The 114571-nt window shown below is 65.5% G+C and carries 99 protein-coding genes, 2 pseudogenes and 1 other annotated feature (1 of these 102 cut by a window edge); of the genes and pseudogenes, 63 read left to right on the top strand and 38 right to left on the bottom strand.

Annotated features, from left to right (window positions below; genetic code table 11):
* The 17 genes from PSTAB_RS00505 to dctM form a co-directional block, all read left to right on the top strand.
* On the top strand, positions 1–923 hold the 3' portion of the coding sequence (locus PSTAB_RS00505) for a catalase family protein (protein WP_013981253.1). It extends 214 nt beyond the left edge of the window; only the last 923 of its 1137 coding nucleotides appear in the window; the start codon falls outside the window, past its left edge; it ends in the stop codon at positions 921–923.
* A 144-nt stretch (positions 924–1067) separates the two neighbouring features.
* Positions 1068–2216, top strand: a complete 1149-nt coding sequence (locus PSTAB_RS00500) for an ABC transporter permease (RefSeq protein ID WP_041771606.1) — start codon at positions 1068–1070, stop codon at positions 2214–2216.
* Complete coding sequence (locus tag PSTAB_RS00495) at positions 2213–2998, top strand: ABC transporter ATP-binding protein (protein ID WP_013981251.1); 786 nt, start codon at positions 2213–2215, stop codon at positions 2996–2998. Before PSTAB_RS00500 ends, PSTAB_RS00495 begins: the two co-directional genes overlap by 4 nt.
* A 2-nt stretch (positions 2999–3000) precedes the next feature.
* Positions 3001–3939 carry an MlaD family protein gene (locus PSTAB_RS00490; RefSeq protein ID WP_013981250.1) on the top strand — a complete coding sequence of 313 codons (939 nt, stop codon included), beginning with the start codon at positions 3001–3003 and terminating at the stop codon, positions 3937–3939.
* Positions 3936–4556 (top strand): ABC-type transport auxiliary lipoprotein family protein, encoded by a 621-nt coding sequence (locus PSTAB_RS00485; protein WP_011911338.1) that lies wholly within the window; start codon positions 3936–3938, stop codon positions 4554–4556. The genes PSTAB_RS00490 and PSTAB_RS00485 overlap by 4 nt, the downstream gene beginning before the upstream one ends.
* A 118-nt stretch (positions 4557–4674) precedes the next feature.
* On the top strand, positions 4675–5751 hold the full coding sequence (locus PSTAB_RS00480) for an HlyD family secretion protein (RefSeq protein ID WP_013981249.1): 1077 nt from the start codon (positions 4675–4677) through the stop codon (positions 5749–5751).
* Entirely contained in the window at positions 5748–8489 is a 2742-nt protein-coding gene (gene rbbA / locus PSTAB_RS00475; protein WP_013981248.1) for a ribosome-associated ATPase/putative transporter RbbA, read from the top strand. Before PSTAB_RS00480 ends, rbbA begins: the two co-directional genes overlap by 4 nt.
* A 1-nt stretch (position 8490) precedes the next feature.
* Positions 8491–9618, top strand: a complete 1128-nt coding sequence (locus PSTAB_RS00470; protein ID WP_013981247.1) for an ABC transporter permease — start codon at positions 8491–8493, stop codon at positions 9616–9618.
* A gap of 196 nt (positions 9619–9814) precedes the next feature.
* Positions 9815–10885, top strand: coding sequence for a dTDP-glucose 4,6-dehydratase (gene rfbB, locus PSTAB_RS00465; RefSeq protein WP_013981246.1), 1071 nt, complete (start codon positions 9815–9817; stop codon positions 10883–10885).
* Positions 10882–11754, top strand: coding sequence for a glucose-1-phosphate thymidylyltransferase RfbA (gene rfbA, locus PSTAB_RS00460; protein ID WP_011911333.1), 873 nt, complete (start codon positions 10882–10884; stop codon positions 11752–11754). Before rfbB ends, rfbA begins: the two co-directional genes overlap by 4 nt.
* Entirely contained in the window at positions 11751–12296 is a 546-nt protein-coding gene (gene rfbC, locus PSTAB_RS00455; protein WP_013981245.1) for a dTDP-4-dehydrorhamnose 3,5-epimerase, read from the top strand. The genes rfbA and rfbC overlap by 4 nt, the downstream gene beginning before the upstream one ends.
* The gene (gene rfbD, locus PSTAB_RS00450) at positions 12293–13207 is read left to right on the top strand and encodes a dTDP-4-dehydrorhamnose reductase (RefSeq protein ID WP_013981244.1); all 915 of its coding nucleotides are present in this window, start codon (positions 12293–12295) and stop codon (positions 13205–13207) included. The genes rfbC and rfbD overlap by 4 nt, the downstream gene beginning before the upstream one ends.
* A 105-nt stretch (positions 13208–13312) precedes the next feature.
* Positions 13313–15118: a sensor histidine kinase gene (locus PSTAB_RS00445; RefSeq protein WP_013981243.1), complete on the top strand. Its 1806-nt coding sequence runs from the start codon at positions 13313–13315 to the stop codon at positions 15116–15118.
* Positions 15115–16509: a sigma-54-dependent transcriptional regulator gene (locus tag PSTAB_RS00440; RefSeq protein ID WP_013981242.1), complete on the top strand. Its 1395-nt coding sequence runs from the start codon at positions 15115–15117 to the stop codon at positions 16507–16509. The genes PSTAB_RS00445 and PSTAB_RS00440 overlap by 4 nt, the downstream gene beginning before the upstream one ends.
* Before the next feature lie 345 nt (positions 16510–16854).
* Positions 16855–17850, top strand: coding sequence for a C4-dicarboxylate TRAP substrate-binding protein DctP (gene dctP / locus PSTAB_RS00435; protein WP_013981241.1), 996 nt, complete (start codon positions 16855–16857; stop codon positions 17848–17850).
* A 265-nt stretch (positions 17851–18115) separates the two neighbouring features.
* Entirely contained in the window at positions 18116–18745 is a 630-nt protein-coding gene (locus PSTAB_RS00430) for a TRAP transporter small permease (protein WP_013981240.1), read from the top strand.
* The gene (gene dctM, locus PSTAB_RS00425; RefSeq protein ID WP_011911326.1) at positions 18742–20022 is read left to right on the top strand and encodes a C4-dicarboxylate TRAP transporter large permease protein DctM; all 1281 of its coding nucleotides are present in this window, start codon (positions 18742–18744) and stop codon (positions 20020–20022) included. The genes PSTAB_RS00430 and dctM overlap by 4 nt, the downstream gene beginning before the upstream one ends.
* Positions 20023–20102: 80 nt before the next feature.
* On the opposite strand, the gene PSTAB_RS00420 is transcribed toward dctM, so the two are convergent.
* The gene (locus PSTAB_RS00420) at positions 20103–20711 is read right to left on the bottom strand and encodes a 2OG-Fe(II) oxygenase (protein ID WP_013981239.1); all 609 of its coding nucleotides are present in this window, start codon (positions 20709–20711) and stop codon (positions 20103–20105) included.
* Positions 20712–20866: 155 nt separating this feature from the next.
* Here PSTAB_RS00420 and PSTAB_RS00415 point away from each other — a divergent pair, with 155 nt between their 5' ends.
* On the top strand, positions 20867–21631 hold the full coding sequence (locus tag PSTAB_RS00415) for a DUF2059 domain-containing protein (RefSeq protein WP_013981238.1): 765 nt from the start codon (positions 20867–20869) through the stop codon (positions 21629–21631).
* Between the two features lie 13 nt (positions 21632–21644).
* Here the strand turns inward: PSTAB_RS00415 and bipL are convergent, their stop codons facing one another.
* Complete coding sequence (gene bipL, locus PSTAB_RS00410; protein WP_013981237.1) at positions 21645–22583, bottom strand: phospholipase BipL; 939 nt, start codon at positions 22581–22583, stop codon at positions 21645–21647.
* An 85-nt stretch (positions 22584–22668) separates the two neighbouring features.
* Here bipL and PSTAB_RS00405 point away from each other — a divergent pair, with 85 nt between their 5' ends.
* The gene (locus tag PSTAB_RS00405; RefSeq protein ID WP_013981236.1) at positions 22669–23238 is read left to right on the top strand and encodes a DUF6436 domain-containing protein; all 570 of its coding nucleotides are present in this window, start codon (positions 22669–22671) and stop codon (positions 23236–23238) included.
* An 84-nt stretch (positions 23239–23322) separates the two neighbouring features.
* Here the strand turns inward: PSTAB_RS00405 and PSTAB_RS00400 are convergent, their stop codons facing one another.
* The 4 genes from PSTAB_RS00400 to PSTAB_RS00385 form a co-directional block, all read right to left on the bottom strand.
* Positions 23323–24225, bottom strand: a complete 903-nt coding sequence (locus tag PSTAB_RS00400) for an ABC transporter permease subunit (protein WP_013981235.1) — start codon at positions 24223–24225, stop codon at positions 23323–23325.
* Positions 24222–25103: an ABC transporter permease subunit gene (locus tag PSTAB_RS00395; protein ID WP_169917855.1), complete on the bottom strand. Its 882-nt coding sequence runs from the start codon at positions 25101–25103 to the stop codon at positions 24222–24224. Before PSTAB_RS00395 ends, PSTAB_RS00400 begins: the two co-directional genes overlap by 4 nt.
* Before the next feature lie 11 nt (positions 25104–25114).
* On the bottom strand, positions 25115–26266 hold the full coding sequence (potA, locus tag PSTAB_RS00390) for a polyamine ABC transporter ATP-binding protein (protein WP_013981234.1): 1152 nt from the start codon (positions 26264–26266) through the stop codon (positions 25115–25117).
* Between the two features lie 147 nt (positions 26267–26413).
* The gene (locus PSTAB_RS00385) at positions 26414–27499 is read right to left on the bottom strand and encodes a polyamine ABC transporter substrate-binding protein (RefSeq protein ID WP_013981233.1); all 1086 of its coding nucleotides are present in this window, start codon (positions 27497–27499) and stop codon (positions 26414–26416) included.
* Between the two features lie 3 nt (positions 27500–27502).
* Between PSTAB_RS00385 and PSTAB_RS00380 the strand changes: the two genes are divergently transcribed.
* Positions 27503–27793 (top strand): hypothetical protein, encoded by a 291-nt coding sequence (locus PSTAB_RS00380; RefSeq protein WP_020308588.1) that lies wholly within the window; start codon positions 27503–27505, stop codon positions 27791–27793.
* Here the strand turns inward: PSTAB_RS00380 and PSTAB_RS00375 are convergent.
* The 4 genes from PSTAB_RS00375 to PSTAB_RS00360 all read right to left on the bottom strand — a co-directional run bounded on the left by PSTAB_RS00375 (position 27777) and on the right by PSTAB_RS00360 (position 32663).
* Positions 27777–28874 carry a polyamine ABC transporter substrate-binding protein gene (locus tag PSTAB_RS00375; RefSeq protein WP_011911317.1) on the bottom strand — a complete coding sequence of 366 codons (1098 nt, stop codon included), beginning with the start codon at positions 28872–28874 and terminating at the stop codon, positions 27777–27779. The two genes, PSTAB_RS00380 and PSTAB_RS00375, sit on opposite strands and share 17 nt — an antisense overlap.
* A gap of 216 nt (positions 28875–29090) precedes the next feature.
* Positions 29091–30449, bottom strand: coding sequence for an aspartate aminotransferase family protein (locus PSTAB_RS00370; protein ID WP_011911316.1), 1359 nt, complete (start codon positions 30447–30449; stop codon positions 29091–29093).
* A gap of 66 nt (positions 30450–30515) precedes the next feature.
* Complete coding sequence (locus tag PSTAB_RS00365) at positions 30516–31874, bottom strand: glutamine synthetase family protein (RefSeq protein ID WP_011911315.1); 1359 nt, start codon at positions 31872–31874, stop codon at positions 30516–30518.
* Positions 31875–31916: 42 nt separating this feature from the next.
* A complete protein-coding gene (locus PSTAB_RS00360; RefSeq protein ID WP_013981232.1) occupies positions 31917–32663 on the bottom strand; it encodes a gamma-glutamyl-gamma-aminobutyrate hydrolase family protein in 747 nt (248 codons plus the stop codon).
* A 240-nt stretch (positions 32664–32903) separates the two neighbouring features.
* On the opposite strand from PSTAB_RS00360, the gene PSTAB_RS00355 reads away from it, so the two are divergent.
* From PSTAB_RS00355 to PSTAB_RS00335, 5 genes are all read left to right on the top strand, one after another.
* Positions 32904–34277: a glutamine synthetase family protein gene (locus tag PSTAB_RS00355; RefSeq protein ID WP_013981231.1), complete on the top strand. Its 1374-nt coding sequence runs from the start codon at positions 32904–32906 to the stop codon at positions 34275–34277.
* Positions 34278–34351: 74 nt separating this feature from the next.
* Positions 34352–35002: a TetR/AcrR family transcriptional regulator gene (locus PSTAB_RS00350; RefSeq protein WP_013981230.1), complete on the top strand. Its 651-nt coding sequence runs from the start codon at positions 34352–34354 to the stop codon at positions 35000–35002.
* Positions 35003–35126: 124 nt separating this feature from the next.
* Positions 35127–36008, top strand: a complete 882-nt coding sequence (aguB, locus tag PSTAB_RS00345; protein WP_013981229.1) for an N-carbamoylputrescine amidase — start codon at positions 35127–35129, stop codon at positions 36006–36008.
* Positions 36009–36067: 59 nt separating this feature from the next.
* Positions 36068–37174, top strand: coding sequence for an agmatine deiminase (aguA, locus tag PSTAB_RS00340; protein WP_013981228.1), 1107 nt, complete (start codon positions 36068–36070; stop codon positions 37172–37174).
* Between the two features lie 46 nt (positions 37175–37220).
* A complete protein-coding gene (locus PSTAB_RS00335) occupies positions 37221–37625 on the top strand; it encodes a VOC family protein (protein ID WP_013981227.1) in 405 nt (134 codons plus the stop codon).
* A 21-nt stretch (positions 37626–37646) separates the two neighbouring features.
* On the opposite strand, the gene PSTAB_RS00330 is transcribed toward PSTAB_RS00335, so the two are convergent.
* Positions 37647–38645, bottom strand: a complete 999-nt coding sequence (locus PSTAB_RS00330; RefSeq protein WP_013981226.1) for a GGDEF domain-containing protein — start codon at positions 38643–38645, stop codon at positions 37647–37649.
* Between the two features lie 128 nt (positions 38646–38773).
* Positions 38774–39964: a delta-9 fatty acid desaturase DesA gene (gene desA / locus PSTAB_RS00325; RefSeq protein ID WP_013981225.1), complete on the bottom strand. Its 1191-nt coding sequence runs from the start codon at positions 39962–39964 to the stop codon at positions 38774–38776.
* A 304-nt stretch (positions 39965–40268) separates the two neighbouring features.
* On the opposite strand from desA, the gene PSTAB_RS00320 reads away from it, so the two are divergent.
* The 10 genes and pseudogenes from PSTAB_RS00320 (at position 40269) to PSTAB_RS00275 (ending at position 55226) form a co-directional block, all read left to right on the top strand.
* Entirely contained in the window at positions 40269–43247 is a 2979-nt protein-coding gene (locus PSTAB_RS00320) for a PAS domain S-box protein (RefSeq protein ID WP_013981224.1), read from the top strand.
* Between the two features lie 49 nt (positions 43248–43296).
* The gene (locus tag PSTAB_RS00315) at positions 43297–43683 is read left to right on the top strand and encodes a response regulator (protein ID WP_011911305.1); all 387 of its coding nucleotides are present in this window, start codon (positions 43297–43299) and stop codon (positions 43681–43683) included.
* Positions 43684–43759: 76 nt separating this feature from the next.
* Positions 43760–46171 (top strand): PAS domain S-box protein, encoded by a 2412-nt coding sequence (locus PSTAB_RS00310; RefSeq protein ID WP_013981223.1) that lies wholly within the window; start codon positions 43760–43762, stop codon positions 46169–46171.
* Complete coding sequence (locus PSTAB_RS00305) at positions 46168–46557, top strand: response regulator (RefSeq protein ID WP_003282388.1); 390 nt, start codon at positions 46168–46170, stop codon at positions 46555–46557. The genes PSTAB_RS00310 and PSTAB_RS00305 overlap by 4 nt, the downstream gene beginning before the upstream one ends.
* Positions 46550–48188, top strand: a pseudogene (locus PSTAB_RS00300) (diguanylate cyclase). The gene PSTAB_RS00305 and the pseudogene PSTAB_RS00300 overlap by 8 nt, the downstream one beginning before the upstream one ends.
* A gap of 127 nt (positions 48189–48315) precedes the next feature.
* Positions 48316–51193: pseudogene (locus PSTAB_RS00295) on the top strand (CHASE3 domain-containing protein).
* On the top strand, positions 51190–51579 hold the full coding sequence (locus PSTAB_RS00290) for a response regulator transcription factor (protein WP_011911301.1): 390 nt from the start codon (positions 51190–51192) through the stop codon (positions 51577–51579). The pseudogene PSTAB_RS00295 and the gene PSTAB_RS00290 overlap by 4 nt, the downstream one beginning before the upstream one ends.
* Complete coding sequence (locus PSTAB_RS00285; protein ID WP_013981220.1) at positions 51576–52712, top strand: YaiO family outer membrane beta-barrel protein; 1137 nt, start codon at positions 51576–51578, stop codon at positions 52710–52712. Before PSTAB_RS00290 ends, PSTAB_RS00285 begins: the two co-directional genes overlap by 4 nt.
* Positions 52702–53826, top strand: a complete 1125-nt coding sequence (locus PSTAB_RS00280) for a HEAT repeat domain-containing protein (RefSeq protein WP_041771605.1) — start codon at positions 52702–52704, stop codon at positions 53824–53826. Before PSTAB_RS00285 ends, PSTAB_RS00280 begins: the two co-directional genes overlap by 11 nt.
* Positions 53823–55226, top strand: coding sequence for a glycosyltransferase family 2 protein (locus tag PSTAB_RS00275; RefSeq protein ID WP_013981218.1), 1404 nt, complete (start codon positions 53823–53825; stop codon positions 55224–55226). The genes PSTAB_RS00280 and PSTAB_RS00275 overlap by 4 nt, the downstream gene beginning before the upstream one ends.
* A 101-nt stretch (positions 55227–55327) precedes the next feature.
* Here the strand turns inward: PSTAB_RS00275 and PSTAB_RS00270 are convergent, their stop codons facing one another.
* Positions 55328–56821, bottom strand: a complete 1494-nt coding sequence (locus tag PSTAB_RS00270; RefSeq protein WP_013981217.1) for an aldehyde dehydrogenase — start codon at positions 56819–56821, stop codon at positions 55328–55330.
* Between the two features lie 186 nt (positions 56822–57007).
* On the opposite strand from PSTAB_RS00270, the gene aptA reads away from it, so the two are divergent.
* Complete coding sequence (gene aptA / locus PSTAB_RS00265) at positions 57008–58327, top strand: omega-aminotransferase AptA (protein WP_013981216.1); 1320 nt, start codon at positions 57008–57010, stop codon at positions 58325–58327.
* Between the two features lie 138 nt (positions 58328–58465).
* Here the strand turns inward: aptA and znuA are convergent, their stop codons facing one another.
* Positions 58466–59479, bottom strand: coding sequence for a zinc ABC transporter substrate-binding protein ZnuA (gene znuA / locus PSTAB_RS00260; protein ID WP_013981215.1), 1014 nt, complete (start codon positions 59477–59479; stop codon positions 58466–58468).
* A gap of 64 nt (positions 59480–59543) precedes the next feature.
* On the opposite strand from znuA, the gene zur reads away from it, so the two are divergent.
* From zur to PSTAB_RS00240, 4 genes are read left to right on the top strand one after another with little or no spacing between them, the layout of a single operon-like run.
* On the top strand, positions 59544–60029 hold the full coding sequence (gene zur / locus PSTAB_RS00255) for a zinc uptake transcriptional repressor Zur (RefSeq protein ID WP_013981214.1): 486 nt from the start codon (positions 59544–59546) through the stop codon (positions 60027–60029).
* Complete coding sequence (gene znuC / locus PSTAB_RS00250; protein ID WP_013981213.1) at positions 60026–60796, top strand: zinc ABC transporter ATP-binding protein ZnuC; 771 nt, start codon at positions 60026–60028, stop codon at positions 60794–60796. The genes zur and znuC overlap by 4 nt, the downstream gene beginning before the upstream one ends.
* A gap of 12 nt (positions 60797–60808) precedes the next feature.
* Positions 60809–61594: a zinc ABC transporter permease subunit ZnuB gene (gene znuB, locus PSTAB_RS00245; RefSeq protein ID WP_013981212.1), complete on the top strand. Its 786-nt coding sequence runs from the start codon at positions 60809–60811 to the stop codon at positions 61592–61594.
* Positions 61591–62088: a YgjP-like metallopeptidase domain-containing protein gene (locus PSTAB_RS00240; protein WP_013981211.1), complete on the top strand. Its 498-nt coding sequence runs from the start codon at positions 61591–61593 to the stop codon at positions 62086–62088. The genes znuB and PSTAB_RS00240 overlap by 4 nt, the downstream gene beginning before the upstream one ends.
* A 144-nt stretch (positions 62089–62232) precedes the next feature.
* Here PSTAB_RS00240 and katE read toward each other — a convergent pair whose 3' ends face one another.
* The gene (gene katE / locus PSTAB_RS00235) at positions 62233–64431 is read right to left on the bottom strand and encodes a catalase HPII (protein WP_257719830.1); all 2199 of its coding nucleotides are present in this window, start codon (positions 64429–64431) and stop codon (positions 62233–62235) included.
* 201 nt (positions 64432–64632) lie between these two features.
* Between katE and PSTAB_RS00230 the strand changes: the two genes are divergently transcribed.
* The 3 genes from PSTAB_RS00230 to PSTAB_RS00220 are packed head-to-tail and all read left to right on the top strand — an operon-like array spanning position 64633 to position 67149.
* Positions 64633–65640 (top strand): methionine ABC transporter ATP-binding protein, encoded by a 1008-nt coding sequence (locus PSTAB_RS00230; RefSeq protein ID WP_013981209.1) that lies wholly within the window; start codon positions 64633–64635, stop codon positions 65638–65640.
* Complete coding sequence (locus PSTAB_RS00225; protein ID WP_011911288.1) at positions 65640–66317, top strand: methionine ABC transporter permease; 678 nt, start codon at positions 65640–65642, stop codon at positions 66315–66317. Before PSTAB_RS00230 ends, PSTAB_RS00225 begins: the two co-directional genes overlap by 1 nt.
* Positions 66318–66375: 58 nt before the next feature.
* Positions 66376–67149 (top strand): MetQ/NlpA family ABC transporter substrate-binding protein, encoded by a 774-nt coding sequence (locus tag PSTAB_RS00220; RefSeq protein ID WP_013981208.1) that lies wholly within the window; start codon positions 66376–66378, stop codon positions 67147–67149.
* Between the two features lie 111 nt (positions 67150–67260).
* Here the strand turns inward: PSTAB_RS00220 and PSTAB_RS00215 are convergent, their stop codons facing one another.
* Positions 67261–67866, bottom strand: a complete 606-nt coding sequence (locus tag PSTAB_RS00215; RefSeq protein WP_013981207.1) for an eCIS core domain-containing protein — start codon at positions 67864–67866, stop codon at positions 67261–67263.
* 83 nt (positions 67867–67949) lie between these two features.
* Complete coding sequence (treS, locus tag PSTAB_RS00210) at positions 67950–70019, bottom strand: maltose alpha-D-glucosyltransferase (protein WP_013981206.1); 2070 nt, start codon at positions 70017–70019, stop codon at positions 67950–67952.
* Between the two features lie 165 nt (positions 70020–70184).
* On the opposite strand from treS, the gene PSTAB_RS00205 reads away from it, so the two are divergent.
* Positions 70185–71888 carry an alpha/beta hydrolase gene (locus tag PSTAB_RS00205; RefSeq protein WP_013981205.1) on the top strand — a complete coding sequence of 568 codons (1704 nt, stop codon included), beginning with the start codon at positions 70185–70187 and terminating at the stop codon, positions 71886–71888.
* Here the strand turns inward: PSTAB_RS00205 and PSTAB_RS00200 are convergent.
* From PSTAB_RS00200 to pbpG, 4 genes are all read right to left on the bottom strand, one after another.
* Positions 71867–73384, bottom strand: coding sequence for a sodium:proline symporter (locus tag PSTAB_RS00200; RefSeq protein WP_013981204.1), 1518 nt, complete (start codon positions 73382–73384; stop codon positions 71867–71869). The genes PSTAB_RS00205 and PSTAB_RS00200 overlap by 22 nt on opposite strands.
* Before the next feature lie 5 nt (positions 73385–73389).
* The gene (locus tag PSTAB_RS00195; RefSeq protein WP_013981203.1) at positions 73390–75429 is read right to left on the bottom strand and encodes a TonB-dependent receptor; all 2040 of its coding nucleotides are present in this window, start codon (positions 75427–75429) and stop codon (positions 73390–73392) included.
* Between the two features lie 123 nt (positions 75430–75552).
* Entirely contained in the window at positions 75553–75948 is a 396-nt protein-coding gene (locus tag PSTAB_RS00190) for a DUF2946 domain-containing protein (RefSeq protein WP_013981201.1), read from the bottom strand.
* Positions 75949–76092: 144 nt separating this feature from the next.
* Positions 76093–77031 (bottom strand): D-alanyl-D-alanine endopeptidase, encoded by a 939-nt coding sequence (pbpG, locus tag PSTAB_RS00185; protein WP_013981200.1) that lies wholly within the window; start codon positions 77029–77031, stop codon positions 76093–76095.
* Positions 77032–77291: 260 nt separating this feature from the next.
* Between pbpG and PSTAB_RS00180 the strand changes: the two genes are divergently transcribed.
* Together PSTAB_RS00180 and PSTAB_RS00175 are read left to right on the top strand one after the other, a co-directional pair.
* Complete coding sequence (locus PSTAB_RS00180; RefSeq protein ID WP_011911280.1) at positions 77292–77597, top strand: ElaB/YgaM/YqjD family protein; 306 nt, start codon at positions 77292–77294, stop codon at positions 77595–77597.
* 6 nt (positions 77598–77603) lie between these two features.
* The gene (locus PSTAB_RS00175) at positions 77604–78215 is read left to right on the top strand and encodes an NAD(P)-dependent oxidoreductase (RefSeq protein WP_013981199.1); all 612 of its coding nucleotides are present in this window, start codon (positions 77604–77606) and stop codon (positions 78213–78215) included.
* A gap of 90 nt (positions 78216–78305) precedes the next feature.
* Here PSTAB_RS00175 and aroE read toward each other — a convergent pair whose 3' ends face one another.
* Together aroE and hemF are read right to left on the bottom strand one after the other, a co-directional pair.
* Positions 78306–79118, bottom strand: a complete 813-nt coding sequence (gene aroE / locus PSTAB_RS00170) for a shikimate dehydrogenase (RefSeq protein WP_013981198.1) — start codon at positions 79116–79118, stop codon at positions 78306–78308.
* Positions 79119–79208: 90 nt separating this feature from the next.
* A complete protein-coding gene (gene hemF / locus PSTAB_RS00165) occupies positions 79209–80129 on the bottom strand; it encodes an oxygen-dependent coproporphyrinogen oxidase (RefSeq protein WP_013981197.1) in 921 nt (306 codons plus the stop codon).
* Between the two features lie 152 nt (positions 80130–80281).
* Between hemF and PSTAB_RS00160 the strand changes: the two genes are divergently transcribed.
* On the top strand, positions 80282–81259 hold the full coding sequence (locus PSTAB_RS00160; RefSeq protein WP_013981196.1) for an NADPH:quinone reductase: 978 nt from the start codon (positions 80282–80284) through the stop codon (positions 81257–81259).
* A 53-nt stretch (positions 81260–81312) separates the two neighbouring features.
* On the opposite strand, the gene tsaC is transcribed toward PSTAB_RS00160, so the two are convergent.
* The 3 genes from tsaC to PSTAB_RS00145 form a co-directional block, all read right to left on the bottom strand.
* The gene (tsaC, locus tag PSTAB_RS00155) at positions 81313–81870 is read right to left on the bottom strand and encodes an L-threonylcarbamoyladenylate synthase type 1 TsaC (RefSeq protein WP_013981195.1); all 558 of its coding nucleotides are present in this window, start codon (positions 81868–81870) and stop codon (positions 81313–81315) included.
* 137 nt (positions 81871–82007) lie between these two features.
* Complete coding sequence (gene dprA, locus PSTAB_RS00150; RefSeq protein WP_013981194.1) at positions 82008–83105, bottom strand: DNA-processing protein DprA; 1098 nt, start codon at positions 83103–83105, stop codon at positions 82008–82010.
* Positions 83106–83191: 86 nt separating this feature from the next.
* Positions 83192–84217 carry a LysM peptidoglycan-binding domain-containing protein gene (locus tag PSTAB_RS00145; protein WP_013981193.1) on the bottom strand — a complete coding sequence of 342 codons (1026 nt, stop codon included), beginning with the start codon at positions 84215–84217 and terminating at the stop codon, positions 83192–83194.
* Positions 84218–84364: 147 nt separating this feature from the next.
* On the opposite strand from PSTAB_RS00145, the gene def reads away from it, so the two are divergent.
* The 9 genes from def to PSTAB_RS00100 all read left to right on the top strand — a co-directional run bounded on the left by def (position 84365) and on the right by PSTAB_RS00100 (position 92568).
* On the top strand, positions 84365–84871 hold the full coding sequence (gene def, locus PSTAB_RS00140; RefSeq protein ID WP_011911272.1) for a peptide deformylase: 507 nt from the start codon (positions 84365–84367) through the stop codon (positions 84869–84871).
* Positions 84872–84923: 52 nt separating this feature from the next.
* Positions 84924–85868 (top strand): methionyl-tRNA formyltransferase, encoded by a 945-nt coding sequence (gene fmt / locus PSTAB_RS00135; RefSeq protein ID WP_013981192.1) that lies wholly within the window; start codon positions 84924–84926, stop codon positions 85866–85868.
* Entirely contained in the window at positions 85865–87187 is a 1323-nt protein-coding gene (gene rsmB / locus PSTAB_RS00130) for a 16S rRNA (cytosine(967)-C(5))-methyltransferase RsmB (RefSeq protein ID WP_011911270.1), read from the top strand. The genes fmt and rsmB overlap by 4 nt, the downstream gene beginning before the upstream one ends.
* 74 nt (positions 87188–87261) lie before the next feature.
* Positions 87262–88635, top strand: coding sequence for a Trk system potassium transporter TrkA (gene trkA / locus PSTAB_RS00125; RefSeq protein ID WP_011911269.1), 1374 nt, complete (start codon positions 87262–87264; stop codon positions 88633–88635).
* Between the two features lie 339 nt (positions 88636–88974).
* Positions 88975–89832 carry an ectoine/hydroxyectoine ABC transporter substrate-binding protein EhuB gene (ehuB, locus tag PSTAB_RS00120; protein WP_011911268.1) on the top strand — a complete coding sequence of 286 codons (858 nt, stop codon included), beginning with the start codon at positions 88975–88977 and terminating at the stop codon, positions 89830–89832.
* Between the two features lie 119 nt (positions 89833–89951).
* Positions 89952–90611 (top strand): ectoine/hydroxyectoine ABC transporter permease subunit EhuC, encoded by a 660-nt coding sequence (gene ehuC / locus PSTAB_RS00115; protein ID WP_013981191.1) that lies wholly within the window; start codon positions 89952–89954, stop codon positions 90609–90611.
* Positions 90608–91267 carry an ectoine/hydroxyectoine ABC transporter permease subunit EhuD gene (ehuD, locus tag PSTAB_RS00110; RefSeq protein ID WP_013981190.1) on the top strand — a complete coding sequence of 220 codons (660 nt, stop codon included), beginning with the start codon at positions 90608–90610 and terminating at the stop codon, positions 91265–91267. Before ehuC ends, ehuD begins: the two co-directional genes overlap by 4 nt.
* Complete coding sequence (ehuA, locus tag PSTAB_RS00105) at positions 91264–92103, top strand: ectoine/hydroxyectoine ABC transporter ATP-binding protein EhuA (protein ID WP_013981189.1); 840 nt, start codon at positions 91264–91266, stop codon at positions 92101–92103. Before ehuD ends, ehuA begins: the two co-directional genes overlap by 4 nt.
* 147 nt (positions 92104–92250) lie before the next feature.
* Positions 92251–92568, top strand: a complete 318-nt coding sequence (locus PSTAB_RS00100; RefSeq protein WP_013981188.1) for a tetratricopeptide repeat protein — start codon at positions 92251–92253, stop codon at positions 92566–92568.
* A gap of 8 nt (positions 92569–92576) precedes the next feature.
* Here the strand turns inward: PSTAB_RS00100 and PSTAB_RS00095 are convergent, their stop codons facing one another.
* The 3 genes from PSTAB_RS00095 to PSTAB_RS00085 all read right to left on the bottom strand — a co-directional run bounded on the left by PSTAB_RS00095 (position 92577) and on the right by PSTAB_RS00085 (position 94422).
* Entirely contained in the window at positions 92577–92843 is a 267-nt protein-coding gene (locus tag PSTAB_RS00095) for a PilZ domain-containing protein (protein WP_013981187.1), read from the bottom strand.
* 34 nt (positions 92844–92877) lie between these two features.
* Entirely contained in the window at positions 92878–93765 is an 888-nt protein-coding gene (locus PSTAB_RS00090) for a lysophospholipid acyltransferase (RefSeq protein WP_013981186.1), read from the bottom strand.
* A 99-nt stretch (positions 93766–93864) separates the two neighbouring features.
* On the bottom strand, positions 93865–94422 hold the full coding sequence (locus PSTAB_RS00085) for a DNA-3-methyladenine glycosylase I (protein ID WP_011911262.1): 558 nt from the start codon (positions 94420–94422) through the stop codon (positions 93865–93867).
* Between the two features lie 107 nt (positions 94423–94529).
* On the opposite strand from PSTAB_RS00085, the gene glyQ reads away from it, so the two are divergent.
* From glyQ to PSTAB_RS00060, 5 genes are read left to right on the top strand one after another with little or no spacing between them, the layout of a single operon-like run.
* The gene (gene glyQ / locus PSTAB_RS00080) at positions 94530–95477 is read left to right on the top strand and encodes a glycine--tRNA ligase subunit alpha (RefSeq protein ID WP_003284253.1); all 948 of its coding nucleotides are present in this window, start codon (positions 94530–94532) and stop codon (positions 95475–95477) included.
* The gene (gene glyS / locus PSTAB_RS00075; protein WP_013981185.1) at positions 95474–97528 is read left to right on the top strand and encodes a glycine--tRNA ligase subunit beta; all 2055 of its coding nucleotides are present in this window, start codon (positions 95474–95476) and stop codon (positions 97526–97528) included. Before glyQ ends, glyS begins: the two co-directional genes overlap by 4 nt.
* A 4-nt stretch (positions 97529–97532) precedes the next feature.
* On the top strand, positions 97533–98075 hold the full coding sequence (gene gmhB, locus PSTAB_RS00070) for a D-glycero-beta-D-manno-heptose 1,7-bisphosphate 7-phosphatase (protein ID WP_013981184.1): 543 nt from the start codon (positions 97533–97535) through the stop codon (positions 98073–98075).
* Complete coding sequence (locus PSTAB_RS00065; protein ID WP_013981183.1) at positions 98072–98821, top strand: lysophospholipid acyltransferase family protein; 750 nt, start codon at positions 98072–98074, stop codon at positions 98819–98821. Before gmhB ends, PSTAB_RS00065 begins: the two co-directional genes overlap by 4 nt.
* Before the next feature lie 47 nt (positions 98822–98868).
* Complete coding sequence (locus tag PSTAB_RS00060; RefSeq protein WP_013981182.1) at positions 98869–100239, top strand: GGDEF domain-containing protein; 1371 nt, start codon at positions 98869–98871, stop codon at positions 100237–100239.
* 72 nt (positions 100240–100311) lie between these two features.
* Here the strand turns inward: PSTAB_RS00060 and ahpF are convergent, their stop codons facing one another.
* On the bottom strand, positions 100312–101874 hold the full coding sequence (gene ahpF / locus PSTAB_RS00055) for an alkyl hydroperoxide reductase subunit F (RefSeq protein ID WP_013981181.1): 1563 nt from the start codon (positions 101872–101874) through the stop codon (positions 100312–100314).
* Positions 101875–102155: 281 nt separating this feature from the next.
* Between ahpF and istA the strand changes: the two genes are divergently transcribed.
* Positions 102156–103655, top strand: coding sequence for an IS21-like element ISPst3 family transposase (gene istA, locus PSTAB_RS00050; protein WP_148263431.1), 1500 nt, complete (start codon positions 102156–102158; stop codon positions 103653–103655).
* Positions 103648–104451 (top strand): IS21-like element ISPst3 family helper ATPase IstB, encoded by an 804-nt coding sequence (gene istB / locus PSTAB_RS00045; RefSeq protein ID WP_011911830.1) that lies wholly within the window; start codon positions 103648–103650, stop codon positions 104449–104451. The genes istA and istB overlap by 8 nt, the downstream gene beginning before the upstream one ends.
* A gap of 154 nt (positions 104452–104605) precedes the next feature.
* On the opposite strand, the gene PSTAB_RS21015 is transcribed toward istB, so the two are convergent.
* The 8 genes from PSTAB_RS21015 to dnaA all read right to left on the bottom strand — a co-directional run bounded on the left by PSTAB_RS21015 (position 104606) and on the right by dnaA (position 114108).
* Positions 104606–104788: a hypothetical protein gene (locus PSTAB_RS21015; protein ID WP_080564956.1), complete on the bottom strand. Its 183-nt coding sequence runs from the start codon at positions 104786–104788 to the stop codon at positions 104606–104608.
* A complete protein-coding gene (locus PSTAB_RS00040) occupies positions 104785–105654 on the bottom strand; it encodes an N-6 DNA methylase (RefSeq protein ID WP_013981179.1) in 870 nt (289 codons plus the stop codon). The genes PSTAB_RS21015 and PSTAB_RS00040 overlap by 4 nt, the downstream gene beginning before the upstream one ends.
* Positions 105651–106873 (bottom strand): IS3 family transposase gene (locus tag PSTAB_RS00035; RefSeq protein ID WP_125884310.1). Its coding sequence is split into 2 segments (ribosomal slippage): positions 105651–106588 and positions 106588–106873, totalling 1224 coding nucleotides; the frame shifts between segments, so codons are not numbered across the junction. Before PSTAB_RS00035 ends, PSTAB_RS00040 begins: the two co-directional genes overlap by 4 nt.
* Positions 106479–106595, bottom strand: a sequence feature (AL1L pseudoknot). Its footprint overlaps the gene before it by 117 nt.
* Positions 106845–107711 (bottom strand): class I SAM-dependent DNA methyltransferase, encoded by an 867-nt coding sequence (locus PSTAB_RS00025; RefSeq protein ID WP_013981176.1) that lies wholly within the window; start codon positions 107709–107711, stop codon positions 106845–106847. Before PSTAB_RS00025 ends, PSTAB_RS00035 begins: the two co-directional genes overlap by 29 nt.
* Positions 107712–107977: 266 nt before the next feature.
* Positions 107978–110392 carry a DNA topoisomerase (ATP-hydrolyzing) subunit B gene (gene gyrB, locus PSTAB_RS00020; protein ID WP_013981175.1) on the bottom strand — a complete coding sequence of 805 codons (2415 nt, stop codon included), beginning with the start codon at positions 110390–110392 and terminating at the stop codon, positions 107978–107980.
* Complete coding sequence (gene recF / locus PSTAB_RS00015) at positions 110389–111501, bottom strand: DNA replication/repair protein RecF (protein WP_013981174.1); 1113 nt, start codon at positions 111499–111501, stop codon at positions 110389–110391. The genes gyrB and recF overlap by 4 nt, the downstream gene beginning before the upstream one ends.
* Before the next feature lie 9 nt (positions 111502–111510).
* Positions 111511–112614 (bottom strand): DNA polymerase III subunit beta, encoded by a 1104-nt coding sequence (gene dnaN / locus PSTAB_RS00010; RefSeq protein WP_011911253.1) that lies wholly within the window; start codon positions 112612–112614, stop codon positions 111511–111513.
* Positions 112615–112647: 33 nt separating this feature from the next.
* Positions 112648–114108 carry a chromosomal replication initiator protein DnaA gene (gene dnaA, locus PSTAB_RS00005; protein WP_013981173.1) on the bottom strand — a complete coding sequence of 487 codons (1461 nt, stop codon included), beginning with the start codon at positions 114106–114108 and terminating at the stop codon, positions 112648–112650.
* Between the last annotated feature and the right edge of the window lie 463 nt (positions 114109–114571).

Here is a 114571-nt window from a genome sequence, read left to right as displayed (position 1 = left end):
GCGAGAATACCCGCGTGCTGCGCGACGCCCATGCCAAGGCCCACGGTTGCGTGCGCGCCGAAGTCAGTGTGCGCGCCGACCTGCAACCCGCACTGCGCCAAGGCGTTTTCAGCGAGCCGGGCAAGACCTGGCAGGCCTGGGTGAGGCTATCCAACGGCAACGCCTACCCGCAGTTCGACCGCATCCGGGACGCCCGCGGCATGGCGATCAAGCTACTCGAGGTGCCAGGGGAAAAGCTCACGCGTGACCCGCGCCATGCCGGCGAACAGGACTTCGTGATGTTCAACCACCCGGTGTTCTTCGTCCGTGACGTTGCCGAATATCGCAGCAACTTCGCTGCCCAGGCGCAGGGCAAGAAGGCGCTGGCGTTCTTCCCGAGCATCGATCCGCGCAGCTGGGAGCTGCGCCACCTGTTCATCGCACTGCAGACCCTGGCGCCGGCACCGGAAAGCCCGGTCGCGACAACCTACAGTTCGGTGGCGCCATACAAGCTCGGCCCGCACAACATCAAGTACCGGGTTATCCCGACGCCGGAAAACTGCCCGACCTACCAACTGCCCGAGCAGAACCGCGACCTGCCGAACTTCCTGCGCAGCGCGCTCTACCAACAGCTGTCCCTCGACCGCATACCCGCCTGCTTCGCCCTGCAGGTGCAGCGGCAGAACGCCGAGCACTACATGCCCATCGAGGACACCAGCATCGAGTGGGACGAAGCCATCGCGCCATTCGAGACGGTCGCTGACATCCGCCTGCTGCCGCAGGACTTCGACAGCCCCGAGCAGAACCTCGCCTGCGACAACCTCAGCTTCAACCCCTGGCATGCACTGCCGGAGCATCGCCCCATCGGCGGCATCAACCGGCTGCGCAAGGCGGTGTACGAGGCGATCAGCAGCTACCGGCTCGAGCGTAACGGCGCACTTTGACGCCACCATGGTGGTCCATGGATCAGCAGCCGACGCGCGCCGCCTGTTGCCGACCACGGGCCACCCGGTCCTGTCTTGCCGGGCGGAACCCTGCTAGCATCAATCAGGACTCCATCGCCCGACATAGGCACCCGTTTGCAGAAGATGAGCGCCACCCTGTCCTCGTCTCCCGGTTCGGTGACCCTCGATCAAGGGGCTTCGCCGTTGCGGGCGCGCATCGTCGGTGACTGGACCCTCGCCCATTACGCGGCACTGCGCCGAGAGGTGCAGCGGCTCAGGGCGCGAATCGACGAGCGCAGCCAGATCGAGCTGAGCGGGCTCGGGGCGCTGGATACGGCGGGCGCCGGCCTGCTGGTGGAGCTGCTGGGCCCCGAGCGGATCGCCGCCATCGAAGCCTGGGCGCCGCAGTTGCCAGCCGAACGCCTGGCGCTGCTGCGCACAGTCGCCACCGCCCTGGACCAACCGGATGCCGCCGAGTCGCCACGCGGTTATGAATTCGGCTATGTGCTGGCGCATATCGGCCGCACGGTCGCGGCGGTGTGGAAGCAGCAGCGCGCGCTGCTCGGCTTCATCGGCCTGACCCTGCAGACGTTGCTGCTGACGCTGCCGCGGCCGCGGCGCTGGCGGCTGACCTCACTGGCCGTACATATCGAGCAGACCGGGCTGGACGCGGTGCCGATCGTCGCGCTGCTGACTTTTCTGGTCGGCGCGGTGGTGGCCTTTCTTGGCGCGACGGTGCTCGCCGACTTCGGCGCGACCATCTACACCGTCAACCTGGTGGGCTTTTCCTTCCTGCGCGAATTCGGCGTGCTGCTGGCGGCGATCCTGCTCGCCGGACGCAGCGCCAGCGCCTTCGCCGCGCAGATCGGCTCGATGAAGTCCAACGAGGAGGTCGACGCCATCCGCACCCTCGGCCTCAGCCCGATCGAGCTATTGGTGCTGCCGCGCGTGCTGGCGATGCTGATCACCCTGCCGATCCTGACCTTCGTCGGCATGCTCAGCGGCATCGCCGGCGGCCTGGTGGTCTGCGTGCTGGCGCTGGACATCTCGCCGACGATGTTCTTCAACATCATGGCGCGCGACATCGCCGTCAGCCATTTTCTGGTCGGGCTGGGCAAGGCGCCGGTATTCGCCTTCGTCATCGCGGTGATCGGCTGCCTGGAAGGCTTCAAGGTCAGCGGCAGCGCGCAGTCGGTGGGCGAGCACACCACCTCCAGCGTGGTCCAGGCGATCTTCATGGTGATCCTGCTGGATGCTATCGCCGCGCTGTTCTTCATGGAGATGGGTTGGTGACGAGCAACGACTCGCTGATTCAGGTACGCGGACTGGTCAATCGCTTTGGCAGCCAGACCGTGCACGAGAATCTCGACCTGGACATCCGCCGTGGTGAGATTCTCGGCGTGGTCGGCGGCTCTGGCACCGGCAAGTCGGTGTTGCTGCGCAGCATCGTCGGCCTGCGGCGGCCGAATGCCGGCAGTGTGACGGTATTCGGCGAGAATTTGCTGGAGCTGTCGGCCGAGCGCCGCTCGCAGGTGGAACGACGTTTCGGCGTACTGTTCCAGCGGGGCGCGCTGTTCACCTCGCTGAACCTGCAGGAGAACGTCGCGCTGCCGCTGATCGAGCACGCCGGGCTCGAGCGCCGCGACGCCGAGCACCTGGCGCGGCTGAAGCTGGCACTGGCCGGTCTCCCGGCCAATGCCGCGTGCAAGTATCCCGACGAACTGTCCGGGGGCATGGTCAAGCGCGCCGCCCTGGCCCGCGCGCTGGCGCTGGACCCGGAGGTGCTGTTCCTCGACGAACCCACCGCCGGCCTCGACCCCATCGGCGCGGCAGCCTTCGACCAGCTGATCCTGACCCTGCGCGATGCGCTGGGCCTCAGCGTATTTCTGGTGACGCACGATCTGGATACGCTCTACACCATCTGCGACCGGGTCGCGGTGCTGTCGCGCAAGCGCGTGCTGGTGGCCGATCGCCTGGAGGTGGTGGAAGCCACCGACGACGCCTGGATCCGCGACTACTTCCACGGCCCACGTGGCCGGGCGGCGCAACAGGCTGCCGACTTGCAGGAGAACTGAAAATGGAAACCCGTGCCCATCACGTGCTGATCGGTCTGTTCACCGTACTGGCGGTCGGTGGCGCCTTGCTGTTCGCCCTCTGGCTGGGCAAGTCGAGCATGGATCGCGAGTACAACTATTACGAAATCAGCTTCAATCGGGCGGTCAGCGGTCTGTCCAACGGCAGCGCGGTGGAGTACAGCGGTATCAAGGTCGGTGACGTCGAGGCGCTATGGCTCGAACCGGACGACCCGCGCAAGGTGCGTGCACGCATTCGCATCTATTCCGGCACCCCAATCAAGCAGGACACCCGCGCCCGCCTGGCTCTGGCCAACATCACCGGCAGCATGATCATCCAGCTGCACAGCGGCACTCCGCAGAGTCCGCCACTGGAAGGCAAGCGCGGCGAGCCACCGCTGATCGTCGCGGACCCGTCGCCGCTGAGCGCGCTACTGGAGAACGGCGAAGACCTGATGACCAACATCAACAATCTGCTGCGCAGCGCTAACCTGATGCTCTCAGAAGACAATGCCGGGCGCATCGGCCGCACCCTGGCCAATCTCGAGCAGGCCACCAGCGTGCTGGCCGAACAGCGTGGCGATTTGAGCGAAGCGCTGACCCAGCTCAGCCAGCTGGGCCAACAGACCAACACCGCGCTGGCGGAGATCACCCGGCTGACGCAGAACGCCAATGGCCTGATCGATGACGAAGGGCGCCAGCTGCTGAGCAGCGCCGGCGAATCCATGGCCGCGCTGGAGCGCGCCACGTCGCGCCTGGACGAGCTGCTGTCGAGCAACCAGGGCGCATTGAACAACGGCCTGCAGGGCTTCAGCGAGCTGGGCCCGGCGATCAACGAGCTGCGCGGCACCCTCGGCGCGCTGCGTCGCGTCACCCAGCGCCTCGAAGACAATCCCAGCGGCTTCCTGCTCGGCCGCGAAAAGATTCAGGAGTTCACCCCATGAGCCGCCTTGCGCTGTTCCGCCCCCTCGCCCTCGCGTGCGTGCTCGGCACGCTCGCGGCCTGCACCCTGCTGCCCGAGGCCGAGCCGATCCGCGTGTACCTGCTGCCCACCGCTGAGGCGACCGGTCAGCAAGGGGAGCGACTGCAGCAGGCACTGCGCATCCACACCCCGCATGCCAGCCGCATCCTTGCCGGGCCGCGCATCGCCGTGGTGCCCGATGGCAACCAGATCAGCAGCTATCAGGGCGCACGCTGGAGCGATGCAGCGCCGACCCTGCTGCGCGACCGGCTGATCGAACAGTTCCGCCAGAGCGGGCCGGTGGCGGTGAGCAACGAGGACAGCAATCTGTTCGCCGAGCTGGAGCTGTTCAGCGAACTGCGCGCCTTCCAGAGCGAATACATCGATGGCCAGCCGCAGGTACTGGTCCGCTTGGATGCTCAGCTGGCCTCGGCAACCGATCAGCGCATCCTCGCCAGCCGCCGCTTCGAGATCCGTCAGCCCAGCGCAGGCCCGCAGCTGGAAAGCGTGGTGGCGGCCTTCGGCCAGGCCAGCGACGAACTGAGCCGCCAGTTGCAACGCTGGACGATCGAGGTAGCAAAAAGCCAGTCTGCGCAGTGAAGTCCGGCGAAACGGTCATGTAAACGCGCTAAACAGCAGTTTTATTGATTCAGGCTAAGCGCCAGCGCCCAGCTCATCGCTTAGAATGCCAACATTGCTTCACGATAAGGGAACGCCCATGAAAGCCCCAGCCCAGAAAACCCTTCGCCGGGTGCTGTTCGCACTCGTCGCGCTCGTGGTCATCGGCCTGCTGGCCTGGTCGGAGCTGCGCACGGATGGCCTGGGCGACGGATTCGCCAGCGGCAACGGCCGAATCGAGGCCACCGAGATCGATGTGGCGACCAAGCTCGGCGGGCGCATCCGCGAGATCAGCGTCGACGAGGGCGACTTCGTCCAGCCCGGTCAGGTCATCGCGCGTATGGATACCGAAGTGCTGGAGGCCCAGCTCAATCAGGCCCGCGCCCAGGTACGCCAGGCGGAGAACGCCATCCTCACCGCCCAGGCCCTGGTTACCCAGCGCGAGAGCGAGAAGGCCACCGCCGAGGCCGTGGTCCTTCAGCGCCGCGCCGAACTGACCGCCGCGCAGAAGCGCCATCAGCGCACCGAGACGCTGGTCGGCCGTAACGCCATGCCGCGCCAGCAGCTGGATGACGACCTCGCCGCCATGCAGAGCGCCCAGGCTGCGCTGGCCGCTTCGCGCGCCCAGGTGCTGTCCGCCGATGCCGGTATCGCGGCTGCCAGGTCGCAGGTGATCGAGGCGCAGTCGGCGCTGGAGGCAGCCCAGGCCAGCGTGGTGCGTCTGCAGGCGGACATCACGGATAGCGAGCTGAAGACCGACCGCGTGGCCCGTGTGCAGTACCGCGTGGCGCAACCGGGCGAGGTGCTCGGCGCCGGCGGCAAGCTGCTCAATCTGGTCGACCTGGCCGACGTCTACATGACCTTCTTCCTGCCCGAGCGCCAGGCCGGCCGTGTCGCCATGGGTTCGGAGGCGCGCCTGGTGATCGATGCCGCACCGCAGTACGTGATTCCCGCCCGGATCACCTACGTCGCCAGCGTCGCGCAGTTCACACCGAAAACCGTGGAAACCGAGAGCGAGCGCGAGAAGCTGATGTTCCGGGTCAAGGCGCGGATCGATCCCGATTTGCTGAGAAAGCACATGGAGCAGGTCAAGACCGGCCTGCCGGGCGTCGCGTACCTCAAGCTGGACGCGGATGCCGAATGGCCAGCCCACCTGCAGATCAATGTCGGCCGATGAACCCGTCATCTGCCCCGGTCGCCGAAATCAGCGGCGTCAGCCTGCAATACGGCAAGACCCGCGCGCTGGATGACCTCAGCCTGAGCCTGCCGGCACGCTGCATGGTTGGCCTGATCGGCCCGGACGGGGTCGGCAAGTCCAGCCTGCTGGCGCTGATCGCCGGTGCGCGCAAGCTGCAGCAGGGCCATGTGCAGGTGCTCGACGGCGACATGGGCGATGCCGGCCACCGCCGCGCGGTCTGCCCGCGCATCGCCTACATGCCCCAGGGCCTGGGCAAGAACCTCTACCCGACGCTGACGGTGTTCGAGAACCTCGAGTTCTTCGGCCGACTGTTCGGCCAGGACGCCGCCGAGCGCCGCTGGCGCATCGCCGAGCTGACCCGCAGCACGGGCCTGGCGCCCTTCGTCGAGCGCCCGGCGGGCAAGCTCTCCGGTGGCATGAAGCAGAAGCTCGGCCTCTGTTGCGCGCTGATCCACGACCCCGACCTGCTGATCCTCGACGAGCCCACCACCGGCGTCGACCCGCTGTCGCGCGCGCAGTTCTGGGAGCTGATCGAGCGCATCCGTGGCGAACGCCCGCAGATGAGTGTGCTGGTGGCCACTGCCTATATGGACGAGGCGCAGCGCTTCGACCATCTGGTGGCGATGGACGCCGGCCAGGTGCTGGCCACCGGCACGCCGGCCGAACTCCTGGCGCGCACCGGCAGCGACTCCCTGGAGCAGGCCTTCATCCGCCTGCTGCCGGAAGCCAAGCGCAGCCAGCACCGCGAGCTGATCATCCCGCCGCAGCCGGCGAGCGACAGCATCGCCATCGAAGCCCACGACCTGACCATGCGCTTCGGCGACTTCGTTGCGGTGGATCGCGTGAATCTGCGCATCGAGCGCGGGGAGATCTTCGGCTTTCTCGGTTCCAACGGCTGTGGCAAGACCACCACCATGAAGATGCTCACAGGTCTGCTGCCGGCCACCGAGGGGCAGGCCCTGTTGTTCGGCAAGCCGGTGGATCCACATGACATGCAGACCCGCCAGCGGGTCGGCTACATGTCCCAGGCCTTCTCGCTGTACAGCGAATTGACGGTACGGCAGAACCTCGACCTGCATGCTCGGCTGTTCCACCTGCCGGCCGAGCGCCGTGAGCCGCGCATTCGGGAAATGCTCGAACGCTTCGAGCTCGTCGAGGAGGCCGACAGCCTGCCTGAAGCCTTGCCGCTGGGCGTGCGCCAGCGCCTGTCGCTGGCGGTGGCGGTGATCCACGCACCGGAAATGCTGATTCTCGACGAGCCCACTTCGGGTGTCGATCCGGTGGCCCGCGACGGCTTTTGGGAGCTGCTGGTGCAACTGTCGCGCGAAGACGGCGTGACCATCTTCATCTCCACCCACTTCATGAACGAAGCGCTGCGCTGCGACCGCATCTCGCTGATGCACGCCGGGCGGGTACTCGACAGCGACACGCCGCAGGCGCTGATGGCCAAGCGCGGGCTGCCGACGCTTGAACAGACCTTTATCGCCTACCTGGAGGAAGCCGCCGCCGCACATGCCGGGGAGCAGCCGGCAACGCCGCCCGCCGCACCGAGCAATCCCTCCCAAACCACAGGCAATAACGGACGCCAGGCCCGCTTCAGCCTGCGTCGTCTGCTCAGCTACACCCGCCGCGAAGCCATGGAGCTGCGCCGCGACCCGATCCGCGCGACGCTGGCAATGCTCGGCAGCGTGCTGCTGATGTTCATCATGGGTTACGGGGTCAGCTTCGACGTCGAGAACCTGACCTACGCCGTGCTCGACCGCGACCAGACCACCACCAGCCAGCACTACCTGCTGAACATGGCCGGCTCGCGCTACTTCATCGAGAAGGCGCCGCTGGCCAACCATGCCGAGCTGGACCAGCGCATGCGCAGCAACGACATCAGCCTGGCCGTGGAGATTCCGCCGAACTTCGGCCGCGACCTCAAGCGAGGCGCCGTGCCGCAAGTCGCGTTCTGGATCGATGGCGCCATGCCGATGCGCGCCGACACCATCAAGGGCTATGTGCAGGGCATCCACCTCAACTACCTGCAGCAGCTGGCCCGCGAGGCCGGTGTCGAAGGTCAGCTGGCACCGGCCGATGTCGCCATCCGCTACCGCTACAACCCTGACGTGCAGAGCCTGCCGGCCATGGCGCCGGCGATGATCCCGCTGCTGCTGATGATGATCCCGGCGATGCTCACCGCCCTCGGCGTGGTGCGCGAAAAGGAACTGGGCTCGATCACCAACTTCTACGTCACGCCAACCACCCGCCTGGAATTCCTGGTCGGCAAGCAGCTGCCCTACATCGCGCTGGGGATGTTCAACTTCGCCACCCTGGCGCTGCTGGCGGTGTTCGTCTTCGGCATTCCGATCAAGGGCAGCATCCTCACGCTCTGCCTCGGCGCGCTGCTCTACGTCACCTGCGCGACCGGCCTGGGGCTGCTGATGTCATCGATCCTCAACAGCCAGATCGCGGCGATCTTCGGCACCACCATCGTCACCCTGCTGCCGGCGATCCAGTTCTCCGGACTGATCCACCCGGTCTCGGCGATGGAGGGCGCCGGCGCCTTCATCGGCAAGCTCTACCCGACCAGCCACTTCCTGATCATCAGCCGCGGGGTATTCTCCAAGGCGCTCGGGCTGGCCGAGCTGTATCCCTATTTCATTCCCATGCTGCTGGCCATTCCGTTGCTGACCCTGCTCAGCGTCGCCGGCCTGCGCAAGCAGGAGAAATGACATGGGCGGCCTGCGACGCAAGCTCGGCAACATCTTCCAGCTCGGCCTCAAGGAGCTGCGCAGCCTCTACCGTGACCCGGCCATGCTGGTGCTGATCATCTATTCGTTCACCCTGGCGATCTACGAAGGTGCCACGGCTATTCCCGAGGCGCCGCACCGGGCCAGCATCGCAGTGGTCGACGAGGACCGCTCGCAGGCTTCGCTGCGCATCGTCAATGCCTTCCAGCTGCCCTACTTCATCGAGCCGAAAGCCATCACACACGAAGAGATGGACAGCGGCATGGACGATGGGCTCTACACCTTCACCCTGAACATCCCGCCGCGCTTCCAGGAGGACCTGCTCGCCGGCCGCCAGCCGACCATTCAGCTCAACGTCGATGCCACCCAGGTCAGCCAGGCGTTCACCGGCGCCGGGCACATCCAGCAGATCATCGCCAGCGAGACCGCCGAGTTCGTTCGCCGCTACCGCAGCGAAGACGCGCTGCCGGTCGAAGCGGTGGTGCGCACCGCATTCAACCCCAACCTCAGCCGCGCCTGGTTCGGCGCGGTGAACGAGGTGATCAACCAGATCACCATGCTTGCGATCATCCTCACCGGCGCGGCGCTGATCCGCGAGCGCGAGCACGGCACCATCGAGCACCTCCTGGTGATGCCGGTGACGCCGTTCGAGATCATGGTCGGCAAGGTCTGGGCGATGGGTCTGGTGGTGCTGGCGGCAGCGGCGTTCGCCCTGCGCTTCGTCGTCGAGGGCTGGCTCGATATCCCGATCCAGGGCTCGCTGTGGCTGTTTGCCGGCGGTGCGGCGCTGCACCTGTTCGCCGCCACCTCGATGGGCATCTTCTTCGGCACGGTGGCGCGTTCCATGCCGCAGCTGGGCCTGCTGGTGATCCTCACGCTGATCCCTCTGCAGATCCTCTCCGGCGGGGTGACGCCACGCGAGAGCATGCCGGAGCTGGTGCAGAACATCATGCTGGTGGCGCCGACCACGCATTTCGTCGAGCTGGCCCAGGCGATCCTGTTCCGCAATGCCGACGCCGCCATCGTCTGGCCGCAGCTGCTGGCGCTGGCGGTGATCGGCGCGGTGTTCTTCGTCGGTGCGCTGTCGCGGCTGCGCGTGTCGTTGCGCTAGCCGGCGACAACGCCGCGCCGTGCGGCCCCTGCAGCACGGGGGCTGGCGGCGGGCCAGCAGCCCGTGTTTACCTCTGTAACCAAGCCGTTACCCGGCCGCCGGCACCCTTCGGGAATTTTTGTATCGAAGGCCGGTCTATCGTGCCGACATGCTAAGAGCCTGATGCTCGACAGCGCGCCAAGGAAGCCCTATCACTATGCGCATTCTCGTTACTGGCGGTGCCGGATTCATCGGTTCCGCACTGATCCGTCACCTCATCCTCGATACCGAGCACAGCGTGCTCAACCTGGACAAACTGACCTACGCCGGCAACCTCGAGTCGCTGGCCAGCGTGGAAGGCAACCCGCGCTATCAGTTCCTTCAGGCCGACATCGCCGATCGTGAGCGGGTCAGCGAGGCGCTGCTGGACTTCCAGCCGGACGCCATCATGCATCTGGCCGCCGAATCCCACGTCGATCGCTCCATCGACGGCCCGGCCGAATTCATTCAGACCAATATCGTCGGCACCTACCAGCTGCTGGAGGCCGCCCGCGCCTACTGGCAGACGCTGCCGGCCGAGCATCGCGCGGCGTTCCGCTTCCACCACATCTCCACCGACGAGGTGTACGGCGACCTGCACGGCGTCGACGACCTGTTCACCGAGACCACCCCCTACGCGCCCAGCTCGCCCTACTCGGCCAGCAAGGCCTCGTCGGACCACCTGGTCCGGGCCTGGCAGCGTACCTACGGCCTGCCGGTGCTGATCACCAACTGCTCGAACAACTACGGGCCGTTCCACTTCCCCGAGAAGCTGATCCCGCTGGTGATTCTCAACGCGCTGGATGGCAAACCGCTGCCGGTCTACGGCGACGGCTCGCAGATCCGCGACTGGCTGTTCGTCGAGGACCACGCCCGCGCCCTGTTCAAGGTGGTCAGCGAAGGCAAGGTCGGCGAGACCTACAACATCGGCGGCCACAACGAGCAGAAGAACATCGATGTGGTGCGCGGCATCTGCGCGCTGCTGGAGGAGCTGGCGCCGAGCAAGCCCGCCGGCCTGGCCCGCTATGAAGACCTGATCACCTTCGTCAAGGATCGCCCGGGCCACGACCTGCGCTACGCCATCGACGCCAGCAAGATCGAGCGCGAGCTCGGCTGGGTGCCGCAGGAAACCTTCCAGAGCGGCCTGCGCAAGACCGTGCAGTGGTACCTGAACAACCTCGAATGGTGCCGTCGCGTCCAGGACGGCAGCTATCAACGCGAGCGCCTCGGCGCCCTGGAGAACGCATGAAAGGAATCATCCTCGCCGGAGGCTCCGGCACCCGTCTGCACCCCATCACCCTTGGCGTATCCAAGCAGCTCCTGCCGATCTACGACAAGCCGATGGCCTACTACCCGATCTCGGTGCTGATGCTCGCCGGCATCCGCGACATTCTGGTCATCTCGACACCGCAGGATCTGCCGCAGTACCAGAACCTGCTGGGCGACGGCAGCCAGTTCGGGGTCAACTTCAGTTACGCCGAACAACCTTCGCCGGACGGCCTGGCCCAGGCCTTCCTGATCGGTGAAGAGTTCATCGGCGACGATTCGGTATGCCTGATCCTCGGCGACAACATCTTCCACGGCCAGCACTTCACCGAGAAGCTGCAGCGCGCCGCGCGTCAGGAGAAGGGCGCCACGGTGTTCGGCTACTGGGTCAAGGATCCGGAGCGCTTCGGCGTGATCGACTTCGACGAGAACGGCAAGGCGCTGTCCATCGAAGAGAAGCCGAAGAAGCCCAAGTCCAGCTACGCAGTGACCGGCCTGTACTTCTACGACAACGACGTCATCGAGATCGCCAAGTCGATCAAGCCCTCGCCACGCGGCGAACTGGAGATCACCGACGTCAACATGGCCTACCTCCAGCGCGGCGATCTCAATGTCGAACGCTTCGGCCGTGGCTTCGCCTGGCTCGACACCGGTACCCACGACAGCCTGCTGGAAGCCTCGCAGTACGTGCAGACCATCGAGCACCGCCAGGGGCTGAAAGTGGCCTGCCTGGAGGAAATCGCCTACCAGAACAAGTGGATCGACCGCGAGCAGCTGTTGCGCCGCGCCGACGCCCTGGGCAAGACCGGCTACGGCCAGTACCTGTTCAAGCTGGCGGGTGAAGACGCATGAAGGTCGTCGAAACCAGCATTCCCGACGTACTGATCATCGAGCCCAAGGTCTTCGGCGACGAACGCGGTTTCTTCTACGAGAGCTTCAACGCGGCCGCTTTCGAAGCGGCCACGGGGCTCAAGCGTCAGTTCGTCCAGGACAACCACTCCAAGTCCCAACGCGGCGTGCTGCGCGGGCTGCACTACCAGATCCAGCAGCCGCAGGGAAAACTGGTGCGGGTAGTGGCCGGCGAGGTGTTTGATGTCGCCGTCGACCTGCGCAAGAGTTCGCCGAGCTTCGGCCGCTGGTTCGGCACCCACCTGAGCGCGCAGAACCAGCGCCAGCTGTGGATACCCGAAGGCTTCGCACACGGCTTCGTGGTGCTCAGCGGAAGCGCCGAGTTCCTCTACAAGACCACCGACTACTACGCGCCTGAGCATGAGCGCAGCCTGCTGTGGAACGACCCCGAGCTCGGCATCCAATGGCCGTTCGACGAGGCGCCACAACTGTCCGCCAAGGACCAGGCCGGCAAGCTGCTGCGCGACGCGGAGCTGTTTCCATGAAAATCCTGATCACCGGCAGCACCGGCCAGCTGGCCCGCGAGCTGCAGTCGGAGTTGGCGGGTACCGGCAAGCTGCTCGCCCTCGGGCACAATGCGCTGGACCTCGCCGTACCTGAGCAGATTCGCGAGCAGGTGCGCCTGTTGCGGCCGGACCTGATCATCAACGCGGCGGCCTATACCGCCGTCGACCCGGCGGAAACCCACCGCGAGCAGGCCTTCGCGGTCAATGCCCGCGGCCCGCAGGTGCTCGCCGAAGAAGCCGCGCGCCTCGGCGTGCCGCTGATCCATTATTCCACCGACTACGTGTTCGACGGCCGCAAGACCGAACCCTACGACGAGCACGACACGCCGAACCCGCTGGGCGTCTATGGCGCCAGCAAGCTGGCCGGCGAGCAGGCGATCCAGGCCGTCGGCGGCGAACACCTGATCCTGCGCACCAGCTGGGTCTACTCGCAACATGGCAAGAACTTCCTGCTGACCATGCAGCGCCTGCTGCAGGAGCGCGATGCGCTGTCGGTGGTCAGCGACGAGGTCGGTGCGCCGACCTGGGCCGCGACCATCGCCCGCGTCACCGCCGAACTGGTGCGCAAGCGCAACGCCGGGCAGGCCGGGCCGAGCGGGCTGTATCACCTCACCGCCAGCGGCGAGACCTCCTGGTACGGCTTTGCCTGCAGCATCGCCGAACGGTTGCGCCAGGAAGGACGCCTGCGTGCCGAGATCACCCCGATCCTGTCCAAGGACTACCCGACCGCGGCGCAGCGGCCGCTGAATTCGCGGCTCAACTGCGCACGGCTGCAGCAGGACTGGGGCGTCCAGCTGCCGGACTGGGAAACCGCCCTGCACGAGTGCTGCACCCGGGCCCGCGACCTCGAAGCCGACAACGCGCGCCAGCCGGTCGCCGTCGGCCGCTGAGCCAACTGCGCCTGCAGCTCGCTCCATCGGGTTGCCACGAGCCGCGACGCTGAACGTCGGCTCGCGCAGCGTGCATAATGCGCCCGACATCCAGGCGCCTCATGCATGACCGCACTTCTCGCTCCCCGCCGCCCCCGCTGGCGCAATCTCGCCCTGCTGGCCCTGTTGCTGGCGCCATTGCTCTGGCCGCTGCAGCAGCTCGCCGAGCGTTACTACCGCAACGAGCTGACCGAACAGAACCGTCAGACCCTGGACCTGTACGTCGCCAACCTGCTCGGCACGCTCAACCGCTACGAGGTGCTGCCGCGCATCCTCGGTGACCTGCCCGCCCTGCGCGCCGTGCTGCAGCAGGACTCGCCCCAGGTCCGCGACAACGCCAACCGGCTGCTCAAGCGCCTGCGCAACCAGACCGGCGCCGACGTGATCTACCTGATGGCGACCGACGGCAACACCCTGGCCGCTTCTAACTGGGACGAGGAAGACAGCTTCGTCGATCGCAACTTCGCCTTCCGCCCCTACTTCCGCCAGGCCATGGAAGGACGTCTTGGGCGCTTCTTCGGCCTCGGCACCACCTCCGGCAAGCGCGGCTATTACTTCGGCGCGGCGGTGCGCGACGGCGACCAGGTGCTCGGCGTGCTGGTGGTCAAGGTCGATCTCGATCACACCGAGACGCTGTGGGGCAGCACCCCGGAGCAGCTGCTGGTGACCGACAATTTCGGCGTGGTGATCCTCACCTCGCGGCCCGACTGGCGTTTCCGCGCCACCCGCGGGCTGGGCGTGGACGAGCGCGAGCAGATCGCCTTCGATCAGCCCTACCCGACGCTCTACCCGCAGGACCTGACGCTGAACATCGACGCCTGGCTGATCCAGAGCCGCGAGCTGAAGGAGACCGGCTGGACGGTGCGCATCCTCGCGCCGGTCAGCCTGGTCGAGCGCCCGGTGCGCACCGTGGTCGCGATCGGCGCCGCCACCCTGCTGGCGCTGCTGCTCTGGCTCGGCCTGCTGATGCAGCGTCGCCGACATTTCCTCGAACGGCTGGCGCTGGACAGCCAGGCACGCCAACAGCTGGAGCAGCGCGTGCTCGAGCGCACCCGCGACCTGGAGGCGCTGAACAGCCGGCTCAAGGTCGAGGTGCTCGAGCGCGAACAGGCCCAGCAGGAGCTGGTGCGCGCCCAGGACGAACTGCTGCAGGCCGGCAAGCTATCGGCGCTGGGCACGATGTCGGCGAGCATCAGTCACGAACTCAACCAGCCGCTGGCAGCGATCCGCAGCTATGCCGACAACGCCCGCGTACTGCTCGACCATGAGCGTGTCGACGAGGCGCGCGACAACCTGCGGCTGATCAGCGAGCTGACCGCGCGCATGGCCTCGATCATCGCCCACCTGCGCGCCTTCGCCCGTCGCGATCAGCACGCACCGGAACGGGTCGCGCTGCAGCCGGCGCTGGACGATGCGCTGGCACTGCTGGCCAAGCGCCGCCAGGCCATGGGCGTCGAGCTGATCCGCGACCTGCCGGAGGCGGCGCTGTGGGTGCAGGCTGGCGAAACGCGGCTGCGGCAGATCCTCGCCAATCTCCTGGCCAACGCTCTCGACGCCCTCGGAGAACGGCCCCAGCCGCGACGCATCTGGCTGCGCGCCGAGCTGGAGGGTGACGGCGTGCTGCTGACCCTGCGCGACAACGGCCCGGGCTTCTCCGCCGAGGCGCTGCAGCGCGCCCGCGAACCCTTCTTCACCACCAAGACCAGCACCCAGGGCTTGGGCCTCGGCCTGGCGATCTGCGATACCCTCACCCGCGCCCTGGGCGGCGAGCTGCGCATGAGCAATCATGCCGAAGGCGGCGCCCAGCTCGGTCTGTTCCTGCGCAGCGCCGAACCCGGCGTGGCCTTTCCCACCGAGGACCATTTCCAATGAGCAGCGACACCCCGATCAGTACCCAGGCCCAGGTGGTGCTGATCGACGACGATCCGCATCTGCGCCAGGCACTGAGCCAGACCCTCGACCTGGCCGGGCTCAAGGTGGCCAGCCTGGGCGACGCCCGCGACCTGGCCGCACGCCTGCCGGCGGACTGGCAGGGGGTGGTGGTCAGCGACATCCGCATGCCTGGCATCGACGGACTGGAGCTGCTGCAACAGTTACGGGCACGCGACAGCGAGCTGCCGGTGATCCTCATCACCGGTCACGGCGACATCCAGCTGGCGGTGCAGGCCATGCGCGCCGGTGCCTACGATTTCCTGGAAAAGCCCTTCCCCAGCGAGGCGCTGCTGGACAGCGTGCGGCGTGCCCTGGCGCTGCGCCAGCTGGTGCTGGACAACCGCTCGCTGCGCCTGGCCCTGGCCGACCGCCAGCAGCTGTCGGCACGCCTGCTCGGCCAGTCCCGGGCGATGCTGCGCCTGCGCGAGCAGATCGGCGCATTGGCCGGAACCCAGGCCGACGTGCTGATTCTTGGCGAGACCGGGGCCGGCAAGGAGGTGGTGGCGCGCGCACTGCACGACCTGTCGAACCGCCGCAACGGCCCGTTCGTGGCCATCAACGCCGGTGCCCTGGCCGAGTCGGTGGTGGAGAGCGAGCTGTTCGGCCACGAGCCCGGCGCGTTCACCGGCGCGCAGAAACGCCGGATCGGCAAGTTCGAGTTCGCCAACGGCGGCACCCTGTTCCTCGACGAGATCGAGAGCATGAGCCTGGATGTGCAGGTCAAGCTGCTGCGCCTGCTGCAGGAGCGCGTGGTCGAACGCCTCGGCGGCAACCAGTCGATCGCCCTGGATATCCGTGTCATCGCCGCAACCAAGGAAGACCTGCGTGTCGCCGCCGACCAGGGCCGCTTCCGCGCCGACCTCTATTACCGGCTAAACGTCGCACCCTTGCGCATTCCTTCGCTGCGTGAACGCAGCGAGGACATCCTTCTGCTGTTTCAGCACTTCGCCGAGGCCGCCGCCCAGCGCCACGGCCTGCCGGTTCGCGAACTGCAGCCCGAGCAGCGTGCCACGCTGCTGCAGCACACCTGGCCGGGCAACGTGCGCGAGCTGCAGAACACCGCGGAGCGCTTCGCCCTCGGGCTCGGCCTGGGCCTGGAGCGGCCAGGCAGCGAGCCGAGCGCCAGCCTGGCCGGCGGCGGCAGCCTGGGCGAGCAGGTCGAAGCCTTCGAGCGCGCGCTGATCGCCGCTGAACTGAACCGTCCCCACGGATCGCTGCGCAGCGTTGCCGAAGCCCTCGGCCTGCCGCGCAAGACACTGCATGACAAGCTGCGCAAGCATGGCCTGAGCTTTACCGATGCTGGCGGAAGCTCGCCCGACGAAAACGACTAGATGGCGGAAATCCGCCATCCTTGACCGCCGCATCGAGCCTCGACTGCCAATCCCGTCCCTCCCTGCAATGCCAACCGCGGATGGCCTGCTCACCCCGCGCAAAGGTGCGACCTAGACGCGCTTGTTGGCAATTGGCCATTCAAACCTTCATCTATTGCTGGGTAAACTCGCTGGCTTCAGGTGCCTGTGCCAGCGGTTGGCACAGGCATTGCTCCTGAAACCCGATGAACCGGATGGATCGAGTCGCGATCGTGCATCGCATCCAGGCCATTGCGCCTAGACTTGCCCAGCTGGTTACTGCCGGGATGCCCCGAGGCCTCCCACCCACAACAAGAGGAAACATCAATGTTCAAACTGACTGCCAAGGCGCTGGCATGCGCCCTGTCGCTGAGCATCGCTGGTCTGGCCCACGCGGCTGACCCGATCACCATCAAGTTCTCTCACGTGGTCGCCGAGAACACGCCGAAAGGCCAGGGCGCCCTGATGTTCAAGAAACTGGTGGAAGAGCGTCTGGCCGGCAAGGTCGAGGTACAGGTTTACCCGAACTCCTCGCTGTTCGGCGATGGCAAGGAAATGGAAGCCCTGCTGCTGGGCGACGTTCAGCTGATCGCGCCGTCGCTGGCCAAGTTCGAACACTACTCCAAGGGCGTTCAGGTCTTCGACCTGCCGTTCCTGTTCGACGACATCGCAGCGGTCGACCGCTTCCAGCAAGGTGAAGCCGGCCAGAGCCTGCTGCGCTCGATGGAAGACAAGAACATCACCGGCCTGGGCTACTGGCACAACGGCATGAAGCAGCTGTCGGCCAACAAGCCGCTGCGCGAGCCGAAGGACGCCCGTGGTCTGAAGTTCCGCGTACAGGCTTCCGCCGTGCTGGACGAGCAGTTCAAGGCCGTGCGCGCCAACCCGCGCAAGATGAGCTTCGCCGAGGTCTACCAGGGCCTGCAGACTGGCGTGGTCAACGGTGCCGAGAACCCCTACTCGAACATCTACTCGCAGAAGATGCACGAAGTGCAGAAGTACATCACCGAGTCCAACCACGGTCTGCTGGACTACATGGTGATCACCAACACCAAGTTCTGGAACGGTCTGCCGGCTGACGTACGCGGCGAGCTGGAAAAGATCCTGGACGAAGTGACCGTCGCGGTGAACAAGCAGGCTGACGAGCTGAACCAGGCCGACAAGCAGCGCATCATCGACGCCGGCACCACCGAGATCATCGACCTGACTCCGGAGCAGCGCGAAATGTGGCGTGAAGCCATGAAGCCGGTCTGGAAGAAGTTCGAAGGCGAAATCGGTGCCGACCTGATCAAGGCCGCCGAAGCCGCCAACCAGGCTAACTAAGCCTTTGCCGAGGGGCGGCCACCCCGCTCCTCGGCTGTACCACCCAGCGATACCCGACAGCTCAGTGAAAAAACAAAGCCGCTAGCGAAGACCAGGCCCGCACCAAGGGCAGGAAGGCCATGCCGAGGCGATCCCGGGCCGCGCCGCTTCGACAGTTACAACAAGAGTTTTTCATTGCTCTGTCCCCCAGCCTGCCCTGGCTGGTTCACGGCGCACCTCCGTGCTGCCTTCGATACAACAAGCAGTCCATCGGGAGATGTCATCCATGAACGCCCTCTGGCGCGTCTGGGACCACTTCGAGGAAGGTTTCATCGCCTTTCTGTTGGCCGCCATGACACTGGTGACCTTCGTTTACGTGATCCTCAACAACCTCTACACACTTTTCTACGACCTGGGCGACCGCTTCGAGGGAAGCGCCGACTTCTGGTTCGCCATCGGTGATTTCATCATCGGCCTGGCCCAGTCCATGACCTGGAGCACCGCGCTGACCAAGGCGCTGTTCGCCTGGCTGATCTTCTCCGGCCTCGCCTACGGCGTGCGCACCGCCGGCCACATCGGCGTCGATGCGCTGGTCAAACTGGCACCGCGGCATATCCAGCGTGTCATCGGCATCATCGCCTGCCTGTTCTGCCTCGGTTACGCCGGCCTGCTGACCGTGGCCAGCTTCGAGTGGATCCAGACCCTGTTCATCGCCAACATCGGCGCCGAAGACCTGGGCCATATCGGCATCAAGCAGTGGCACATCGGCATGATCGTGCCGTTCGGCTTCGCCATGGTGTTCATCCGTTTCGCCGAAATCTTCGTACGTATCCTGCGCAACGAGCAGACCGGCCTCGGCCTCGCCGATGAAGCGGCCGATGCGCTCAAGCACGGCGAAGAGGAGCCCAAGCAATGACCATCCTGTTCCTGTTCGTCGCCCTCTTCGCACTGATGTTCATCGGTGTGCCGGTGGCCGTTTCCCTGGGCCTGGCCGGCTCGCTGACCATCATGATCTTCAGCCAGGACTCGGTGCGCTCGCTGGCGATCAAGCTGTTCGAGACCTCCGAGCACTACACCCTGCTGGCCATTCCCTTCTTCCTGCTGGCCGGCGCCTTCATGACCACCGGCGGCGTGGCCCGTCGTTTGATCGACTTCGCCAATGCCTGCGTCGGCCACATCCGTGGCGGCCTGGCCATCGGTGCGGTGCTGGCGTGCATGCTGTTCGCCGCACTGTCCGGTTCGTCGCCAGCCACCGTGGCTGCGGTCGGCTCCATTGCCATCGCCGGCATGGTGCGCTCCGGTTACCCGCAGGCCTTCGGCGCCGGCATCGTCTGTAACGCCGGTACCCTGGGCATCCTGATCCCGCCATCGGTGGTCATGGTGGTCTACGCCGCCGCGACCGAGACCTCCGTGGGCAAGCTGTTCATGGCCGGTGTCGTCCCGGGCATCATGCTCGGCCTGGCGCTGATGGTGGCGATCTACATCATCGCGGTGAAGAAGAACCTGCCGGCCCTGCCGCGGGCGAGCTTCCGCGAGTGGCTGAGCGCCGCACGCAAGGCGATCTGGGGCCTGCTGCTGATGGTGATCATCCTCGGCGGTATCTACTCCGGCATGTTCACCCCGACCGAAGCGGCGGCGGTGGCGGCGGTGTATTCGGCCTTCGTCGCGCTGTTCGTCTACAAGGACATCACCCTGCGCGATTGCCCGAAAGTGCTGCTGGAGTCCGGCAAGCTGAGCATCATGCTGATGTTCATCATCGCCAACGCCATGCTCTTCGCCCACGTACTGACCACCGAGCAGATTCCGCAGGCGATCACCGCCTGGGTGATCGAAGCCGGGCTGCAGCCGTGGATGTTCCTGCTGGTGGTGAACATCGTGCTGCTGGTCGCCGGAGCCTTCATGGAGCCGTCGGCGATCATCCTGATCCTGGCACCGATCCTGTTCCCGATCGCCGTCCAGCTGGGCATCGACCCGATCCACCTGGGCATCATCATGGTGGTGAACATGGAGATCGGATTGATCACACCACCGGTGGGGCTGAACCTGTTCGTCGCCTCGGCGGTGACGGGCATGCCGGTGACCCAGGTGATCCGCGCGGTGCTGCCGTGGCTGGCACTGATGCTGAGCTTCCTGGTGATCATCACCTACGTGCCGTCGATCTCCCTGGCCCTGCCGAACTGGCTGGGCATGTAGCCCGCCAGCACATCCTTCCTGCTTTTCAGCCCGGCCTTCGCGCCGGGCTTTTTTTCGCGGGGAGAACCTCGGGCGGAGGTTCAGACCGCCAGCGGGTCGGCCGGGCGACGACGGAACCAGCCGGTCAGTGACAGGCGATCGGCCTGGGTGACCAGCACCTCGTGGGGAAACTCGCCGGAAAGGAACACCACCAGATTGCCGGCCAGCGGCGGCACGTCCAGCTGCGAACCGTCCGGCATGTGCATGCGCAGTTCGCCGGCGTGGGCGGGCTGCCAGTCCGGATTCAGGTACAGCACGGCGGTCACCGAGCGGCTGTCGTCATCGCGAAAACGGTCCAGATGGGTCTGGTAGAAGGCACCCGGCGGATAGAAGGCGAAGTGGCACTCGAACTCCTCGAGTCCGAGGAACAGCTCGCGGTTAAGCTGCCGGCGCAGACCATCCATGACTTCGAGATAGTCGTCGCAGACCGGCGACTGGCCGGGTTCCAGCCACTGGATATGGTCGCTGCGAATGCCTTCGCGCACCGCCTGGGCCTCGCCGCGGCCGACGCCGGCGGGGGCCAGCGCGCCCTCAGCCTCGCGCTTGCGGCACTCGTCGGCCAGCTTGTGGGTCACATCACTGGGAAGGAAAGAACTCTGCAGCGACCAGCCGCGCTCGGCCAGGTCGTCGATGATCGAAGAGAACTGCAAGGAAGTGACTCCGATGGGATACCGAACGAGTCTAGGGTCTGTTGAGACTCCGCCACAAGCAGCGATGCTGCGCCAAATGGCAGCAGCAACTCGCGCGCCTCGACAAGCACGCGTCGGGGCACGGAAAATGAACCGCCCGCCAGACAGGAGCTTCCATGCGCGCCCTCTTGACCTGTGTACTGCTGACCTTCAGCCTCGCCAGCTTCGCCGACACCTATGAAGAGCTCTACGAAACCGCCGGCTGGACCGAACAGCGGGCCAATTTCGCCGATGCCCTGACTGCCGCGCAGCAGCGCTACAAGGACACCCTGCCACCGGCGGTATTCCAGGCCCTGGTGACCAACAGCAATCGCCGCTTCGCCTCCCATGCCATCGACCAGCGGGCGCAGCGCGCGCTGCGCGAGCATCTGGCCGACCCGCAGCCGGCGCTGGAATTCTTCCAGTCCCCGCTGGGGCGCAAGATCGTCTCGGCCGAGGTGCTGGCCGCACGCCGGGAACAGCTGGCGCGCCATACCGACGGCCTGCCGCGGGTGACGGCCGAAAGCAACCGGCAGCTGCTGATTCGCCATCTGGCCCAGGCCATCCCGGCCAGCGAGGCGGGTGCGGAAGTCAGCCTGGCGCTGGCCGGTGTCGCCGCCGACAGTCTCAGCCAGATGATTCCCGGCCTGTTGGGCGGCAATCAGGCGCAGAACCTGCTGAGCAGCCAGCGTCAGCGAATGATCCAGCAGATCGAGGCCGATCTGGACAATACCCTGCTCTACATCTATCGCGAGCTGTCCGACCCCGAGCTGGAGGAGTACGTACAGTTCGCCCAGTCCGAGGATGGCAAGGCCTATTACCAGGCCGCGCTGCAAGCCCTGCGTGCGGGCCTGGCGGTGGGCATGAGCGGCGCCGAGCTGGAGCCGCAGCAGGGTATCTGACCGCCGCGTCGGACTATTTCAGGCGCTCGCGCAGAAAGTCGAAGTAGGCCCGGCGCAGCTCCTCGCGCTCGTTCACCAGGTGGTGCCGTGCCTCCGGCAGACGCAGCACCTCGGCACCGGCGAATTTGCGCTGCAGCACCGGCAGGTTGTACTGCCAATCCACGGTCATGTCCGCCTCGCCCTGCACGATCAGCGGAGCCTGAGCACTGTCCGCGGCCCGCTCGATGCGCGGAATCCAGCGCGACAGCGCACCGACCCAGGCGGTGGGCAGGATGTCCGGCTGCAGCGGGTCCTGGGTCTGCACGAACTCGAGAAAGCCGGGGTCGCTGGAGTTCTCGCTGAAGGTCCGCGGAATCTGCTGAACGAAACGCCGCACCAGCTCGTAGCTGATGCGCGAGCGCAGCCAGGCCCGCGGGCGAACCAGCGGCGCCAGCAGGATGGTCCGCCCGAGGTCGCCGAGCGGCTCCTGATGCAGCAGATGATCCAGCGCGATGGCGCCGCCGGTGCTCTGGCCCAGCAGATGCCAAGGCCGTGGCAGATCGAGCCGACGGGCCTGCTCGAAGAGTCCGGAAAGCACCGCCTGGTACTCATCGAATTCGTTGATGCTGGCGCGCGGCCCGCTGGACAGTCCATGGCCGGGCAGGTCGCAGGCGAGCACCGCAAAACCCATCTCCAGGCCCCAGTCGACCACGTGCCGGTACAGCCCCATGTGATCGTAATACCCATGCAGAACCAGCAGACTGGCGTGCGGCTGCTCGGGCCACCAGGCCTGGGCGACGACATCGTAGTCGTGCACGCGAAAGCGTCCGAGACGCCGCTGCACCTTGCCCCGGTGTGGCAGGTCCAGCCCGTAGTAGGCCTGATAGTGCAGCGCCTCGGCCGAAGCCTCGGTGGCCTCGCTCAGGGCGGGCAGGCTGTTGCGCAATCGATCGGGCTGGATGAGCGTGGACATCGACTTTCTTCGGCTGGCTGGTACTCCGGATATTCAGCTCTGCAGCGCGTCATGGCAAGCTTGCGCACCTAGCCAGGAACCTGCCATGAGCGCACGTCGCAAATACCTGATCGCCGCCCTGATCGCCCTGCTCTGGGGCGCCGCCATGCTCGCCGCGTTCTGGTGGTTCGAGGCGCGCTACCTGCGCACCTTCGAGGGCGAGCGCGCCGAACTCTTCTCCGGCGACGCCCTGCGCCTGCCCGCCGCGCTGCAAGGCCCGGGGCCGGTGCGCTTCGTGCATTTCTGGGACCCTGGCTGCCCGTGCAACGTCGGCAACCAGCAGCACCTGCAGGAGTTGCTGCAGCGCTTCGCCGGTCAGCCCGTGGACTTCTACGAGGTGCGCAAGCCCGGCAGCAAGGGTCGCCTGCCGCAACCGCTGGCGGCCTTGAAGCCACTCGACGGGCTCATCGGCGCCGAGCAGCTACCGGCCAGCCCGGCAGTTGGCATCTGGGACCAGAGCGGCGAACTGGTCTACATCGGCCCCTACAGCGAGGGCGCGGTGTGCACCTCGGACAACAGCTTCGTCGAGCCGATCCTCGACGCGGTCCTTGCCGGCCGCAAGGTACGCGCAACCCATTCGCTGGCGGTGGCCTGCTTCTGCGACTGGCAGCGGTGAGGCAAGGATCGCGGCCTCGCATGCTGGGCGATGAACGGAATGAGAAAGGGCGCATCAATGCGCCCTTTCTTTGTTGCTCAAACCTTAGCTATGCGCCGAAGGCGGTACCAGCACCTTGCGGCTGTCGATCACCTGGCGCCAGGTGGGATTGCCAGCGGTCTCATCCATCGCCTGCTGCATGGCGCGGATGCGACGCTTCTCGGCACGCCGGGTCAGGTACCAGGCAAGGAAGGTCGCCAGCGACACGCTGAGCAGGATCAGGCTGGCCACGGCATTGATCTCCGGCTTCACGCCCAGGCGCACGGCGGAGAAGATCTCCATCGGCAGGGTGGTCGATCCGGGACCGGAGACGAAGCTCGCCAGCACCAGGTCGTCCAGCGACAGGGCAAAGGACAGCATGCCGCCCGCGGCCAGCGACGGCGCGATCATCGGCATGGTGATCAGGAAGAACACCTTCCACGGCCGCGCGCCGAGGTCCATCGCCGCTTCTTCGATGGACAGGTCCAGCTCACGCAGACGCGCCATTACCACCACCGCGACGTAGGCCGAGCAGAAGGTGGTGTGCGCGATCCAGATGGTCACCAGGCCGCGCTGGGCCGGCCAGCCGACCAGTTGCGCCATGGCCACGAACAGCAGCAGCAGGGACAGACCGGTGATCACCTCGGGCATCACCAGCGGCGCGGTGACCAGCCCGCCGAACAGCGTGCGGCCACGGAACACCGGGATGCGCGTCAGCACGAAGGCGGCCATGGTGCCCAGCGCCACCGCGGCGACCGCGGTGTACGCGGCGACCTCCAGCGAGCGCATCACCGCGCCCATCAGCTGCGAGTTGTCGAGCAGGCCGGTGTACCACTTCAGCGACCAGCCACCCCACACCGTCACCAGCCGCGAGGCGTTGAACGAGTAGATGACCAGGATCACCATCGGCAGGTAGATGAACAGCAGGCCAAGGACCAGGATCAGGTTGGAAAAGCTCCAGCGTTTCATAGCTTGCCCTCCAGTGCCTTAGCCTGGTTCCTGTTGAACAGGATGATCGGTACCAGCAGGATCGCCAGCATCACCACCGCCAGTGCCGAGGCCACCGGCCAGTCGCGGTTGTTGAAGAACTCCTGCCACAACACCTTGCCGATCATCAGCGTCTCCGGGCCGCCGAGCAGCTCGGGAATCACGAACTCGCCTACTACCGGGATGAACACCAGCATGCAGCCGGCAATGATGCCGTTCTTCGACAGGGGCACGGTGATCTTCCAGAAGCTGGTGAGGTTTCGCGCGCCCAGGTCGGAGGCGGCCTCCAGCAGACTCGGGTCGTGCTTCACCAGGTTGGCGTAGAGCGGCAGGATCATGAACGGCAGGTACGAATAGACCACACCGATGTACACCGCCACGTCGGTGTTGAGGATCTGCAGCGGCCGGTCGATCAGGCCCATGCCCAGCAGCAGGCTGTTGAGCAGGCCATTGCTGCTGAGGATGCCCATCCAAGCGTAGACGCGGATCAGGATAGCGGTCCAGGTCGGCATCATGATCAGCAGCAGCAACACGGTCTGCAGGTCCTTACGCGCGCGAGCGATGGCATAGGCCATGGGGTAACCGATCACCAGGCAGAGCAGCGTGCTGAAGAAGGCGATCTTCAGCGAGCCCAGATAGGCGGCCAGGTACAGCTCGTCCTCGCTGAGGAAGATGTAGTTGCCCAGGTTGATCAGTACCTGCAGCTGCTGCTCGGCGTAACGGAAAATTTCCGTGTACGGCGGAATCGCCACGTCGGCCTCGGCGAAGCTGATCTTCAGCACGATGGCGAACGGCAGCAGGAAGAACAGGAACAGCCACAGGAAGGGCACGCCGATGACCAGTCGGCGTCCGGTATTCAAGGGCGAGCGGCTCATGCCTGCAGCACCACGCCGCTGTCATCCCACCAGTAGACGTACACCTCTTCCTCCCAGGTCGGCAGTTTCACATGGCGTTCGGCGTTGGCCATGAAGGCCTGCAGCACACCACCGGACGGTAGCTTGATGTAGTACACCGAATGACCGCCCAGGTAGGCGATGTCGTGCACGACGCCCTTGGCCCAGTTGTAGCCCGGACGCTCCAGTTCCGGCAGCTCGGTGCCGATCAGCAGCTTTTCCGGGCGCAGGGCGTAGGTGATGTGCTTGTCCTGCGCACGGGTGCTGATGCCGTGGCCCACGTAGATCGGATTGTCCAGCCCGGGCGAGGCGATGATCGCGTGGTCGCCCATGTCTTCCACCAGCTCGCCCTCGAACAGGTTGACGTTGCCGATGAACTCGCAGACCAGGCGACTGGCCGGCGTCTCGTAGATGTCCATCGGGCTGCCGACCTGGGCGATCCAGCCCTGATGCATGATGGCGATGCGCTCGGCCATGGTCATGGCCTCTTCCTGGTCGTGGGTCACCATCACGCAGGTCACGCCGACGCGCTCGATGATCTGTACCAGTTCCAGTTGCATCTGCGAGCGCAGCTTCTTGTCCAACGCGCCCATCGGCTCGTCGAGCAGCAGCAGTTTCGGGCGCTTGGCCAGCGAGCGCGCCAGGGCGACGCGCTGGCGCTGGCCGCCAGAGAGCTGATGTGGTTTGCGCTTGGCGTACTGGGTCATCTGCACCAGACCGAGCATTTCCTTGACCCGCTCCTCGATCTCGGTCTTAGGCAGACCGTCCTGCTTGAGACCGAAGGCGATGTTCTGCTCAACGGTCATGTGCGGGAACAGGGCATAGGACTGGAACATCATGTTGATCGGCCGCTCGTACGGCGGCATGTCGGTGATGTCCTGGCCATCGAGGAAGATGCGCCCTTCGGTGGGTCGCTCGAAGCCCGCCAGCATGCGCAGCAGGGTCGACTTGCCCGAGCCGGAACCGCCCAGCAGCGCGAAGATCTCGCCCTGATGAATGCTCAGCGAGACGTCATCGACCGCCACCGTTTCGTCAAACTTCTTGGTGACGCGATCGATCTTCAGCAGCACCTGCTTGTTCTTGCTCTCGCCACTGAGGGCCTTCTTGTAGGCGCTGGAGGCAACGGCCATGCGCGAACTCCCGAAATGAAAAAAGTTGGCCGGCCAGAGCCGGGCTATCTATGAGTCGTTGCTGCGGGCGCGTCGTCGGACGCACCCTTCAATGCCCTTCCCGCGTCACGGCCGCCATGGGGCGCTCGACGGGTCGGGCTCCGGGGTTCACTTGCCGGATTTCACCTTGGTCCAGGTGCGGGTCATCAAACGTTGAATCTTGGGCGGCAGTTCGGCCGAGACATACAGACGGTCCAGTACTTCCTGCGGCGGATATACCGAGGCATCCTCACGGACTTCCTGATCCATCAGTTCGCTCGCCTTGAGGTTGGGGTTGGCGTAACCGACGTAGTCGCTCACCGCGGCAATCACCTCGGGGCGCAACAGGTAGTTGATGAATGCGTGGGCTTCCTCGACGTTGCTGGCATCGGCGGGGATCGCCAGCATGTCGAACCAGAGGTTGCCGCCCTCCTTGGGAATGGCGTAGGCAATCTCGATGCCCTTGCCGGCTTCCTCGGCGCGGGCGGCGGCCTGGAACACGTCACCGGAGAACCCGGCAGCGACGCAGATATTGCCATTGGCGAGATCGGAAATGTACTTCGACGAGTGGAAATAGCGCACATGCGGACGCACGGCCAGCAGTTTCTCCTCGGCCTTCTGGTAGTCCGCGGCATTCTCGCTGTTGGGGTCCAGGCCGAGGTAGTTGAGCATGGCGGGAATCATCTCGTCCGCCGAGTCCAGAAAGGCAATGCCACAACTGGCAAGCTTCTGCGCATTTTCAGGCTCGAACAGCACCGACCAGGAGTCGATCTTGTCGACACTAAGCGCGGCCTTGACCTTTTCGACGTTGTAGCCGATGCCGTTGGTGCCCCACAGATAGGGCGCCGCATGGGCATTGCCGGGATCGTTCTTCTGCAGCTGCTTGAGCAGTGACGGATCGAGGTTTTCCCAGTTCGGCAGCTTGCTCTTGTCCAGCTGCTGGAATGCACCGGCACGGATCTGCTTGCCGAGGAAATGGTTGGAAGGCACCACCACGTCATAGCCGCTGCGGCCGGCGAGCAACTTGCCTTCCAGGGTTTCGTTGGAATCGAAGACGTCATAGACCGGCTTGATACCGGTTTCCTTCTCGAACTCTTCCAGCGTCGTTTCGCCGATGTAATCCGACCAGTTGTAGACGTGCACCGAGGCGGCCTGGGCGGTGGCCGCACCGGCGACGGCGGCGGCGACGATCAGCGACTTGAGGGTCGAGCGCATGGGATGAGTCCTCTTCTTTTGCGGCCGCGCATGATCCCGGCGGGAAAGGCGGGCTATTTATTGGAAAAACCTCTGAAAATCAACAAATTTGAGATGACGAAAGCGGTCGGCGCGATGCATGCGCAGACGCAGGGGCTTGCGACGGGCAGCGGGGAAGTCGTTGTCATTGTTGTTCCTCGCATTGGCAGCGCCGGTGCGAACCTCACGGCACCGGCGCTGCCGGTCGATTGGCCGGCTTTCACGACGGGCGCGAGCCCGGCGCGAAAGCCTGGCGGTATCAACGTCCGGACTTGATCTTGGTCCAGCTGCGGGTCATGGCGCGCTGGGTCTTCGGATCCAGATCGGGGAAGGTGTAGAGCTTCTGCAGCACCGCCTGGCTCGGGTAGATGCCCTCGTCGGTACGGATGGCTTCATCCAGCAGCGGAGTGGCCGCGGCGTTGCCGTTGGGGAACTGCACGTAGTTGGTGATGGAGGCCATCACGTCCGGCTTCATCAGGTAGTTGAGGAAGACGTGGGCGTTCTCGACGTTCTTCGCGTCGGCCGGCACCGCCAGCATGTCGAAGAAGCTGCCGGCACCTTCTTTCGGAATCTTGTAGCCGACGTTGACGCCGTTGGCCGCTTCCTCGGCGCGCGACTTGCCCTGATAGATGTCGCCGGAATAGCCGATCGCCACGCAGATGTTGCCGTTGGCCAGATCCGAGATGTACTTGGACGAATGGAAGTAGGCGACGTGCGGGCGGATCTGCATGAACAGGTCTTCGGCCTTCTTCAGCTCATCGGCCTTGCCGCTGTCGGTCGCGTAGCCGAGGTAATGCAGCGCCGCCGGCAGCATCTCGGTGGGCGAGTCGAGGAAGGCGACGCCACAGGACTTCAGCTTCTCGATGTTCTCCGGCTTGAACACCAGGTCCCAGGAGTCCACCGGCGCGTTGTCGCCCAGCGCGGCCTTGACCTTGTCGACGTTGTAGCCGATGCCGATGGTGCCCCACATGTAGGGAATCGAGTACTGGTTGCCCGGGTCGCTCGAATCCAGCGCCTTGAGCAGGTCCTTGTCGAGGTTTTCCCAGTTCGGCAGCTTGGACTTGTCCAGCTTCTGGAACACACCGGCCTTGATCTGCTTGGCGAGGAACGGGTTGGACGGCACCACCACGTCGTAACCGGAGCTACCGGCCAGCAGCTTGGCTTCCAGCACCTCGTTGCTGTCGAAGACGTCGTAGACGACCTTGATGCCGGTTTCCTTGGTGAAATTCTCCAGGGTGTCTTCGGCGATATAGTCGGACCAGTTATAGACGTGCAGCACCTTTTCCTGGGCCTGCGCAGCCCCGGCAACGGTGCCGGCCAGCGTCATGGCAAGTAGGGTCTTGGCGAAGGGATTCATCCGTGCAGCTCCTGTTTGTCATCATTAATGTCGGGGCAGTGGAACAGGCCATGTACCGCGCGGCGGCCTGGCGGTGTGCCGGCTCGACACACCCCTGGGCAGGTCTGGCCTTCAGCACGCGCGCAGTCTGGCAAGGTCGGGGCCGTCTTTTCAACAACCCGAACGCACACGGCCGGCATTCGTCAACCTTAGCCCAGCCAGCGCCGGCCGCACCGCTCAGCCCAGCACATCCTTGGCTGTCGCATCCAGACACAGACGCACCTTGCCGATCAGCTCGTCGATCTGCTCCTCGCTGATCACCAGCGGCGGCGAGATGATCATGGTGTCGCCGACCGCGCGCATCACCAGGCCGTTGCGGAAGCAGTGCTCGCGGCAGCGCATGCCCACGCCGGCATCAGCGAAGCGTTCGCGGGTCTTCTTGTTCTTCACCAGCTCCAGCGCGCCGAGCAGGCCGACGCCGCGGGCTTCGCCCACCAGCGGATGCTCGACCAGTTCCTGCCAGCGGGATTGCAAATAGGGTGCCGTCTTGCTCTTCACCCGCTCGACGATCTTCTCCTCGCGCAGGATGCGGATGTTCTCCAGCGCCACCGCGGCGGCCACCGGGTGCCCCGAATAGGTGAAACCGTGATAGAACTCGCCGCCCTCGTTGAGCGTCTGCACCACTTCGTCGCGCACGATGACCCCGCCCATGGGGATGTAGCCGGACGTCAGGCCCTTGGCGATGGGCATCAGATCGGGCGCGAGACCGTAATAATCGCTGCCGAACCACTCGCCGGTACGGCCGAAGCCGCAGATCACCTCGTCAGCGATGAAAAGGATGTCGTAGCGCGCGAGGATTTCCTTGACTCGCGGCCAGTAGCTGGCCGGCGGAATGATGACGCCGCCCGCGCCCTGGATCGGCTCGGCGATAAAGGCAGCGACCTTGTCCTCGCCGACTTCGAGAATCTTCTGCTCCAGCTGATCGGCGACACGCACGCCGAACTCCTCCGGACTCATGTCACCGCCTTCGCCGTACCAGTAGGGCTGGTCGATGTGCTCGATGCCGGGAATCGGGAAGTCGCCCTGCTCGTGCATGGCCTTCATGCCGCCTAGGCTGGCACCGGCGACGGTGGAGCCGTGGTAGCCGTTCCAGCGGCCGATGATCACCTTCTTCTCCGGCTGACCCTTGACCGCCCAGTAATGGCGCACCATGCGCAGCACCGTGTCGTTGGACTCGGAGCCGGAACCGGTGAAGAACACATGGTTCATGCCGGCCGGGGCAATGTCGGCGATGGCCTTGGCCAGGGCCACCGCGGGCGGATGCGCGGTCTGGAAGAACAGGTTGTAGTAAGGCAGCTCGCGCATCTGCCGGGTCGCCGCCTCGATCAGCTCTTCGCGGCCATAACCGACGTTGACGCACCAGAGCCCGGCCATGGCGTCGAGGATCTTGTGCCCCTCGCTGTCCCACAGGTAGACGCCGGACGCCCGGGTGATGATGCGCGTGCCCTTGGCGTTGAGCGCCTTGTAGTCGGTGAAGGGCGGCAGGTGGTGGTCACGGCTCAGCGCTTGCCAGTGCAGGGTTTGCGAATCGCTCATCAGTCACCTCTTAGCCAGTATTGTGGGGTCGGTGGACCGGCAATGGGCCGCCCACCCTGCGCTTGCTTACACCGAGAGCATCAGGAATTCCCGCTCCCAGGAGCTGATCACCCGGTGGTAGTTCTCCTGCTCGGCGCGCTTGACCGCGACGTAGCCGGTGATGAATTTCGGGCTCAGGTACTTCTCCAGCTCGCGGCAGGTTTCCATCCGCTCCAGCGCCGCTTCCAGGGTCAGCGGCAGGCGCAGGTTGCGCCGCTCGTAGCCGCGGCCCTTGACCGGCTGGCTCGGTGGCAGCTGCTCGACCATGCCGATGTAGCCGCACAGCAGGCTCGCGGCGATGGCCAGGTAAGGGTTGGCGTCGGCGCCTGCCAGGCGGTTCTCGACACGGCGGTTCTGCGGATCGGAATCCGGCACGCGCAGGCCCACGGTACGGTTCTCTTCGCCCCATTCCACGTTCACGGGCGCCGAGGTATCGGGCAGGAAGCGGCGGAACGAATTGACGTTGGGCGCGAACATCGGCAGCAGCTCGGGGATGTACTTCTGCAGGCCGCCGACGTGGTGCAGGAACAGCTGGCTCATGGAGCCGTCGTCGTTGGAGAAGATGTTGCGCCCGGTGTTGAGGTCGATGACGCTCTGGTGCAGGTGCATCGCGCTGCCCGGCTCGCCGGTCATCGGCTTTGCCATGAAGGTGGCAGCGACGTTGTGCTTGAGCGCCGCCTCGCGCATGGTGCGCTTGAACACCAGGATCTGGTCGGCCAGGTGCAGCGCCTCGCCGTGACGGAAGTTGATCTCCATCTGCGCGGTGCCTTCCTCGTGGATCAGGGTGTCCAGATCCAGGCCCTGCGCTTCGCACCAGTCGTACATGTCCTCGAACAGCGGGTCGAATTCGTTGGCAGCGTCGATGGAAAACGACTGACGCCCAGTCTCCTGTCTACCGGAACGGCCGATCGGCGGCTGGAACGGCAGGTCCGGGTCCTCGCAGCGCTTGGTCAGGTAGAACTCCATCTCCGGCGCGACGATGGGCTGCCAGCCACGATCGGCATACATCTTCAGCACACGCTTGAGGATGTTGCGCGGCGACAGCTCGATAGGATTTCCCATCTTGTCGTAGGTGTCGTGGATCACCTGCGCGGTGGGCTCGATGGCCCAGGGCACGAGGAACACCGCGTTCGGGTCCGGCCGACAGAACATGTCGATGTCCGCCGGGTCGAGCAGCTCGTAGTAGATATCGTCCTCGACATAGTCACCGGTCACGGTCTGCAGCAGCACGCTTTCCGGCAGGCGCATGCCCTTCTCGTCGAGAAACTTGTTGGTCGGTGAAATCTTGCCGCGGGCGATCCCGGTCAGGTCGCTGATCAGGCATTCCACTTCGGTGATCTTGCGTTCTTTCAGCCAGCCGGTGAGCTGGTCGAGCTGGATACTCATGTTGACCTCGGGTTGCTGGGAAATGGCCGTACAGGGTCGGCCTCAGCGTTGTCGTGCGCGTGCCTGGCAGGCCTCGGCGAAGCCGCGGAACAGCGCCAGATAATGTGGATGCGATTGGACCTGCCATTCCGGATGCCATTGCACGCCAAGGGCGAAGCTCTGCGCAGCCTCGACGGAAAATGCCTCGATCAGCCCGTCGGGAGCCAGCGCCTCGATGCGCAGACCAGCGCCGAGACGCTCGACACCCTGCCCATGCACCGAATTGACCTGGATCTGCGCCGGCAAGCCAAGGCGCTCGAGCAGCCCACCAGGCTGCACTTGCAGCGCATGGCTGAGGCCGTACTGCACCTCCAGCGGATCGTCCGGGCGCTCGCGGTGGTCCTGATAGGGCCCGGCTTCGTGAACCTTCTGGTGCAGGCTGCCGCCAAACGCCACGTTCATCTCCTGGAATCCTCGGCAGATGCCGAACACCGGAATGCCGGCATCCACCGCCGCGCGAATCAGCGGCAGGGTGAGGCGGTCGCGAAACGGATCATGATGGGTGCCCGGCTCGCTCGCCGGGCCGCCATAGTGATGCGGCTCGACATTGGACGGCGAGCCGGTGAACAGCAGGCCGTCGAAGCTTTCCAGCAGCGTTGCCGGATCGATCAGCTCGTCCAGCGCCGGGATCACCAGCGGCACGCCGGCGATCGCCGCGGCACGCAGGTACTTGTCGCCGGCGATATGAAAGCTGTGGTGGCCGATCTGCTTGGTACAGGCCGATACGCCGATCAGAGGCTTGCGCGACATGGGATACTCGTCGTTCGAATGGGGCATATCGGAGAGTAGTCTTGTTCATTTTTATAGACAATAGCCCGAACTTCAGCCGCGTGCGCGACGCTCGACACACACGGCAGATGCCCCAAAAAAGGCCCAGCATGGGCACTCATGGGGCGCCGGCCGGCTACTATTGACAGTGAACAGGCTTTTCGATTGACTCCCAGACAAGCATCTGATGATTGAAATTTTTAACAATTAAGGTAATTCATCATGGCCCCGCCGCGTGCCGTTCAGCTCAACGAAGCTAACGCATTTCTCAAGGAACATCCGGAGGTTCAGTACGTCGATCTGCTGATCACCGACATGAACGGAGTCGTGCGCGGCAAGCGCATCGAGCGCGCCAGCCTGCACAAGGTCTACGAGAAGGGCATCAACCTCCCCGCCTCGCTGTTCGCCCTGGATATCAATGGCATCACCGTGGAAAGCACGGGCCTTGGCATGGACATCGGCGACTCCGACCGTATCTGCTTCCCGATTCCCAACACCCTGTCCAAGGAACCCTGGCAGAAGCGCCCCACCGCGCAGCTGCTGATGACCATGCACGAGCGCGACGGCGCACCGTTCTTCGCCGACCCGCGCGAGGTGCTGCGCCAGGTGGTGAGCAAGTTCGACGAGCTGGGCCTGACCATCTGCGCCGCATTCGAGCTGGAGTTCTATCTGATCGACCAGGAGAACATCAACGGTCGGCCGCAGCCGCCGCGCTCGCCGATCTCCGGCAAGCGCCCGCACTCGACCCAGGTCTATCTGATCGACGACCTGGACGAGTACGTCGACTGCCTGCAGGACATTCTCGAAGGCGCCAAGGAACAGGGCATCCCGGCCGATGCCATCGTCAAGGAAAGCGCCCCGGCGCAGTTCGAGGTCAACCTCCACCACGTCGCCGATCCGATCAAGGCATGCGACTACGCGGTGCTGCTGAAGCGGCTGATCAAGAACATCGCCTACGACCACGAGATGGACACGACCTTCATGGCCAAGCCCTACCCGGGCCAGGCCGGCAACGGTCTGCACGTGCACATCTCGCTGCTCGACAAGAATGGCAACAATATATTCGCCACCGACAATCCGCTGGACAGCCAGCCGCTGCGCCATGCCATCGGCGGCTTGCAGCAGACCATGGCGGCCTCGATGGCCTTCCTCTGCCCCAACGTGAATTCCTACCGACGTTTCGGCGCTCAGTTCTACGTGCCCAACGCGCCTTGCTGGGGCATGGACAACCGCACCGTGGCACTGCGCGTGCCGACCGACAGCCCGGACGCGGTACGCATCGAACACCGGGTCGCCGGTGCCGACGCCAACCCCTACCTGCTGCTCGCCGGCATCCTCGCCGGGGTGCACCACGGCCTGACCAACAAGATCGAGCCGGATGCCCCCATCGAAGGCAATTCCTACGAGCAGGTCGAGCAGAGCCTGCCGACCAACCTGCGCGACGCCCTGCGCGAGCTGGACGACAGCGAGATCATGGCGCGCTACATCAGCCCCGATTACATCGACATCTTCGTCGCCTGCAAGGAGAGCGAACTCGCCGAGTTCGAGCATTCGATCTCGGACCTCGAGTACAACTGGTATCTGCATACCGTCTAGCCGCGAGCCGGCGTGCTGCGGAGCGACCGCCACGGCGGTTTGCATCCGCCGCCAGGCTGGCTTCAAATAGGCCGATGACCAAGCCCAGCCCCGCGACCGCCAGTCGCCGACCGCGCGCCAGCAGCCAGGCGCGCATTCGCCAGATCCTCGCCAGCGCCCGCGAACTGCTCGCCGAGCAGGGCGCTGCGACGCTATCGGTGTATGCCGTGGCCGAGCACGCCGGCATTCCCCCCTCTTCCGTCTATCACTTCTTTTCCGGTGTGCCGGCGCTGCTTGCCGCACTGACGGCGGACGTGCACGCCGCCTTCCGGGCCAGCCTGGAACGGCCCATCGAGCATGACAGACTGGGCAGCTGGCACGACCTCTCACGCCTGATCGAACAGCGCATGCTGGCGATCTATCAGCAGGACAGCGCCGCGCGCCAGCTGATTCTGGCGCAACACGGTCTCGGTGAAGTCACCCAGACCGACCAGCGCCTGGATCTGGAACTCGGCCAGGCCATGCAGGCGGTGTTCGAGCGGCATTTCGCCCTGCCTCCGCTGCCGCAGGACATCGATGTATTCGCCCTGGCCCTGGAACTTGGCGACCGCGTCTATGCTCGATCCATACAGCTGTACGGCAGCCTGACGCCGCGCATGGCCGAGGAAGGCATGCGGGTGTTCGATGCCTATCTCGGCCTGTACCTGCCGCCCTGGTTGCCGAAGCGGGAACAGGCGGAATGCTGACCGATAAATATCGATAAACGGCCGCTTCATTTGATCTTCAGAGCTCCAAAGCCTCTATCAATACGGATAACTATCGAATAAATTTGCGCCTTCGATAGCCGCCCATCAAAGCCGCGAGGTTTCCATGTCCCGAGTCGTTACCGTAGCCGCCACCCAGATGGCCTGTTCCTGGGATCGTCAGGCCAACATCGCCAATGCCGACAGGCTGGTGCGCGAGGCCGCCGCCAAGGGCGCGCAGATCATCCTGATCCAGGAGCTGTTCGAGACCCCGTACTTCTGCCAGAAGCCCAATCCGCAATACCTGCAGCTGGCGACCCCGGTGGAGCAGAACCCGGCGATCCAGCATTTCCAGAAGCTCGCCGCCGAACTGCAGGTGGTGCTGCCGATCAGCTTCTTCGAGCTGGCCGGGCGGGCACGCTTCAACTCCATCGCCATCATCGATGCCGACGGCAGGTTGCTTGGCGTCTACCGCAAGAGCCACATCCCGGACGGCCCCGGCTACCACGAGAAGTACTATTTCAACCCGGGCGACACCGGCTTCAAGGTGTGGAACACCCGCTACGCCAGGATCGGCGTGGCCATCTGCTGGGACCAGTGGTTCCCCGAGACCGCCCGCAGCATGGCGCTGATGGGTGCAGAACTGCTGTTCTACCCGACCGCCATCGGCAGCGAGCCGCACGATGCGAGCATCACGTCCCGCGACCATTGGCAGCGCGTGCAACAGGGCCATGCCGGCGCCAACCTGATGCCGCTGATCGCCAGCAACCGCATCGGCCGCGAGGAGCAGGACGGCTACGACATCACCTTCTACGGCTCCTCGTTCATCGCCGACCAGTTCGGCGCCAAGGTCGAGGAAATGGATGAAACCAGCGAGGGCGTGCTGGTGCACAGCTTCGACCTCGACCAGCTGGAGCACATCCGCAGCGCCTGGGGCGTGTTCCGCGATCGCCGGCCGAACCTGTACGGCTCGATCAAGACCCTCGACGGCTCGCTGCCGTCCGAGTGAGCAGCAGACCTTCATAGCTCGAAAGCGCGCCGCACTTTCCACCCTTCACGGACATCGCCATGACCACCCTGACCAGCACCCCTCGCCAAGATGGTTACTACATGCCCGCCGAATGGGCGCCGCACAGCCAGACCTGGATGGTCTGGCCGCAGCGCCCGGACAACTGGCGGGACAACGCGGCGCCGGCACAGGCGGCCTTCGCCGCCGTCGCCAAGGCGATCGCCCGTTTCGAGCCGGTGACCGTCTGCGCCAGCGCCGAGCAGTACCTGGCGGCGCGCGCCGCACTGGATGACCCGCGCATCCGCGTGGTGGAAATGAGCAGCGACGACGCCTGGGTGCGTGACACCGGGCCGACCTTCGTCATCGACGACAACGGAGGCCTGCGCGGCGTCGACTGGACCTTCAATGCCTGGGGTGGCGAAGACGGCGGGCTCTACGCCGACTGGCAACGCGACGACGAGGTGGCGCGCAAGATCCTCGAGATCGAGTACTGCGATCGCTATCGCACCGAAGGTTTCGTGCTCGAGGGCGGCTCGATCCACGTCGACGGCGAAGGCACGCTGATCACCACCGAGGAGTGCCTGCTCAACCGCAACCGCAACCCGCAGCTGTCCCGCGAGCAGATCGAGGCGGTCCTGCGCGAGCACCTGGCGGTCGACAGCATCATCTGGCTGCCCCACGGCCTGTTCAACGACGAAACCGACGGCCACGTCGACAACTTCTGCTGCTTCGTCCGCCCGGGCGAAGTGCTGCTGGCCTGGACCGACGACGCCAACGACCCGAACTACGCACGCTGCCAGGCCGCCATGGCGGTGTTGCAGCACGCACGCGACGCCAAGGGTCGCGCGCTGATCGTGCACAAGATCCCGATCCCCGGCCCGCTGCATGCGTCGGACGCCGAGTGCGCCGGTGTCGTGGCGCTGGATGGCAGCCAGCTGCGCGATCCGTCGATCCGTCTGGCGGGCAGCTACGTGAACTTCCTGATCGTCAACGGCGGCATCATCGCACCGGCCTTCGGCGATCCGCTGGACGGCGAAGCCGAGCGCATCCTGCGCGAGGTGTTCCCCGAGCACGACGTGGTCATGGTACCGGGCCGAGAGATTCTGCTTGGCGGCGGCAACATCCACTGCATCACCCAGCAGCAACCGGCGCCCTTCGTACGCTGAGGGCGAAACGAAGCGCCTGGGCGCTGGCCCAGGCAGGGAGGGTCCGATGGACTTTCTGGTCAACCTGGACGTCGACGACCTGGAGCGGGGCGTGGACTTCTACAGCTCGCTGTTCGGCCTGCAGGTCGGGCGCCGACTCGGCGGGTTCGCCGTGGAGTTGCTCGGCGGGCCGGCGCCCATCTACCTGCTGCACAAGGACGCCGGCAGCGCTGCGACGCCCGAGGGCAACCAGCACCGCCATTACGGACGCCACTGGACGCCGGTGCATCTGGACTTCGTCGTCGAGGATATCGAGTCCGTCACCGCAAAGGCGATCGCCCTGGGTGCGCGGCTGGAGAAGCCCATCACCACCGAAAACTGGGGCCGGCTGGCGTTGCTGGCCGACCCCTTCGGTCACGGCTTCTGCCTGATCCAGTTTCTCGGTCGCGGCTATGACGAGCGGCTCGACTAGAGCCGTCGAGCGCGATGCGGTTCAGCCGACGATGACCTGATTCTTGCCGAGGCGCTTGGCGGTGTACATCGCCGCATCGGCACGGGCGAAGACGGCGCTGAGTTCTGCGTCGCTGGCCCTCAGGTAGGTCAGGCCCAGGCTGGCGGTGACGCGGAAGCGCTCGCCGTTCTCGGCGGTGAACACCACCCGTTCGATCTCGCGCTGCAGACGCTCGGCGATCTGCTCGGCCAGGTCCGGCTGGCAACCCGGCAGCACGGCGGCGAACTCCTCGCCACCGATACGGCCGAACAAGTCGCTCTGGCGCAGCACGGCGGCGCCGCAGCGGGCGACCTTCTGCAGCACCTGATCGCCCATCTGGTGGCCGTGGGTATCGTTGATGCGCTTGAAGTCGTCGATGTCCAGCAGCAGGAACGCCAGCGACGAGGCGAACTGCCGGGCGCGTTCGAATTCGATCCGCGCGCACTCGAAGAAGTGCCGGCGGTTGCTGCTCTGGGTCAGCACGTCGGTAGTCGCCAGGCGCTGCAGCTCGCCCTCGAGCTGCTTCTTCTCGGTAATGTCCTCGGCAATGCCGACGATGATCGGACTCTGCCCGTTCTCGCCCGGACGGCCGAGGAAGCACTTGTCGCTCAGCCAGCGCAGCTGCCCGTCACCGCGAATGATGCGGTACTCGCGGGTTTCCACGGCGCCCTCGTCGAGCACGGCGAGCATGCTCTTCTGGGCGTACTCCACGTCGTCGGGGTAGATCGCGTTGCGCCATTCGCCGTAATCGGCCAGCAGCAGGGCCGGTGAGCGGCCGAAAATACGTTCGTAGGCCGGGCTGACGTAGATCATCCGCTGCGCCTGCCAGTCGAACGCCCAGAGCACCGCATTCACCCCGCCCATGAGCGTGCTGAACAGCTGTTCGCGCTCACCCAGCCGGGCGACCTCTGCCCGCGCGTGCATCAGCGCCAGCAACGTCTGCGCATCCCCGCCCGGCGACATTCTCATTCCCGCCTCACCCTGCTTGCTTGCAAGCCGCATAGCCTTCTTCCTGAAACGACCGCCGCGCGTGGCAGCGGTACTGCATGGATTAAAGAATGCTGTTCAGAGAGGCGCCAAGGCGCAAAGTTCCGGGCGCCGCAGCGCCCGGCGAAGGAGCCGATCAGAGGTCAGGCGGGGGTGACGGACGGTCGCAGGGAATAGGTGCGCAGGTGCTCGGCGAAATCGCGCAGGGACTGGATGCCGCTGGCCTCGGCCTCGTGCACCCACTGCTTGATCGCGGCGAGCATGTCGTGGCCGTTGGCGCTGGTCTTGCTCCAGATCTGCTGCAGCGCCAGGCGCTTCTCGTAGATCACCTTGAGCGCCTGACTTTGCGCGAGCATGACATCGATATGCGCCTGCTGCTCCTGCTGCAGCAGGCTCGGCTCGCGGGTCAGCAGGCGCTTGGCACGGCGCAGCTGGTGCCGCAGCGTCGCGTCGGCTCGGCCGAGCTCCTGGCGCACCAGCGGCACGATCACCAGCTTGCGGTACTGCGCCATGATCTGGAAGCGGTTGTTGAGGATCGCCATGGCGCTGTCCATGTCCAGCTGCTGCTTGCCCTCGATGCGATGGGCGATGGGCGCGGTGCGGTTGACCTTGGCCAGGCCGAGCAGGCTGAACAGGCGAATCCAGGCCCAGCCCATGTCGAACTCCCACTTGCGTACCGAGAGCTTGGCCGAGTTGGGATAGGTGTGGTGGTTGTTGTGCAGTTCCTCGCCACCGATGAGGATGCCCCAGGGCACCAGATTGGTCGCGGCGTCGCGGCATTCGAAATTGCGATAGCCGACCGCATGGCCGAGGCCGTTGACCACGCCGGCGGCCCAGAACGGAATCCAGATCATCTGTACCGCCCACACCGTCAGGCCGAGGGCACCGAACAGGGCCAGGTCGATGGCCAGCATCAGCACGATGCCGAGGTTGGGGAAGCGGGAATAGAGGTTGCGCTCGACCCAGTCATCCGGGCAGTTCTTGCCATAGATGCGCAGGGTTTCCTCGTTCTTCGCCTCGGCCATGTACAGCTCGGCGCCCTTGCGCACCACCGTGGCCAGGCCCTTGTGCACCGGGCTGTGCGGGTCGTCCGGGGTTTCGCATTTGGCGTGGTGCTTGCGGTGGATGGCGGTCCACTCGCGAGTGTTCATCGCCGTGGTCAGCCACAGCCAGAAACGGAAGAAGTGCTTGAGCGCCGGGTGCAGCTCCAGCGCGCGATGCGCCGAGTAGCGATGCAGGTAGACCGTGACGCTGACGATGGTGACGTGAGTCAGCAGCAGCGTGGTCGCGATGAGCTGCCAGATCGACAGGTCGAGTAAGCCGGTATGCCACATGGTAACGGGGTGCCTCATGATGACGGTGCGCTGACGAGACCTTCGCCGACGTTCACCTGCCCGCAGACTAACATCAGCCCATCACGAGTCCAGAACGAGGGCTGACCGACCGTCTAAAAACTGGTGCTTTTTTAGCCAGCTTCGGCTGCAATCGCTACGCTCGAGGTGGGCAGTCGAAGCGCCGACGACCGAGCGGGAAAGGCGCTATCGGCGATGCTGGCATAGAGCTATCATTGTTTCTTTTTTGCCCTGGAAAGTTGCGGCTCATGCCTATGTCGTACGTCGAGCGCAGCACCTCGCACCCATGGCCGGCCCGCGGATGAACAGCGCCGACCTCTCCACCCCCAGATGGATCTTCGGCCTCGGCAGTCTGCTGCTCGTGCTGCTGTTCGGCAGCCTCGCGTTCAATGACTACCGCGCCCGCGATGTCGCCTGGCATCTGGAGATCGAGACGCACGGCGAGCTGCAGAGCCTGGCGCTGCAGAGCGCGCAGCTCAATCAGCGGCGCCAGGCGGACATGGTCGCCACCGCCCTGGCCGGCAACGCCGAGGTGCTGCGCCAGATGCGCCTGATCGATGCCGCGCTACGTGATGGCCGCTCCCTCGACGATCCCCGCCTCGAGCGCTCGCGCCAGCGGCTACGTGCGGCGCTGACCCCAGCCTGGCGCTCGATGCAGCGCCATCAGGCGCTGCAGCTGCAGCTATTCTGGGGCGACGCCGGGGTCACCGTGCTGCGCATGCAGCAACCGGAGCGCTTCGGCGACACTCAGGCCGCACAGCGACCGATGCTGCAACGGGTACTGCGCGACGGCATCGAACAGTTCGGCCTGGAAGTCGACGCCCTCGGCGCCAGCAGCCGCGCCATCGTGCCGCTGCGCGCCGTGGACCGGCAGGACAGCGAAGTCATCGGTGCGCTGGAGGTGGGCTACAACGTATTGCCGGAACTGCCCGACCTGAGTGCGCAGCTGGCCGCCGGCCTGGCCCTTATCATCAACCGCGAGGCGCTGCAGGCGAGCCAGACGACACCTCCCAGCGGGGTCCAGCTGAGCGAGGGCAGTGACTGGCTGCTGATCGGCCATTCGGCGACGCAGGTGCTGCACTGGGCCCAGGCGGGCGTGCTGCCGGAGCCGGGCAGCGGCAAGGGTTCGCGACTGCTCGATGCCGACGGGCGCAGCTACATACTCAACCAGATTCCCCTGCACGATGAGCAGCAAGCCGAGCCGTCCACGCCACCCCTGGCTGCAGCGCTGGCCTGGCGCGACATCAGCGCCATGCAGGGCGAACACCTGCAGGCCGAACGCCGTCTGCTGATCAAGTGGGGCCTGGCCTGGCTGGTCGCCGAGGCGCTGCTGCTGGTGCTCGCGTTCCTCCTGCAACGGCGCATCAGCGTGCAACAGCAGTATCAGTTCGCCCAGCAGCAGCAGAACCACCGACGCCAGCGCCTGCTCGACCGCGCCCAGAAAATCGCCAGTCTGCTACCGGGCATGGTGTTCCAGCTCAAGCGCTTCGCCAATGGCCGCTATGCGTTTCTCTACGCCAGCGAAGGCGCCCGCGAGCTGTACGGCATCGAGCCGCAACGGCTGCTGGAGGACGCCGCCCAGGCGCTGGTCCACGTCCACCCGCAGGACTTGCCACGCCTGCATCGCGCATTGCTGCGCCTGGCCGTGCATCCGGGCAGCGGCGCGGTCGAGTTCCGCATCCAGCATCCGCAGCGTGGCCTGCTCTGGGCCGAGGGCCGCGCCAGTGCCGAACGGCTGGCGGACGGCACAGTGCTCTGGCATGGCTTCGTCACCGAGATCACCGAGCTGATGGAAGCCACCCGCGCGCTGCAGAAGAGCGAGAGCCGCTTCCGCGCCATGGTCGGCAACCTGCCGGGAGTGGTCTACCGCTGCCGCAACGATGGTCGCCGGCGCATGAGCTACCTCAGCGAAGGCATCGAACGCCTGACCGGCTACCCGCCCAGCGATTTCGTCGGCGACCGTGTGCGCAGCTACGGCAGCCTGATCCACCCGGACGACCAGGCGCAGGCCGAGCAATCTCCGGCGCAGGACAGCTTCGAGCGCATCTACCGCATCACCAATGCCGAGGGACGCACCGTCTACGTACGGGAAAAGGCCCGTGTGCTGCGCGAGCGTGACGACCCCGTGGGCTGGTGCGACGGCTTCATCTGGGATGTCACCGACCAGGCGCTGGCCAAGCAGGAGATGGAAGAGCGCGAGCGCTACCTGAGCATGCTGATCGACAACGTGATCGACGCGATCATCATCATCGACGGTCGCGGCATCATCGAAACCTTCAACCATGCCGCCGAGCAGATCTTCGGCTACCGCAGCGACGAGGTGATCGGCCGCAACCTCTCGATGCTGATGCCCGAACCGGACCGCTCGGCCCATGACGGCTACCTGGACCACTACACGCGGCGCGGCACCTCCCGCGCGCTGGAGCAGAACCGCGAACTCACCGCTCTGCGGCGCAACGGCGAGACCTTCACCATCGAACTGCGCGTCTCGCAGATCAGCCACCACGGCGAGCGCAGGTTCATCGGCCTGGTGCGCGACATCACCGAACGCAAGCGCATCGAGCGGATGAAGAGCGAGCTGGTGTCCATCGTCAGCCATGAGCTGCGCACACCGCTGACCTCAATCTCCGGTGCCCTCGGCCTGATCGTCGGCGGCGCCCTGGGCGAGCCCTCGCCGACCATGCTGCAGATGCTCACCATCGCGCATCAGAACAGCCTGCGCCTGGGCCGCCTGGTGGACGACCTGCTGGACATGGACAAGCTGGTCGCCGGCAAGATGACGCTGCAGCTGCACGGCCATTCACTGGTCCGGCAGATGCAGCTGGCCACGGAGGCAAACCAGGGCTACGCCGCCAAGCATGGCGTATACCTGCAGCTGGAGCCGCTGCCGACCCTGCAGCTGATCGCCGACGACGATCGCCTGCAGCAGGTATTGGCTAATCTGATCTCCAACGCGGTCAAATTTTCACCCGAGGGAGGAACAGTCTCGCTCGGCGCGCAGCAACGCGGCGCCTGGGTGCGGATCTGGGTGCGCGACCAGGGGCCTGGCATCGCGCCCGAGTTCCACGCACGGATTTTCCAGAAGTTTTCCCAGGCCGATTCCTCGGACACGCGCCAGAAGGGCGGGACGGGACTGGGCCTGGCGATCAGCAAGGAGCTGATCGAACACATGCATGGCCGGATCGGCTTCGACTCGGAGCCCGGCCATGGCGCCTGCTTCTGGTGCGAACTGCCGCTCGCACCGGCTGCGACCGACCAACCCTGATGCGCGCATGACGACCGACGCACAGGCAAACCGACCCCCCGGAGGCACAATGGCAGAGCTCAGGCGCATCCTGCATGTCGAAGACGACCCGTCGATCCAGGCCGTGACCAAACTGGCCCTGGAAGCCATCGGCGGCTACGAGGTGCTGTCCTGCTCGTCCGGCGCCCAGGCGCTGGAAGAAGTCGAGGCGTTTGCGCCCGACTTCATCCTGCTGGACGTGATGATGCCCGGCATGGACGGCCCGCAGACGCTGCTCAAGCTGCGCGAGCGAATCGACCTGGAGCGGATTCCGGTAACATTCATGACGGCCAAGGTTCAGCCGGGCGAGATCGAGCACCTGCGCAAGCTCGGCGCGCGCGACGTGATTGTCAAACCTTTCGACCCGATGCAGCTGGCCGGGCAGATTCGCAGCATTTGGCTGACTGGCCGATACTAAGGCCCTGAGCACATCCGCCGGGACGCGACACGCTGTCCGCTCGTGCGCCACTCACCGAACCAGCAAGGCACCGACGATGGAGTCACCGCAAGCAATCCCGGCGCCGATGCCATCCGCCGCGCAGCCACGCGAACTCTCGCGCCTGGCGGCCCTGCTGCGTTACGAAATCCTCGATACGCCCGAAGAAAGCGCCTTCGACGACTTCACCGCGCTGGCCGCGCAGATGTGCGACACCCCGATTGCACTGATCTCGCTGGTCGATGACCGCCGCCAGTGGTTCAAGAGCCGGGTCGGCCTGGACGTCAGCGAAACCCCGCGTGACATCTCCTTCTGCACCTACACCATCACCGGCGAGCAGATCTTCGAGGTACCCGACGCGCTGCAGGATCCGCGCTTTCGCGACAACCCGCTGGTGCAGGGCGATCCGCACATCCGCTTCTACGCCGGTACGCCGCTGACCTCGCCGGACGGCCACAACCTCGGCACGCTGTGCGTCATCGACCGCAAGCCGCGGCGGCTGAGCAGCGAACAGCGGGAAACCCTAGAACGCCTGGGCCGCCAGGTGATCCGCCTGTTCGAGCAGCACCTGCTGGCGCACCGGCATGCCGAGCAGGCGGCATTGCAGCAGGCGATCCTCGACAGCGCCTCCAGCGCCGTGCTGATCACCCGCCCGGACGGCATCGTCACCAGCGTCAACCCGACCGCCGAACGCCTGCTCGGCTACAGCGAGCAGGCGCTGGCCGGCCACCCGCTGACCACTGCCCTCTTTCGCCACGAAGCGCTGGAGCGGCGCGCCAAGCTGCTCTCCAGCGAACTCGAGATGCCGGTGGAAGCGGGATTCGCAGTGCTCACCGCGCCGCTGCACCTTGGCCGCCGGGAGATGTCCGAGTGGCGCCTGCGCCACCAGAGCGGCAGCGAAGTGCCGGTGCTGCTGGGCGTCACCGCCATCCACGATGAACAGGAACAGCTGCGTGGCTACCTGATCAACGCCTACGACCTGGCCTACCAGGAACAACTGCAGCTGCGCCTGCAGCAGATCGCCGCGCAGGTGCCGGGCATGCTTTTCCAGTTTCACTGGCGCGGCAACGGCAGCTCCTGCTTTCCCTACGTCAGCGAAGGGGTCGAGCAGATCTACGGCCTCAGCCCGGGGCAGCTGGCCAGCAGCTTCGCGCCCATCGTCGGGCGCGTGCACGCACTCGATCGCAGCACCCTGCTGAGCAGCATCCGCAAGGCCGCCGCCGAGCTCACGCCGTGGCACAGCGAGCACCGCGTCGACCACCCACGCAAGGGCCTGATCTGGGTCGAGGCGCGCGCCACACCGCTGCGCCAGGTCGATGGCTCGGTGCTCTGGCACGGTTTCGTCACCGACATCACCGCACGCAAGGCCGAGCAGCTGGAGCTGGACAAGCAGCAGGAAATGAACCGGCGTCTGCTCGAAGCGTTGAGCGAGGCGGTGATCGCCTGCGACGCCGAGGGCAATCTGACCCTGTTCAACGAGAAGGCCAAGCAATGGCACGGCGCCGATGCCGCGCCGGTGTCACCGGACGAATGGGCCAGCCATTACCAGCTGTACCGGGCCGATGGCGTCACGCCGCTGCAGCCGGAAGAGATCCCGCTGCGCCGCGCCCTTGGCGGCGAACACGTGATCGATCACGAGATGGTCCTGCTCAGCCAGGGCACGCCGCGCCATGTGCTGTCCAACGCCGATCCGCTGTACACCTCCGATGGCCAGCTGCTGGGCGCTGTCGCCGTGCTGCACGACATCACCGAGCGCAAGCGCATCGAGCGTCTGCAGCGCGAATTCATCTCCACGGTCAGCCACGAGCTGCGCACGCCGCTGACCTCCATCACCGGCGCGCTGGCGCTGGTCTGCTCCAATGTCATGGGCGAGGTTCCCGGGCAGATGCGCGAGCTGCTGGACATCGCCCAGCAGAACAGCCAGCGCCTCGGGGCACTGATCGACGACCTGCTGGACATGGACAAGCTGCACGCCGGCAAGATGCGCTTCGACCTGCTCGAGCAGCCGCTACTGCCGCAGCTGGAGCTGGCCCTGCGCAGTAATGGCAGCTACGCCGAACGCCATGGCGTGCAGCTGCGCCTGGGCGACTGCCCGGCGGTGCAGGTGGAAATCGACGCCATGCGCCTGCAGCAGGTGCTGAGCAACCTGCTGTCGAACGCCGCGAAGTTTTCGCCGCCCGGCGAGCAGGTCGAACTGTCGGCCCGCATGCGTGACGGCCATGTGCGGGTCAGCGTCCGAGACCGGGGCCCAGGCATTTCCGACGAATTCCGTGAACGGGTATTCCAGAAGTTCGCCCAGGCCGATTCGTCCGACAGCCGCCAGCAGGGCGGCACCGGCCTCGGTCTGGCGATCAGCAAGGAGCTGATCGAGCACATGGGCGGACAGATCGGCTTCGAATCCGCACCCGGCCAGGGCGCCTGCTTCTGGTTCGAGCTGCCCGTCCGGGGCGAGACCAAGGAGAGTTCGTGAACAGACAGCTCAAGCGCATCCTGCACGTCGAGGACGTTCCTTCCATTCAGGTGGTGACGCGCATCGCCCTGGAAAAGATCGGCGGCTTCGAGGTGCTCAGCTGTCCGTCCGGACAGGCGGCCCTGGACCAGGTTCAGGCGTTCGCCCCCGACCTGATCCTGCTCGATGTGATGCTGCCGCAGATGGATGGCATCGAGCTGGTCCGCCAACTCGGCGATCTGGTGGACCTGCAGCAGATTCCGGTGGTCTTTCTCACCGGCCATCTGCAGCCCGAGCGGCTGCAGGAGCTGCGCCAGCTCGGTGTGCGCCAGGTGTTGAACAAACCCTTCGACCCCCTGCAGCTGGCCTCCCAGCTGCAGCAGGTGTGGGAGGCCGAGCATGGATGAGCGTGCCCGCCTGGCGCTGCAGGAACAGCTCACCCAGCTTGAGCAGCAGTTTGGCGAACGCCTGCAGGCGGACCTGGCAGAACTGGCAACGCTCGCCCGTGACCTGCAGCAGACCCGCGCCACCGGCAGCCGCCGCCAGCTGATGCTGAGCGTGCGCGAGCGACTCCATCGCCTGGCGGGCGCGGCCGGGACCTTCGGTTTCGACAGCCTCGGGGACAACGCCCGGCAGCTCGAACAGCGCGCCGAGCGCTGGCTGGACTCGGCCAAGCCCGGCAGCCGCGCCGCCGATGCCTTCGCCGCCGCCCTGCTGCAACTGGCCAGCGAGACACCCGGGCAGGAGCGCGAAGGCGCAGCGGCGCTGCCGGTGCACCACGAAGAGCCGGCGCCGGGCTGCCGCATCTACCTGATGAAGCGCGACCCGATCGCCGCCACCAGCATGGCGGTGACCCTGCGCAACTTCGGCTACATGGTCAGCCAGTGGCATGATTTCGCCGCACTCGAGCAGGCCCTGGCCAACGAGCTGCCCGATGCGCTGATCGTCGGCATCGAACATGAAGGCGAGTTCGATGCACTGGCCGCGCTGCAGCAGAGCCTGGAGCAACCCCTGCCGCTGCTGGTGATCCACGATCGCAACGACTTCGCCAGCCAGCTGGCTGCGGTGCGCGCCGGTGCCCAGGGCTTCTTCGTCCGCCCGCTGGACATCACTCAGCTGGAAAACAGCCTGGAGCGCTGCCTCGACCGCCAGCAGGGCGAGCCCTTCCGTGTGCTGATCGTCGACGACGACGCCGAGCTGGCGGCGCGCTACAGCCTGGTGCTGCGCAACGCGCAGATGCAGGTGCAGACCCTCACCGAACCGACCCGCGTGCTGGACGCCATGCGCAGCTTCAACCCCGAGGTCGTGCTGCTGGACGTCAACATGCCGGAATGCTCGGGCCCGGAGCTGGCGCAGATGATCCGCCTGCATGACGAGTGGCTGCGGGTGACGATCATCTACCTGTCGGCGGAAACCGACACCCACCGGCAGATGGCCGCCCTGCTCAAGGCCGGCGACGATTTCATCACCAAGCCGATCAGCGACAGCGCGCTGGTGGCCGGCGTCTATTCGCATGCCCAGCGTGCCCGCTCGCTGAGCACCGCGCTGGCCCGCGACAGCCTGACCGGCCTGCTCAAGCACGCCGACATTAAGGAACAGCTGGCACTGGAGGTGCAGCGCAGCAGCCGCAGCGGCAAACCGGCAAGCGTGGTGATGCTCGACCTCGACCATTTCAAGCAGGTCAACGACACCTATGGGCACGCCGCCGGCGACAACGTGATCCGCGCCCTGGCCAACCTGCTGCGCCAGCGCCTGCGTCGCATCGATAGCCTCGGCCGCTACGGCGGCGAGGAGTTCGTCGCGGTACTGCCGGAATGCAGCGCGCTGCAGGCCAGGCGCATCTTCGACGAGGTCCGCGTGCGCTTCGCCGCCCTGACCTTCAATGCGGGCGACCATCAGGAGTTTCGCGTCACCTTCAGCGCCGGCATCTGCGAAACCGATGAGCACAGCGCCGCCAGCGTCCTGCTGGAGCGCCGACCAGGCGCTGTACCTGGCCAAGCACCAGGGCCGTAATCAGGTGCAGGTCGCCGGGCGCTGAGGGCGCTACCGTTCGTCGCGAACCGCTCCGCGTCTGTGGGGTCTGACTGTATTCGGGAGTCCCGGTGTTTCCGCTATCGCGCGGCGGCCAGGGTTCCATGCAGTCTCCCCCGCGGCAGGAGTCCGGTTTGCCCGCAAGACTCGCGATCGGTTGGCATTCAATCGCATTTCTGGCTGCGTTCGCGCTGCTCGCCGCCCTCGGCTGGCAGGGCAAGCGAACCCAGGAAACGCTGCTGCAGACCAATCGGGCCGTCAGCCATAGCCTGGAGGTCATCACCCTCGGTCCAGGCCATCCTCTCCTCCCTGCAGGACATCGAAACCGGCTCGCGCGGTTTCATCCTGACCGGCGATGCCAGCTACCTCGAACCCTACGAGCGCGGCCTGAATCAGCTGGAGGGCTATCGGCGGAGCCTGGAACAACTGGTCGAAGGCCGCAGCTATCCCGACCAGCGCTGGTTCCGCACGCTGGATGCAACCATTGCCGAACGCCTGCAGGTGGCTGCCGGCAATGTCCAGGCGCGCCGCGACGCCGGCCTGCAGGCGGCCGCCGAGCGCTTGCGCGGCGCCGGCGGCAACCTGCTGATGGATCGCCTGCGGGCGCTGCTCAACGCAGTGGAACAACAGGAGCGGCGCGAGCTGAAAGCAGCCAGCAGCGCCGTTGCCCAGACGACCGAGCGCGCCCAACGTCTGGCCCTCATCGGCAGCCTGGTGGTGGTCGCGCTGCTTCTCATCGCCTTCTGGGCGGTACACTGTAATCTGCGCATCCGCCAGCAGCTGGCCGGCGCGGCGCAGGCAGGCGAGGCTCGGCTCGGAGCGCTGCTGCAGGCCATTCCGGATTACCTCTATGCGGTGGACCACCGACAGCAGATATCCAGCCTAGCCGCGGGAACGGCTCGCCGGGCGCCCCAGCCCGCGGCCATCGAACCCCTGCTGCACGACCTGCTCCAGCAGCACGAAGACAGCGGTCTGCGGCAGAACACCTGGTGCGAGGTGCAGACCCGGCGCACCTTCGAGGTTCGCCTGATGCCCACCGGGCTGGGCGACCACCTGGCGATCGCGCGGGACATCAGCGAGCTGCAGCGCAGCCGTGACAGCCTCCACGACCAGCAGTTGTTCCTGCGCCGGGTGGTGGACACCGACGACAACCTCATCTTCGTCCGCGACGCCCAGGGCCGCTTCCTGCTCTGCAACACCGCGCTCTCCGCCCTGCTCGACGTGCGTCCGCAGGATATCGAGCAGCGCCACCCCGACGAGGTGCCTTCCGCTCGCCTGCTGCGACCGCTGCTGCTGGGCGACGACGAACTGGCGGCCCTGGCGAGCAGCAGCGGGGAGCTGCGCACCACCGAGGTCGCCCTGACCGACGCCCACGGCACCGAGCATTGGTTCCAGGTGGTCAAGCGACCGCTGCGCATCTCCGCGCGCACCTGCCATGTGGTCACGGTGGCGGTGGACGTCTCCCTGCGCCGGCGCATGGAGCAGATGAAGACCGAATTCATCTCCACCGTCAGCCACGAGCTACGTACCCCACTGACCGCCATTCGCGGCGCGCTCGGCATGCTGATCGGCGGTATCGCCGGGCAGCTCAGCGACGAGGCCCGTCCGCTGCTGACCATCGCCCACAAGAACAGCGAGCGGCTGGTGCGCCTGATCAACGACATCCTCGATATCGAGAAGCTGGAAGCGGGCCGTCTGGCGTTCAACCTGGGCCGGCACGACGTGCGGCCGCTCGTCCAGCAGGCGCTGTCGGACATCACGCCGTACGGGCAGGACTACGGCGTCACCCTGGAATTCCTCGACGCCCCCGAGCTGGCCTCCAGTGAAGCAACCCTCGACCCTGACCGCTTCGCTCAGGTGATGGCCAATCTACTGTCCAACGCGATCAAGCATTCCCCGGCCGGCGGACGCGTGACGGTCGACCTGCGACGCAGCGGCGAAAGGCTCGAAATCGGGGTGCAGGATCGCGGGCCCGGCATACCGGAAGCCTTCCGCTCGAGCATCTTCGAGCGCTTCGCCCAGGCCGATTCGTCCGATGCCCGTCAGCGCGGCGGTACCGGGCTGGGGCTGGCCATTACCCGCTCGCTGGTCCAGCAGATGAACGGCAAGATCGGCTTCGATTGCCAGCCGGACCAGGGCACGCGCTTCTGGCTGCAGCTGCCGCTGGAGGAACACGCCCAGCCGCTCCAGCCGCAGGCACCGGCGCAGCCACTCAGCCTCGGCTCGGCGCCGCAGCAGACGCCCCTTATTCTGATCCTCGAACCCGATTGCCACGCCGCCGAGCAGCTGGCCGAGGCGCTGCACCAGCACGGCTATGCCACGCTGATCGCCCATGCTGCCGCCGAAGCACGCGAACTGCTCGGCCAGCACCGCGTCCAGGCGCTGACCCTCAGCCCGGCGCTGGACGACGAGAACAGCGTGGCCTTCCTGCAGAGCCTGCGCAGCCAACACCACTACCGCAACCTGCCGGTGCTGATCGTCAGCGTGCAGCCGCAGCGCCGGGATGAGGATGATGGCCTGCTCCGCGGCGGTGCGGTAGGCGTGATCGACTGGCTGCACAAGCCGATCGACCCCTCCCGCGTCATGGAGGTGATTCGCGCCTGCCTGCAGCTCGGCGGGTCGAAACCGCGCATCCTGCACGTGGAGGACGACGACGACCTGCGCGTACTGCTGGCCAGGCAGATCGCCATGCTCGACGTCGAGCTGGCCGGCGCCGCCACCCTGCAGGAGGCGCGTCAGCTGATCAGCGCGCAGCCCTTCGATCTCGCCATCATCGACCTGATGCTGCCCGACGGCGACGGCACCGAGCTGTTCGACCAGCTGGCGCAGAGCATTCCGCCCCCACCGGTGATCATCTTCTCCGCGCTCGACACCCCGATCCAGGACAACCGCCTGGCGCTGCGCCAGCTGGTCAAGTCCCGTCACGACGGCGACGAGCTGGCCAGGCTGATTCAGCACCTGTTGCAGCACTGGCCACCGGGCCACACTCACTCTGACGAGGTTCATGCATGAGCGAATCCGCCAGCAAGCGCATCCTCATGGTGGAAGACGAAGAAGACATCGCCTTCCTCATACGTTACATGCTCGAACGCCACGGTTTCGTCGTCGACCATGCCGCCGATGGCCGCCAGGCGCTCGACCACTTCGCCCAGGCCGCCCCACCGGACCTGACCCTGATGGACATCATGCTGCCCTATCACGACGGCCTGGAGTTGATCGAACGGTTACGGGCACAGGCCGGCTGGGAAAGCGTGCCGGTGCTGATGCTGACCGCCAAGGCACGCGAGGTGGATATCGTCCGCGCGCTGGAACTGGGCGCCGACGACTACGTGACCAAACCCTTCCAGCCGGAGGAACTGCTGGCACGCATTCGTCGCCTGCTGAGGGGGCGCCGGTGAAGCGCGCGCTGCTGCTGCTTGCCCTGGCGATACCCTGCACCACGGCTTTGGCGGATATCGCCACGGCCGAGCGACAGGTGCAGGCGCAGCAACTGGACGCTGCCGAAGCGACCCTGCGCGCACACCTGGCGCAGCACCCGGAAGACGCCGACGCGCAGTTCCTGCTGGCCCGGGTGTTGAGCTGGCAGGGCCGGCCGGAACAGGCCTTGCCGATCTACCAGCGCTTGCTGCGCCAGCAGCCGGACAATGCCGACTACCTGCTCGGCGAGGGCCAGGCGCTGCTCTGGGCCGGGCGCCCGCAACGCGCGCTGGCGTCGTTGGAACGGGCCGCCAGGATCGCGCCGGACTACGCCGAGGTGCAGCAGGTGATCCAGCAGGCACGCGCCGCGCTGGCCGTGCCCACCACGGCGACCGCCCCGGTACCCGTGACGACCGCCGCGACCAAGCGCCGTCACGAGCTGGAGATCTCGGCGCGTCAGGACTGGCTGGACAGCGGCTTCGACAACTGGCGCAGCCAGCGCCTGGATTACACCTCGACCCGGCCGGAAAGCCTTGGCTGGTACGGTGCGCTGCTGCGTGAGCAACGCTTCGGCGAATGGGACGAAGGCGTCGAGGCCGGCGCGGTGATTCCGCTCGACGACAACTGGACGCTGCAGCCGGAGGTCGGCTATCAGCCTTCACCCTATTTCCTGCCGGAGTGGCATGCCGATCTGCGCCTGCAACGGCGCCTGCCGGACGGCTACCTCGGTGCCGTCAGCGTTCGCCGCACCGAGTACGAGACCACCCGCGTCGACCGCCTTGCGCTGAGCGCCGAGCGTTACTGGAACGCCTGGCGCGCCGGCTACACCCTGAACGTGACCGACGTGGCCAACGCCGGCACGCCGATCGGCCACGACCTGGCGCTGGACTACTACTACCGGGGGCTGAGCTACGCCGGCCTGCGCTTGACCGTGGGCGAGGAAGAAGCGGTGGAAGAGCAGCAGCTGATCACCAGCGACGTGCGCGCCATCAGCCTGCAGGGCCGTCACTGGTTCGACAGCCGCTGGGCGCTGAGCTGGGAAGTCGGCTATCACCAGCAGGGCAGCTACTACGACCGACAGTGGCTGCAGATCGGCCTGCGCCATGCGTTCTGACCTGCTGGCCGGGTGCCCTCCCTGGCTGTGCGAGGCGCCCGCCAGGCTCTGGCTGCACGTCTGGCCGGAAGACCGCATGTTGCAGCTGGCGCTGTACTGCGCCTTCGGCCTCGGGGCGCTGACGCTGCTGGTGCTGCTGCAGGTGCTGCTGCTCGGCGAACTGTCGCGCCGGCGAGCGGTGCGCCGGCAGCAGTTCAACGAACAGTGGCGCCCCTACTTCGCCCTCTGCAGCCTCAGCGATGACGTGCCGACATCCCACGCGTCGCTGCCGCGGCGGCATCAGCTCTGGTTTCTGCTGCAGTGGAACCGCACCCAGCTGCAGTTGCGCGGCGCCGCCCGCGAGCGCATGAACCGCGCACTGGTCGCCTTGGGGATGGATCGTCAGGCGCTGCTCCTGTTACGGGGGCGGGTGCGCAGCAAGCTGATCGGCCTCACCTGCCTGCGCCATCTGGCCGACCCCACCCATTGGGACGCGGTGCAGCCGCTATTGCTCAGCCGCAACGCCATCGTCGCCCTGGCCGCCGCGCAGACGCTGGTGGCCATGGACCCGGCAAAGGCCATGCAGCTGATCCTGCCAGCGGCAGTGGAACGCCCCGACTGGGCGTTGCCGCGCCTGGTCAGCCTGTGCCAGCAGGCCGGTGAGCAGGCAGTGACCACGCCGCTACTGATCGTGCTGTCCAGCTCGCCAGACCCGCGCCGCGAGCGACTGGTCGGCCTGCTGGTGCATGGCGACCCGCGCCATGCCGCGCCCTGGGCGCGGGCACGGCTGGACCAGGGGGCGCCTGTCGAGCAGCTGCAGGTGGCGCTGCGCTGCCTCAGCGAGCTTGGCGACCCACGCGACCGCCCGCGCCTGCTGCGCGCCCTCGGCCACGAGCAGGAGGGCGTGCGCCTGGCCGCCCTGCTGGCGCTGCACAAGCAGGCACGTCGGGAAGACAGCGAGCTGTTCCTGCCGCTGCTCGCCGACCGCAGCTGGTGGGTGCGCCAGGCCGCCGCCGACAGCCTGGCGACGTTGCCCGGCGCATCCCCGGACGCGCTGCAGCAGCTGCTCGAGCAGGTGCACGACCGCTACGGCAGGGACGCCCTGCGCCGGGCCATCGCGGAGGTGCGCCGGTGACGGTCGACTGGCTGTGGTGGCTGCAGGTCGCCTTCATCCTCTATTTTTTGCTGCTCAACGGCATGTACCTGCTGCTCAACCTGCTGTCGATGGGCAGCCTGATGGGTTACATCCGCCAGCGCGCAGAAACCGGCGAGCTGGCGCCTTATCTCGGCGTCGAACCGCCGGTGTCGGTGCTCATGCCGGCCTTCAACGAAGAGGCGACGATCCGCACCTCGGTTCGCTCGATGCTGCAGCTGCAGTACCCCGAATTCGAGATCGTGGTGATCAACGACGGTTCGAAGGACCGCACCCTGGCCGTGCTGATCGAGGAATTCGACCTGGTGCCGCACCCCGAGCCGTTGCGCCAGGCCGTCGCCCACCAACCGGTGCAGGCCATCTATCGCTCGCGCCGCTACGCCAACCTGCGCGTGGTCGACAAGGCCAACGGCGGCAAGGCCGATGCGTTGAATGCCGGTATCAATGCCGCGCGCTACGGACTGTTCTGTGGCGTCGACGCCGACTCCATCCTGCAGCGCGACAGCCTGTTGCGCGTGGTCCAGCCCTTCCTCGAGGACGAGCGCACCATTGCCGCGGGCGGCACGGTGCGCATCGCCAATGGCTCGCAAGTGCGTGGCGGCTTCCTGATCCAGGCCGGGCTGCCACGCAACTGGCTGGCGCGCTTCCAGATCGTCGACTACCTGCGCGCCTTTCTGTTCGGCCGCCTCGGCTGGTCGCCGCTCAATGCCGTGCTGATCATCTCCGGCGCCTTCGGCCTATTCGATCGCGAGCGGGTGATGGCGGTCGGCGGCTATCGCACCGATACGGTCGGCGAGGACATGGAGCTGGTGGTGCGGCTGCACCGTTATCACCGCGAAAAGCGCATCCCCTACCGCATCCGCTACCTGCCGGACCCGATCTGCTGGACCGAATGCCCGGAAGACCTCGGTACCCTCGGCCGGCAGCGCAGCCGCTGGCAGCGCGGCCTGGCCGAAAGCCTCGGGCGTCATGCCCGCCTGGCCTTCAGCTTGCGTGGCGGCACGCCCGGCTGGCTGGCCTGGCCGTTCATGGCGCTGTTTGAGTGGATCGGCCCGCTGATCGAACTGGTGGGCTACGGCTTCATGCTGGCGGGCTTCGCCTTCGGCGCGGTGTCCTACGCGGCGCTGGCCGCCTTCCTGCTGGTGGCGATCGGCATGGGCATTCTGCTGTCAGTCAACGGCCTGCTGCTGGAAACCATGTCCTTCCGCGTCTACAGCCGTCGACGCGACATGCTGCAGCTGTTTCTGATGGCCGTGCTGGAGAACTTCGGCTACCGCCAGCTGAATACCGTCTGGCGCTGCCGCGGTCTCTGGCAGTGGTTCTCGCGGCGCAAACACCAGTGGGGCGTGATGCGCCGCAGCGGGCAGTGGGGACAAAGCTAGCTGAACGCCCAAAAGAGCGTAGGGTGGATCACGCTTCATCGATCCACCATGGCTGTGCAACAAGGTGGATGTAAAAAGCGACATCCACCCTCCGGATGCCGTCAGAGCTGAATCCAGGTCGCCTTGAGCTCGGTGTACTTGTCGAAGGCATGCAGCGACTTGTCACGACCGTTGCCGGACTGCTTGAAGCCGCCGAACGGCGCGGTCATGTCGCCGCCGTCGTACTGGTTGACCCACACACTGCCGGCGCGCAGCGCCCGTGCGGTGCGGTGCGCCTTGGACAGGTCGGCGGTCCACACCGCCGCAGCGAGGCCGTAGGGCGTGTCGTTGGCGATCGCCACCGCTTCCTCGGCGCTGTCGAAGCTGATCACCGAGAGCACCGGGCCAAAGATTTCCTCCTGAGCGATCTTCATCGCATTGTCGACGCCATCGAAGATGGTCGGCTCGACGTACAGCCCGCCGGTTTCCTCCAGCGTCCGCTGGCCGCCGATCAGCACCTGCGCGCCGGCCTGGCGCCCGGCGTCGATGTAGCCGAGCACGGTGTTGAGCTGCTGGGTGTCCACCAGGGCGCCGACGTTGGTCGAAGGGTCCAGCGGGTTGCCCGGCTTCCAGCCCTTGAGCGCCTCCACCACCATGGGCAGGAAGCGCTCCTTGATCGAACGCTCCACCAGCAGCCGCGAACCGGCAGTGCAGACCTCGCCCTGATTGAAGGCGATGGCACCCGCCGCCGCCTGGGCAGCCGCCTGCAGGTCGGGCGCATCGGCGAAGACGATGTTCGGGCTCTTGCCGCCCGCCTCCAGCCAGACACGCTTCATGTTCGACTCGCCGGCGTAGATCATCAGCTGCTTGGCCACCCGCGTGGAGCCGGTAAAGACCAGGGTATCGACGTCCATGTGCAGCGCCAGCGCCTTGCCGACGGTGTGGCCGTAACCTGGCAGGACATTGAGCACGCCGGCCGGAATGCCGGCGTCGATCGCCAGCCGGGCGATGCGGATGGCGGTCAGCGGCGACTTCTCGGACGGCTTGAGCACCACCGAGTTGCCTGTGGCCAGTGCCGGGCCGAGCTTCCAGCAGGCCATCATCAGCGGGAAATTCCACGGCACGATGGCCGCCACCACGCCGACCGGCTCGCGGGTGACCAGGCCCAGCTGGTCGTGGGGCGTGGCCGCTACCTCGTCGTAGATCTTGTCGATCGCCTCGCCGCTCCAGCGCAGCGCCCGCGCCGCACCGGGGATGTCCACCGTCAGCGAGTCGCCGATCGGCTTGCCCATGTCGAGGGTCTCCAGCAGGGCCAGCTCCTCGCGGTTCGCTTCCAGCAGATCGGCGAAGCGAATCAGCACCGCCTTGCGCTTGGCCGGCGCCAGCTTCGCCCAGCTGCCTGCCTCGAATGCGGCGCGTGCGCTGGCCACCGCACGCTCGGCATCGGCCAGGTCGCAGCTGGCGACCTGGGCCAGCACCCGCCCGTCCACCGGGCTGATGCAGTCGAACTGGCCACCCTGCGCCGCGGCGCAATACTCACCCTGGATAAAGGCGCGACCTTCGATACGCAGGTCACGGGCACGCTGTTGCCAATCGGCGAAGGTCAGGCTGGGCATGGTGCTTCCTCTCTCTCAGGTCTTCGGGTGATGGAAAACGCACCCTAAACCAGCGGCGCGGACCCTATCAATATTTTTTACGAACGGCCGGTTTTGCGCCTTGTTTTGTTCGTTTTATTAAACATAGACTCGATCGAAACGCTGCGGCGCCGTCGCAGCATAGTCGCTCGTCGCCGGAGCTCGCCCATGTCCCAGGATTTTGCCACCTCGCCCGAACACTTCTGGATGCCCTTCACCGCCAATCGCCAGTTCAAGGCCAGTCCGCGCCTGCTGGAGCGGGCCGAAGGCATGTACTACACGGCGAGCGACGGTCGCCAGGTGCTCGATGGCACGGCCGGGCTGTGGTGCTGCAATGCCGGCCATGGCCGGCGCGAGATCAGCGAGGCGGTGAGCAAGCAGATCGCCAGGATGGATTTCGCTCCGACCTTCCAGATGGGCCACCCGCTGCCCTTCGAGCTGGCGGAAACGCTCGCCGCCATCAGCCCCGAGGGACTGAACCGGGTGTTCTTCACCAACTCCGGATCGGAATCGGCCGATACCGCGCTGAAGATCGCCCTGGCCTATCAGCGCGCCATCGGCCAGGGCAGCCGTACCCGCTTGATCGGCCGTGAGCTGGCCTATCACGGCGTCGGCTTCGGTGGCATGTCGGTGGGTGGCATGGCCAACAACCGCCGCGCCTTCGGCCCGATGCTACCCGGCGTCGATCACCTGCCGCACACCCTCGACCTGCAGCGCAACGCCTTCAGCAAGGGCCTGCCGCAGCATGGCGTGGAGCGCGCCGATGAGCTGGAGCGGCTGGTGACGCTGCATGGCGCGGAGAATATAGCCGCGGTGATCGTCGAGCCGATGTCCGGCTCGGCCGGGGTGATCCTGCCGCCGGTGGGCTATCTGCAGCGGCTGCGCGAGATCACCGCCAAGCACGGCATCCTGCTGATCTTCGATGAGGTCATCACCGGCTTCGGCCGCGTCGGCGAAGCCTTCGCCGCGCAGCGCTGGGGCGTCACGCCGGACATCCTCACCTGTGCCAAGGGCCTGACCAACGGCGCGATCCCCATGGGTGCGGTGTTCGTCGCCGATCGGCTGTACGACGCCTTCATGCAGGGACCGGAAAGCGTCATCGAGTTCTTCCACGGCTACACCTACTCCGGGCATCCGGTGGCCTGCGCCGCGGCACTGGCGACCCAGCAGATCTATCAGCAGGAAAACCTGTTCCAGAAGGCCATCGACCTGGAGCCCTACTGGCAGGAGGCGCTGTTCAGCCTGCGTGACCTACCCAACGTGATCGACATCCGCACCGTCGGGCTGGTCGCGGGTATCCAGTTCGCCGCCCATGCCGATGGTGTCGGCAAGCGCGGTTATGAGGTGTTCCGCGAGTGTTTCGAGAACGGTCTGCTGGTGCGCGCCAGCGGCGACACCATTGCGCTGTCGCCGGCGCTGATCGTCGAGAAGGCCGAGATCGACCGGATGATGGAGCTGCTCGCCGACGGCATCCGCAAGGCCGGCTGACACAGCACTGCCGGAGGCGACCCGGCCTGTCAGATCAGGCCGGGCGCTAATGGCCTGTGCGGTGAGTGGGTCGAGGCAAGTCCGGATGGCCATGGGCGCCGAAATTGACCAACTGAACTCACCAGACAGGCCACCAGATCACAGCGACTCCAGGCAGTCCGCCAGGGTGTCGCCCAAACCTTCGAGCAACTGTTCGTAGCCCTTGGCGTCCGTCGGCAGGCCGACGCCCAGCACATCCAGTTCAGCCATCTTCACCGGCAAGCCGGCGGTCAGCGTTTCAGCCAGGCGCGGGCGCGCCGGCGGTTCGCTGAACACGCAGCTCGGTCCGGCCTGCTGCAGGCGCTCGCGCATCGCCGCCACATGCCGCGCGCCCGGCTGCGCTTCGCCACCGGCAGTGAACACGCCGGCATGGCGCAGCCCGTAGGCGGCCTCGAAGTAGTCGTAGGCCTCATGGAAGACGAAGAACGGCTTGTTCTGCACCTTGGCGAAACGCTGCTTGAGCCGTCCGTCGAGTGCCTCGACGCGCTCGGCGAAAGCGCTGCTGTTGGCCTGGTAGCGCCCGGCGTTGGCCGGATCGGCAGCAGCCAGATCCGCCGCCATGCGCTCGGCGATCACCACGGCGTTGGCCGGCAGCAGCCACAGGTGCGCATCGAGCGAACCCGGACGATGGTCGTGATCGTGCTCGTCGGCATGGGCGGCGTGGTCGTGCTCATGCCCGTCATGCGCGTCATCGTGGTCGTGGTCGTGGTCGTGGTCGTGGTCGTGGTCGTGGTCGTGGTCGTGATGATCGTCTTCGGCATGTGCGTGCGCATCGCCGAAGCGCCGCAGGGTCAGCTTCGGCAGGTCCTGCACGGCCACCGTCGTCCCTTCACGAGCGCTCAGCGCGCGCGGCAGGAAGCTCTCCAGATCCGGACCGATCCAATAGAACAGCTCGGCATCGCGCAGACGCCGCACGTCGGACGGGCGCAGCGAATAGTGGTGCGCCGAGGCGCTGACCGGCAGCAGCACATCGGGCTGGCCGACGCCGTCCTGCACCGCCGCGGCAATCAGCTGCAAGGGCTTGATGCTGGTCAGAACGCGCACTTCGGCCTGGGCGCAGGTGGCACCGGCGAGCAGCGCCGCCAGCAACGGGAGGGAGAAAAGACGATTCACGGGCATCACTCGAAGGGGTTGAATTGGTACATAATAACGTCTCTCCCCCAACACGTCGCCGCCCATGTCCAAGACCCCGCTGGCCTGCACGCCCCATGACCACGACCACTGCGTCAGCCACGCGCTGGCCGAAGCCGACAGCCTCTGCGCACGCCAGGGCGTGCGCCTGACCGCGCTGCGCAAGCGCGTGCTGGAGCTGGTCTGGCAGAGCCACAAGCCGCTCGGCGCCTACGACATTCTTGCCGTGCTGAGCGAGCAGGACGGCCGACGCGCCGCGCCGCCCACCGTGTACCGCGCGCTGGATTTCCTCTTGGAGAACGGCCTGGTGCACCGCATCGCCTCGCTCAACGCCTTCATCGGCTGCAACCACCCGGAGCATCCGCATCAGGGCCAGTTCCTCATCTGCCGTCTCTGCCACACCGCCATCGAGCTGGAGCGCCCGGCCATCGCCGAGGCCATCGACAGCGCCGCCGGCAGCGTTGGCTTCTCCGTCGAAGGCCAGACCGTGGAAGTCGTCGGGCTCTGCTCGAACTGCCGGAACGCCGCATGAGCGAGGTACTGCTGCGGCTGGATGACATCCATGTGCGCTTCGCCAACCAGAACGTGCTGGAAGGCGCGCAACTGCAGGTGCATCGCGGCGAGATCGTCACCCTGATCGGCCCCAACGGGGCCGGCAAGACCACCCTGGTGCGCGCCGTGCTCGGCCTGCTCAAGCCCGACCATGGCCAGGTCTGGCGCAAGCCGCGGCTGCGCGTCGGCTACATGCCGCAGAAGCTGCACGTCGACCCCACCCTGCCCTTGTCGGTGCTGCGCTTTCTGCGCCTGGTCCCCGGCGTCGACCGCGCACGCGCCCTCGCGGCGCTGGGTGAAGTCGGTGCCGAGCATGTGATCGACAGCCCGCTGCAGAAGATCTCCGGCGGCGAAATGCAGCGCGTGCTGCTCGCCCGCGCCCTGCTGCGCGAACCGGAGCTGCTGGTGCTGGACGAACCGGTGCAGGGCGTCGACGTCGCCGGCCAGGCCGAGCTGTACCGGCTGATCGGCGTGCTGCGCGACCGCTACGGCTGCGGCGTGCTGATGGTCTCCCACGACCTGCACCTGGTGATGAGTGCCACCGATCAGGTGGTCTGCCTGAACCGCCACGTCTGCTGCTCCGGACATCCGGAACAGGTCAGCAGCGACCCGGCCTTCGTCGAGCTGTTCGGCCAGGATGCGCGCAGCCTGGCGATCTACCACCACCAGCACGATCACAGCCACGACCTGCACGGTAGCGTGGTGATCGGCAAACCCCACGTCCACGGCCCGGACTGCAAGCACTAGACAGAGCATCAGATGCCCGATTTCCTTCTCAATGCGCTGCTCGCCGGCCTGGCCCTGGCGCTGGTCGCCGGCCCGCTCGGCTCCTATGTCGTCTGGCGGCGCATGGCCTATTTCGGCGACACCCTGTCCCACGCCGCGCTGTTCGGCGTCGCCCTCGGCCTGATGCTGGACGTCAACCTGACGCTGGCGGTGACCGTCGGCTGCGTGCTGCTCGCCCTGCTGCTGGTGACCCTGCAGCAGCGCCAGCCGCTGGCCTCCGACACCCTGCTCGGCATCCTGGCCCACAGCACGCTATCGCTCGGCCTGGTCTCGCTGAGCTTCATGAAGGATGTGCGTGTCGACCTGATGGGCTACCTGTTCGGCGACCTGCTGGCCGTCGGGCCGAGCGACCTGGCCTGGATCATCGGCGGCAGCGCGCTGGTGCTGCTGATGCTGATCCCGCTGTGGCGGCCGCTGCTGGCGATCACCGTGCACGAGGAGCTGGCCAAGGTCGAAGGCCTGCCAGTGGCCGGCATCCGCCTGGCGCTGATGCTGCTGATCGCCGTGGTGATTGCCGTGGCGATGAAGATCGTCGGCGTGCTGCTGATCACCTCGCTGCTGATCATTCCCGCCGCCGCCGCACAGCGCCATGCGCGCACGCCGGAACAGATGGCGCTGGGCGCAAGCATCCTCGGAATCGTCGCCGTGTGCCTGGGACTGACGCTGTCCTGGTTCGAAGACACCCCCGCCGGGCCGTCCATCGTGGTCAGCGCCGCCGCACTGTTCCTGCTCAGCTTCGCCTGGCCGAAGCGCGCATGACCGATCTCAAGTACCTGCGCGGCTACCCTGAAGCGCTGCTGGTTCAGGTGCGCCAGCTGATTGCAGAGAACCGTCTGGGCGATTATCTGCAGCGGCGTTACCCCGCACGGCATGAGGTGCAGAGCGACAAGGCGCTGTACGGCTACGTGCAGACGCTCAAGCAGGAGTACCTGAAAAGCACGCCGCCGATCGACAAGGTGCTCTACGACAATCGGCTGGACCTGACCCATCGGGCGCTGGGCCTGCATACCGCGGTGTCACGGGTGCAGGGCGGCAAGCTCAAGGCAAAGAAGGAGATACGCGTCGCCGCATTGTTCCGCGACGCGGCGCCGGAGTTTCTCAGGATGATCGTGGTGCACGAACTCGCCCACCTGCGCGAGAGCGAGCACAACCGTGCGTTCTACAAGCTGTGCGAACACATGCTGCCCGGCTACGGGCAGATCGAGTTCGACCTGCGGCTGTTCCTGCACTGGCGGGAGCTGCAGGACGGCTGACCAGCCGCCCGGCGGCCCTGGAGCCTGCGTAGGATGGAAACCCGCGAAGCGATTTTCCACGCGCCAGTGCCCGGTTTCGCCTCATGCCGGACCTGGCGCCTCATCCGTGTGGATGGCTTCGGCCATCCACCCTACCCTGACCCGTTACGCCGGGATCGCCTCCGCCGCGGCCTCACGCGCCCACACCCGGTGCTGACCGAGCGCCTGAGCGAAGTTGCCGAATACCGCATCGACGTCATCGCCCTCCAGCAGCCCGCTGTCGGCAGTGAGGTTCAGCGATGCCAGCAGCGGCCGTGCCGCACCGAGCACCACGATGGGTTTCAGGTGCTTGTAGGCCTCCAGCAGGTAGTGCTTGGCTTCGCCGGACTTGGCCATGGCCGCCGCCGCATCGGCACCGCCGGGGACGAACACGGCGTCGAACATCACCGAGGGCATGCCGTCCATCGCGGCGTCGACCGGCAGCATCTTGCCGTCCGCCGTCTTCACCGGCGCCGGCGAAGGGCCGATGATCTTGGCCAGCGCGCCCTGCTCGGCCAGCTTGGCCTTGAATGCATCGATCGCTGCACCATCGACGCCGTTGGCCACCAGAATGGCGATCTTGCGCGACTTGATATTGCCCGGTGCATGGTTCATCAAACTCAGGGCCGGCGAGCTCTGCGGGGTCGGTACCTTCGGCGCCACGGTCGGCGCAGCGGGTGCCGGCAGGCCGAGGTTCTCGGCCACGCGGCGGGCCAGCTCCAAGTCGATGTTGGCGAGGATCTCGTTGACCTGACGCTCGCGGATGAACACCCGCTCGACCTTGCCCAGCTCGAAGGTATAGGCACCGATGATGTGCTCCTTCTCCGGGCCGCTCATGCTGTTCCAGAACAGCGTGGCCTGGGAGAAGTGGTCGCCGAAGGATTCGCTGCGGTTGCGGATCTTGTGCCCCTCGACCCGCTCCGGATAGCTCTCGAAACCGCCGCCCTGAGCTGCCGGCGGGGTTTCCTTGGGCCAGCCGTTGTCGATGGAGTTGGGCTCGTAGTTGGCGCGGCCCTTGTGGATCGTCTGGCGATGGAAGGCGTCGCGCTGGTTGTTGTGAAACGGACACAGCGGACGGTTGATCGGAATTTCGTGGAAGTTCGGCCCACCGAGACGCAGCAGCTGGGTGTCGGTGTAGGAGAACAGCCGGCCCTGCAGCAGCGGATCGTTGGTGAAGTCGATGCCCGGCACGATATGGCCGATGTGGAAGGCGGCCTGCTCGGTCTCGGCGAAGAAGTTGTCCGGGTTGCGGTTGAGGGTCATCTTGCCGAGCTTCTGCACCGGCACCAGCTCCTCGGGGATGATTTTGGTCGGGTCCAGCAGGTCGAAGTCGAACTTGTGCTCGTCGGCCTCCTCGACCACCTGCACGCCCAGCTCCCACTCGAAGTAGTCGCCCATCTCGATGGACTCCCACATGTCGCGGCGGTTGAAGTCCGGGTCCTTGCCGGCGATCTTCAGCGTTTCGTCCCAGACCAGCGAGAAGGCGCCGGCCACCGGCTTCCAGTGGAATTTGACGAAGCGGCTGACGCCCTCGGCATTGATCAGGCGGAAGGTGTGCACGCCGAAGCCTTCCATCGCCCGGTAGCTGCGCGGCAGGGCGCGGTCGGACATGGTCCAGAGCACCATGTGTGCGGACTCAGGCGTCAGCGAGACGAAATCCCAGAAGGTATCGTGGGCCGATTGCGCCTGCGGTATCTCGTTGTGCGGCTCGGGTTTCACCGCGTGGACGAAGTCCGGAAACTTGATGGCGTCCTGGATGAAGAACACCGGCATGTTGTTGCCGACCAGGTCGAAGTTGCCCTCATCGGTGTAGAACTTGGTGGCGAAGCCGCGCACGTCGCGCACGGTGTCCGCCGAGCCGCGCGAGCCCTGCACGGTGGAGAAGCGCACGAACACCGGCGTCTCCTTGCCTTCGGCGGCGAGGAACGAGGCCTTGGTCAGCCAGCTGTGGTCGGCGTAGCTGACGAACACGCCGTGCGCCGCGGCACCGCGGGCATGCACGATGCGCTCGGGGATGCGCTCATGGTCGAAGTGGGTGATCTTCTCGCGCATGATGAAATCTTCGAGCAGCGAGGGCCCACGGTCGCCGGCCTTGAGGGTGTTCTGGTTGTCGGCGATCTTCACGCCCTGATTGGTGCGCAGCGCCTCGCCGGTGGCGTCGCTGCGAAACGCTTCCAGCTGGTCGAGCTTGGCGTTGTGATTGGCGCGGTCGACAGTGTCGGTACCGGCCAGCTCGCTCTGTTGCGGGGTTTTGTCGGTCATGGTGGGCCTCCGTTTGCGGTGAGCGGTACCGCGAACGATCGGCCCGGAACGCGGGGCAGACATATGATCGATTCACGGCGTACCGGTTAGTGACCCCATTGATCACCGCAAGGTTGCCGCCTGCGACGATTTGCTTTGCCTATCAGCGCCATGGATTTGCTCAATCGCAGCGGCGCAGGCGAGCGACGTCGCCGGCAAACGGGTAGAATGCCGGGCTTTCGCCGATCATCCCGGCAACAAACGTCGCACCCACAAGGTTCGCCCGTGATCGAATTCCATCAAGTCCATAAAACCTATCGGACCGCCGGCCGCGATATTCCCGCGCTGCAACCGACGCAGCTGGAAATCGCCTCCGGTGAAGTGTTCGGTCTGATCGGCCATTCCGGCGCCGGCAAAAGCACGCTGCTGCGCCTGATCAACCGCCTCGAGGAGCCCTCCGGCGGACGCATCCTGGTCAACGGCGAGGACGTCACCGCGCTGGATGCCGACGGCCTGCGGCGCTTCCGCCAGCGCGTCGGGATGATCTTTCAGCACTTCAACCTGCTGATGTCCAAGACGGTGGCCGACAACGTCGCCATGCCGCTGCGCCTGGCCGGCATCCGCTCGCGCAGCGAGATCGACGCCCGCGTCGCCAGCCTGCTCGAACGCGTCGGGCTCAAGGACCATGCACGCAAGTACCCGGCACAGCTCTCCGGCGGCCAGAAGCAGCGCGTCGGCATCGCCCGCGCGCTGGCCACCGAGCCGAGCATCCTGCTCTGCGACGAGGCCACCAGTGCCCTCGACCCACAGACCACCGCCTCGGTGCTGCAACTGCTGGCCGAGATCAACCGCGAGCTGAAGCTGACCATCGTGCTGATCACCCATGAGATGGACGTGATCCGCCGTGTCTGCGACCGCGTGGCGGTGATGGACGGCGGCGCGATCGTCGAACAGGGTCCGGTGACCGAGGTGTTCCTGCATCCCAAGCATCCGACCACCCAGCGTTTCGTGCTGGAAGACGAGGCGGTGGACGAGGGCGACATGCACGATGACTTTGCCCACGTGCCGGGTCGCATCCTGCGCCTGACGTTCCAGGGCGACGCCACCTACAAGCCGCTGCTGGGCACTGTCGCCCGTGAAACCGGGGTCGACTACAGCATCCTGTCCGGGCGCATCGACCGCATCAAGGACACCCCCTACGGCCAGCTCACCCTGGCGCTGATCGGTGGTGACATGGCAGCGGCGATGAGCCGTCTGCAAGCCGCTGACGTGCATGTGGAGGTGCTGCGCTGATGGAAGCCTTGTTCAGCTCTTTGTTGGGGAACGTGGACTGGTACGAAATCTGGCTGGCCACGCTGGACACCCTGCTGATGCTCGGCGGCTCGCTGCTGTTCACCATTCTGCTCGGCCTGCCGCTGGGCGTGCTGCTGTTTCTCAGCGGTCCGCGCCAGCTGTTCGAGAACGGCCCGCTGTACGCCGCGCTGTCGTTCGTGGTCAACGTGCTGCGCTCGCTGCCGTTCATCATCCTGCTGATCGTGATGATTCCGTTCACCGTGCTGATCACCGGCACCTCGCTGGGCGTGGCCGGTGCCATCCCGCCGCTGGTGGTGGGCGCCGCGCCGTTCTTCGCGCGGCTGGTGGAGACCGCGCTGCGCGAGGTGGACCGCGGCATCATCGAGGCGACCCAGGCCATGGGCGCCACCACCCGGCAGATCATCTTCAGCGCATTGCTGCCGGAAGCGCGTCCGGGCATCATCGCCGCCATCACCGTCACCGCCATCACCCTGGTGTCCTACACCGCGATGGCCGGTGTGGTGGGTGCCGGCGGCCTTGGCGACCTGGCCATCCGCTTCGGCTACCAGCGCTTCCAGACCGACGTGATGGTGGTCACCGTGGTCCTGCTGCTGGTGCTGGTGCAGCTGCTGCAGAGCCTCGGCGACCGGCTGGTGACCCACTTTTCGCGCAAATGAACCGCAACCAGGGCGAGCGAACCTTCGCACCCCGCTCAACTCCTGAAGGAACCGAACGATGAAGAAACTGATTGCCGCCCTGGCCACCGTCGCGGCGTTTTCCGCCCAGGCCGCCGAAACCCTGACCGTGGCCGCCACCGCCGTGCCGCATGCCGAGCTGCTGGAGTTCGTCAAGCCGCAGCTGGCCGAGCAGGGCGTGACGCTGAACGTCAAGGTATTCACCGACTACGTGCAGCCGAACATCCAGGTCGCCGAGAAGCGCCTGGACGCCAACTTCTTCCAGCACCAGCCGTACCTGGATGAATTCAACAAGGGCAAGGGCACCGAGCTGGTGAGCGTCGCCGGCGTACACATCGAGCCCTTCGGTGCCTACTCGAGCAAGGTCAAGTCGCTGGACGAACTGGCCAACGGCGCCACCGTGGTCATTCCCAACGATGCCACCAATGGCGGCCGCGCACTGCTGCTGCTGGACAAGGCCGGCGTGATCGGTCTGAAGGACGGCGCCGGCATCACCGCCACGCCGAAGGACATCGCCGAGAACCCGAAGAAGATCAAGATCCGCGAACTGGAAGCCGCGACCCTGCCGCGCGTGCTGACCCAGGTCGACCTGGCGCTGATCAACACCAACTACGCGCTGGAAGCCAAGCTGAACCCGACCCAGGACGCCCTGGTGATCGAGGGCAGCGACTCGCCGTACGTGAACATCCTGGTCGCCCGTCCGGACAACAAGGACAGCGATGCCATGCAGAAACTGGCTGCCGCGCTGCACAGCGAGGAAGTACGCCAGTTCATCGAGGAAAAGTACAAGGGTGCCGTCGTTCCGGCCTTCTGAGCCTGACCGCGCAACCCGCGTCAGAAACCCCGCCTCGGCGGGGTTTTTCGTTTTCGCCGGTGTCATTGGTGGGCTTCAGCCCACTGCAGGCAGCAGCACCGATCAGCTCGCTCAGCGCCGCGTCTGCGTCTCGCGCAGGGCCTCTTCCACCTCACGTTCCAGCGCATAGGCCGGGCGCTCCACGGCACGGAAATCCTGCGTGTAGCGCCGGGCGAACTCGGCGACGCCCCAGTCCAGATATTGCTCGACGTGCTTGAGCTCATGTGCCCAGAGCGCGACGTTGTCCCGGGCATCCTCCTCGTGGCGAAAGACGATGACGTCGATCAGGGTCACGGCATTGACGTCCGGGTTGCGCAGTAGGGTGTTGCCGGCATTCAGCACCACCTCGTCGCCGACGCGGTACCGCGCACTCTCCAGCACGGCAAGATCGAAATACGGCTCGAGCTGCGAGCGGATGTGCAGCGGTATCGGCTCGACACCGCCGGCCACCAGGCGGTCGCGCGACTGCTGGATCCAGTTCTGCAGGGCCAGCGTGGCCATACGCTGCACGCGGTCGTAGACGGCCTGTGGATCGCTGGCGGCGGCCGGCACGCAGAGGCAGCTGCCACTCAGGCAGATCGGCTGCTGGCCGGGCGGGCAGGCGGTCTGCGCCCATACGGGTGCGGCAAGCAGCGCCAGCGGCAGCAGCGCAAGGCGGAAAAGCGAAGTGAACGACACGGGCTGGTCTCGACGGCGAGGGCGATGCGCGCCCCAGGCGCTGCGCACTATAGCGGCGGACCCGGGGCGCGCGAAGAGGGCGCTCAGATCACCGGCGGCGCGGCGCTCACCACACGCAGGGCGAGCCCCTCGTACGGGTCGAGGTTGATCTGCAGCTCGCAGTTGTCGGTGAGGTCGCCCTCCACACTCTCGTGAATGATGTCCACCACCGGGCCGGGCGCCACGCCGGGCAGGCAGATGGTCTCGCTGACCGGCTCGGCGCTGAAGTTCAGTGCCGTGAGCTGCACGCCCTTGCCGGCAGGCAGTTCGTGGACCATCACCAGGAGTCCTGGCGCCTGCACATCGGGAATCAGGATCTGCTTGCTGGCAGCGATGTCGTAGGCCTGGCGCACGCTGAGGATGCGCTTGAGCTGGCAGGCGAAGGAGCCTGGCCGCTGCAGCTGCTCGGCCAGGCTGCCGTACAGCGAGCGGGCCTTGGGCAGGCCTTCGGCGGAGACCGACGCCTCCGGCGCCAGATCGGCGAGGTCATAGCCGCCGCGATTGATCCAGCGGGTATCGCCATCGCCCATCAGGTGCTCGACCTGTTCGGCGGGCAGCGGCAGGGCGCCGACCAGATCCCAGCCGGAGAGGGCGAACACGCCGGGCTGCATGGCATTGAACATCACCAGCAGGATATGCAGACGCTGGATCTGCTCCACCTCGGCCGGGCCGATGGCGTCCAGATCACGGATGTTAAGCGCCGCGGCGATCACGCTGGCGGTGGTGCAGGACACCCCGTTGGTGACGAACTTGAGGTTGTACGGCGCGTGTTCGCCGGTCAGCCGCTCGTACATTTCCTCGCGGATATGTTCGCGTAGGTGGCCGCCGGGCAGGGTCTGGCCCTTGTAGTGGTAATGGTCGTAGGCGTGCAGCGTCCAGAAGTGCACCAGCTCCAGGGTCAGCTCGTCATGGTTCTGCAGCGCATGGATCAGTGACGCCGGGTCGATGCCGAAGGCGTGCACTTCGCGCAGCATCATGCGCAGGAATTCGGTATCGCCGGTGAGCAACGCATGGTGATAGGCCGGGCGGGTGATGAAGTCGTAGGACAGATCGGCCCCGCCGTGGGACATGGCGGCTATGTCATCGATGGTCAGGTTCAGCTCCTGGAAGCTGAAGCCGCCGGCCTTGCGGATCGCCCCGGCAAGCAGCTGGTTGCCGGTGACGGACAGCGGGTGGCCCTCCGACCAGGCCGTGCCCTCGGCGCGCCGTTCCACGCCGAGGAAGCCGTTGGCGTCCAGGCGCAGCACCCGGGCGCCGGTGACGTCGATGGCATGCAGCGCATCGCCGATGATCAGCTGCTGTGCGGCGAAGGTCGGGTCGAGCCAGTTCAGCGACGGCTGGCCCTCCTTGAAGTAGTGCAGATAGACCCAGCGACGCACCTTGCCGTCGACCCCGGTGACCTCGCCGGTGACGCTCCAGTCGGTGTCCTTGATGCCCGGCTCGAAGAAGATCACCCGCTGCAGCTGGCCGACGATGTAGTGCTTTTCCTTGAGCCGGTCGACCACCGGCGGCAGCAGGTTGACCGAATCACGCCCGGCCGGCACCTCGGGCAGCAGCTCCCAGTCCTCCTCGCGGATTTCCACCATGTGGTACAGCCCGGGGTAGTCGCCATAGGCCATTTCCGCGAGGCGGAAGTCGGCACCCTTGCCGGTGTGTGCCGGCACGATGTCGTCGATGACGATGGCGTTGTGCGCCGCGGCCACCCGGCTGAGCTGCAGCATCTGCTCCTCGGTCCCCAGGCTCGGGTCGATATCGAAGCTGATGCGGTCGAAGTTGCCGTCGATGGTCGGGGTGAACTCGCGTCCGCGCAGGCCACCGGAACGCTTCATCGGCCCGTTGTGGATGCCCTGCACGCCGAGTTCGGACAGCGCACTCCAGAGGCGATCGTCACCGAGGGCCTCGAGTACCGTGCCGCCTTCCGGCGTGATGATGGCCGCCGGATAGGCGGTGAACCACACCGAGGCGATGGCGCTGGCATCGCGCGGGCGGGCCTGGGCATAAGGCCGCTGCCAGAGACGCGCCTGGCCGGCGTAATGACGCGACCGCTCGCGGGCCGCATGCAACATGGACTGGCTGACCAGCCATTCGATATAGGTGTTGTCTGGGATGCTCATCGGCGATCGGTTCCGGCAGCACTAGGGAAATGTAGACGTTTGAGTCGGCCGCTCGGCCATCGTTGCATCGGAATGGCCTGCTGCGGACCATCACGGGAACCGCACGACCGGACACGCCTCGATATGCCGAGGCGGCGACGCCGTCACCCGACCGCGGAGATCTTCATGCTGCACCTGCCCGTCCTCTATATCTGGCGCTCGCTGTCCGGTTTCGGCCTGCTGCTGGGCACGCTGTTCTTCTGCGCGGCGCTGACGCCCTCGCTGCTGCCGCGCTCGACGCTGAGCCAGGGCGTGCTGGCCGGCGCGGCGCTCGCGGTAGGCTATGGCCTCGGCGTGTTCTGGCGCTGGCTGTGGCGCTATCTGGAACTGCCGGAGCGCCCGGGCTGGCAGCGCGAGCGGGTCAATCTGCTGATCGCGGTCGGCTGCCTGCTGCTGGCCGGGTATTTCCTCAGCCAGGTCGCCGGCTGGCAGAACGCGGTACGCGCGCTGATGGGCATGCCGCCGGTGAGCAGCGCGCACCTGCTCGAAGTCATTCTCACCGCGCTGGCGACCTTTCTCATCCTGCTGACGCTGGCGCGTCTGTATCGGCTGGTGTCGCGCTTCGTCTCGCGGCACGCCGACCGCGTGGTGCCACGGCGCCTGGCCAACGTGATCGGCGTGCTGGTGGCGCTGGCGCTGTTCTGGTCGCTGCTCAGCGATGTGCTGGCGGCGCGGGCACTGCGCATGCTGGACGCATCCTTCGCGCAGTACGACGCCCTGATCGAACCGGAGACGGCACCACCGGCCTCGCCGCTGAAAAGCGGCAGCCGGGCCTCGTTGCTGCGCTGGGAGGAGCTGGGCCGGACCGGCCGCGAGTTCATCGGCTCCGGCCCGTCGGCGGCGGATATCAGCGCCTTGAGCGGCCGCTCGGCGCTCGAGCCGATTCGCGTCTACGTCGGTCTGCGCGCGGCAGAAACCCCGCGCCAGCGGGCGCGTCTGGCCTTGCGCGAGCTGCAGCGCAGCGGCGCCTTCGAGCGATCGGTGCTGGTGCTGGTGACGCCCACCGGTACCGGCTGGATCGACCCGGCGGCGATGAACGCAGTGGAATACCTGCACCACGGCGATATCGCCAGCGTGGCGTTGCAGTACTCCTATCTGAACAGCCCGCTGGCGCTGCTGGTGGAGGCCGACTACGGCCGCGACGTGGCCCGCGCGCTATTCGCCGAGATCTATGGCTACTGGACCGAACTGCCGGCCGAACGCCGACCGCGCCTGTATCTGCATGGCCTGAGCCTCGGCGCGCTGCATTCGCAACGTTCCTGGGAGCTGCACGAACTGCTCGGCGATCCCATCCACGGCGCGCTTTGGAGCGGTCCGCCGTTTCGCAGCGACCTGTGGCGCACACTCACCGACAGCCGCGACCCGGACAGCCCCGAATGGCGTCCACGGTTCCGCGAAGGCCGCTTCGTCCGCTTCATGAACCAGCAGGGCACAGCGGAGCCGGCCGATGCGCCCTGGGGGCCGATGCGTCTGCTCTACCTGCAGTACGCCAGCGATCCGATCACCTTCTTCGACCATCGCTACGCCTGGCGCCGCCCCGACTGGCTGGCCGAGCCGCGCGGGCCGGATGTATCGCCGTCGCTACGCTGGTTCCCGCTGGTAACCATGTTGCAGCTGGCGGTGGACATGGCGGTGACCACGCCGACGCCGCCCGGCTACGGCCACGTCTATGCGCCGGCCGACTATGTCGATGCCTGGCGCCTGGTCAGCAGCCCGCCCGGCTGGAATGCCGACGCGCTGCAGCGCCTCAAGCTGCAGCTGACCCACGAACAGGCCCGCGCCGGCGAGCAGGACAGCAACGAAGCCGCCTACGACAACCGCGGCGGCTGAACCGGCCGGCGCACCTGGCGACGCCGCGCCCGCGGCCTTAGCCGTCGCCAGCCCAGCAACACCCCGCTCAGGCTGATCACCAGCGCACCCGCGCTGAAGGCCAGCAGCAGGCCGTCGCGCAGCAGCGGCCGTTGCAGCAAGGGCAGCCAGTCCCAGCTGTGCAGCAGCTTGAACGCCCAGCGCACGGCACGCCGGCGCTGATCCAGCTGTTCGATGACGGCACCGCTGTAGGGGTCGATGTGCAGCCAGGTGGCGGCCGGATCGTCGAAGCGCACCCGCAGCAGCGGCAAGCGGCGCGGCAGATGGCTGTATAGGCTTGGTTCGCTGCGAGCGTAGTAGTGGAAATCCTCCTGTTCCAGCCACTCGAAGTGCAGCGATTGTTCCGGCCAGGCCTCGCGGACCTGGCGCTCCAGTACCGCGCGCTCAAGGTGTTCCTGCGCCGGCCCGGCGGATGCGGCGGGCAGAATGCGCGTATCGCCCCTGGCATCGAGGCCGACCAGATAGGGCTGATCGCCGAGCATATGCCACTGCAGTTCCACCGCTTCGAAACCAGCCGCGCGGAATCGGGCCAGCGAGGAGGCCAGATCCGCATCCAGCGCTTCGGCGTTTAGCGGCGCTTGCCGCAGCGCGGCGGCATCGATGCTCGAGCGTTTCTCGAACAGCCCCCAGGGCTCCATCGACAGCATGCCGCTGACCAGCCAGACCAGCAGCACGACGCCGACCAGCAGACCGCCGACGTGGTGCACACGGCTGGCGCCAGCCGGGTAGGGCGAGTGCGATCCGTTGCGGTAGCGCCCGGTGAAGCGCCAGCGCAGCAGGCCGATCAGCATGCCCAGCAGCACCAGCACCGCGCCGAGCAGGGCGCCATAGACCAGCAGCGGCGACCAGGCGGCCTTCGGCATCACCTCGCGCAATGGATAGAGCCAGTGCAGCCAGGCGCCCAGCAGGTTCCAGGCCCGCTCGTGGGCGCTGGCATCGCGCACCACCAGCCCGCTGTGGCTGGAGACGTAGAGCAGCCGACCTTCGGCATCGTCCGCCTGCAAGCGATACAGCGGTCGCTCGCGGGCCAGGGCATGGTTGCGCGTCCAGGCATCCTCCTCGACCCGATCGAGCAAGCGCACCTCGGCACCGTCCGCGAACTGCCGCGCGCTGGCCAGCGCCTCGGCAGGACCGATGCGCTCGATGCGCCGACCGCTGCGCGCATCCACCGCCAGCAGCGGTCCGTCGCCGTAGTCCAGCAGGTAGCGCGGCGAGCCGCCGGCACCGGTCAGGCGCAGGCTGAGCGGGGTACGCGGATCGCCACTGGCGGCAAGCGCCGCACCCGGCGCGATGCAGCAGCCGGCATCCAGTGGTGCCAGTCGCGCCAGATGCTCGGCCGGTGTCAGCTTGGGATAGCCGACGAAGAGCATCACCACGCCGCTGACGACCCAGGCCAGGACGAACAACCCCAGGGCGATGCCGAGCCAGCGATGCATCAGGTACAGAGAGCGCTTCATGCCGGTCAGAAGTCCAGGGTCACGGCGGCATACAGCGCGCGGCCATCGCCCGGCGCATGCAGGGTCTGCGCGCCGTCGTACCAGACGTATTCGTGGTAGCGGTCGGTGAGGTTCTTCAGCTGCAGGTCGACGGCCAGCTGCTCGGTCAGCTGGTAGCTGGCGCCCAGGTTGAACAGCACGTAACCGCCGTACTTGCCCTGGGTGTTCTCGCGCTCGAGGTAGTAATCGGTCTGGCCGTTGAGCCAGGCGCTGAGCTGCAGGTCCGGCGTCGCCTGATAGCTGCTGCCGGCCGAGTACAGGCGCCGCGGCACATGATCGATCTCCTGGCCCTGGCTGGCCGGCAGGCTAGGGTCGGCCTTTTCGATCTCGGAGAACTGCCAGGAGTGCGCCAGCCACAGATTCAGAGCGCTGGCAGGGTAGAGGTTGAGCTGGGCGTCGTAGCCCCAGCGACGGGTCTGCCCGAGGTTTTCCGATTCGCCACTGGGATCGTTGAGCCGGCGCCGCACCTCGTCCGTGGCGACCTGCTCCCAGTAGGCGACGCGGCCGTCGAGCCAGTGCACCGGGCTGAACTTGATGCCGGTTTCCCAGCCGTCATTGATCGACGGCGAGAGATCGCTGGTGCGCGGCGGCACCTTGTAGGCGGCCGCGCCGGTACCGATCTGGAAGGTCCGCCCCCAGTTGCCATACAGGCTCAGCTGCTCGATGGGGGTGTAGATCAGGCTGATCTTCGGCTGCTCGATGCTGCCGTAGTCGTTGATCGCGTAATCGTTGCCACTCAGCTCGTCGGTGAAGTCACCCCGAATGCGGTCGACGCGAAATGCCGGGATGATCTTCAGCGATTTCACCGGCTGGATCACCGCCTGCAGGTACGCGCCGTAGCTGTCGTAGTCGAAGCGCTGGTCGCGGGTCTGGGTCACGACCTGGCGCTCGACGGTGGTGTAGCGCTCGCTGCGGTTGCGCTGCTGTTCGGTGTCCAGCCCGCCTTCGAGGGCCAGATCATGGAGCCAGGACACGTCCGGCCGGTAGGTCAGCGAAGTACGCGCGCCGTAGTGCTTCTCCTCGCTGGTGCGTCGCTGTTGCGGCTGGGCCTGGGAGAAACGCACCCAGCGGTCGTCATCCAGGGTGTTGATCCAGACCTTGGTCGCCCAGCTGAGGTCGCTGGCCAGCTGGCTGTCCAGATGCAGGCTGAGCTGGTTCATGCGCCGCTCACCCATGTCGCTGGCCGACAGCGCATAGGACTGGCGGGGCGAGTGCCGTGCGTCCTCACGGGACAGGTACCCCGGCTCGTCCGCTTCGGCCTCGTAGTGCCGGGCGATCAGGCCCAGGCGCCAGTTGCCGGCGTCCGGCGAGTAGAACCATTTGCCGGACAGGCTGGTGCGCTCGCTGCCGGCATGGTCGCGGTAGCCATCGCTCTTCTGCTGGCCGATGAAGTAGTTCTGCGTCCAGTTGCCGCTTTCGATGCCCTTGGCCAGCTGCAGCTCCTGCGTGTCGTAGCTGCCGTAGCGCAGCCGCGCCTTGCCGTAGTCGCCACCGATGCGCGACTGCACGGCGACGTTGCCGGCGATGTTGTACAGGCCGTAGCGCGGATCGTTGGTACCGCGCACCACCTCGATGCCGTCGATCTCCAGCGGGAACAGCATGTCCAGGTAGGGCATGTTGCCGTCGTTGCTGTTGCTCGGGATGCCGTCGATCAGCAGCTTGACCGCGTTGACCTCGCCCTCGCCGTTGAAGCCACGAAAGGACAGCTTGCCGGAGCTGGTGCCCTGGCCGAACTCGGTGAGCATCACCCCCGGCGCACGGCGGAACAGCTCCCAGCTATAGAGCACCGGCTGCTGTTCGAGGATGTCGCTGCCCAGCAGGTCCACCGAGCTGACCACGCTGCTGGTCGGCAGGCTGCCGCTGGACGGGTTCGCGGTGACGGTGCTGCTGCCCAGCGACAGCGCGGTATCGGCCAGGCTTGCCGGCAGATACGTGGCGGCCAGGGCCACGGTGAGAAGACGGGGCAGCGCGAGGCGCCGCGGAGATTGCGCAGAGAGGGGATGCATCTCGCAGGTTTCCTTGTGCAACAGGCATGGCCACGGCGAGCAGCCGTCGGCAGGCGCCGGCACGCTGCCGGATGGCAGGTGCGGGCGGTTCAGGCACAGCGACTAAGGGTGACGCCGAGGGCGTCAGGCGAGGGGTGAGGCGCGCGGATTCAGCGAGGGCCACTGCTGCCGCGGAGATGGCCGGTGAACCCGGGTTTCGGCGATCCGGACAGCGCCTCCCTGCACGTCCTGCGGCAGCTGCAGCGACGGTGCCGGCAGTGCGGCGAGACCGATGGACCCTGCGCAGCAGCAGCACGGCGGCATCCCGCCATGGTGGGTGCCGGAGCCATGCTCGCCGGCCGTGTCGGCGCCGTGCATGGCATGGCCCGGCGATACGCCGGCCTGCTGCAGCGGGCAATGCCCGCTCCAGCCCAGCAGCCGCTTGGCGTCAGCCGGCAGCATGCCGGACAGCGGCATGTTCAGCAGGTGCATCAGCAGGGCCAGGCTGGCGAGCCAGGCAGGTAGACGGCGACGGTTCATCGACGGCTCGACGGGGCGCAGTTGCGAATGACGTTCATGATAGGAACGACTCTCGGGGAAAAGAGTTGCGCAAACTCAAGAAAGCCCTTCGATTCTCATCCGGCTCGCGGCGCGGCCCACTTCGCCGCGCCGCGAGAGCCGGGTTCAGCGGGTTTCCAGCAGGGCCTGGGCAGCATCGGCCGGCTGGCCGGCGAGCTGCCGCTGGGCCTGCTTCTGCTGCTTGTAGGCCAGGGCAGCGGCCGGTACCGGCGTAACCGTGCCGGTTTCCAGCCACTTCTTCAGGCGGTTGGCGTCAGCCATGTGGGTGTACTTGCCGAACGCGTCGAGCACCACGAAGGCCACCGGCCGCTGCTTCATGGTGGTGCTCATCACCAGGCAATGGCCGGCAGCATTGGTGAAGCCGGTCTTGCTCAACTGGATGTCCCAGTTGTTCTTGCGCACCAGGGCATTGGTATTGCGAAAGCCCAGCGTGTAGTTGGGCTTGCGGAAGGCCACGGTCTTCTCGTCGGTGGTGCTGAACTGCTGGATCAGCGGGTACTGGCGACTGGCGCGAATCAGCTTGACCAGGTCGTTGGCGCTGGAGACGTTGCGCTCGGAAAGGCCGGTGGGCTCGACGTAGTGCGTACGGCTCATGCCCAGCGCCCGGGCCTTGGCGTTCATCGCCTGGATGAATGCCGCATAGCCGCCCGGATAGTGATGGGCGAGGCTGGCGGCCGCTCGGTTCTCGGAGGACATCAGGGTCAGCAGAAGCATCTCTCGGCGGCTGATCTCGCTGCCGATGCGCACCCGGGAGTAAACGCCCTGCATCTCCTTGGCATCGCGGATGGTCACCGGTAGCGCCTGGTCCAGCGGCAGCTTGGCATCCAGCACCACCATGGCGGTCATCAGCTTGGTCACCGAAGCGATCGGCACGACCATGTCGGGATTGCTGGAATAGAGCACCTCGTTGGTGTTCAGGTCGACCAGCAGGGCGCTGCCCGAGGCGAGCTCCTGAACCATCGGCTTGGCCGCCTGGGCATGAATCACCGGCAACGAGGCCAGGCAGGCGAACAACAGGCTGGCCACCGTACGACGCAATTTCACGATTGGATTTCCCCGCTGGAAAAGGGCGCTGCGGCGCGGGATGCGCCGGAATAAAGCGCTCCGGAACTGTGACGCAGTATAGGGAATCGACGGGCGGCTCGCCTGTTCCCGATGAACGGTTCGTCGGATGTCGACCAGCGCGGCTGGCCGGTCCGGACACATCTTGATGTGGTCTGCTCGGCCAGCAAAGCCGGCCTCTGGCCGCACCTCTGCAACGTTTCGGGGTCAAACGCACACACTTACCGAGGGGAGGTCCCGCCATGTTCAGCCACAAGCCCACCACCCGCGAAGAAGTCCAACGCGAGATCGACAGCCTGATGCGCGCGCTCGACGAGCTCAAGCACGACGCCGCACGTGACTCGCGCCATCGCCTCAGCGCCCTGCGTTCGCGTGCCGAATCGCTCTGGCACGACCAGCACTGGGACGAGCACTATGCCGATCTGTCCAAGCGCACCCGTGAGGCCAGCCGCGCCGCACGCGACTGTGCCAAGGAACATCCGCTGGGCACGCTGGCCCTGGCGGCCGGTGCCTTTGCCCTGATCGGCTATCTGGTCACCCGCCGCTGACCGACCATGCTCAACGCCGAAACGCCACGCCTCAAGTTCGCCCTGTACGGCGCGCATGACGATCTCGGCAGTGCGCTGCTGGTCGAGTTGCTCAGCCGGCAGCACGAGGCTGTGGCGCTATTGGACGATCTCAATTCGCTGTCTGCCCGGCCGGGCCTGCGGACCAAGCCGGGCGACCCGTTCGATCCGCTGAGCGTCAGCGAAAGCGTGGCAGGGATGAATGCGGTGATCTGTCTGTACCACACGCCGCGCCTGCCCAGCACCGATGCCATCACCGGCGAGTCCGCCCGGCGCGATTTCTACCAGGCGGTGGAAGCGCTGCTGCTCGGGCTTGAGCGTGTCGGCGTCGAGCGGCTGCTGTTGATCGCCGACTTCCCGGCCATCGAGCGACAGCCGGAGGTCGAGGCCGCCTTGCAGCGGCTGGCCGCGCATCCGCTCAAGTGGACGCTGGTGGATGCGCCCCCGGCCGGCAACCAGCTGACCATCGAGACGTTGGCCGAAGCCGCCGGCAAGGGCGAAACCAATCCCTTTCACGAGCTGCAGCGCATCGCGGCCGGTATCGTGGACGAGCTGGAGCGCCCGCAGCACCTGCATCAGCGCATCCATTTTCGTAGCTAGCCCTTTCTGGTCGTCTGGGCGCGGCTTATGGATGTCTGCGCGCGTGGGCCAGCCAATGGCCAGCGGGCATCTGGCCGGCCAAGAGCCCTCTCAGCCCAGCTGGCGCCGTAGCTCGGCCAGTACCGGCGCGGTATCCGGGCGCACGCCGCGCCAGAGTTCGAAGGCTTCCGCCGCCTGCTCCACCAGCATGCCGAGACCGTCGCGGGTGGTCGCACCCAGCGCCGCGGCCCAGCGGCAGAAGGGCGTCGGCTCGGCGCTGTACATCATGTCGTAGCAGAAGGTGCGGCCGGCAACGATCAGGCTGTCGGCCAAGGGCGGCAGCTCGCCACCGAGGCTGGCCGACGTGCCGTTGACGATCAGGTCGACCGGTTCGGCAAGCTCGGCGAAGCCGCTCGCCGACAGCGGACCGAGCTCGGCGAATTCCTGCACCAGCTGTTCGGCCCGGCTCGCGGTGCGATTGGCGATGACCAGCGCCGCCGGCCGGTGCGCCAGCAGCGGCTCCAGTACGCCACGCACGGCACCCCCGGCGCCCAGCAGCAGGATGCGGCGGCCGCTCAGGGTCACGCCGGCATTGAGCAGGTCGGCGACCAGCCCGGCGCCATCGGTGTTGTCGCCCAGCAGGCGACCATCCTCCAGCTTCTTCAGGGTATTCACCGCACCGGCGCGGCGCGCACGCTCGGTCAGCTCGTCGGCCATGCGATAGGCCTGCTCCTTGAACGGCACGGTCACGTTGGCACCCCGGCCTTCGCGAAAGAAGTCACGCGCGAACGCGGGGAAGTCATCCAGCGGCGCCAGCAGCGGCTCATAGCTCAGCGCCTGGCCGGTCTGTGCGGCGAACAGCGCATGAATCTGCGGTGACTTGCTGTGGCCGATGGGGTTGCCGAAGACGCCGTAGCGGTCCATCCAATACCTCTGTTTCAAATGCGGGCTGCAGACCCGGTGCGAGACGCATCGACTCCAGCGCCGAAACCTCGGGCCGGATGCCGTCTTCGTTCAGGCGGGCGCGGCGGCCAGCCAGTCGCGGTCCTTGAGGAAGTACTCGGTCAGCCGCGCTTCCGGCGAGCCCGGCTCGGGGCGCTTGTCATAGCCCCAGGCAACCTGCGGCGGCAGCGACATCAGGATCGATTCGGTGCGGCCACCCGATTGCAGGCCGAACAGGGTGCCGCGGTCATAGACCAGGTTGTACTCGACGTAGCGGCCGCGGCGCAGCAGCTGGAACTGCCGCTCGCGCTCACCGAACGGGGTGGCCTTGCGCCGCTGCACGATGGGCAGATAGGCCTGGAGATAGGCATCGCCGACCGCACGCATGAAGGCGAAGCTGGTGTCGAAATCCCACTGGTTCAGGTCGTCGAAGAACAGTCCGCCAACGCCGCGCGGTTCGTTGCGGTGCTTGATGTGGAAATAGCGGTCGCACCACTCCTTGTAGCGCGGATAGACCTCGGCGCCGAAGGGTGCGCAGGCGTCCCGGGCGACCCGGTGCCAATGCACGCAGTCGTCCTCGAAACCGTAGTAGGGCGTCAGGTCGAAGCCGCCGCCGAACCACCAGACCGGTTCCTCGCCGTCCTTCTCGGCGATGAAGAAGCGCACATTGGCATGGGAGGTGGGCACGTAGGGGTTGTGCGGGTGGATCACCAGCGACACGCCCAGCGCCTCGAAGCTGCGACCGGCCAGTTCAGGCCGGTGGGCACTGGCCGATGGCGGCAGGCTGTCGCCGTGCACATGGGAGAAGTTCACCCCGCCTTTCTCGATCAGCGCGCCGTTCTCGATCACCCGCGTCCGGCCGCCACCGCCACCAGGCCGCGTCCAGGCATCCTCGACGAAGCGGGCACCGCCGTCTTCGACCTCCAGGGCGGCGCAGATTCGATCCTGCAAATCCAGCAGATAGGCTTTGACGGCTTCGGTCCTGTCGTTCACGAAATCACCTTGCGAATGACCGCACGCAGCCAGCGGCGCGTGGCTGAGCGGTGCTTGAAACGGGGTCGGCCGGCAAGCATAACATCAGCCCGATTGACGAACGCAGCCCCGGCAGGTTCGATAGGCGCTCTTTAAATGACCAGGAGCCAGACATGTCCCAGCGCATCCAATTCAGCCAGCACGGCGGTCCCGAAGTCCTGGAACAGGTCGATGTGCCCCTCAGCGCACCGGCTGCCGGCGAGGTGCGCGTCCGCAACCACGCCATCGGCCTGAACTTCATCGACACCTATTTCCGTAGCGGCCTGTACCAGCCGCCAAGCCTGCCGTCCGGTCTGGGCACCGAGGGTGCCGGGGTGGTCGATGCGGTGGGCGAGGGCGTGCAGCATCTGCAGCCCGGTGATCGTGTCGCCTATGCCACCGGTCCGCTGGGTGCCTACGCGGAGTATCACACGCTGCCGGCTCGCCACCTGGTCAAGCTGCCGGACTCCATCAGCTACGAACAGGCTGCCGCGGTCATGCTCAAGGGCCTGACCTGTCAGTATCTGCTGCGTCAGACTCACGCGCTGCAGGCTGGCGAGACCGTGCTGTTCCATGCCGCGGCCGGCGGCGTTGGCTCCATTGCCTGCCAGTGGGCGCATGCGCTCGGCGCTCGGCTGATCGGCGTGGTCGGCTCGGCGGAGAAGGCCGCACGCGCCAAGGCGCTCGGTGCCTGGGCGACCATCGACCGTAGCTGCGAAGACGTGGTGCAGCGCGTACTGGAGCTGACCGAAGGCAAGAAGTGCCCGGTGGTCTACGACTCGGTGGGCAAGAACAGCTGGGAGATTTCCCTCGATTGCGTCGCTCCGCGCGGGCTGCTGGTGAGCTTCGGCAATGCGTCCGGCGCCGTCACCGGGGTCAACCTCGGAGTGCTGGCGCAAAAGGGTTCGCTGTTTGTCACCCGCCCGACCCTGGCTGGCTATGCCGACACCCCGGAGCGCCTGCAGGCCATGGCCGACGAGCTGTTCGAGATGATCGACAGCGGCAAGGTCAAGGTCGAGATCGGCCAGCGCTACGCACTCGGCGATGCCGCCGAAGCGCAGCGCAAACTGGCAGCGGGGGAGACCACCGGATCGACCATTCTGCTGCCCTGAACACGGTGGCGGCTGCCGCTGTAGGGCAGCCGCGCCGCCATCGATTCGCCGGGTCAGGCCGGACGAATTACCTCGCCGCTGCGCAGGTCACGGATGACGCTGGGATTGCGCCGGCCGCCCAGCGCACCATTGAACACGGCGTCTAGCTGCTGCGGGAAATACTGTTCCACCCGCAGCCGCGAACGCGCCGCGGGCCGCCCGGCGGGGTTGGCCGAGGTCGACACCAGCGGCCCGGTCAGCGCGCAGAGGCGCTTGACCAGCGGGTGGTCGGTGACGCGCAGGGCCACGCTGTCATGCCGTCCGGTGATCCACTCGGGCAAGCGGCCGCGGTGCGGTACCAGCCAGGTGTTGGGCCCCGGCCAGGTCCCTGCCAGGCGATCCAGCCAGCGCTCCGGCAGGTCATCCAGCAGGAAGTGGAACTGTTCCACGGTGTCCGCGATGAGGATCAGGCCCTTCTCCACGGGTCGCTCTTTGAGCGCCAGCAAGCGCATCACCGCGTCTTCGTCCCACGGGTCGCAGCCCACACCCCAGACCGCTTCGGTCGGATAGGCGATCACCCCGCCAGCCCGGACCACCCGCGCCACCTGCTGCACACGCCAATCGCCAATCATGCCGACCTCTGCCTGGATGAAAAGCCGGCAGTGTACCCAAGGCGCCAGCCGTCGAGCAGGGGGCGATCGGGCCGATTCGCAACAGCCTGCAACAGTGAGCCGTTAAGCCTGGCACCGTCGCATCCAGGCGATGCCGGCTAGCGCATCAGCACCGACCAGAGTCCGTTGTCGCAGCTGACCTGACCCTCGATCTCCAGCTCGGTCAGTTGTGCCAGCACCTGACCCAGCGGCTGATCGAGCGCGGCCGCCAGCGCCTCGCTGCTGCGCGACGCCGCCAGCAGTTCGCGCAGCAATGGGTGATCCGTCTGCGGCGGCTTCGACGCTTCATCAGCCAGCGGCGCAAGGCGCTGCCAGCCGCGCAGGGCCTGCAGGACATCCTCTACCGACTCCACCAGCGCCGCGCCCTGGCGGATCAGCTGATGGCAGCCGCGTGCGCCAGGATGATGGATCGAACCGGGAATCGCATAGACTTCGCGGCCTTGCTCGGCGGCCAGACGCGCGGTGATCAGCGAACCGCTGGACGGACTCGCCTCGACCACCAGCACGCCCAGCGAAAGGCCGCTGATGATGCGGTTGCGGCGCGGAAAGTTGCTCGCTTGTGGCGGGCAGTCCAGCGGCAATTCGGACACCAGCGCACCGCCATGTTCGACGATCTGCTTGGCCAGGCTGAGATGGCGCTGCGGATACAGCCGTTCGATGCCGGTGCCGAGCACCGCGACGGTCTTGCCGTTTGCATCCAGCGCACCCTGATGTGCAGCGCCGTCGATTCCCAGCGCCAGTCCACTGGTGATGACGAAACCCGCGCCGGCCAAGCTGCGGGAAAACGCGCGGGCATTGTCCAGGCCGTTTCGCGAGGCGCGGCGGCTGCCGACTACCGCCAGCTGCGGCCGTTCGAGCAAGGTCGGATCGCCAGCGACGAACAGCAGAGGCGGGGCATCCGGCAGCTCCGCCAGCAGGGCGGGATAGGCCGGATCGTCCCAGCAGATCACATGTCGACCTGGGGCTTGCAGCCAGGCCAGGGCGGCACTGGCCCGCTCGCGAACCTCGCTGCTGCGACGCGGTTCGGCGCAGCTGACCGGCAGACCCAGGGAGCGCCAGGCGCTGGCCGGCGCGCTGAGGGCCGACGCGGCATCGGGGAACGCCCTGAGCAACCGCTGCAGGCGCCGCGGACCGAGTTCCGGCAACAGATGAAGACGCAGCCGGGCTTCAAGCTCGGCGGGGGAAATGGCAGGCATGAAAGACACTCCTTGTCTCCTGGCACCGCGTCCTTGCGGTGTTATCGCAGCATGAAAAAGCCCCGCATTCGCGGGGCTTTCTTAGTTCAGGGGTTGCGGACCTTGTCCTTCACCGACAGCGAGCGGGTCGCCTGCAGCACCAGGCCGTAGCTGAGCTTGTCGTAGGTGCGGAACACCATCAGCAGACCGGAGCGCTCGTCCGGGATCTTCACGTTCTCGCCGGTCACGCGATCGCGCACGGTTTCGCCGGTCTTGTACACCGCCAGCACGTTGCCGTCCTGCAGACCGTCACGAGCACCTTTGTTCAGCGTGACCACATCGAACTGGCCGATCTGGGTGACGCCGCGCGGCACATCCAGAATCACGCCTTCGACCTGGGTGGACGGGGCGCTCGGCATAAAGGTGGAGTTGACCGCGCGCTCCTCGCCCGGGAACAGGCGATCACCGATGCGCGCTTCCTGGGTGGTCCGGGTCAGTTGCATGGTGGCGATGTCGCCTTCGATCTCGACGATCTCGACGGAGCCGACATCGTCGGCGTTGATGCCGAGGAATTCACCGGTGTCCGGGTCGACGTAGGTCTTGCCCTGGCGGAAGATGCCGTAGGCCGGCATGTTCGCTTCGAACGCGCCGCGACCATAGATGCGATCGCCGGCGCCGCTGATCACGCGCTCGGCATTGCCGGCGACGATGTACGGAGCGCCCTGGAACTGCTCGGCAGTGTCGATGATGCGGTTGCTCAGCAGGAAGCTGTTGATCGCTTCCAGCGGGATGGTCGGGATGGCCTCGGCCATCGGCGTGGTGCGTACGGTCGGCGACAACTTGATGGTGCCGCGCGAGGTACCGCGGTCTAGCACCAGTCGCGGCTGGCCGTCGACATAGACCAGGCTCAGGGTGTCGCCGGGATAGATCAGGTGAGGGTTGGCGATCTGCGGGTTGGCATGCCACAGCTCCGGCCATTTCCACGGCTCGCGCAGGAAGCGGCCGGAAATGCCCCAGAGTGTGTCGCCCTTCACCACGGTATACCGCTCCGGATGATTGTCCTTGAGCTGCACCGCGGCCTGGGCGAGCCCGCCGACCGCCACCAGCAGCAGGGCGAGTAGTGATTTCCTCATGTGGTGAATCCCTTTATTATGTGCCTTCACGTGAAGCGCCCTAGCGCCGCGGACCCATTTGGAACGCGGCATTAAGCCGTTTTCCATGCTGCTCGGCATCTTAGCAGCGGCTTTTGACTTTATTCCATAAGTGCATCACAAACGCATATGGCCATTCTGAACATCCTTGAATTTCCCGATCCGCGGCTGCGCACCATCGCCAAACCGGTGGACGTGGTCGATGACGGCATCCGTCAGCTGGTCGACGACATGTTCGAAACCATGTACGAAGCGCCGGGCATCGGCCTGGCCGCGACGCAGGTCAATGTGCACAAGCGCGTGGTGGTGATGGACCTGTCCGAGGACCGCTCCGAACCGCGGGTTTTCATCAACCCGGAATTCGAACCGCTCACCGACCAGATGGACCAGTACCAGGAAGGCTGCCTGTCGGTACCCGGCTTCTACGAGAACGTCGATCGTCCGCAGAAGGTGCGCATCAAGGCGCTGGACCGCGACGGCAAGCCCTACGAGCTGATCGCCGAAGGGCTGCTGGCGGTGTGTATCCAGCACGAGTGCGATCACCTCAACGGCAAGCTGTTCGTCGACTACCTGTCCAGCCTCAAGCGCGACCGGATCAAGAAGAAGCTGGAAAAGATCCACCGCCAGCAGGCTTGATTCCCGAACCTCAAAGGCTTGCTACGGCAAGCCTTTTTCTTAGCGAGTCCCCATGACCCAGCCCTTGCGCATCGTTTTCGCCGGCACTCCGGAATTCGCCGCCCAGCACCTGCAGGCCCTGCTCGATGCGGGCAAATCGATCGTTGCGGTCTATACCCAGCCGGACCGCCCGGCCGGGCGCGGCCAGAAGCTGATGCCCAGCCCGGTCAAACAGCTCGCCATGCAACACGACATTCCGGTGCTGCAACCGCAGACACTGCGTGATCCGGCGGCTCAGGCGGAGCTGGCCGCGCTGCAGGCGGACCTGATGGTGGTCGTGGCCTATGGCCTGATCCTGCCGCAGGCCGTGCTCGATGCGCCACGGTTGGGCTGCATCAACAGCCACGCCTCGCTGCTGCCACGCTGGCGCGGTGCGGCGCCGATCCAGCGCGCGATCGAGGCCGGCGACAGCGAGAGCGGGGTCACCGTGATGCAGATGGAAGCGGGCCTGGATACCGGTCCGATGCTGCTCAAGGTCAACACGCCGATCAGTGACGAAGACACCGGCGGCTCGCTGCACGACCGTCTCGCCTTGCTCGGCGCGCACGCCGTGGTACAGGCCGTCGACGCCCTGGCCGCCGGCACCCTGACGCCCGAAGTGCAGGACGACAGCCTGGCCACCTATGCGCACAAGCTGAGCAAGGACGAGGCGCGCGTAGACTGGGCCCGCCCGGCAGTCGAGCTGGAGCGGCTGATTCGCGCCTTCAACCCCTGGCCGATCTGCCACAGCACGCTGAACGGCGAAACGCTGAAGATTCACGCCGCACGCCTCGGCGAAGGCCGCGGCGAGCCCGGCCTTATCCTCGACGCGAGCAAGGCAGGGCTGACCGTTGCCTGCGGTGAAGGCGCGCTGTCGCTGACTCGCCTGCAATTGCCCGGTGGCAAGCCGCTTGGCTTCGGCGACCTGTACAACAGCCGGCGTGAGCAGTTCGCCCCCGGCCTGGTTCTCGGCCAATGAATCCGCGCCTGGCGGCGGCCCGTGCGCTGAGCGTCGTGCTGTCGGGCAAGGCGTCTCTGGGCAGCAGCCTGCCCGAGGTCCTCGGCAAGGTGGACGCCCGTGATCGCGGTCTGACCCAGGAACTGGCCTTTGGTACCGCGCGCTGGCAGCCGCGCCTGGCGGGGCTGGCCAACAAACTGTTGCAGAAGCCGTTCAAGGCCGCCGACCGTGATGTCGAAGCATTGCTGCTGGTCGGCCTCTATCAGCTGCTGCATACCCGTATTCCGGCCCATGCCGCCATCGGCGAAACCGTCGGCTGCGTGGACAAGCTGAAGAAGCCCTGGGCCAAGGGGCTGCTCAATGCCGTGCTGCGCCGCGCCCAGCGCGAAGGTGAAGCACTGCTGGCCGAACTGGAACACGATCCGGTGATTCGCGTGGCCCACCCGCGCTGGCTGCAGAAGGCCCTCAAGGCACACTGGCCCGAACATTGGGAAGCCATCTGCGCGGCGAACAATGCGCATCCGCCGATGATGCTGCGGGTCAACCGCCGTCAGACCAGTCGAGACGTCTACCTGACCGAGCTGCAAACCGCCGGTATCGACGCCTTCCCCTGCGAATTCAGCGAAGACGGCATCCGACTCGCCAGCCCCTGCGATGTGCAGCAGCTGCCCGGCTTCGCCGAAGGACGGGTCAGCGTGCAGGACGAAGCCGCGCAGCTGGCCGCCGGGCTGCTCGATCTGGCGCCCGGCCAGCGCGTGCTGGACGCCTGCTGCGCTCCGGGCGGCAAGACCTGCCACCTGCTCGAGCGCGAGCCGCAGCTGGCCGGGCTGGTTGCGCTGGACCTCGAGCCCAAGCGCCTGGCGCGGGTACGGGAGAATCTCGAGCGTCTGCAGCTCGATGCCGAGCTGCTCGCCGCCGATGCGCGCGCCACCGCGCAGTGGTGGGATGGCAAACCGTTCCAGCGCATCCTGCTCGACGCACCCTGCTCGGCCACCGGCGTGATCCGCCGCCATCCGGACATCAAGCTGACCCGCCAGGCCGAGGACATCGCTCCACTGGCCGCACTGCAGGGCGAGATGCTCGATGCACTGTGGCCGACCCTGGAAGTCGGCGGCGTGCTGCTCTATGCCACCTGCTCGGTGCTGCCGACCGAGAACCGCGAGGTGATCGGTGCCTTTCTCGCACGCACCCCCGGCGCGCGCGAACTGGACCTGCCGGCCGGCTTCGGCCTGACGCAGCCCCACGGTCGCCAGCTGCTGCCGCAGCAGGACGGCCACGACGGCTTCTACTATGCCAAGCTGATCAAGATCGCAGCTCAACCGCGTGGCCATCATCAGTAAGCCGAACCCGGGCCGGCCAGGCTCGACCCCAACATGGACGCGGCAGCGGATGGCTGCCGCTCAGGAGTGACCGCGTGAAGATCATCATCCTCGGTGCCGGTCAGGTCGGCGGCACCCTCGCCGAACACCTCGCCAGCGAAGCCAACGACATCACCGTGGTGGACACCGACGGCGATCGCCTACGCGATCTCGGCGACCGCCTGGACATCCGCACCATCCAGGGCCGAGGCTCTTTTCCCACGGTGCTGCGCCAGGCCGGTGCCGACGACGCCGACATGCTGGTGGCGGTAACCAACAGCGACGAAACCAACATGGTCGCCTGCCAGGTCGCCTACACGCTGTTTCACACGCCGACAAAGATCGCCCGGGTGCGCGAGGCGGCCTATCTGGTGCGCTCGGGTCTGTTCAACAACGAAGCCATTCCGGTGGACGTGCTGATCAGCCCGGAACAGGTGGTGACCAATTACATCAAACGCCTGATCGAGCATCCCGGCTCGCTGCAGGTGATCGACTTCGCCGGCGGCAAGGCGCAGCTGGTGGCGGTACGCGCCTATTACGGCGGCCCGCTGGTGGGCCAGGAGCTGCGCCAGCTGCGTCGTCACATGCCCAACGTCGACACCCGCGTGGCGGCCATCTTCCGCCGCAACCACGCGATCCTGCCGCAGGGCGACACGGTCATCGAGGCCGATGACGAGGTGTTCTTCATCGCTGCCCGCGGCCACATCCGTGCCGTGATGAGCGAGATGCGCCGGCTCGACGAGAACTACAAGCGCATCGTCATCGCCGGTGGCGGGCACATCGGCGAGCGGCTGGCCGAGGCCATCGAGAGCCGCTACCAGGTCAAGATCATCGAGATGAACCCGGCACGCTGCCGCTACCTCTCCGACACCCTGGACAGCACCATCATCCTGCAGGGTAGCGCTTCGGACCGCGACCTGCTGGTGGAAGAAAACATCAACGAGGCGGACGTGTTCCTCGCCCTGACCAACGACGACGAGGCCAACATCATGTCCTCGCTGCTGGCCAAGCGGCTCGGTGCGCGCAAGGTGATGTGCATCATCAACAACCCGGCCTACGTCGACCTGGTGCAGGGCGGCGAAATCGACATCGCCATCAGCCCGCAGCTGGCCACCATCGGCACCCTGCTGACCCACGTGCGCCGCGGCGATATCGTCAGTGCACACTCGCTGCGCCGCGGCGCGGCCGAAGCGATCGAGGTGATCGCCCACGGCGACCCGCGCTCGAGCAAGGTGGTGGGTCGCGCCATCGAGCAGATTGCCCTGCCGCCAGGCACCACCATCGGCGCGGTGATCCGCGACGACCAGGTACTGATCGCGCACGATGACACCCGAATCGAGTCCGGCGACCACGTCATCCTGTTCCTGGTGGACAAGAAGCACATTCGCGACGTGGAGCGCCTGTTCCAGGCCGGCCTGACCTTCTTCTGAAGCCCGCCGCTTTTACCCGAACGGCCCGCCTTATGGTGGGCCGTTTTGTTTTCTCAATCAGGAAACCTGTAGCTCCGTTACGGCGTGTTTTCCATCATCCCCTTCAATTGCGTCAGATCGCGCCAGATGGCCTCAGATTTCCATTTTATGGCCAGCTTTTGTACCCTCCAGAATGACCGTCTCGTCAGGGATTCGATTGAAGGAAGCTATGACCGCCGTAATGTTCACGGCACCTTGTCGCTTCGCAAGCGTCCTTTACTACGGTCAACGCAGTTACCACTCCTAGACAAATAACGATCCGATTCCTCGGGTCTCTACAAGGAACAGGAGAAACTCCCAATGAGGAACAGCCCCATCACGACAAGCCCCCGCCGGCTGCTGATCGCCTGTGCCGCCCTGGCCAGCATCGGTTTCGCCAGCGTCACCCAGGCCGATACCCTGGAAAAGATCAAGGACAGCAACAGCGTCCGCATCGGCTATGCCAACGAGACGCCTTTCGCCTATACGGCGCTGGATGGCAGTGTCACCGGCGAGTCGCCGGAAATCGTGCGCAAGGTCTTCGAGCGCATGGAGATCGGCACCATCAAACCGGTGCTCACCGAATGGGGCTCGCTGATCCCCGGCCTGCGCGCCGGGCGCTTCGACCTCATCGCCGCCGGCATGTACATCACCCCGGAACGCTGCAAGCAGGTGCTTTTCACCGACCCGCATTACCGCCTGCTCGACACCCTGCTGGTGGCCCAGGGCAACCCGAAGGAGCTGCGCAGCTACGAGGACATCGCCGGCAACCCCGAGGTGAAGATCGCCATCATGTCCGGCACGGTGAACCTGGGCTATGCGCGCAAGGCCGGCATCAAGGATTCGCAGATCCTCCAGGTACCGGATACCACCTCCCAGCTGCAGGCGGTACGCAGCGGCCGCGCCGATGCCGCCATCGGCACCCAGCTGACCATGCGCGGGCTGGCGGCCAAGGCCAGTAACGATGTCGAGGCCATTGCCGACTTCGAGGACGATCCCGCGCGCGCCGGCTATGGTGCGCTGGCCTTCCGCCCGCAGGACGAAGCCCTGCGCGATGCAGTGAATGCCGAGCTCAAGCAGTGGCTGGGCAGCGAGGAGCATCTGAAAGCCGTGGAACCGTTCGGCTTCGACCGCTCCAACCTGACCGACAAGACCGCCGCCGAGCTCTGCGGCGCCTGAAGCCCGTCGGGCGGCCGGTTTGCTGCGCCGACCCGCCGCCCGCCTGCGAACGCTGACCAAGGCTGCGCCGCCGCTTGCGCAGCCTCGCTCAGCGCTCCGGACAACCGGATAGCGCCACCATGATCGAACTGCTCCCCCTGTTGCTGCAGGGCACCTGGGTCACCGTCAAGGTGACTGTCTTCGGTTCCCTGCTGGCCATCGCCTGCGCGCTGATCGCCGCGCTGGCCCGGCTCTCGCCATTGGCACCATTGCGCTGGCTGGCCGTCATCTACGTCGAGGTGTTCCGTGGCTCGTCGCTGCTGGTCCAGCTGTTCTGGCTGTACTTCGTGCTGCCGCTGCCACCGTTCAACGTCGAGATGAGCGCCTTCGCCGTAGCGGTGGTCGGCCTGGGCCTGAACATCGGTGCCTACGGCGCCGAGGTGCTGCGTGGCGCGATCCGCTCGGTGCATCGCGGCCAGCACGAGGCCTGCCACGCGCTGAACATGACGCCGCTGACCCGCATGCGCCGGATCATCCTGCCGCAGGCGCTGCTGGCGGCGATTCCGCCCGGCACCAACCTGTTGATCGAACTGCTGAAGAACACTTCGCTGGTGTCGCTGATCACCCTGTCGGACCTGGCCTTCCGCGCCCGGCAGCTGGACCAGGCAACCCTGATGACCCTGGAGATCTTCGGCCTGGCGCTGGTGATCTACTTCGTTCTCGCCCAGACGATCAACTTCGCCATGCGCAGGCTGGAACAGCGCCTGGCCCGTGGCCGGATGCGCGGAGGCCTGTCATGAACTTCTTCGACTGGGAATTCGCCCGCGAAATCCTGCCACGGCTGCTGGACGCCTCGCTGACCACCATCGGCATCGCCCTGGCCGGCTTCGCCATCGCCGTGGTGCTCGGCCTGTTTCTCGCCATCGGTCGGCGCAGCCGCCACCGCTGGCTGTCCTGGCCGGTCACCGGGCTGATCGAATTCATTCGCAGCACGCCGTTACTGATCCAGGTGTATTTCCTGTTCTACGTCTTCCCCAGTTACGGCCTCAACCTCAGCGCCATGCAGGCGGGGATCATCGGTATCGCGCTGCACTACGCCTGCTACACCGCCGAGGTCTACCGCGCCGGCCTGGACGCGGTGCCGCGCTCGCAGTGGGAAGCGGTCACCGCGCTGAACATGAAGCCCTGGACCGCCTACCGCGACGTGATCCTGCCGCAGGCGTTGCGCCCGGTACTGCCGGCGCTGGGCAACTACCTGATCTCGGTTCTCAAGGACACGCCGGTGCTGTCGGCGATCACCGTGGTGGAAATCATGCAGCGGGCCAAGAACATCGGCTCCGAGAGTTTCCGCTACCTGGAGCCGATCACCATGGTCGGCGTCTTCTTCCTAATTCTCAGCCTCGGCCTCGCCTGGTGCGTGCGCCGCCTGGAAAACCGCATGGAGCTGGCCCGATGAATACGCCAATGCCCGCCACAGAAGAATCGAACACCGCCGCCATGGCGGCCGCAGCGCCGGCGCAGCCAATGGTGCGTTTCGCCAGCGTGACCAAGCGCTATGGCGAGCTGACCGTACTGGAGGGGCTCGACCTTGATGTCCAGGAGGGCGAGAAGGTTGCCATCATCGGCCCCAGCGGCTCGGGCAAGTCGACCCTGCTGCGGGTGCTGATGACCCTGGAAGGCATCGACGACGGGCTGATCGAGGTGGACGGCGAACCCCTGACCCATATGCCCGACGGCCATGGCCGACTGGTCCCGGCCAACGCCCGTCATCTGCGCCGGGTGCGCGGCAAGGTCGGCATGGTGTTCCAGAGCTTCAACCTGTTCCCGCATATGAACGCGTTGCAGAACGTCATGGAAGCCCCGGTTCAGGTGCTCGGGCTGAGCAAGCGCGAGGCGCGCGAACGGGCCGAGGAGCTGCTGGCGATGGTCGGCCTGGAGGACAAGCTGGAGCATTTCCCGGCGCAGCTGTCCGGCGGCCAGCAGCAGCGCGTGGCGATTGCGCGGGCGCTGGCCATGCGACCCAAGGTGATGCTGTTCGACGAAGTGACCTCGGCGCTGGACCCGGAGCTCTGCGGCGAGGTGCTGAGCGTGATTCGCCGTCTCGGCGAGGCGCACAACCTGACCATGCTGATGGTCACCCACCAGATGGGCTTCGCCCGCGAGTTCGCCGACCGCGTATGTTTCTTCCACCAGGGTCGGATCCACGAGCAGGGCAGCCCGGACGCACTGTTCAACAACCCGCAGGAAGAGCGCACCCGGGAGTTTCTCAGCGCAGTCAATGAAGCCCATTGAGATGCCACGCGGCTGTCACGCGGCGCGCTCAAGATTGCGCGCACCCGCTAAGACCAATGGCGTATGCTGACCATCTTGCCGGGCAGTCGCTTTGCACTACAGTGGAGGGGACTCCCTGGGCGCCCGTGCTCCAATCAAGGTCCGATCATGCTCGAATCGCTGGAAAAGATGCTCTCTCAAGGCATGGACAATCCGATGCTGCGCTTCGGACTCGGCAAGGGCTACCTGGATGCCGGTCAGCCGGGCAGGGCGGCGCAGCACCTGCGCCGCTGCGTGGAGCTCGATCCAAAGTACTCGGCGGCGTGGAAGCTGCTGGGCAAGGCGTTGCAGGCCGATGGCGACAAGCAGGGCGCCCACGAGGCCTGGGAAAGCGGCATCGCCGCAGCGAACGCTCGCGGCGACAAGCAGGCGGAAAAGGAAATGAGCGTCTTTCTGCGTCGGCTCGACCGGCTGACGCCTGACTGAGCGCCCGCTCAGTCCTCGCGCAGGAACTGCAGGCCGATCCCCTCGGCATCGACCCGCATCACCACCATCCGCAGTTCCGGCGCTGGAATCGGCAGGTCCTGAACCTGACCGGTCACCTCGTCGCCAGGCTTCAGCACTACCAACTCCGGATGCCGCACATAGACGCCACCATCGGACAGGTCGCGGGTGTGGGCGAACACCTCGCCGAAGGCCGGATGGGTGATGCGAATACGGCACTTCATGTTGGTACGTGGATGCTGACGCTGGTTGCGCATGGGTTCGTCCTTGTTGGTTCTTGTTCTGGCCTGATCAGTACCAGCGCTTTTCGCCGGCGGGGCGCTTCTTGAAGCGCTTCATCGTCCACATGTACTGGCTGGGGTAGGCCCGCACGTACTTCTCGATCATCGCGCTCATGGCCGCCACGCCGGTTTCGGCGTCCTCGCTATACATCCCTTCGGGCGCCGCCTCGAGGATCACCTTGTAGCCCGAACCGTCCTCCAGGCGCAACGCGTGAAGAAAAACGCCGACCGCCTTGCCGCCGGCGAGCATGCCGGGCACGAACTTGCTGGTCAGCGCCTGGGTGGCGAAGAAAGGCACAAACAGCCCGCTGCCTTCGCTCGGTTCCGGATCGGCCGGGATGCCAACCGCACCGCCACGACGGACTTCCTTGATCACGCTGAGGATGCCTTCCCGGGTCGAGGGCGCGACCCGGTTGCCCAGCTGCACGCGCTGCTGCTGCAGCAACTCGTCCACCGCCTTCAGCTTTGGCGGCCGGTAGAAGATGATCGGCTTGCACTGCGCGCAGTAGAAATGGTTCAGCACTTCCCAGTTTCCCAGGTGGCTGGTGATACCGACCACCCCCTTGCCAGACGCCAGCGCCGCCTGCAGCACCTCGAGGCCTTCGACTTCGCGAATCAGCCCGAGGGTCTTCTCAGCCGGCCAGATCCAGGCGCAGGCGCTTTCGGTGAAGGTCATGCCGGTCTGCCGCAGCGTCTTTCCGAGCAGCACATCCAGTTCGGCGGCACTCAGCTCGGGAAAGCACTTGTGCAGGTTGATCCGCGCCACCTCGCGCGAGCGGTTCGGCAGCTTCCACATCAGCCAGCCGATCGCCGAGCCCAGCCCCTGCACCATGCGCCAGGGCAACCGGGCGAACAGTCGCAGGGAACCGACGACCAGGGCACCTTTGAGCTTTTCCACACCGCACTCCGAAATTTTCAGGTCGCCTAGTCTACCTGCATCGGGCGGCGGCGTTCAGGCGCGACGCTGGCAAAGGCGCATATCTTGGTGGCATACGGCTCAATCGCCGCCGACCAGCGCGGCATGCCGTTCGCAATCGATCAGATGGTCCATCACCATGCCGCAAGCCTGCATGTAGGCATAGCAGATGGTCGGGCCGACAAAGCTGAAGCCGGCTTTTTTCAGCGCGCGGCTCATGGCCTCGGCCTCGGGCGAGACCGCCGGCACCTGATCCAGGCGCTCGAAGCGATTGATCTTCGGTTCGCCGCCGACGAAGGACCAGACGAACCCCACCGGATCCTCCAGCTGCAACCAGGCACGCGCGTTGCTGCGCGCCGCCTCGAGCTTGCGCCGGTTGCGGATGATGCCGGGATCCTGCATGCGCTCGTCGATCTCGGCATCGCTCATGCGCGCCAGGCGCTCGGCATCGAAGCCGAACAGCACCTGCCGGTAGCGCTCGCGCTTGCGCAGTACGGTGATCCAGGAAAGCCCCGCCTGAAAGGCCTCGAGCAAGAGGAATTCGAACAGCACCTGCGGATCGCGGGCCGGTACGCCCCATTCGCGATCGTGGTAGTCGATGTACAGCGGATCCGTGCCGCACCAGGCGCAACGTGGCATGTGGTCTCCTTGCGCAGGGCTCGTCCGATGGCCGAAACCATCGCAAGCGCAGCCATGCGGGGGGTATACTTCGAGGCTTTCTGTCGAAGCCCAGCACAGGTGAAATTTTGAGCCAGACTACGCCTGCCGTGCGCACCTTCCAAGACCTGATCCTCGCCCTGCAAAGCTACTGGGCCGAGCAGGGTTGCGTGGTCCTGCAGCCCTATGACATGGAAATGGGCGCCGGTACATTCCACACCGCCACCTTCTTGCGCGCCATCGGTCCCGAGACCTGGAACGCCGCCTACGTCCAGCCTTCGCGCCGCCCGGCCGACGGCCGCTACGGCGAGAACCCCAACCGCCTGCAGCACTACTACCAGTTTCAGGTGGTGCTCAAGCCCAACCCGGACAACATCCAGGACCTGTACCTGGAGTCGCTGCGCCGCATCGGCGTCGATACCTCGGTGCACGACGTGCGCTTCGTGGAGGACAACTGGGAATCGCCGACCCTCGGCGCCTGGGGTCTGGGCTGGGAAGTCTGGCTCAACGGCATGGAAGTCACCCAGTTCACCTACTTCCAGCAGGTCGGCGGCGTCGAGTGCTACCCGGTCACCGGTGAGATCACCTATGGCCTGGAGCGCCTGGCCATGTACCTGCAGGGTGTCGACTCGGTCTACGACCTGATCTGGGCCGACGGTCCGTTCGGCACCGTGACCTATGGCGATGTGTTCCACCAGAACGAGGTGGAACAGTCGACCTACAACTTCGAGCACGCCAATGTGCCGAAGCTGTTCGAACTCTTCGATTTCTACGAGAGCGAAGCCAACCGGCTGATGGCCGCCGAGCTGCCGCTGCCGGCCTACGAGATGGTGGTCAAGGCGTCGCACACCTTCAACCTGCTCGATGCCCGTCGCGCCATTTCGGTCACCGCGCGCCAGCAGTACATCCTGCGCGTGCGCAGCCTGGCCCGTTCGATCGCCCAGAGCTACCTGCTGGCCCGCGCCAAACTCGGCTTCCCCATGGCCACCCCCGAACTGCGTGACGAAGTGCTGGCCAAGCTGGAGGCTGCAGAATGAGTGCACTGGATTTCCTCGTCGAACTGGGTACCGAAGAACTGCCACCGAAGGCGCTCGCCAAGCTGGCCGAAGCCTTCTGCGCCGGCATCGAGAAGGGCCTGAAGGACGCCGGCCTGGGCTTTGCCAAGGCCCAGGCCTACGCCGCACCGCGTCGCCTGGCCGTGCTGGTCGAGCAGCTGGCCACCCAGCAGCCGGACCGCAGCATCAACCTCGACGGCCCGCCGATGCAGGCCGCCTTCGACGCCCACGGTGAGCCGACCCAGGCTGCCCTGGGTTTCGCCCGCAAGTGTGGCGTGGACCTGGCCGAAATCGACCGCAGCGGGCCCAAGCTCAAGTTCAGCCGCACCATCGAAGGTCAGCCCGCCACCCAGCTGCTGCCGGGTATCGTCGAGGCTTCGCTGAACGACCTGCCGATTCCCAAGCGCATGCGCTGGGCCGCACGCAAGGAAGAGTTCGTCCGTCCGACCCAGTGGCTGGTGATGCTGTTCGGCGAGCAGGTGATCGACTGCGAGATCCTCGCCCAGCGCGCCGGTCGCGAATCCCGCGGCCACCGCTTCCACAGCCCGGGTCAGGTGCATATCTCCAAACCCTCCAGCTACCTGGAAGACCTGCGCGGCGCCCATGTGATCGCCGACTTCGCCGAGCGTCGCGAGCTGATCGCCAAGCGCGTCGAGCAGCTGGCGTCCGAGCAGAACGGCAGTGCCATCGTGCCGCCGGCGCTGCTCGATGAGGTCACCGCCCTGGTGGAGTGGCCGGTGCCGCTGGTCTGCTCGTTCGAGGAGCGTTTCCTCGAGGTGCCGCAGGAGGCGCTCATCTCCACCATGCAGGACAACCAAAAGTATTTCTGCCTGCTGGATACCAACGGCAAACTGCTGCCACGCTTCATCACCGTGGCCAATATCGAATCGAAGGACCCGGCGCAGATCGTCTCCGGCAACGAGAAGGTCGTGCGTCCGCGTCTGACCGACGCCGAGTTCTTCTTCAAGCAGGACAAGAAGCAGCCGCTGGAACGCTTCAACGATCGTCTGAAGAACGTGGTGTTCCAGGCCCAGCTCGGCACCGTGTACGACAAAGCCGAGCGTGTCTCGCGTCTGGCCGGGCTGATCGCCGAGCGCACCGGCGGCGACAAGGCGCGCGCCATGCGTGCCGGCCTGCTGAGCAAGGCCGACCTGGCCACCGAGATGGTTGGCGAGTTTCCGGAGATGCAGGGCATCGCCGGCTACTACTACGCGCTCAACGAGGGCGAGCCTGAGGACGTTGCACTGGCGCTGAACGAGCAGTACATGCCGCGTGGCGCCGGTGGCGAGCTGCCGAGCACCCTGACCGGTGCCGCGGTGGCAGTGGCGGACAAGCTCGACACCCTGGTCGGGATCTTCGGTATCGGCATGCTGCCGACCGGCTCCAAGGACCCCTATGCACTGCGCCGCGCTGCCCTCGGCGTGCTGCGCATCCTCATCGAGAAGCAGCTGGACCTGAACCTGGTCGAGGCGGTGAACTTCGCCATCGGCCAGTTCGGTACCCAGGTCAAGTCGGCCGGCCTTGCCGATCAGGTGCTGGAGTTCATCTTCGACCGCCTGCGTGCACGTTACGAGGACGAGGGCGTCGACGTCGCCGCCTACCTCTCGGTGCGTGCCGTGCAGCCCGGTTCGGCGCTGGACTTCGATCAGCGCGTGCAGGCGGTGCAGGCCTTCCGCACCCTGCCGGAAGCCGAGGCGCTGGCCGCGGCGAACAAGCGCGTATCCAACCTGCTGGCCAAGTTCGAGGCCAAGCTGCCGGAAGCGGTCGAACCTCGCTGGTTCGACAACGCCACCGAGTTCTCACTGTATTCGGCGATCCAGCAGGCCGAACAGGCCGTGCAGCCGCTGGCCGCCGCACGCCAGTACCGAGAGGCACTGGAGCGTCTGGCGCACCTGCGTGGTCCGGTGGACGCCTTCTTCGAGGCGGTGCTGGTCAATGCCGAAGACGCTTCGGTACGCGCCAACCGTTACGCCTTGCTGGCCCGGCTGAGAGGATTGTTCCTTGGCGTTGCCGATATTTCCGCACTTGGCTAAGCCCGTGAAGCTGATCGTGCTGGACCGCGACGGCGTGATCAACGAGGACTCCGACGAGTACGTCAAGTCGGTGGAGGAGTGGATTCCCATTCCCGGGTCGCTGGAGGCGATTGCGCGGCTGTGCAAGGCCGGCTGGACGGTGGCGGTGGCCACCAACCAGTCCGGCGTGGCGCGCGGCAAGTTCGACCTGAGCACCCTCGGCGACATGCACTTCAAAATGCAACAGCTGGTGATGGGGCAGGGCGGGCGCATCGACCTCATCGTGCATTGCCCCCACGGCCCGGACGATGGTTGCGACTGCCGCAAGCCCAAGCCCGGGATGTTTCGCACCATCGCCGAGCACTTCGGCCTGGCCGATCTCAAGGGCGTTCCGGTGGTGGGTGACAGCCATCGCGATCTGCATGCCGGCATGCTGCTGGGTGGCGTCCCCTACCTGGTCAGGACCGGCAAGGGCCTGCGCACTCTGGAAGGTACGCTGCCGCCGGGTACGCAGGTATTCGATGACCTGGCCGCCGTAGTCGATCATCTACTCGAGAGTTCTCGATGAGCCTCCTGTTTCCCCTCCGCATCGTGCTGTTCTATTTCCTGCTGGCCTTCACCGCCTTCGTCTGGTGCCTGGTGAGTCTGGTGTTCGCGCCCTTCATGGCGTTTCGCGCCCGCTATCGCTTCGTGGTGCAGAACTGGTGCCGCTGCGCCATCTGGCTGGGCAAGACGCTGGTCGGCCTGCGCTACGAAGTGCATGGAGCGGAGAACGTACCGGCGCGTCCCTGCGTGATCCTGGCCAAGCACCAGAGCACCTGGGAGACCTTCTTTCTTTCGGCCTACTTCGAGCCGCTGACCCAGGTGCTCAAGCGCGAGTTGCTGCGGGTGCCGTTCTTCGGCTGGGCGATCATGCTGCTCAAGCCCATCGCCATCGACCGCGGCAACCCAAAGGCGGCGCTGCGCCAGGTCGCCAAGCAGGGTCACGAGCGACTGGAGCAGGGCGCCTGGGTGCTGATCTTTCCGGAAGGCACCCGTGTACCGGTCGGCCAGCCGGCCAAGTTCTCCCGCAGCGGCGCGGCGCTGGCAGTCAATGCCGGTCTGCCGGTGCTGCCGATCGCCCACAACGCCGGCATGTTCTGGCCCAAGGCAGGCTGGGGCAAGCGCCCCGGCACCATCCAGGTAGTCATCGGCCCGCCGATGATGGCCGAGAGCGAAGGCCCGCGCGCTGTCGCCGAACTCAACCAGCGCGCCGAAGACTGGGTCAACGCGCAAGTCAGTCAGCTCGAAGTACAGGGTCGTCCGACCCACTGATCAACGCCGGGGCCGGCAGGGACGCCCGCCCAACCTAGCGAGTCCCTATGCAGCAAATACCCAACCATCAGCTGGTCGCCGAGTGGCTGCGCCTGCTGGACGGCTATCCGGCCGAAGCCGCCGCCGCTCTGCAGGCGGTGACCGCCGAGAAGAGCCAGGAACTGGCCGAGCACTTCTATTCGCAGATGCTCGCCGATCCCCATTCGGCCAGCTTCCTGTCCCACGATCAGGTGAAGAACCGCCTCGGCAAATCGATGCAGAAGTGGATCGTGACGGTCTGTTCATCGACGGCCCACAGCGACCTTAATGCCGTGATCGACCTGCAGCGCAAGGTCGGCGACATCCACGCGCGTATCGAGATACCGGTCAGCCTGGTGCTGCGCGGCTCCCGCTCGCTCAAGGGTCGCCTGCGCCAGTTGCTGGAACAACGCGAGCTCGCCGAGCCGATCAGGCGCAAGGCCGCGCGCATGGGGGCCGACCTGATCGACCTGGCGGTGGAGATCATCTGCTTCGCCTATTCCCAGTCCCATGACCGCAACTCGCGAGCCGAGGAAGCCTATCGGCTGTTCTCCGTGTCGCAGAACATCGGTGTCGAGAAGGAGCGCCAGCGCGCGGCACTGCTGGACTGGGAGAACCAGCTGATGTTCGACCTGGCCATCGGCAACCTCACCGGCACGCTGCCGCAGCTGGCCGGCTCCGAGTTCGGCCTGTGGTTCCGCCACAAGGCTTCCCATGCCTTCCAGGGCTCACCGGAGAGCGCGAGCATCCTCGAGTACATCACGCAGATCGATGAAGAGCTCAAGGTCATCGCCACGCTGGACGATGCCGCCGGACGCCTGGGCAAGCTGCATCAGATCCGCGAGCAGACGCGCTCGATCAAGTTCCTGCTCGACAGCCTGTTCGAGCAGGCCAACGATCTGGAGGCTGGCCGTGATGTCCTGACGCGGCTGCTCAATCGAAAATTCCTGCCGGTGGTGATGGCCAAGGAAGTGCTCTACGCGCGCCAGTCGAACAACACCTTCGGTGTGCTCGCCATCGACGTCGATCACTTCAAGCGCATCAACGACACCCATGGCCACGACGCTGGCGACCAGATTCTTCAGCAGGTCGGCGCGCTGCTGGCGAGCAACACCCGCGGCGGCGACTATGCGTTCCGCCTGGGGGGCGAAGAGTTCCTGCTGGTGCTGGTGGACATCGATACCAACAAGGCGCTGGCGGCTGCCGAGAAACTGCGCGAACGCATCGCCCGCGAGCACTTCCGCCTGTCCAGCGGCGAGGTGCTGCAGGTGACGGTCAGCATCGGTATGGCGGTGCACGACGGTCACCCCGACTACGAACGCCTGCTGCAACAGGCCGATCAGGCGCTCTATCAGGCCAAGCACGGCGGGCGCAATCGCTGCGTGCTATACGCCGGCTGAAGGAACGCCGGCCGTGAACGCGAAAAAGGGGAGCAACCTCAGGTTGCTCCCCTTTTTGTTTGCCGAGCCCGATCAGGCCGGCGCGGAGGTGCGGATCAGGTGATCGAAGGCGCTCAGCGAGGCCTTGGCGCCTTCACCGACGGCGATCACGATCTGCTTGTACGGCACCGTGGTCACGTCACCGGCGGCGAACACGCCGGGGATGCTGGTCTGGCCCTTGGCGTCGACGATGATCTCGCCGAAACGCGACAGCTCCAGGGTGCCCTTGAGCCATTCGCTGTTGGGCAGCAGGCCGATCTGCACGAAGATGCCTTCCAGCTCGACGCTGTGCACCTCGTCGTTGGTGCGGTCCTTGTAGACCAGGCCCGTGACCTTCTGGCCGTCGCCCTTGACCTCGGTGGTCTGCGCCATCTTCAGCACGCGGACGTTGGGCAGGCTGTTGAGCTTGCGCTGCAGCACGGCGTCGGCACGCAGGTCTTCGCCGAATTCCAGCAGGGTCACGTGGGCGACGATGCCGGCCAGGTCGATGGCCGCTTCCACGCCGGAGTTGCCACCGCCGATCACCGCCACGCGCTTGCCCTTGAACAGCGGGCCGTCGCAGTGCGGGCAGTAGGCGACGCCGCGGCCGCGGTATTCCTGCTCGCCCGGCACGTTCATTTCGCGCCAGCGCGCGCCAGTGGCGAGGATCAGGGTCTTGGCCTTGAGCTCGCCGCCGTTCTCGAACTGCACCCGGTGCAGGCCATCGGCACCAGCCGGGATCAGCTGGCTGGCGCGCTGCAGGTTCATGATGTCGACCTCGTACTCGCGCACGTGCTCTTCCAGCGCGCGGGCCAGTTTCGGGCCTTCGGTTTCCTTCACCGAGATGAAGTTCTCGATGGCCATGGTGTCCAGCACCTGACCGCCGAAGCGCTCGGCCGCGACGCCGGTGCGGACGCCCTTGCGCGCGGCGTAGATGGCCGCTGCGGCGCCAGCCGGGCCGCCGCCGACCACCAGCACGTCGAAGGCGTCCTTGGCCTTGAGCTTCTCGGCATCACGGGCGCTGGAACCGGTGTCGAGCTTGGCGAGGATCTCTTCCTCGCTCATGCGGCCCTGGGTGAACAGCTCGCCGTTGAGGTAGATGCTCGGCACCGACATGATCTGCCGCGCTTCGACTTCATCCTGGAACAGCGCGCCGTCGATGGCCACGTGCTTGACGTTCGGGTTGAGCACGGCCATCAGGTTCAGCGCCTGGACCACGTCCGGGCAGTTCTGGCAGGACAGCGAGAAGTAGGTTTCGAAGCGGTAGTCGCCGTCGAGCGCCTTGATCTGCTCAATGACTTCCGGCGCGGTCTTCGACGGGTGGCCGCCGACCTGCAGCAAGGCCAGCACCAGCGAGGTGAACTCGTGGCCCATGGGGATGCCGGCGAAACGCAGGCTGATGTTGCCGCCGATGCGGTTGAGCGAGAACGACGGCTTGCGCGCATCGTCGCCGTCGGTCTTCAAGGTGATCTTGTCGCTGAGGCCGGCGATGTCCTGCAGCAGGCTCAGCAGCTCCCGGGATTTCTCGCCGTCATCGAGGGACGCGACGATCTCGAAGGGCTGGGTGACCTTCTCCAGGTAGGCTTTCAACTGGGTCTTGAGATTGGAATCCAACATTGGCGACTTACCCCGTCAAAGTGTATTAGCCCTGAGGGCTCTTAAGATGAATGACTCGAATGGGGCAAACTCTACTCCGCAGTAGGGCTATTCCGAAATTGATTAAAACAGTCGCTTCGATTTGATCTGCCTATGCTGAAAATGAAAACCCCAGCCGAGGCCGGGGTGTTGCCGCTGACCGAAAACTGACCCAGTAGAGGCTGTTCTGCCGACTGAAAACTGACCCAGGTGTTCAACTGCTCCTGCTCAATTTTTGAGCAGGAGAACACAGGGTGATCAGTATGGAAATGATGGGCAAAATCCGCCGGATGTATTTCCGCGACAAGCTGTCGCTGCATGAGATAGCCAAGCGCACCGGGTTGGCGCGCAACACGATTCGCAAGTGGGTCAGAGCACCTGAGGCCAAGCCGCCGGTCTACCAACGCCGCGCGATCTTCAACAAACTCAGCCCTTTTCACGCCACGCTGGAGCAGGCGCTAAAAGCCGATTCGCTGCGGCCCAAGCAACAGCAGCGCAGTGCCAAGGCGCTGTTGGCGCAAATCAAAGCCGAAGGTTATGACGGTGGCTACAGCCAGCTCACCGCGTTTATCCGTGCCTGGCGAGGGGGACAGGGCAAGGCGTCGCAGGCCTTTGTGCCGCTGACCTTTGCTCTTGGCGAGGCGTTTCAGTTTGACTGGAGCGAGGAAGGCTTGCTGGTCGGCGGCATTTACCGGCGTATGCAGGTGGCACATCTGAAGCTGTGTGCCAGCCGTGCGTTCTGGCTTGTGGCGTATCCGAGCCAGGGCCATGAGATGTTATTTGACGCCCATACACGCTCGTTCGGCTCCTTGGGCGGCGTGCCGCGCCGGGGCATCTACGACAACATGAAGACCGCCGTCGACAAGGTCAATAAGGGCAAAGGCCGGGCGGTGAATGCGCGCTTTGCGGTGATGTGCGCGCATTACCTGTTCGATCCGGACTTCTGCAACGTCGCCGCTGGTTGGGAAAAGGGCATCGTTGAAAAGAACGTGCAAGACAGCCGCAGGCGTATCTGGCTAGACGCCCAGGACTGCCAGTTTCACTCCGTCGAGGAACTCAATGCCTGGCTGGGCCAGCGCTGCCGCGCGCTTTGGAACGAGCTGACGCACCCTCAATACAGCGGGCTGAGTGTGGCCGAAGTGCTGGAGTTGGAGCGCGCTGAACTGATGCCTGTGCCAGCGCCATTCGACGGTTACGTCGAGCGGCCTGCGCGGGTCTCCAGCACCTGCCTGGTCAGCGTCGGGCGCAACCGCTACTCGGTGCCGTGTGAGTACGCGGGTAAGTGGGTCAGCAGCCGTTTGTATCCGACGCGAATCGAGGTGGTGGCTGACGACGCGCTGATCGCCAGCCATGTCCGCTTGCTGGATCGCGACCAGGTCAGCTATGACTGGCAGCACTACCTCCCGCTGATCGAACGCAAGCCCGGTGCGCTGCGCAACGGCGCGCCCTTTGCTGATCTGCCGGCGCCGCTGCGTCAGCTTAAGCACGGTCTGGAGCGTCATGCCGGCGGTGACCGGATCATGGCGCAAGTTCTGGCTGCCGTACCAGTCGCCGGGCTCGATGCGGTGCTGGTGGCTGTTGAGCTGGTACTGGAAAGCGGCAGCCTGAGCGCCGAACACATCCTCAATGTCGTGGCGCGCCTGGCCGCGACCGAACCACCACCCAGCGTCGAAACCCACTTGTCGCTCAAGGAAGCCCCCGTCGCTAACACGGCGCGCTACGACCGCCTGCGTGGCCAGGCCGAGGAGGTCGGTCATGCGTGATTTGATGGCGGAACTCAAGGAGCTGCGCCTGCACGGCATGGCCACGGCCTGGGCGGAGTTAACTGCACAGGGTGAGTCGAACACAGCCTCGTCCAAGTGGCTGCTCGAACACCTGCTGGAACAAGAGCACACAGATCGCGCCATGCGCTCGGTGAGCCACCAGATGAACATGGCCAAGCTGCCGATGCACCGCGATCTGGCCAGCTTCGATTTCAACGCCTCTAGCGCCGACGCACGCCTGATCAGCGAGCTGGCCAGCCTGGCCTTTACCGACACCGCGCAGAACGTGGTGCTGATCGGTGGGCCAGGCACCGGTAAAACCCACCTAGCCACCGCGCTGGCCGTGTCCGGCATCACCCGGCACGGTAAGCGCGTGCGCTTCTACTCCACGGTCGATCTGGTCAATCTGCTGGAGCGCGAAAAACACGACGGCAAAGCCGGGCGGATCGCCCAGGCACTGCTGCGCATGGATCTGGTCATCCTCGACGAACTGGGTTATCTGCCGTTCAGCCAGGCTGGCGGTGCGTTGCTGTTTCACCTGCTGTCCAAGCTGTACGAACACACCAGCGTGGTGATCACCACCAACCTGAGCTTCGCCGAATGGTCGAGCGTGTTCGGCGACGCCAAGATGACCACCGCCCTGCTGGATCGGCTGACCCACCACTGCCATATCGTCGAAACCGGTAACGAGTCCTATCGCCTGCAACACAGTAGCTTGGCGGCCCAGGCCAAGATCAAATCACGGGAGCGAAAGCGTAAGGGCGGCCAGGAACCGGAGGACGATGAGCCGTTCTGATTTCATGGCGACGACGGCCTGCTACATGGCTGCGTGTGGCAGGTCTTAAACAACTGAACTGGGCTAGCGAAGGAGTGGGGGCAACAGCAGCTGCGCTGGTAGACTTATCCACAGTTGCTGGTAACAAAATCAGCAATCCGCCCTGGGTCAAATTTCAATCGGCAGGGTGGGTCAATTTTCCATCAGCGCCAACACATCCAGAGTCAGTTTCAACAGCATTGACGCTAACACCTGCTTGCAGCGCGGTGACAAAGTCTCCAATTACGCCCATTTCCCAGTCGGATGTGACGGCTCCGATAGGCGTGTCCTGAAGCGAGCCGGAAACGCCTTGGCTCATGCCCCGATCTCCAGCAGACCCAACTCCATCAGATAACCATTTAACCGCACATCAATCTGCGCCTCTTCATCGGCGAGTGCCGCTAGTTTCGCCAAGGTGGCTGTCACGTCCACCGCGTCATCGGACTTACCGTTATCAATATAACGGGCAATATTGAGGTTACCGGCGTTGCTGAGGATTTCGTCTAGCGTCACGACCCGACAGTAGTTCTCAACCTCGACTTGCTGCTCAAATGCCGCCTTATGGGTATTAACGATGCGCGTGATGTCTTCAACGCGAAGACTGTTTTGCGCCTTGCCTTCTAAGTAGTCACGGCTGGCATCGATGATGATGACCTTGCCCTTAAGTGCAGCAGGTTTCTGCTTATTAAGTATCAACACACAGGCCGGAATACCGGTGTTATAGAAAAGGGCCGACGGTAGGCCCACGATGGCCTCAATCAGATCACCCGCCTGATTGCCGTTAGCCGCATCTGTGCCGAACAGAAGCCCCTCGCGAATCTTGCCTTCCTCGCCGCTACGGAACAGTACACCGTGGGGCAGGATGACCCCCATACGGCCATCAGCCTTGAGACTGGCCAGCATATGTTGAGCGAAAGCGAGGTCGGCATAGCCTCGCGGCGGGATGCCATAGACCAGTCGACCGAAAGGGTCGCTGACCTGCTTGTAGTTTGGCGCTTTGGCCTTCTTGCCATTCTCCTGCTCGTTCTCGTTGCTTAGCTCCAACGGAGTCCACCAGGACTTGGCCGAGAACGGCGGATTGGCAATTACCCGGTCGAAGGTCTTCAGATAGTCACCGTCTAGATGCTTGGGCTCAACCAGAGTGAACCGCCCCGCATTGTCCGGAGGCTCTTTGGTGTGAGTCATGCCGCTTGGGCAGACTCGGTAAGGTGTCGATAGTAGATCGCTTCGGCTTCCGCCGGCGGTATGTTCCCGATGGGCTCCAGCAATCGTCGGTGGTTGAACCAGTCCACCCATGCCAGCGTTGCCAGTTCCACCGCCTCGCGGCTCTGCCATGACCGCCGGTGGATTACCTCGGCTTTGTACAGGCCGTTGATGGTCTCGGCCAAGGCATTGTCATAGGAGTCGCCTACGCTGCCCACCGAGGGCTCGACGCCAGCTTCGGCCAGGCGCTCGGTGTAGCGGATAGAAACATATTGCACGCCGCGGTCGCTGTGATGGATGAGGCCGCCTTGATCGACCGGGCGGCGGGCATACAAGGCCTGCTCCAGCGCATCGAGAACGAAGTCGGTACGGGCCGAACTGGAGACCCGCCAGCCAACGATCCGTCGGGCGAACACGTCGATGACGAAGGCCACATAGACGAAGCCTTGCCAGGTACTGACGTAGGTGAAGTCCGACACCCAGAGCGCGTTTGGCCGCTCGGCGCGGAACTGGCGATTGACCTTGTCCAGCGGGCACGGAGTCGCCTTGTCGCTGACAGTGGTCTTGACTGGTTTGCCGCGCACGACGCCTTTGAGCCCCAGCCGACGCATCAGCCGCTCCACCGTACAGCGCGCCGCTACCACGCCTTCACGCCTGAGTTGGCGCCAGACCTTGCGCGCACCGTAGACGTGGAAGTTTTCGTTCCAGACCCGTTGAATATGCGTGCTCAACACATCGTCACGTCGTGCTCGCCGAGAGCGTCGCTCGGGGTCGGTCTGGCAGCGTGCATGCGCGTAGTAGGTCGATGGAGCGATCGGCAGCACCCGGCAGATCGGCTCGACTCCATAAACCGCACGGTATTCGTCGATGAACGCCTTCATGGCTTGAAGCGGCGGTCGAGCTCCGCCTGAGCAAAATATGCGGACGCCTTGCGCAGGATCTCGTTGGCCTGACGCAACTCACGCACTTCACGCTCCAGGGACTTGATCCGCTCGCGTTCGCTGGTGGTCTGGCCTTCACGTTTGCCGCTGTCGCGTTCGGTCTGGCGCACCCAGCGGCGCAGCGTTTCAGCAGTACAACCGATCTTGGCGGCGATCGAGCAGATCGCAGCCCACTCCGACTCATGGTCGTCCTGGTGTTCCACTACAAGCCGAACCGCCCGCTCACGGACTTCAGGGGAATACTTCGTCGATGATTTCATAGCTCCATCCTCTCAAGAGTTGGAGCCTCCGGGGAAGTCGGGGCGGTTCAAGAGTGTCTCCACGCTCAATGGAGGCGTGCATGTTGTGCAGGTAAAGATTGAGCTTGGCGATAGCCCAGGTGCCCAGGTTCTTTTCTTGCCCGTAAAGGAGCACGTTAGGCTTGCCCATCAGGGTGCCATTGGGCAAGTTGGACACATGGTGGGCGCTCTCAACCAGCATGCCGCCACTGCCGCAGGTGGGGTCATACACACTGTGGCCGGGTTGCGGATCAATCAGCTCAACCACTAATTGCACCACGGCCTTGGGCGTATAGAACTCGCCACCTTTTTTACCGGCGTCGTCGGCAAACTGCTTGATCAGATACTCGTAGGCATCGCCCAGCATGTCGGCCTTGTACAGGTCGTCATTGCCCAGCTTGTACTGGTTAAAGTGGCGCAGCAAACGCTGCAAGGTGGCATCCGACAGCACCCGCTTATCGCCGTACTGCGTAGCGGTCAACACATGTTGCAGTTCAGGGTTGTTGGCCTCGATGGTCGCGAAAGCCTTATCGAGGGCTTCACCAATATTCTCGGTGCGAGATATCAGATCGAACCAACGGGCACTAATCGGGAATTTGCCCCATTTATCCTCAATCTCATCCTGAGCATCGCCAAAGCTCAGGCCTTCGTCCTTCATCAGCTTGGCAATACGCTCTTCGAACACATCGTTGTAACGTTTGAGGAAGAGCAGGCCGAAGATGTAGTTCTTGAAGTCGGAGGAGTCGATGGAACCGCGCAGGATGTTGGCGGACTCCCAGAGCCAGGACTCCAGCGTTTCGAGTGACAGCTTGTCAGCCATGGGTAAATCAATCCCTATACAAAGCACGACGCCCAGCACCTGGCGATTGCTGCCATGCCGCCTAGGCGTATCAGAAAAATGTGGGCTCGATTCTACAAGTCGACGCCACTTGAAGCCCGAAAAATCAATTCCCCATGAACGACAAAACCCCGGCAGACCTTTCAGTCAACCGGGGTTTCCAGGAGGAGGGCAGCAGGCAATTAACTTTGGCCTAACCCTCTAACTTTGGCCGAATGGGCAGATAACTTTGTCCACCTACAACCGCATCAGAAGTCCAGATTCGAGACCGCCAGTGCGTTGGTTTCGATGAACTCCCGGCGGGGTTCCACTGCATCGCCCATCAGCGTGTTGAAGATCTGGTCCGCCGCGATGGCGTCTTCGATCGTCACCTTGAGCATGCGCCGGACGTTCGGGTCCATGGTGGTTTCCCAGAGTTGGTCCGGGTTCATCTCGCCGAGACCCTTGTAGCGCTGAACGCTGTGTCGACGGGTGCCCTCATTCATCAGCCAGTCCAGCGCTTCCTTGAAGCTGGCGACCGGCTTCTTGCGCTCGCCACGCTGCACATAGGCACCTTCTTCCAGCAGACTGTTGAGCTTCTCGCCCAGCGCGGTCACCGTGCGGTAATCGTTGCTGCCGAAGAAATCACGGTTGAAGGTGATGTAGCTGGCCAGGCCGTGGGAGCTGATCTCCACCTCCGGGAGCCACAGGTGGCGTTCCTTGTCCTCGCGCAGGCTGAGGTTGTAGACCAGCCCGGACCGCTCGCCGCCCTTGAGCCGCGCGCTGTACTGCTCGAGCCAGGCCTGCATCGCGGAGTGGTCAGCCAGCTGCTCGAGCGTGACCCGAGGCAGATAGATGAAGTGCTCGGTCAGCTCCAGTGGGTACAGCCGCGACAGGCGCTGCAGAGTCTTCATCACCGTACGGTAGTCGTTGACCAGTCTTTCCAGCGCTTCGCCGGCGAGGCCTGGGGCGTCCTCGTTGACGTGCAGGCTCGCCTCTTCGAGGGCCGACTGGGTGAGGTATTCCTCCATCGCCTCGTCGTCCTTGATGTACTGCTCCTGCTTGCCGCGCTTGACCTTGTATAGCGGCGGTTGCGCGATATACACGTAGCCACGCTCGATCAGCTCGGGCAACTGGCGGAAGAAGAAGGTCAGCAGCAGGGTGCGGATGTGCGAACCGTCGACGTCAGCATCGGTCATGATGATGATGTTGTGGTACCGCAGCTTGTCGATGTTGTATTCCTCGCGGCCGATGCCGCAACCCAGCGCGGTGATCAGCGTGCCGACTTCCTGGGACGAGAGCATCTTGTCGAAGCGTGCCTTCTCGACGTTGAGAATCTTGCCCTTGAGCGGGAGGATCGCCTGGGTCTTGCGATTGCGGCCCTGCTTGGCCGAGCCACCCGCGGAGTCACCCTCCACGATGTACAGTTCGGACAGCGCAGGATCCTTCTCCTGACAGTCGGCAAGCTTGCCCGGCAGGCCGGCGATATCCAGCGCGCCTTTGCGCCGGGTCATTTCCCGTGCCTTGCGCGCAGCCTCACGGGCGCGGGCAGCGTCGATCATCTTGCCGACTACCGCCTTCGCCTCGTTTGGATGCTCCAGCAGGAAGTCGGCGAAGTACTTGCCCATCTCCTGTTCCACCGCGGTCTTCACCTCGGAGGAAACCAGCTTGTCCTTGGTCTGGGAACTGAACTTCGGATCCGGCACCTTGACCGAGATGATCGCGGTCAGACCTTCACGCGCATCGTCACCGGTGGTGGCGATCTTGTGCTTCTTCGCCAGGCCTTCCTGCTCGATGTAGTTGTTCAGGTTACGCGTCAGTGCGGAGCGGAAGCCGGCCAGGTGAGTGCCGCCGTCACGCTGGGGAATGTTGTTGGTAAAGCAGAGGATGTTCTCGTTGAAGCTGTCGTTCCACTGCAGCGCGACTTCCACGCCGACGCCATCGTCACGCTGGACGTTGAAGTGGAACACCTGATTCACCGCGGTCTTGTTGGTGTTCAGGTAGGCGACGAAGGCGCTGAGGCCGCCTTCGTACTTGAACAGTTCTTCCTTGGCCGTGCGTTCGTCGCGCAGAACGATACCCACGCCGGAATTGAGAAAGGACAGTTCGCGGAGACGCTTGGCCAGAATGTCCCAGCTGAAATGGATGTTCTGGAAGGTCTCGGCGGAGGGTTTGAAATGGATCTGCGTGCCCGACGTATCGGTCTCGCCCACGGCCGCGAGCGGCGCTTGCGGGACACCATGGCGATAGAGCTGTTCCCACACCTTGCCTTCGCGGCGGATGGTCAGCAGCAGCTCCTCGGACAATGCATTCACTACCGAGACACCCACGCCGTGCAGGCCACCGGATACCTTGTAGGAGTTGTCGTCGAACTTACCGCCTGCGTGCAGCACGGTCATGATGACCTCGGCTGCCGATACGCCTTCTTCGTGAATATCCACCGGAATGCCGCGGCCGTTATCGCGCACGGTGATGGATTCATCGGTATGGATGGTGATGGAAATATCGCTGCAGTAGCCGGCCAGCGCTTCATCGATCGAGTTATCGACGACTTCGAAGACCATGTGGTGCAGGCCGGTGCCGTCATCGGTGTCGCCGATATACATGCCAGGGCGCTTACGCACGGCATCAAGACCTTTCAGTACCTTGATGCTCGAAGAGTCGTACGTGTGGTTCTCACTCATGCCTTCACTCCCGAGGGGCCGTGGAGCTGGGTGATTTGCCCATGTTCCACGTGAAACATTGAGACTGGTGTCTGTTCACCCCAGCCTTCTTGCAAAACGGTTGAATCGACGCAGGTAATAAACACCTGACAGTTCAGCTGTTCGAGCAACCTGCACAACGCCAGTCGGTGCTGCGCATCCAGCTCCGAGGGCAGGTCGTCGACCAGATAAATGCATTGCCCGCGCTTGGCCTCGCTGACGAGATGACCTTGGGCAATGCGCAACGCACACACCACCAGCTTCTGTTGCCCACGCGACAACACTTCAGCCGCGTTATGACTGCCAACCTTCAGTCGCAGATCCGCGCGCTGCGGGCCGGACTGCGTATGGCCCATTGCGCGATCGCGCTCCAGTGACGAAGCCAGTACATCGACCAGTGGCCGATCCTTGTCCCAACCGCGGTAATAGCTCAGGGTCAGGCCATCCAGGTCCAACAGCGCCTTGAGCGTGGTCTCGAAGACCGGTTTCAGCGCTTGGATGTAAGCCCGGCGATAACCATCGATCTCGTCGCTGGCCAGGCTCAGTTCCCGGCTCCAGGCAGCGTCCGAAGCGCCGTCCAGTGTACCATGCCGGAGCCATGAGTTCCGTTGCCGCAGGGCCTGCTGCAGGCGCTGCCAGGCACTCATGAATCGATGTTCCACGTGGAACACCCCCCAATCGAGGAACTGCCTGCGCAGTTTGGGAGCGCCCTCCAGCAAGCGGAAACTGTCAGGGTTGATCAGCTGCAGCGGCAGGGTGTCAGCCAACTCGGCGGCAGAGCGAACGCTCTGCCCATCGATACGAATTCGGACTTCGCCACTGCGATCTCTGGAGACGCCCAGGGCTCGACTGTGCTGGTCCGGAAGCTCGACCTGGCCGAACACCGTGCAAGCCGGTTGCTCGTAGGTGATTACCGGATTCAGTCGAATACTGCGAAAGGAACGTGCGAGGCCGAGCAGATGGATGGCTTCCAGCAGGCTCGTCTTGCCGCTGCCGTTGTCGCCGAAGAGGATGTTGATGCGCGGGGAAGGGGTCAGCGTCACCGGGTGCAGATTGCGAACCCCGGTGACGGAGAGACGGCTGAGGGACATTAAGCGGGGTTACAGACGCATCGGCATCACGACGTAGGCGGAATCGTCGTTATCGAACTCCTGCACCAGCGCGCTGCTGTTGGCGTCGGAGAGAATCAGCCGCACCTGCTCGGTAGTCATCACGCCGAGGACATCGAGCAGATAGCTGACGTTGAAACCGATCTCCAGCGAACCGCCGTTGTAGTCGACGGCGACTTCTTCCTCGGCTTCCTCCTGCTCCGGGTTGTTGGCCTGGATTTTCAACAGGCCGCTTTCCAGCTGCAGGCGAATGCCGCGGTACTTTTCGTTGGAGAGGATCGCGGTGCGACTGAACGCCTCGCGCAGCAGCTGGCGATCACCGACCACCAGTTTGTCACCGCCCCGCGGCAGCACGCGCTCGTAGTCGGGGAACTTGCCATCCACCAACTTGGAGGTGAAGGTGAACTCGCCGGTGGTGGCGCGAATGTGATGCTGACCCAGCACGATGCTGACCTCGGCATCCTGGTCGTTGAGCAGGCGCGCCAGTTCCAGAATACCCTTGCGCGGAACGATCACCTGGTGGCGATCGGGCTGTTCGATGCCGGCCTGCATCGAACACATGGCCAGGCGATGGCCATCGGTGGCGACGGCACGCAACATGCCGCTGGACACTTCGATCAGCATGCCGTTGAGGTAATAGCGCACATCCTGCTGGGCCATGGCGAACGCGCTGCGCTCGATGAGCTTGCGCAGCTTGCCCTGCGCGACGGTGAATGACAGCGAGCCCGGACCTTCTTCCACGGTAGGGAAATCGTTGGCCGGCAGGGTCGACAGCGTGAAGCGGCTGCGCCCCGACTTGATGACGACCTTCTGGTCATCCAGGCGAATGCTGATCAGCGCATCGCTCGGCAGGCTCTTGCAGATGTCCATGAGCTTGCGCGCAGGCACGGTGATCTCGCCAGGCTCGGCGGCATCTTCCAGCGCGACACGGCCCACCAGTTCGACTTCCAAGTCGGTACCGGTCAGCGACAGCTGCTGCCCCTGTACGACGAGAAGAACGTTGGACAGCACCGGCAAGGTCTGACGGCGCTCGACGACGCCAGCAACCAGTTGCAGGGGTTTCAACAGGGCTTCGCGCTGAATGGAAAAATGCATGGTCTGGTCCCTTGCCTATAGATTGGGTCGCACTCAGGTTGTCAAAGTTCGCAGCAAATTCTTGTAGTCTTCGCGTATGTCCGCATCCGTTTCCCGCAATTCGGCGATCTTACGGCAGGCGTGCAGCACCGTGGTGTGATCCCGACCGCCGAACGCGTCGCCGATCTCCGGCAGGCTGTGGTTGGTCAATTCCTTGGAGAGGGCCATGGCCACTTGCCGAGGACGCGCGACCGAACGGGAACGCCGCTTGGACAGCAGATCGGAAATCTTGATCTTGTAGTACTCGGCCACGGTGCGCTGAATATTGTCGACGCTGACCAGTTTATCCTGCAACGCCAGCAGGTCTTTCAGCGACTCACGGATCAGCTCGATGGTGATGTCGCGGCCCATGAAGTGGGCATGAGCGATCACGCGCTTCAGCGCACCCTCGAGTTCGCGGACATTGGAGCGAATACGCTGGGCAATGAAGAAGGCCGCATCATGGGGCAGGTCCACCTTGGCCTGATCCGCCTTCTTCATCAGGATCGCCACGCGGGTCTCCAGTTCGGGCGGCTCGACCGCTACGGTCAACCCCCAGCCGAAACGCGACTTCAGGCGCTCCTCGAGCCCATCGATCTCCTTCGGATAGCGGTCACTGGTAAGGATGACCTGCTGGCCGCCTTCGAGCAGCGCATTGAAAGTATGGAAGAACTCTTCCTGAGAGCGCTCCTTCTTCGCGAAGAACTGGATGTCATCGATCAGCAGCGCATCCACCGAACGATAGAAGCGCTTGAATTCGTTGATGGCGTTGAGCTGCAGGGCCTTGACCATGTCGGCGACGAAACGCTCCGAATGCAGGTACACCACTTTGGCATTCGGATTCTTCTTCAGCAGATGGTTGCCCACCGCATGCATCAGGTGGGTCTTGCCCAAACCCACGCCACCATAAAGGAAGAGCGGGTTGTAACCATGCTTCGGATTGTCCGCCACCTGCCAGGCGGCAGCCCGTGCCAGCTGGTTGGACTTGCCTTCGACGAAATTCTCGAAGGTGAAGGTGCGGTTCAGATAACTGGTGTGCTTGAGGCCACCTTCGACCTGCACGGTCCGCTCGGTACGCGGCGGCTCCGGCTCCGGTGTCTCGGCAACCAGCGGCTCGAAGCGGGGGGCCTGCTGTTGTACCGCTGCTGCGGGCGCGGCCGATTCGGCTGCGGCTGGCTGCGGCTGGGCACGCGCAGCGGCGGCGGCAGAGGGCAGGGCGGCGGCGGAGGTGCGCTTGCTACCTATAAGAAGGGAGAGTGCCGGTGCCAGTCCGGTCGAGCGCTCGGACAGCAGCTCAAGCAGGCGCGACAGGTACTTCTCGTTGACCCAGTCGAGCACGAAACGGTTGGGGGCATAAACGCGCAGCTCATCGCCGTCGCCTTCGACCTGCAGAGGACGAATCCATGTGTTGAATTGCTGAGCAGGCAGTTCATCGCGCAAAAGCTCAACACACTGCTGCCAAAGTTCCACCGACACGGAAGCTCCTATCGACTCTGTCGAGGTAAGAAGGCGGCCATTGTAGCCGTGCGCAGGCCGGTTATCCACAAGAACCCGACCCATGCCACTGCGAATCCGCGGCGTCCAGCACAATGAAAAGCTGCTCGGCAAGCTTGTTGATAACATTGCCTGAGACCGGTGTTTAAGACTGTGGGAAACCTCCGGATGACCCCGTCTGTGGATATGTCGAAGTTTAATCCCCAGGCTTCACAGAGCCTTCCCACCAGAGCCACACCGCTTTTCCACCTGTTTCAATAACGGTGAACGCCATGAACGGCGAGGCTTTCAGAAAGGTATCCACAGAAAGTCGAGCACACATACATAAGCATTACATCTTAAGAGCTTATATTTCTTTTCTTTCTTATCTATTTTTCAGCTCGATGGAACTGGTTGGAAATTGACCTGGCCGGACAGCTTCTCTACAATCGCCGGTCTCTTAAAA

It is taken from the genome of Stutzerimonas stutzeri, assembly GCF_000219605.1.
In the GTDB taxonomy this organism is placed as follows: domain Bacteria; phylum Pseudomonadota; class Gammaproteobacteria; order Pseudomonadales; family Pseudomonadaceae; genus Stutzerimonas; species Stutzerimonas stutzeri.
Note: the sequence above shows the minus strand (reverse complement) of the source record. Positions and strands in the feature narration are given on the sequence as shown.

Bases quoted from the DNA above. Each gene is read 5' to 3' on its own strand.
- PSTAB_RS00220 (WP_013981208.1), top strand. From the start codon at position 66,376: ATGAAGAAACTGATTGCCGCCCTGGCCACCGTCGCGGCGTTTTCCGCC.
- katE (WP_257719830.1), bottom strand. From the start codon at position 64,431: ATGTCTGCCCCGCGTTCCGGGCCGATCGTTCGCGGTACCGCTCACCGC.
- PSTAB_RS00175 (WP_013981199.1), top strand. From the start codon at position 77,604: ATGCTCAACGCCGAAACGCCACGCCTCAAGTTCGCCCTGTACGGCGCG.
- PSTAB_RS00310 (WP_013981223.1), top strand. From the start codon at position 43,760: ATGGAGTCACCGCAAGCAATCCCGGCGCCGATGCCATCCGCCGCGCAG.
- zur (WP_013981214.1), top strand. From the start codon at position 59,544: ATGTCCAAGACCCCGCTGGCCTGCACGCCCCATGACCACGACCACTGC.
- PSTAB_RS00365 (WP_011911315.1), bottom strand. From the start codon at position 31,874: ATGAGTATCCAGCTCGACCAGCTCACCGGCTGGCTGAAAGAACGCAAG.
- potA (WP_013981234.1), bottom strand. From the start codon at position 26,266: ATGGCCGTTGCCTCCAGCGCCTACAAGAAGGCCCTCAGTGGCGAGAGC.
- PSTAB_RS00485 (WP_011911338.1), top strand. From the start codon at position 3,936: ATGAGCCGCCTTGCGCTGTTCCGCCCCCTCGCCCTCGCGTGCGTGCTC.
- ehuB (WP_011911268.1), top strand. From the start codon at position 88,975: ATGAGGAACAGCCCCATCACGACAAGCCCCCGCCGGCTGCTGATCGCC.
- treS (WP_013981206.1), bottom strand. From the start codon at position 70,019: ATGAGCATCCCAGACAACACCTATATCGAATGGCTGGTCAGCCAGTCC.
- PSTAB_RS00405 (WP_013981236.1), top strand. From the start codon at position 22,669: ATGAGCGCACGTCGCAAATACCTGATCGCCGCCCTGATCGCCCTGCTC.
- tsaC (WP_013981195.1), bottom strand. From the start codon at position 81,870: ATGATTGGCGATTGGCGTGTGCAGCAGGTGGCGCGGGTGGTCCGGGCT.
- PSTAB_RS00200 (WP_013981204.1), bottom strand. From the start codon at position 73,384: ATGAAGCGCTCTCTGTACCTGATGCATCGCTGGCTCGGCATCGCCCTG.
- aroE (WP_013981198.1), bottom strand. From the start codon at position 79,118: ATGGACCGCTACGGCGTCTTCGGCAACCCCATCGGCCACAGCAAGTCA.
- PSTAB_RS00500 (WP_041771606.1), top strand. From the start codon at position 1,068: ATGAGCGCCACCCTGTCCTCGTCTCCCGGTTCGGTGACCCTCGATCAA.
- PSTAB_RS00480 (WP_013981249.1), top strand. From the start codon at position 4,675: ATGAAAGCCCCAGCCCAGAAAACCCTTCGCCGGGTGCTGTTCGCACTC.
- rfbC (WP_013981245.1), top strand. From the start codon at position 11,751: ATGAAGGTCGTCGAAACCAGCATTCCCGACGTACTGATCATCGAGCCC.
- dctM (WP_011911326.1), top strand. From the start codon at position 18,742: ATGACCATCCTGTTCCTGTTCGTCGCCCTCTTCGCACTGATGTTCATC.
- PSTAB_RS00380 (WP_020308588.1), top strand. From the start codon at position 27,503: ATGAGTCCTCTTCTTTTGCGGCCGCGCATGATCCCGGCGGGAAAGGCG.
- PSTAB_RS00180 (WP_011911280.1), top strand. From the start codon at position 77,292: ATGTTCAGCCACAAGCCCACCACCCGCGAAGAAGTCCAACGCGAGATC.
- rsmB (WP_011911270.1), top strand. From the start codon at position 85,865: ATGAATCCGCGCCTGGCGGCGGCCCGTGCGCTGAGCGTCGTGCTGTCG.
- dnaN (WP_011911253.1), bottom strand. From the start codon at position 112,614: ATGCATTTTTCCATTCAGCGCGAAGCCCTGTTGAAACCCCTGCAACTG.
- PSTAB_RS00335 (WP_013981227.1), top strand. From the start codon at position 37,221: ATGGACTTTCTGGTCAACCTGGACGTCGACGACCTGGAGCGGGGCGTG.
- PSTAB_RS00290 (WP_011911301.1), top strand. From the start codon at position 51,190: ATGAGCGAATCCGCCAGCAAGCGCATCCTCATGGTGGAAGACGAAGAA.
- PSTAB_RS00355 (WP_013981231.1), top strand. From the start codon at position 32,904: ATGGCCCCGCCGCGTGCCGTTCAGCTCAACGAAGCTAACGCATTTCTC.
- gyrB (WP_013981175.1), bottom strand. From the start codon at position 110,392: ATGAGTGAGAACCACACGTACGACTCTTCGAGCATCAAGGTACTGAAA.
- PSTAB_RS00195 (WP_013981203.1), bottom strand. From the start codon at position 75,429: ATGCATCCCCTCTCTGCGCAATCTCCGCGGCGCCTCGCGCTGCCCCGT.
- desA (WP_013981225.1), bottom strand. From the start codon at position 39,964: ATGTGGCATACCGGCTTACTCGACCTGTCGATCTGGCAGCTCATCGCG.
- PSTAB_RS00315 (WP_011911305.1), top strand. From the start codon at position 43,297: ATGGCAGAGCTCAGGCGCATCCTGCATGTCGAAGACGACCCGTCGATC.
- PSTAB_RS00060 (WP_013981182.1), top strand. From the start codon at position 98,869: ATGCAGCAAATACCCAACCATCAGCTGGTCGCCGAGTGGCTGCGCCTG.
- znuB (WP_013981212.1), top strand. From the start codon at position 60,809: ATGCCCGATTTCCTTCTCAATGCGCTGCTCGCCGGCCTGGCCCTGGCG.
- PSTAB_RS00330 (WP_013981226.1), bottom strand. From the start codon at position 38,645: ATGCGGCTTGCAAGCAAGCAGGGTGAGGCGGGAATGAGAATGTCGCCG.
- PSTAB_RS00065 (WP_013981183.1), top strand. From the start codon at position 98,072: ATGAGCCTCCTGTTTCCCCTCCGCATCGTGCTGTTCTATTTCCTGCTG.
- PSTAB_RS00360 (WP_013981232.1), bottom strand. From the start codon at position 32,663: ATGTCGCGCAAGCCTCTGATCGGCGTATCGGCCTGTACCAAGCAGATC.
- rfbB (WP_013981246.1), top strand. From the start codon at position 9,815: ATGCGCATTCTCGTTACTGGCGGTGCCGGATTCATCGGTTCCGCACTG.
- PSTAB_RS00190 (WP_013981201.1), bottom strand. From the start codon at position 75,948: ATGAACCGTCGCCGTCTACCTGCCTGGCTCGCCAGCCTGGCCCTGCTG.
- bipL (WP_013981237.1), bottom strand. From the start codon at position 22,583: ATGTCCACGCTCATCCAGCCCGATCGATTGCGCAACAGCCTGCCCGCC.
- aguA (WP_013981228.1), top strand. From the start codon at position 36,068: ATGACCACCCTGACCAGCACCCCTCGCCAAGATGGTTACTACATGCCC.
- PSTAB_RS00040 (WP_013981179.1), bottom strand. From the start codon at position 105,654: ATGACTCACACCAAAGAGCCTCCGGACAATGCGGGGCGGTTCACTCTG.
- glyS (WP_013981185.1), top strand. From the start codon at position 95,474: ATGAGTGCACTGGATTTCCTCGTCGAACTGGGTACCGAAGAACTGCCA.
- znuC (WP_013981213.1), top strand. From the start codon at position 60,026: ATGAGCGAGGTACTGCTGCGGCTGGATGACATCCATGTGCGCTTCGCC.
- PSTAB_RS00225 (WP_011911288.1), top strand. From the start codon at position 65,640: ATGGAAGCCTTGTTCAGCTCTTTGTTGGGGAACGTGGACTGGTACGAA.
- ahpF (WP_013981181.1), bottom strand. From the start codon at position 101,874: ATGTTGGATTCCAATCTCAAGACCCAGTTGAAAGCCTACCTGGAGAAG.
- PSTAB_RS00375 (WP_011911317.1), bottom strand. From the start codon at position 28,874: ATGAATCCCTTCGCCAAGACCCTACTTGCCATGACGCTGGCCGGCACC.
- PSTAB_RS00025 (WP_013981176.1), bottom strand. From the start codon at position 107,711: ATGGCTGACAAGCTGTCACTCGAAACGCTGGAGTCCTGGCTCTGGGAG.
- aguB (WP_013981229.1), top strand. From the start codon at position 35,127: ATGTCCCGAGTCGTTACCGTAGCCGCCACCCAGATGGCCTGTTCCTGG.
- rfbA (WP_011911333.1), top strand. From the start codon at position 10,882: ATGAAAGGAATCATCCTCGCCGGAGGCTCCGGCACCCGTCTGCACCCC.
- rbbA (WP_013981248.1), top strand. From the start codon at position 5,748: ATGAACCCGTCATCTGCCCCGGTCGCCGAAATCAGCGGCGTCAGCCTG.
- PSTAB_RS00145 (WP_013981193.1), bottom strand. From the start codon at position 84,217: ATGAGGAAATCACTACTCGCCCTGCTGCTGGTGGCGGTCGGCGGGCTC.
- istB (WP_011911830.1), top strand. From the start codon at position 103,648: ATGCGTGATTTGATGGCGGAACTCAAGGAGCTGCGCCTGCACGGCATG.
- PSTAB_RS00100 (WP_013981188.1), top strand. From the start codon at position 92,251: ATGCTCGAATCGCTGGAAAAGATGCTCTCTCAAGGCATGGACAATCCG.
- dctP (WP_013981241.1), top strand. From the start codon at position 16,855: ATGTTCAAACTGACTGCCAAGGCGCTGGCATGCGCCCTGTCGCTGAGC.
- PSTAB_RS00320 (WP_013981224.1), top strand. From the start codon at position 40,269: ATGGCCGGCCCGCGGATGAACAGCGCCGACCTCTCCACCCCCAGATGG.
- PSTAB_RS00385 (WP_013981233.1), bottom strand. From the start codon at position 27,499: ATGCGCTCGACCCTCAAGTCGCTGATCGTCGCCGCCGCCGTCGCCGGT.
- ehuD (WP_013981190.1), top strand. From the start codon at position 90,608: ATGAACTTCTTCGACTGGGAATTCGCCCGCGAAATCCTGCCACGGCTG.
- PSTAB_RS00270 (WP_013981217.1), bottom strand. From the start codon at position 56,821: ATGCCCAGCCTGACCTTCGCCGATTGGCAACAGCGTGCCCGTGACCTG.
- PSTAB_RS00205 (WP_013981205.1), top strand. From the start codon at position 70,185: ATGCTGCACCTGCCCGTCCTCTATATCTGGCGCTCGCTGTCCGGTTTC.
- aptA (WP_013981216.1), top strand. From the start codon at position 57,008: ATGTCCCAGGATTTTGCCACCTCGCCCGAACACTTCTGGATGCCCTTC.
- recF (WP_013981174.1), bottom strand. From the start codon at position 111,501: ATGTCCCTCAGCCGTCTCTCCGTCACCGGGGTTCGCAATCTGCACCCG.
- istA (WP_148263431.1), top strand. From the start codon at position 102,156: ATGGAAATGATGGGCAAAATCCGCCGGATGTATTTCCGCGACAAGCTG.
- PSTAB_RS00085 (WP_011911262.1), bottom strand. From the start codon at position 94,422: ATGCCACGTTGCGCCTGGTGCGGCACGGATCCGCTGTACATCGACTAC.
- dprA (WP_013981194.1), bottom strand. From the start codon at position 83,105: ATGCCTGCCATTTCCCCCGCCGAGCTTGAAGCCCGGCTGCGTCTTCAT.
- ehuC (WP_013981191.1), top strand. From the start codon at position 89,952: ATGATCGAACTGCTCCCCCTGTTGCTGCAGGGCACCTGGGTCACCGTC.
- ehuA (WP_013981189.1), top strand. From the start codon at position 91,264: ATGAATACGCCAATGCCCGCCACAGAAGAATCGAACACCGCCGCCATG.
- def (WP_011911272.1), top strand. From the start codon at position 84,365: ATGGCCATTCTGAACATCCTTGAATTTCCCGATCCGCGGCTGCGCACC.
- PSTAB_RS00095 (WP_013981187.1), bottom strand. From the start codon at position 92,843: ATGCGCAACCAGCGTCAGCATCCACGTACCAACATGAAGTGCCGTATT.
- PSTAB_RS00445 (WP_013981243.1), top strand. From the start codon at position 13,313: ATGACCGCACTTCTCGCTCCCCGCCGCCCCCGCTGGCGCAATCTCGCC.
- PSTAB_RS00440 (WP_013981242.1), top strand. From the start codon at position 15,115: ATGAGCAGCGACACCCCGATCAGTACCCAGGCCCAGGTGGTGCTGATC.
- PSTAB_RS00470 (WP_013981247.1), top strand. From the start codon at position 8,491: ATGGGCGGCCTGCGACGCAAGCTCGGCAACATCTTCCAGCTCGGCCTC.
- fmt (WP_013981192.1), top strand. From the start codon at position 84,924: ATGACCCAGCCCTTGCGCATCGTTTTCGCCGGCACTCCGGAATTCGCC.
- PSTAB_RS00400 (WP_013981235.1), bottom strand. From the start codon at position 24,225: ATGAAACGCTGGAGCTTTTCCAACCTGATCCTGGTCCTTGGCCTGCTG.
- PSTAB_RS00280 (WP_041771605.1), top strand. From the start codon at position 52,702: ATGCGTTCTGACCTGCTGGCCGGGTGCCCTCCCTGGCTGTGCGAGGCG.
- PSTAB_RS00490 (WP_013981250.1), top strand. From the start codon at position 3,001: ATGGAAACCCGTGCCCATCACGTGCTGATCGGTCTGTTCACCGTACTG.
- PSTAB_RS00240 (WP_013981211.1), top strand. From the start codon at position 61,591: ATGACCGATCTCAAGTACCTGCGCGGCTACCCTGAAGCGCTGCTGGTT.
- PSTAB_RS00430 (WP_013981240.1), top strand. From the start codon at position 18,116: ATGAACGCCCTCTGGCGCGTCTGGGACCACTTCGAGGAAGGTTTCATC.
- rfbD (WP_013981244.1), top strand. From the start codon at position 12,293: ATGAAAATCCTGATCACCGGCAGCACCGGCCAGCTGGCCCGCGAGCTG.
- PSTAB_RS00415 (WP_013981238.1), top strand. From the start codon at position 20,867: ATGCGCGCCCTCTTGACCTGTGTACTGCTGACCTTCAGCCTCGCCAGC.
- PSTAB_RS00160 (WP_013981196.1), top strand. From the start codon at position 80,282: ATGTCCCAGCGCATCCAATTCAGCCAGCACGGCGGTCCCGAAGTCCTG.
- PSTAB_RS21015 (WP_080564956.1), bottom strand. From the start codon at position 104,788: ATGAGCCAAGGCGTTTCCGGCTCGCTTCAGGACACGCCTATCGGAGCC.
- PSTAB_RS00370 (WP_011911316.1), bottom strand. From the start codon at position 30,449: ATGAGCGATTCGCAAACCCTGCACTGGCAAGCGCTGAGCCGTGACCAC.
- PSTAB_RS00350 (WP_013981230.1), top strand. From the start codon at position 34,352: ATGACCAAGCCCAGCCCCGCGACCGCCAGTCGCCGACCGCGCGCCAGC.